Annotated in this window: 115 protein-coding genes and 1 riboswitch (2 of these 116 cut by a window edge); of the genes, 20 read left to right on the forward strand and 95 right to left on the reverse strand. The window is 43.9% G+C overall.

The annotated features are described in order from the left end of the window. From ACP8HG_RS14020 to ACP8HG_RS14030, 3 genes are all read right to left on the reverse strand, one after another. Positions 1-606 carry the 5' portion of a hypothetical protein gene (locus ACP8HG_RS14020; protein WP_438296878.1) on the reverse strand. The gene continues 90 nt to the left of window position 1, outside the view, so 606 of the gene's 696 nt are visible here — the first part of the coding sequence; its start codon is at positions 604-606; its stop codon lies off the left edge, out of view. A 1,142-nt stretch (positions 607-1,748) separates the two neighbouring features. Further along, a complete protein-coding gene (locus tag ACP8HG_RS14025; protein WP_067213053.1) occupies positions 1,749-2,204 on the reverse strand; it encodes a transcriptional regulator in 456 nt (151 codons plus the stop codon). A gap of 96 nt (positions 2,205-2,300) precedes the next feature. Further along, entirely contained in the window at positions 2,301-2,666 is a 366-nt protein-coding gene (locus ACP8HG_RS14030; RefSeq protein WP_067213056.1) for a hypothetical protein, read from the reverse strand. A gap of 149 nt (positions 2,667-2,815) precedes the next feature. On the opposite strand from ACP8HG_RS14030, the gene ACP8HG_RS14035 reads away from it, so the two are divergent. Next, the gene (locus ACP8HG_RS14035) at positions 2,816-4,396 is read left to right on the forward strand and encodes an SWIM zinc finger family protein (RefSeq protein ID WP_067213059.1); all 1,581 of its coding nucleotides are present in this window, start codon (positions 2,816-2,818) and stop codon (positions 4,394-4,396) included. Beyond that, on the forward strand, positions 4,393-7,134 hold the full coding sequence (locus tag ACP8HG_RS14040) for a DEAD/DEAH box helicase (RefSeq protein WP_067213061.1): 2,742 nt from the start codon (positions 4,393-4,395) through the stop codon (positions 7,132-7,134). The genes ACP8HG_RS14035 and ACP8HG_RS14040 overlap by 4 nt, the downstream gene beginning before the upstream one ends. A gap of 74 nt (positions 7,135-7,208) precedes the next feature. On the opposite strand, the gene ACP8HG_RS14045 is transcribed toward ACP8HG_RS14040, so the two are convergent. Together ACP8HG_RS14045 and ACP8HG_RS14050 are read right to left on the reverse strand one after the other, a co-directional pair. After that, positions 7,209-7,370, reverse strand: coding sequence for a hypothetical protein (locus ACP8HG_RS14045; protein WP_156476111.1), 162 nt, complete (start codon positions 7,368-7,370; stop codon positions 7,209-7,211). 533 nt (positions 7,371-7,903) lie between these two features. Beyond that, entirely contained in the window at positions 7,904-8,344 is a 441-nt protein-coding gene (locus ACP8HG_RS14050) for a single-stranded DNA-binding protein (protein ID WP_197485343.1), read from the reverse strand. A 272-nt stretch (positions 8,345-8,616) separates the two neighbouring features. On the opposite strand from ACP8HG_RS14050, the gene ACP8HG_RS14055 reads away from it, so the two are divergent. Then, positions 8,617-9,060: a YwpF family protein gene (locus tag ACP8HG_RS14055; RefSeq protein ID WP_067213070.1), complete on the forward strand. Its 444-nt coding sequence runs from the start codon at positions 8,617-8,619 to the stop codon at positions 9,058-9,060. A gap of 428 nt (positions 9,061-9,488) precedes the next feature. Here ACP8HG_RS14055 and ACP8HG_RS14060 read toward each other — a convergent pair whose 3' ends face one another. From ACP8HG_RS14060 to prfA, 34 genes are all read right to left on the reverse strand, one after another. Continuing rightward, the gene (locus tag ACP8HG_RS14060) at positions 9,489-9,866 is read right to left on the reverse strand and encodes a hypothetical protein (protein WP_067213073.1); all 378 of its coding nucleotides are present in this window, start codon (positions 9,864-9,866) and stop codon (positions 9,489-9,491) included. 97 nt (positions 9,867-9,963) lie between these two features. Beyond that, on the reverse strand, positions 9,964-10,350 hold the full coding sequence (locus ACP8HG_RS14065; protein WP_067213076.1) for a hypothetical protein: 387 nt from the start codon (positions 10,348-10,350) through the stop codon (positions 9,964-9,966). A gap of 85 nt (positions 10,351-10,435) precedes the next feature. After that, positions 10,436-10,882: a 3-hydroxyacyl-ACP dehydratase FabZ gene (gene fabZ / locus ACP8HG_RS14070; protein WP_067213080.1), complete on the reverse strand. Its 447-nt coding sequence runs from the start codon at positions 10,880-10,882 to the stop codon at positions 10,436-10,438. Between the two features lie 51 nt (positions 10,883-10,933). After that, complete coding sequence (locus tag ACP8HG_RS14075; RefSeq protein ID WP_082786736.1) at positions 10,934-11,260, reverse strand: DNA-directed RNA polymerase subunit beta; 327 nt, start codon at positions 11,258-11,260, stop codon at positions 10,934-10,936. Between the two features lie 113 nt (positions 11,261-11,373). Then, positions 11,374-12,210: a flagellar hook-basal body protein gene (locus ACP8HG_RS14080; RefSeq protein WP_067213083.1), complete on the reverse strand. Its 837-nt coding sequence runs from the start codon at positions 12,208-12,210 to the stop codon at positions 11,374-11,376. Positions 12,211-12,240: 30 nt separating this feature from the next. Then, on the reverse strand, positions 12,241-13,080 hold the full coding sequence (locus tag ACP8HG_RS14085) for a flagellar hook-basal body protein (protein WP_067213085.1): 840 nt from the start codon (positions 13,078-13,080) through the stop codon (positions 12,241-12,243). A 44-nt stretch (positions 13,081-13,124) separates the two neighbouring features. Further along, the gene (locus tag ACP8HG_RS14090) at positions 13,125-14,117 is read right to left on the reverse strand and encodes a rod shape-determining protein (RefSeq protein ID WP_067214073.1); all 993 of its coding nucleotides are present in this window, start codon (positions 14,115-14,117) and stop codon (positions 13,125-13,127) included. Between the two features lie 365 nt (positions 14,118-14,482). Continuing rightward, positions 14,483-14,752 carry a sporulation transcriptional regulator SpoIIID gene (locus ACP8HG_RS14095; protein WP_067213089.1) on the reverse strand — a complete coding sequence of 90 codons (270 nt, stop codon included), beginning with the start codon at positions 14,750-14,752 and terminating at the stop codon, positions 14,483-14,485. 1,011 nt (positions 14,753-15,763) lie between these two features. Beyond that, positions 15,764-16,423 carry a M23 family metallopeptidase gene (locus ACP8HG_RS14100; protein ID WP_067213098.1) on the reverse strand — a complete coding sequence of 220 codons (660 nt, stop codon included), beginning with the start codon at positions 16,421-16,423 and terminating at the stop codon, positions 15,764-15,766. A gap of 10 nt (positions 16,424-16,433) precedes the next feature. Then, entirely contained in the window at positions 16,434-17,402 is a 969-nt protein-coding gene (gene spoIID, locus ACP8HG_RS14105) for a stage II sporulation protein D (protein WP_067213100.1), read from the reverse strand. Positions 17,403-17,780: 378 nt separating this feature from the next. Further along, a complete protein-coding gene (gene murA / locus ACP8HG_RS14110) occupies positions 17,781-19,079 on the reverse strand; it encodes a UDP-N-acetylglucosamine 1-carboxyvinyltransferase (protein ID WP_067213102.1) in 1,299 nt (432 codons plus the stop codon). Positions 19,080-19,496: 417 nt separating this feature from the next. Beyond that, entirely contained in the window at positions 19,497-19,733 is a 237-nt protein-coding gene (locus ACP8HG_RS14115) for a DUF1146 family protein (protein ID WP_067213105.1), read from the reverse strand. A gap of 104 nt (positions 19,734-19,837) precedes the next feature. Further along, the gene (locus ACP8HG_RS14120; protein ID WP_067213107.1) at positions 19,838-20,245 is read right to left on the reverse strand and encodes a F0F1 ATP synthase subunit epsilon; all 408 of its coding nucleotides are present in this window, start codon (positions 20,243-20,245) and stop codon (positions 19,838-19,840) included. Positions 20,246-20,390: 145 nt separating this feature from the next. Then, on the reverse strand, positions 20,391-21,806 hold the full coding sequence (gene atpD, locus ACP8HG_RS14125) for a F0F1 ATP synthase subunit beta (protein ID WP_067213110.1): 1,416 nt from the start codon (positions 21,804-21,806) through the stop codon (positions 20,391-20,393). Positions 21,807-21,850: 44 nt separating this feature from the next. Further along, on the reverse strand, positions 21,851-22,708 hold the full coding sequence (gene atpG / locus ACP8HG_RS14130; RefSeq protein WP_067213113.1) for an ATP synthase F1 subunit gamma: 858 nt from the start codon (positions 22,706-22,708) through the stop codon (positions 21,851-21,853). A gap of 72 nt (positions 22,709-22,780) precedes the next feature. Then, a complete protein-coding gene (atpA, locus tag ACP8HG_RS14135; protein WP_067213115.1) occupies positions 22,781-24,289 on the reverse strand; it encodes a F0F1 ATP synthase subunit alpha in 1,509 nt (502 codons plus the stop codon). A 25-nt stretch (positions 24,290-24,314) separates the two neighbouring features. Beyond that, complete coding sequence (locus ACP8HG_RS14140) at positions 24,315-24,854, reverse strand: F0F1 ATP synthase subunit delta (RefSeq protein WP_438296886.1); 540 nt, start codon at positions 24,852-24,854, stop codon at positions 24,315-24,317. After that, positions 24,851-25,405 carry a F0F1 ATP synthase subunit B gene (gene atpF / locus ACP8HG_RS14145; protein ID WP_082786737.1) on the reverse strand — a complete coding sequence of 185 codons (555 nt, stop codon included), beginning with the start codon at positions 25,403-25,405 and terminating at the stop codon, positions 24,851-24,853. Before atpF ends, ACP8HG_RS14140 begins: the two co-directional genes overlap by 4 nt. Positions 25,406-25,555: 150 nt before the next feature. After that, positions 25,556-25,768, reverse strand: a complete 213-nt coding sequence (gene atpE, locus ACP8HG_RS14150; protein WP_067213121.1) for a F0F1 ATP synthase subunit C — start codon at positions 25,766-25,768, stop codon at positions 25,556-25,558. A 67-nt stretch (positions 25,769-25,835) separates the two neighbouring features. Next, positions 25,836-26,546 carry a F0F1 ATP synthase subunit A gene (gene atpB, locus ACP8HG_RS14155; protein ID WP_067213124.1) on the reverse strand — a complete coding sequence of 237 codons (711 nt, stop codon included), beginning with the start codon at positions 26,544-26,546 and terminating at the stop codon, positions 25,836-25,838. 121 nt (positions 26,547-26,667) lie between these two features. Next, positions 26,668-27,039, reverse strand: a complete 372-nt coding sequence (locus ACP8HG_RS14160; protein ID WP_067213126.1) for an ATP synthase subunit I — start codon at positions 27,037-27,039, stop codon at positions 26,668-26,670. A 584-nt stretch (positions 27,040-27,623) separates the two neighbouring features. Further along, a complete protein-coding gene (gene wecB / locus ACP8HG_RS14165; protein WP_067214075.1) occupies positions 27,624-28,745 on the reverse strand; it encodes a non-hydrolyzing UDP-N-acetylglucosamine 2-epimerase in 1,122 nt (373 codons plus the stop codon). A 19-nt stretch (positions 28,746-28,764) separates the two neighbouring features. Continuing rightward, positions 28,765-29,394: a uracil phosphoribosyltransferase gene (gene upp, locus ACP8HG_RS14170; RefSeq protein WP_067213129.1), complete on the reverse strand. Its 630-nt coding sequence runs from the start codon at positions 29,392-29,394 to the stop codon at positions 28,765-28,767. A 91-nt stretch (positions 29,395-29,485) separates the two neighbouring features. Continuing rightward, entirely contained in the window at positions 29,486-31,642 is a 2,157-nt protein-coding gene (locus ACP8HG_RS14175; protein WP_438296890.1) for an EAL domain-containing protein, read from the reverse strand. A 73-nt stretch (positions 31,643-31,715) separates the two neighbouring features. Then, positions 31,716-32,966: a serine hydroxymethyltransferase gene (gene glyA / locus ACP8HG_RS14180; RefSeq protein WP_304627092.1), complete on the reverse strand. Its 1,251-nt coding sequence runs from the start codon at positions 32,964-32,966 to the stop codon at positions 31,716-31,718. 192 nt (positions 32,967-33,158) lie between these two features. Next, entirely contained in the window at positions 33,159-33,707 is a 549-nt protein-coding gene (locus ACP8HG_RS14185) for a TIGR01440 family protein (protein ID WP_067213137.1), read from the reverse strand. Positions 33,708-34,163: 456 nt separating this feature from the next. Continuing rightward, positions 34,164-34,601: a ribose 5-phosphate isomerase B gene (gene rpiB, locus ACP8HG_RS14190; RefSeq protein WP_067213140.1), complete on the reverse strand. Its 438-nt coding sequence runs from the start codon at positions 34,599-34,601 to the stop codon at positions 34,164-34,166. Between the two features lie 317 nt (positions 34,602-34,918). Next, entirely contained in the window at positions 34,919-36,229 is a 1,311-nt protein-coding gene (locus ACP8HG_RS14195) for a methyl-accepting chemotaxis protein (RefSeq protein ID WP_438296893.1), read from the reverse strand. Next, positions 36,229-36,672, reverse strand: coding sequence for a low molecular weight protein arginine phosphatase (locus tag ACP8HG_RS14200; RefSeq protein ID WP_187045919.1), 444 nt, complete (start codon positions 36,670-36,672; stop codon positions 36,229-36,231). The genes ACP8HG_RS14195 and ACP8HG_RS14200 overlap by 1 nt, the downstream gene beginning before the upstream one ends. Positions 36,673-36,730: 58 nt before the next feature. Further along, positions 36,731-37,234 (reverse strand): manganese efflux pump MntP, encoded by a 504-nt coding sequence (locus ACP8HG_RS14205; RefSeq protein WP_338654949.1) that lies wholly within the window; start codon positions 37,232-37,234, stop codon positions 36,731-36,733. A 69-nt stretch (positions 37,235-37,303) separates the two neighbouring features. Beyond that, on the reverse strand, positions 37,304-38,332 hold the full coding sequence (locus tag ACP8HG_RS14210) for an L-threonylcarbamoyladenylate synthase (protein WP_438296896.1): 1,029 nt from the start codon (positions 38,330-38,332) through the stop codon (positions 37,304-37,306). 60 nt (positions 38,333-38,392) lie between these two features. Beyond that, positions 38,393-38,950, reverse strand: coding sequence for a stage II sporulation protein R (locus tag ACP8HG_RS14215; protein ID WP_067213153.1), 558 nt, complete (start codon positions 38,948-38,950; stop codon positions 38,393-38,395). A 44-nt stretch (positions 38,951-38,994) separates the two neighbouring features. Then, positions 38,995-39,849 carry a peptide chain release factor N(5)-glutamine methyltransferase gene (gene prmC, locus ACP8HG_RS14220; protein WP_438296898.1) on the reverse strand — a complete coding sequence of 285 codons (855 nt, stop codon included), beginning with the start codon at positions 39,847-39,849 and terminating at the stop codon, positions 38,995-38,997. Then, positions 39,842-40,918: a peptide chain release factor 1 gene (gene prfA / locus ACP8HG_RS14225; RefSeq protein ID WP_067213157.1), complete on the reverse strand. Its 1,077-nt coding sequence runs from the start codon at positions 40,916-40,918 to the stop codon at positions 39,842-39,844. Before prfA ends, prmC begins: the two co-directional genes overlap by 8 nt. 38 nt (positions 40,919-40,956) lie before the next feature. Between prfA and ACP8HG_RS14230 the strand changes: the two genes are divergently transcribed. Then, a complete protein-coding gene (locus ACP8HG_RS14230) occupies positions 40,957-41,208 on the forward strand; it encodes a hypothetical protein (RefSeq protein WP_438296900.1) in 252 nt (83 codons plus the stop codon). Positions 41,209-41,424: 216 nt separating this feature from the next. Here ACP8HG_RS14230 and ACP8HG_RS14235 read toward each other — a convergent pair whose 3' ends face one another. The 8 genes from ACP8HG_RS14235 to ACP8HG_RS14270 all read right to left on the reverse strand — a co-directional run bounded on the left by ACP8HG_RS14235 (position 41,425) and on the right by ACP8HG_RS14270 (position 48,672). Next, on the reverse strand, positions 41,425-42,030 hold the full coding sequence (locus ACP8HG_RS14235) for a thymidine kinase (RefSeq protein ID WP_067213160.1): 606 nt from the start codon (positions 42,028-42,030) through the stop codon (positions 41,425-41,427). A gap of 184 nt (positions 42,031-42,214) precedes the next feature. Beyond that, a complete protein-coding gene (rpmE, locus tag ACP8HG_RS14240; protein WP_187045926.1) occupies positions 42,215-42,445 on the reverse strand; it encodes a 50S ribosomal protein L31 in 231 nt (76 codons plus the stop codon). 330 nt (positions 42,446-42,775) lie between these two features. Further along, a complete protein-coding gene (rho, locus tag ACP8HG_RS14245; RefSeq protein WP_187045927.1) occupies positions 42,776-44,059 on the reverse strand; it encodes a transcription termination factor Rho in 1,284 nt (427 codons plus the stop codon). 172 nt (positions 44,060-44,231) lie between these two features. Further along, the gene (glpX, locus tag ACP8HG_RS14250) at positions 44,232-45,197 is read right to left on the reverse strand and encodes a class II fructose-bisphosphatase (protein ID WP_067213167.1); all 966 of its coding nucleotides are present in this window, start codon (positions 45,195-45,197) and stop codon (positions 44,232-44,234) included. A gap of 86 nt (positions 45,198-45,283) precedes the next feature. Then, on the reverse strand, positions 45,284-46,561 hold the full coding sequence (locus tag ACP8HG_RS14255) for a UDP-N-acetylglucosamine 1-carboxyvinyltransferase (protein ID WP_067213170.1): 1,278 nt from the start codon (positions 46,559-46,561) through the stop codon (positions 45,284-45,286). Positions 46,562-46,580: 19 nt separating this feature from the next. Beyond that, the gene (gene fsa, locus ACP8HG_RS14260; protein ID WP_067213173.1) at positions 46,581-47,228 is read right to left on the reverse strand and encodes a fructose-6-phosphate aldolase; all 648 of its coding nucleotides are present in this window, start codon (positions 47,226-47,228) and stop codon (positions 46,581-46,583) included. A gap of 129 nt (positions 47,229-47,357) precedes the next feature. After that, the gene (locus tag ACP8HG_RS14265; protein ID WP_067213174.1) at positions 47,358-48,215 is read right to left on the reverse strand and encodes a class II fructose-bisphosphate aldolase; all 858 of its coding nucleotides are present in this window, start codon (positions 48,213-48,215) and stop codon (positions 47,358-47,360) included. Between the two features lie 97 nt (positions 48,216-48,312). Further along, positions 48,313-48,672, reverse strand: coding sequence for a response regulator (locus ACP8HG_RS14270; protein WP_187045928.1), 360 nt, complete (start codon positions 48,670-48,672; stop codon positions 48,313-48,315). Positions 48,673-48,818: 146 nt separating this feature from the next. Here ACP8HG_RS14270 and ACP8HG_RS14275 point away from each other — a divergent pair, with 146 nt between their 5' ends. Then, positions 48,819-49,331, forward strand: coding sequence for a DUF2529 family protein (locus ACP8HG_RS14275; RefSeq protein ID WP_438298661.1), 513 nt, complete (start codon positions 48,819-48,821; stop codon positions 49,329-49,331). A gap of 476 nt (positions 49,332-49,807) precedes the next feature. Here the strand turns inward: ACP8HG_RS14275 and ACP8HG_RS14280 are convergent, their stop codons facing one another. The 24 genes from ACP8HG_RS14280 to ACP8HG_RS14395 all read right to left on the reverse strand — a co-directional run bounded on the left by ACP8HG_RS14280 (position 49,808) and on the right by ACP8HG_RS14395 (position 77,640). Continuing rightward, complete coding sequence (locus tag ACP8HG_RS14280) at positions 49,808-51,403, reverse strand: CTP synthase (protein WP_438296905.1); 1,596 nt, start codon at positions 51,401-51,403, stop codon at positions 49,808-49,810. A 360-nt stretch (positions 51,404-51,763) separates the two neighbouring features. Continuing rightward, entirely contained in the window at positions 51,764-52,339 is a 576-nt protein-coding gene (gene rpoE, locus ACP8HG_RS14285; protein ID WP_438296907.1) for a DNA-directed RNA polymerase subunit delta, read from the reverse strand. A 595-nt stretch (positions 52,340-52,934) separates the two neighbouring features. Then, entirely contained in the window at positions 52,935-56,192 is a 3,258-nt protein-coding gene (gene icmF / locus ACP8HG_RS14290) for a fused isobutyryl-CoA mutase/GTPase IcmF (protein ID WP_438296909.1), read from the reverse strand. Positions 56,193-56,225: 33 nt separating this feature from the next. After that, entirely contained in the window at positions 56,226-56,777 is a 552-nt protein-coding gene (locus tag ACP8HG_RS14295; protein WP_082786850.1) for a TetR/AcrR family transcriptional regulator, read from the reverse strand. Between the two features lie 84 nt (positions 56,778-56,861). Then, positions 56,862-58,001: an acyl-CoA dehydrogenase gene (locus ACP8HG_RS14300; protein WP_438296911.1), complete on the reverse strand. Its 1,140-nt coding sequence runs from the start codon at positions 57,999-58,001 to the stop codon at positions 56,862-56,864. Positions 58,002-58,216: 215 nt separating this feature from the next. Beyond that, complete coding sequence (locus ACP8HG_RS14305) at positions 58,217-59,353, reverse strand: acyl-CoA dehydrogenase (protein ID WP_187045931.1); 1,137 nt, start codon at positions 59,351-59,353, stop codon at positions 58,217-58,219. 30 nt (positions 59,354-59,383) lie between these two features. Next, a complete protein-coding gene (locus ACP8HG_RS14310; protein ID WP_438296913.1) occupies positions 59,384-60,235 on the reverse strand; it encodes a 3-hydroxybutyryl-CoA dehydrogenase in 852 nt (283 codons plus the stop codon). A 17-nt stretch (positions 60,236-60,252) separates the two neighbouring features. Beyond that, on the reverse strand, positions 60,253-61,449 hold the full coding sequence (locus tag ACP8HG_RS14315; RefSeq protein WP_438298662.1) for an acetyl-CoA C-acetyltransferase: 1,197 nt from the start codon (positions 61,447-61,449) through the stop codon (positions 60,253-60,255). A gap of 177 nt (positions 61,450-61,626) precedes the next feature. Continuing rightward, the gene (locus ACP8HG_RS14320; protein WP_438296915.1) at positions 61,627-63,777 is read right to left on the reverse strand and encodes a (Fe-S)-binding protein; all 2,151 of its coding nucleotides are present in this window, start codon (positions 63,775-63,777) and stop codon (positions 61,627-61,629) included. A 506-nt stretch (positions 63,778-64,283) separates the two neighbouring features. Further along, positions 64,284-64,967: an alpha-ribazole-5-phosphate synthase gene (locus ACP8HG_RS14325; protein WP_438296917.1), complete on the reverse strand. Its 684-nt coding sequence runs from the start codon at positions 64,965-64,967 to the stop codon at positions 64,284-64,286. Then, the gene (locus ACP8HG_RS14330) at positions 64,964-65,449 is read right to left on the reverse strand and encodes an ECF transporter S component (protein WP_438296919.1); all 486 of its coding nucleotides are present in this window, start codon (positions 65,447-65,449) and stop codon (positions 64,964-64,966) included. Before ACP8HG_RS14330 ends, ACP8HG_RS14325 begins: the two co-directional genes overlap by 4 nt. Before the next feature lie 3 nt (positions 65,450-65,452). Beyond that, positions 65,453-66,034, reverse strand: a complete 582-nt coding sequence (locus ACP8HG_RS14335) for a cob(I)yrinic acid a,c-diamide adenosyltransferase (RefSeq protein WP_067213203.1) — start codon at positions 66,032-66,034, stop codon at positions 65,453-65,455. Continuing rightward, positions 66,031-66,453 carry a bifunctional adenosylcobinamide kinase/adenosylcobinamide-phosphate guanylyltransferase gene (locus tag ACP8HG_RS14340; RefSeq protein ID WP_340740902.1) on the reverse strand — a complete coding sequence of 141 codons (423 nt, stop codon included), beginning with the start codon at positions 66,451-66,453 and terminating at the stop codon, positions 66,031-66,033. Before ACP8HG_RS14340 ends, ACP8HG_RS14335 begins: the two co-directional genes overlap by 4 nt. After that, entirely contained in the window at positions 66,405-66,998 is a 594-nt protein-coding gene (locus ACP8HG_RS14345) for a histidine phosphatase family protein (protein WP_187045939.1), read from the reverse strand. The genes ACP8HG_RS14340 and ACP8HG_RS14345 overlap by 49 nt, the downstream gene beginning before the upstream one ends. Further along, on the reverse strand, positions 66,971-67,735 hold the full coding sequence (cobS, locus tag ACP8HG_RS14350) for an adenosylcobinamide-GDP ribazoletransferase (RefSeq protein WP_338654933.1): 765 nt from the start codon (positions 67,733-67,735) through the stop codon (positions 66,971-66,973). Before cobS ends, ACP8HG_RS14345 begins: the two co-directional genes overlap by 28 nt. Next, positions 67,732-68,568 (reverse strand): cobyric acid synthase, encoded by an 837-nt coding sequence (locus ACP8HG_RS14355; RefSeq protein ID WP_338654931.1) that lies wholly within the window; start codon positions 68,566-68,568, stop codon positions 67,732-67,734. The genes cobS and ACP8HG_RS14355 overlap by 4 nt, the downstream gene beginning before the upstream one ends. After that, positions 68,565-69,158 carry a bifunctional adenosylcobinamide kinase/adenosylcobinamide-phosphate guanylyltransferase gene (locus ACP8HG_RS14360; protein WP_067213214.1) on the reverse strand — a complete coding sequence of 198 codons (594 nt, stop codon included), beginning with the start codon at positions 69,156-69,158 and terminating at the stop codon, positions 68,565-68,567. The genes ACP8HG_RS14355 and ACP8HG_RS14360 overlap by 4 nt, the downstream gene beginning before the upstream one ends. Then, a complete protein-coding gene (locus tag ACP8HG_RS14365) occupies positions 69,140-70,219 on the reverse strand; it encodes a pyridoxal phosphate-dependent aminotransferase (RefSeq protein ID WP_067213217.1) in 1,080 nt (359 codons plus the stop codon). The genes ACP8HG_RS14360 and ACP8HG_RS14365 overlap by 19 nt, the downstream gene beginning before the upstream one ends. Beyond that, positions 70,206-71,162, reverse strand: a complete 957-nt coding sequence (gene cbiB, locus ACP8HG_RS14370; RefSeq protein ID WP_067214078.1) for an adenosylcobinamide-phosphate synthase CbiB — start codon at positions 71,160-71,162, stop codon at positions 70,206-70,208. The genes ACP8HG_RS14365 and cbiB overlap by 14 nt, the downstream gene beginning before the upstream one ends. Further along, positions 71,162-72,634 (reverse strand): adenosylcobinamide amidohydrolase, encoded by a 1,473-nt coding sequence (locus ACP8HG_RS14375; protein WP_067213220.1) that lies wholly within the window; start codon positions 72,632-72,634, stop codon positions 71,162-71,164. The genes cbiB and ACP8HG_RS14375 overlap by 1 nt, the downstream gene beginning before the upstream one ends. A gap of 1 nt (position 72,635) precedes the next feature. Beyond that, positions 72,636-73,631 carry a FecCD family ABC transporter permease gene (locus ACP8HG_RS14380; RefSeq protein ID WP_338654927.1) on the reverse strand — a complete coding sequence of 332 codons (996 nt, stop codon included), beginning with the start codon at positions 73,629-73,631 and terminating at the stop codon, positions 72,636-72,638. Continuing rightward, the gene (locus ACP8HG_RS14385) at positions 73,624-74,589 is read right to left on the reverse strand and encodes an ABC transporter substrate-binding protein (protein WP_438296924.1); all 966 of its coding nucleotides are present in this window, start codon (positions 74,587-74,589) and stop codon (positions 73,624-73,626) included. The genes ACP8HG_RS14380 and ACP8HG_RS14385 overlap by 8 nt, the downstream gene beginning before the upstream one ends. Before the next feature lie 119 nt (positions 74,590-74,708). Continuing rightward, positions 74,709-74,893: riboswitch (cobalamin riboswitch) on the reverse strand. A gap of 639 nt (positions 74,894-75,532) precedes the next feature. Next, positions 75,533-77,200: an arginine--tRNA ligase gene (gene argS, locus ACP8HG_RS14390; protein WP_438296926.1), complete on the reverse strand. Its 1,668-nt coding sequence runs from the start codon at positions 77,198-77,200 to the stop codon at positions 75,533-75,535. Further along, positions 77,197-77,640, reverse strand: a complete 444-nt coding sequence (locus ACP8HG_RS14395) for a DUF1934 domain-containing protein (protein ID WP_438296928.1) — start codon at positions 77,638-77,640, stop codon at positions 77,197-77,199. Before ACP8HG_RS14395 ends, argS begins: the two co-directional genes overlap by 4 nt. Before the next feature lie 159 nt (positions 77,641-77,799). On the opposite strand from ACP8HG_RS14395, the gene ACP8HG_RS14400 reads away from it, so the two are divergent. Then, positions 77,800-79,857, forward strand: a complete 2,058-nt coding sequence (locus ACP8HG_RS14400) for a transglycosylase domain-containing protein (protein WP_438296930.1) — start codon at positions 77,800-77,802, stop codon at positions 79,855-79,857. 624 nt (positions 79,858-80,481) lie between these two features. On the opposite strand, the gene ACP8HG_RS14405 is transcribed toward ACP8HG_RS14400, so the two are convergent. Further along, the gene (locus ACP8HG_RS14405; RefSeq protein WP_067213234.1) at positions 80,482-81,012 is read right to left on the reverse strand and encodes a YwhD family protein; all 531 of its coding nucleotides are present in this window, start codon (positions 81,010-81,012) and stop codon (positions 80,482-80,484) included. 68 nt (positions 81,013-81,080) lie between these two features. Between ACP8HG_RS14405 and ACP8HG_RS14410 the strand changes: the two genes are divergently transcribed. Beyond that, entirely contained in the window at positions 81,081-81,266 is a 186-nt protein-coding gene (locus ACP8HG_RS14410; RefSeq protein ID WP_067213235.1) for a 2-hydroxymuconate tautomerase, read from the forward strand. Between the two features lie 270 nt (positions 81,267-81,536). Here ACP8HG_RS14410 and ACP8HG_RS14415 read toward each other — a convergent pair whose 3' ends face one another. Both ACP8HG_RS14415 and ACP8HG_RS14420 read right to left on the reverse strand, forming a co-directional pair. Further along, entirely contained in the window at positions 81,537-82,043 is a 507-nt protein-coding gene (locus ACP8HG_RS14415) for a YwgA family protein (protein ID WP_067213238.1), read from the reverse strand. A 12-nt stretch (positions 82,044-82,055) separates the two neighbouring features. Continuing rightward, complete coding sequence (locus ACP8HG_RS14420; RefSeq protein WP_067213241.1) at positions 82,056-83,354, reverse strand: HD domain-containing protein; 1,299 nt, start codon at positions 83,352-83,354, stop codon at positions 82,056-82,058. A gap of 182 nt (positions 83,355-83,536) precedes the next feature. On the opposite strand from ACP8HG_RS14420, the gene ACP8HG_RS14425 reads away from it, so the two are divergent. Further along, positions 83,537-84,175, forward strand: a complete 639-nt coding sequence (locus ACP8HG_RS14425; RefSeq protein WP_067213244.1) for an RsfA family transcriptional regulator — start codon at positions 83,537-83,539, stop codon at positions 84,173-84,175. Here the strand turns inward: ACP8HG_RS14425 and ACP8HG_RS14430 are convergent. From ACP8HG_RS14430 to pta, 3 genes are read right to left on the reverse strand one after another with little or no spacing between them, the layout of a single operon-like run. Continuing rightward, the gene (locus tag ACP8HG_RS14430) at positions 84,169-84,324 is read right to left on the reverse strand and encodes a hypothetical protein (RefSeq protein WP_438296934.1); all 156 of its coding nucleotides are present in this window, start codon (positions 84,322-84,324) and stop codon (positions 84,169-84,171) included. The genes ACP8HG_RS14425 and ACP8HG_RS14430 overlap by 7 nt on opposite strands. Before the next feature lie 15 nt (positions 84,325-84,339). Beyond that, positions 84,340-85,182 (reverse strand): lipoate--protein ligase family protein, encoded by an 843-nt coding sequence (locus tag ACP8HG_RS14435; RefSeq protein ID WP_438296936.1) that lies wholly within the window; start codon positions 85,180-85,182, stop codon positions 84,340-84,342. 15 nt (positions 85,183-85,197) lie between these two features. Then, positions 85,198-86,169, reverse strand: a complete 972-nt coding sequence (pta, locus tag ACP8HG_RS14440; protein WP_067213250.1) for a phosphate acetyltransferase — start codon at positions 86,167-86,169, stop codon at positions 85,198-85,200. 176 nt (positions 86,170-86,345) lie between these two features. Here pta and hemQ point away from each other — a divergent pair, with 176 nt between their 5' ends. From hemQ to gerQ, 3 genes are all read left to right on the forward strand, one after another. Then, entirely contained in the window at positions 86,346-87,095 is a 750-nt protein-coding gene (gene hemQ, locus ACP8HG_RS14445) for a hydrogen peroxide-dependent heme synthase (RefSeq protein ID WP_067213253.1), read from the forward strand. 106 nt (positions 87,096-87,201) lie between these two features. Further along, a complete protein-coding gene (locus ACP8HG_RS14450; protein ID WP_067213257.1) occupies positions 87,202-87,621 on the forward strand; it encodes a cell wall hydrolase in 420 nt (139 codons plus the stop codon). Between the two features lie 24 nt (positions 87,622-87,645). Further along, positions 87,646-87,996, forward strand: a complete 351-nt coding sequence (gerQ, locus tag ACP8HG_RS14455) for a spore coat protein GerQ (protein WP_067213261.1) — start codon at positions 87,646-87,648, stop codon at positions 87,994-87,996. A 50-nt stretch (positions 87,997-88,046) separates the two neighbouring features. On the opposite strand, the gene ACP8HG_RS14460 is transcribed toward gerQ, so the two are convergent. From ACP8HG_RS14460 to ACP8HG_RS14480, 5 genes are read right to left on the reverse strand one after another with little or no spacing between them, the layout of a single operon-like run. Further along, positions 88,047-88,427 carry a DUF423 domain-containing protein gene (locus ACP8HG_RS14460; RefSeq protein WP_067213264.1) on the reverse strand — a complete coding sequence of 127 codons (381 nt, stop codon included), beginning with the start codon at positions 88,425-88,427 and terminating at the stop codon, positions 88,047-88,049. 56 nt (positions 88,428-88,483) lie between these two features. Next, a complete protein-coding gene (locus tag ACP8HG_RS14465) occupies positions 88,484-88,747 on the reverse strand; it encodes a YwdI family protein (RefSeq protein ID WP_399629365.1) in 264 nt (87 codons plus the stop codon). After that, positions 88,744-88,920, reverse strand: coding sequence for a uracil-DNA glycosylase (locus ACP8HG_RS14470; protein WP_067213269.1), 177 nt, complete (start codon positions 88,918-88,920; stop codon positions 88,744-88,746). Before ACP8HG_RS14470 ends, ACP8HG_RS14465 begins: the two co-directional genes overlap by 4 nt. A 49-nt stretch (positions 88,921-88,969) precedes the next feature. Continuing rightward, the gene (locus ACP8HG_RS14475; protein WP_438296940.1) at positions 88,970-89,656 is read right to left on the reverse strand and encodes a uracil-DNA glycosylase; all 687 of its coding nucleotides are present in this window, start codon (positions 89,654-89,656) and stop codon (positions 88,970-88,972) included. Positions 89,657-89,662: 6 nt separating this feature from the next. Then, positions 89,663-90,439 (reverse strand): DUF4230 domain-containing protein, encoded by a 777-nt coding sequence (locus tag ACP8HG_RS14480; protein WP_438296942.1) that lies wholly within the window; start codon positions 90,437-90,439, stop codon positions 89,663-89,665. An 82-nt stretch (positions 90,440-90,521) separates the two neighbouring features. On the opposite strand from ACP8HG_RS14480, the gene ACP8HG_RS14485 reads away from it, so the two are divergent. The 5 genes from ACP8HG_RS14485 (at position 90,522) to ACP8HG_RS14505 (ending at position 95,042) form a co-directional block, all read left to right on the forward strand. Beyond that, positions 90,522-90,788 (forward strand): hypothetical protein, encoded by a 267-nt coding sequence (locus tag ACP8HG_RS14485; RefSeq protein ID WP_067213274.1) that lies wholly within the window; start codon positions 90,522-90,524, stop codon positions 90,786-90,788. Between the two features lie 60 nt (positions 90,789-90,848). Continuing rightward, the gene (gene thiD, locus ACP8HG_RS14490) at positions 90,849-91,682 is read left to right on the forward strand and encodes a bifunctional hydroxymethylpyrimidine kinase/phosphomethylpyrimidine kinase (RefSeq protein WP_421101733.1); all 834 of its coding nucleotides are present in this window, start codon (positions 90,849-90,851) and stop codon (positions 91,680-91,682) included. A gap of 672 nt (positions 91,683-92,354) precedes the next feature. Then, positions 92,355-92,705 (forward strand): YojF family protein, encoded by a 351-nt coding sequence (locus ACP8HG_RS14495; RefSeq protein ID WP_438296944.1) that lies wholly within the window; start codon positions 92,355-92,357, stop codon positions 92,703-92,705. A 19-nt stretch (positions 92,706-92,724) separates the two neighbouring features. Then, a complete protein-coding gene (bshB2, locus tag ACP8HG_RS14500) occupies positions 92,725-93,408 on the forward strand; it encodes a bacillithiol biosynthesis deacetylase BshB2 (RefSeq protein ID WP_067213280.1) in 684 nt (227 codons plus the stop codon). Between the two features lie 281 nt (positions 93,409-93,689). After that, positions 93,690-95,042 (forward strand): YjiH family protein, encoded by a 1,353-nt coding sequence (locus tag ACP8HG_RS14505; protein WP_067213282.1) that lies wholly within the window; start codon positions 93,690-93,692, stop codon positions 95,040-95,042. Between the two features lie 671 nt (positions 95,043-95,713). Here the strand turns inward: ACP8HG_RS14505 and ACP8HG_RS14510 are convergent. The 9 genes from ACP8HG_RS14510 to ACP8HG_RS14550 form a co-directional block, all read right to left on the reverse strand. Next, positions 95,714-96,658, reverse strand: a complete 945-nt coding sequence (locus tag ACP8HG_RS14510) for an L-threonine 3-dehydrogenase (RefSeq protein ID WP_067213284.1) — start codon at positions 96,656-96,658, stop codon at positions 95,714-95,716. A gap of 340 nt (positions 96,659-96,998) precedes the next feature. Beyond that, positions 96,999-97,703, reverse strand: coding sequence for a DNA alkylation repair protein (locus ACP8HG_RS14515; protein ID WP_438296947.1), 705 nt, complete (start codon positions 97,701-97,703; stop codon positions 96,999-97,001). A 164-nt stretch (positions 97,704-97,867) separates the two neighbouring features. Next, a complete protein-coding gene (locus ACP8HG_RS14520) occupies positions 97,868-99,058 on the reverse strand; it encodes a glycine C-acetyltransferase (RefSeq protein ID WP_067214080.1) in 1,191 nt (396 codons plus the stop codon). A gap of 78 nt (positions 99,059-99,136) precedes the next feature. Further along, positions 99,137-100,204, reverse strand: coding sequence for a hypothetical protein (locus ACP8HG_RS14525; RefSeq protein ID WP_067213289.1), 1,068 nt, complete (start codon positions 100,202-100,204; stop codon positions 99,137-99,139). Positions 100,205-100,303: 99 nt separating this feature from the next. Then, positions 100,304-100,936, reverse strand: a complete 633-nt coding sequence (locus tag ACP8HG_RS14530; RefSeq protein WP_067213292.1) for a YczE/YyaS/YitT family protein — start codon at positions 100,934-100,936, stop codon at positions 100,304-100,306. A gap of 126 nt (positions 100,937-101,062) precedes the next feature. Further along, positions 101,063-101,554, reverse strand: a complete 492-nt coding sequence (ybaK, locus tag ACP8HG_RS14535; protein WP_438296950.1) for a Cys-tRNA(Pro) deacylase — start codon at positions 101,552-101,554, stop codon at positions 101,063-101,065. 63 nt (positions 101,555-101,617) lie between these two features. Then, positions 101,618-102,220 carry a hypothetical protein gene (locus tag ACP8HG_RS14540; protein ID WP_438296952.1) on the reverse strand — a complete coding sequence of 201 codons (603 nt, stop codon included), beginning with the start codon at positions 102,218-102,220 and terminating at the stop codon, positions 101,618-101,620. A gap of 100 nt (positions 102,221-102,320) precedes the next feature. Continuing rightward, positions 102,321-104,495 (reverse strand): DNA topoisomerase III, encoded by a 2,175-nt coding sequence (locus ACP8HG_RS14545; protein WP_338654904.1) that lies wholly within the window; start codon positions 104,493-104,495, stop codon positions 102,321-102,323. Positions 104,496-104,713: 218 nt separating this feature from the next. After that, positions 104,714-106,612: a sodium:proton antiporter gene (locus ACP8HG_RS14550; protein WP_082786851.1), complete on the reverse strand. Its 1,899-nt coding sequence runs from the start codon at positions 106,610-106,612 to the stop codon at positions 104,714-104,716. A 163-nt stretch (positions 106,613-106,775) separates the two neighbouring features. Here ACP8HG_RS14550 and ACP8HG_RS14555 point away from each other — a divergent pair, with 163 nt between their 5' ends. Further along, complete coding sequence (locus ACP8HG_RS14555; protein ID WP_067213300.1) at positions 106,776-107,840, forward strand: PseG/SpsG family protein; 1,065 nt, start codon at positions 106,776-106,778, stop codon at positions 107,838-107,840. Positions 107,841-108,080: 240 nt separating this feature from the next. After that, positions 108,081-108,266, forward strand: coding sequence for an SE1832 family protein (locus tag ACP8HG_RS14560; protein WP_438296955.1), 186 nt, complete (start codon positions 108,081-108,083; stop codon positions 108,264-108,266). Positions 108,267-109,100: 834 nt separating this feature from the next. On the opposite strand, the gene ACP8HG_RS14565 is transcribed toward ACP8HG_RS14560, so the two are convergent. The 3 genes from ACP8HG_RS14565 to ACP8HG_RS14575 all read right to left on the reverse strand — a co-directional run bounded on the left by ACP8HG_RS14565 (position 109,101) and on the right by ACP8HG_RS14575 (position 112,783). Next, complete coding sequence (locus ACP8HG_RS14565; protein WP_438296957.1) at positions 109,101-110,558, reverse strand: phospholipase D family protein; 1,458 nt, start codon at positions 110,556-110,558, stop codon at positions 109,101-109,103. 98 nt (positions 110,559-110,656) lie between these two features. After that, a complete protein-coding gene (locus ACP8HG_RS14570; RefSeq protein WP_067213306.1) occupies positions 110,657-111,202 on the reverse strand; it encodes an RNA polymerase sigma factor in 546 nt (181 codons plus the stop codon). Positions 111,203-111,547: 345 nt separating this feature from the next. Continuing rightward, on the reverse strand, positions 111,548-112,783 hold the full coding sequence (locus ACP8HG_RS14575; RefSeq protein ID WP_354311974.1) for a hemolysin family protein: 1,236 nt from the start codon (positions 112,781-112,783) through the stop codon (positions 111,548-111,550). A gap of 166 nt (positions 112,784-112,949) precedes the next feature. Between ACP8HG_RS14575 and ACP8HG_RS14580 the strand changes: the two genes are divergently transcribed. Continuing rightward, a complete protein-coding gene (locus tag ACP8HG_RS14580; protein ID WP_438296959.1) occupies positions 112,950-114,347 on the forward strand; it encodes a dipeptidase in 1,398 nt (465 codons plus the stop codon). A 207-nt stretch (positions 114,348-114,554) separates the two neighbouring features. Here the strand turns inward: ACP8HG_RS14580 and ACP8HG_RS14585 are convergent, their stop codons facing one another. Further along, positions 114,555-115,142 carry a nitroreductase family protein gene (locus ACP8HG_RS14585; protein WP_067213314.1) on the reverse strand — a complete coding sequence of 196 codons (588 nt, stop codon included), beginning with the start codon at positions 115,140-115,142 and terminating at the stop codon, positions 114,555-114,557. 167 nt (positions 115,143-115,309) lie between these two features. On the opposite strand from ACP8HG_RS14585, the gene ACP8HG_RS14590 reads away from it, so the two are divergent. Beyond that, positions 115,310-115,343, forward strand: partial view of a DegV family protein gene (locus tag ACP8HG_RS14590; RefSeq protein ID WP_187046033.1) — the start only. Its footprint extends 812 nt past the window's final position; the window shows 34 of its 846 coding nt (coding positions 1-34); the start codon lies at positions 115,310-115,312; its stop codon lies beyond the right edge, outside the window.

A 115,343-nucleotide genomic window follows, 5' to 3' on the forward strand; every position in this document is an offset into this window, starting at 1 on the left:
TACGTGGATTCCTATAAGTATCCAGATAAAGCCTTTGCGTTCGGTATGACCCGTGTACGCACCGATAAACCGTGATTGAAGTGCAATGATAAGTGCAGTTGTCACTGTCAATTGATTGAGGAATAGGATGATATACCAGGAATCGAGAAATGTTATCGCAAGTGGACCAAATGATAGGAATGAAACACTTGTTGTTGCTCCCTTCATCGTAAAGACAAGAAGCAAAACTGCTTTCTCGAGTAATAGAATACCCGTCACAAGTAGTTGTAAAGGTAATAACTTTTTAAACGGAATTGCCGTCAATCGACTTAATATGTATGCAAAACCAAAGAAATGAAACGCCATATACATAAGGGCCCACATGAGTGCACCAAGTACTGATACATATCGTGCAATTGTATAGTCTGTTGTGGTCATTGTGGAAAGGAGTGCTGTGATTGACTCTGTATTCATTCCCCATATATCACGAACGGCGAATAAAAGAACACCGAAAAAAACTATGAATAACACACGTTTTTTGAAGCCGCGCATTGAAGAATTTTCAAGTTGGTTTGCCAACTGATGTGGATTCGTCAAGAAATGCCAAAACTTAAAGTCAAAAAACATTACGGTAATCCCTTTCTGCTCACTATTGCTGAATTTGATGAAGTCACCTTAACAAAGAAGAATAAACTACAATTCCTCCCCGTCGACCTAAGCCCACGGCGGATAGTACAAATTTTGAAACGAGATAATCTCTCAAAAGCTTAGGGTCGACAGGCATAAGATGAAGATGCATCGTGACGGATTTTGCCACAGAGTAGCTTTGACTTATGACCCGAACTCCTAAGCACGGATACTGGACGTGCGCAAGCGCAGTTCAAAATCCAAGCGAATTTACGCCGAGACGTAATTGATCTACTATGATTACTTTAGCAAAAATTGAGAGATTTGCAATGTTTGGATGCTAGTAAGCAATGATTTTTTTACTATTATCCTTCTTTAATGGGTTGCAGAAACATATAAAACATGTTTAAGAAGCGCACTTTTTGTCCATTCTTCTAAGAAAAGCGGAAGCGCCTGGTAGACGTGACGGGCATAAGTCGATCCAGCGACGTAGCGCTCTTTGCTACATAGCTGGATTGCTTATGACCCGAGCGGCTGGCGCCTGGAGTCTAGACAATAAGAAAAGTGGAAGGCGCCTGGTAGACGCGACAAGCGCTGGAGCTAGAGCTAGAGCTAGAGCTAGAGCTAGACACTATTCTAAGTCAAAAAATTATACTTTCTACTAAAACTGAATGATTTATTGGGGAATAAATACCGGCTTATTTCCCGGGAAATCGACAAAGGGGCGGATAGCTATGAATAAAGAGGGAATTTCTGCATTCACATGGCAAGACATTCTTTTTAGTTTGACAGGTTCCACCATTTTCATTGTGGCTCTTTACTTCATTACAGGTTGAACTATATAAGGTGTAAAATAGGTTAATCCACTACGGTGGGAGGCTACCCCTCATCAGGCGCCTTCGCTCAGTTTATATTGGCATTCTTTCGTTCAACATATTTAAGTAAACAATATAGTAATGTCTGCATCACCGTGGTGGGAATTTGAGCTTTCATTTGGATTATCTAGAACAAAATCACCAGAGTCTGGAGGTGAAGTTTCTATGTGACAACTTGCCCATTTTACGGGATTCAATAGGTGCCAGGGCAATAAAAAAACACCTACCGTTAACCGCTAACGACAGGTGTTTGTTAAGTTTCACTTTTCAATTTTGCTGCAGTCCTTCCGTCAGTTCATTGAACATTTGTATGTTGTCTGTTTCGAGTGCATAATCAATCATGCGCAACCTGTTATCGGCTTCCAGTTGTTCAATGATACCCACCGCTTCTAATGTTACGACTTCTAGCGTCTCTACTTCCATTTCCAGCCCCATCGTTCCTTCAAGAATAGTGGTCAAATGGATATGAAGATCTGAAATAAGGAGCAATTGGTAGAGCGGTAATCGAATAAATCGGTTCCCCCGTTGGAAAACGAATACTTCGCCGAGGTTTTCGACTTGCAAACTCTTGGTATTAATGACAATTTCTTTTCCCTCTGACGGGATGAATTGAAATACGTCCCCCCCTTTAAGAATGGAAAAGTATTGATAAGCAAACACTAGTCTGAGTTGAAAATCTTCTTGACTCGTGTAAAATGGTGTCATTCGTTGAACTGATAGCATCTTTCTCCCCTCCAATATAGAATATTCTGATTGTTATTAGTTTATCACAACTGTGGCTAGTTTGTGAACAGTTTATTATTATAGTATGCTATTCATCTATATATGTTGCCGCAACACATAATTATCGTTTGGCCTTTCCATTACAAATGACATCTTTCTTGGCTCGAATTGAAATTTCAATGATGATAACCATTCATATACGCCACAGTTTACATCTCCGGGAGAATCCCTCTTTCTCACGAACACAATATTGTTACGCCTAAAGTCGAGCAGCACAAACTGAAATTCCATCGTTCCAAATGCCACCGAGCGAAAATATAATTTACGTTCCACAGATTCGTAGATGATATGATTAATGATGGGCGAAATCGTGCATGATAATGGAGTAATACTTTCTTGAAACTCTTTATTATGATGAAACTGAGACTCCAAATCAGGTACGTATAGAACAATCTTCTCCAATTCCTCACTCCTTCTTCGGCTTTTTAACGAATATGCTCTTTACTTTTATAGATAAACAAACAAAAGAACAAGATATGGAATAACTTCATTTCCGCTCACTGGAGAAAAGCGGTATAATAGAAGGAATGCTTTTCTTAGGGAGTGGTCCGATGAATATGACTGTCGAACGTGTATCCTACTTGCACGAAAATGAAATAAATGAATTTATGAATACAATTAAACATGCCCTACGGCCAGATATAGAACGCAATGCACTCGAAATCAGACGTGCTGTGGCTCTTGTCAGAAATGGTGCCACCAATTCCTATAGGTATGCGCCATCTGAAGGCGCAGTAATAGCTACTCTCCTTGGCGTAGACTCAGAAAACGTGCGCCTTTCTTTCAACAAAGTAGATGCGAATTGTACATGCGGATACGCTGGCTGGTGTTCGCACCGAATTGCAGTCGTATTTCATCTTTATTCACAACACAATTCTTTGAGCGAATGGCTACACGAATGGCGCAGAACTGAATCACAACAGATGGCACTGTCCATTTCAGAACGTACCCCAGATGCATGGATCGACGTCCTGACACGCTTAACTCAGCCGCTTCGTGCAATTGAAGTTGCGGAAAATCCGGGTGTATTCATCCACGAATCTTCTATAATTGATCAAAAAGCTACTCCGCTTATTCCGTTTGAATATGAATGGAAACCTCTTTTTGAACTTTATTATCGATTACATGTACTGGATGCTGGATGGACGTATGTAAAAGGCCATCTCGGCGGTGAACCAACTTCCTTTTTCTACGGGAAGTGGTATGTGCAAAACTGGTTGACGGAACAGCTCGGAAAGCTGAATGATAGCGTCAATGCAATCGGTGCAAAACCGAAACTGTTTGAAGCAGATGCTTTTCATGAACGGATGAAAAGTCTCGTTCGAACATTCGCCCTAGGAAATTCCGGGCTCTTCCATGAGCGATTCCAAGTCTATCGTCTTTTTTGGCAGCAACTATTTCCTTTTCGAGCTGCCCGAGACACTGAACTAACGATTCTCACGAATGAAGAATCAGAGGAAGCTCGAATTTTCATCGCCTTTTTCCACTTGATTCAAGGAGAACATGATGAGTTAGCGAAACTCGTTACACATGTAACAGCTACTAATGTTGCTACATGGCTACCGCTTGCAAAACTAGCGGAAAATAATGATGAAACCAAGGCCCTATCTATAATTATGCACGCTTTGTTGCCCTTCATCGGCGATTACGTAAGTGATTCTGTTTCACTTTCATCTCGTCCTGCTTTCGTGCGGGACATCGATGGTTTATTCGAAGCGGCAGATTTCTCGGAAGAATTACGTGAAAGCATGTTTGCTCAATATGGTGAACCCGGCATCGATGTTTACGCTGACTTTTTGGTTGAACGTGAACGATTCGGCGAATGGGCGGCTCTCATGCATAGATACGGCGTTTCATATGACGGCGCAGAAGCGGGTGGCTTAAAGGTCGCACTGGCTTCGGATCCATCAGCCGTCTTGCCCCTACTCCATACATTTGCTATGGGTTTCATCAAAGAAAAAAACCGTCACAGTTATCGACGCGCCGTCAAATTGTTTAAACAAATGAAAACTGGTTCGAAGAAAAGCGGAAAAGCTGACTTTTGGAATCAATATATCGATACAGTGCGTGAAAAAAACCGCAGACTACGCGCATTGATGGAAGAAATGGAGAAAGGGAATTTGAACTTATGACAGGAACATTCACATTGAACCGCCTTTTTCGTCTGAGCATCCGTTTGATGGAAGACGAACTATATTCCATTGCCGCTGAAGATGGCAGAGGGTTGCCAGTCGCCCCAGATGATCTTGTTTCCTTCCTATTCTTCAACAATGAGCGTGCACTTTACGGGCTTCTTGCAAATATGGATGATGAAGTTGCTTATTTACAAGCAGACCAACTGCTTCAAGTTTTTTCTGTTATGCACCCCTATGTTACATTCGTTGGACTGACGGATGCAGACGATACTCAGCTTTCTTCAATTCGTGAGGCAACTAGCGCCTGGACCGACCCTAATCTATGGAATTATGCAGAAGTAGACGGTAACACTATTCGTTTTGACGGTAGCAAAGCGGGCATATCAGAAGGGGCTGCGGCCGTTATCAGCCAAGCAGTCAGCAGCAAACTTGCTGCATCTGCTATCAATCCCGATCTACTAGCTTCCCTGCTACCCCATTTACGGATGTACGGCTGGCCGGGCGAATCCGTTTCCACAATTCCAATCAGTGTTGCCTTCCGCTTAACTGAACCAGAAGCCGAGACAGATACGGAATGGCTTCTTGAAACAGTTATTATCGGCGAACGCGGTGCGCACTGGACACCTGCCGCCCGGAAAGTGAATGCACCTGCGGCTGATGCGCTTCCTGCTAAATGGAAACCATTCGCAGATGAAGTTGTGAAAAAGCAATCCGAAATGACATCATTCCTTGGCTCTGTAGAGCTTGCTTCAAGCGGAAGCTTTTTGTCCACACCGATGTCTGATCCGGAAGTACGGACATTCATTAAAGAAGACCTTCCGCTACTTCAATCGTTCGGCTATCCTGTCATCCTGCCTGCATGGTTGAAATCGGTGACAGAATCAAAATTGCGTATTCGAACGAACGCGGGCATACAATCGTATAAATCGGCTACAGGCTTGGACGAAGTGCTATCTTTCGATTGGAATTTCTCTCTTGCTGGTAATCCAATTGATCAGGATTCATTCCGTAAGCTTGTCGATGAAAACCGTGAATACATCCGCTCTGGTGATGAATGGTTCCATATCGATCCCCTTTGGCTCAGAAAAATTCGTGATTTAATGGATCGTGCGGATGCTGGGGAGTGGACTGTTAAAGACCTGCTGTTCCAAGACGTACCGGAAGAGATTGTTCCTCTTGAAGAGGACGAAGATATCGATGACCCACTTTTTGCTTTCACTATGCACCAATCGCTTCGAGGCTATATGGAAATGCTAGCCGATAAAAAGGGGCTTCCAGCAGCCGGTATTTCAAAGGATTTACTTGCTGAACTTCGACCATACCAAGAAGACGGCTATAACTGGCTTACCTTTATGCGTGATAATAGTTTTGGTGCATGTCTTGCCGACGATATGGGACTGGGTAAGACAGTTCAGCTTATCACCTATTTACTGAATATCCATGCAAGACCTGATACAGATTCACCGTCACTCATCGTTTGTCCGACGAGTGTTCTCGGCAACTGGCAGAAAGAGATTGAACGGTTTGCACCAACGCTTTCTGTCCATACACACTATGGCCCATTACGTGCAAAAGACGAAAGCTTTAAAGAACTAATGGCTCAACTGAAGCCCGACGTCGTTCTTACAACATACGGTACTGCTTCACAGGATGGCGAGATGCTAGCAGAAACGGAATTTGCCAGCATTACACTGGATGAAGCACAAAACATAAAGAACATGCAGACAAAACAGTCCCGTGTCATCCGAAAACTTCGCGGCAAGCATCATATCGCACTAACCGGTACACCGATTGAGAACCGTTTATCAGAGCTATGGGCGATTTTCGACTTTATTCACAAAGGATACTTCGGCAGTTTCCGCAAGTTCACGGATAACTTCATCATCCCGATTGAACGTGATGATTCTGAAGCGGATAAGCGGAAGCTACGAGCAAAAATCCGTCCGTTCCTTCTACGCAGAACGAAGAGTGATCCCGATTTACAGCTGAATCTTCCACAAAAACTTGAGCAAAATGAATATTGTCCTTTAACGACTGAACAGGCTGCCTTATATGAAAGTTTCCTTGAAGAAACGAAATTCAAGTTGCAGACACTTACCGGTTTTGAAAAGAAAGGCCTTATTTTAAAAATGCTTAGCCGATTAAAACAGCTCTGTAACCATCCGGCCTTATTCTTGAAAGAACCGCACGCTCCAGCAACACAATTACTTTCTAGATCCAATAAGCTAGACTTAATTGTGTCAATGGCAGCTGAAATCGCTGCTAATAAGGAACAATGCCTTATCTTCACGCAATACATTGGCATGGGGCAACTTATTCGTCAATGCTTGTCTGAACTTCATGGAATCGATGTACCATTCTTGACAGGCAGTATGCCGAAAGGTCAGCGTGACCGTCTTGTCGAGGCTTTCCAAGAAGGCGAATTCCCTATTTTCATCTTATCGTTAAAAGCTGGTGGAACTGGACTGAACTTGACTGGTGCAAACCACGTATTGCATGCAGATAGATGGTGGAATCCAGCCGTCGAAAATCAAGCTACCGACCGTGCTTATCGCATAGGCCAGACAAAATTTGTCCATGTCCATAAGTTTGTGACGATTGGAACTATTGAAGAAAAAATCGACAAGATGCTTGTCGAGAAAGCTGCATTGTCCGCGGATCTCATCCAATCAAGTCAATGGCTGTCTGATTTGTCCGAAACGGAACTGGACGATCTATTATCGTTTGACAACTAAAATTATGCTATGTAAGAAGACTCCTGAGCCACCAGTGGCACTGGGGTCTTTTTACTTACCGTTGTCGAATCCTCTTACACACGTTCCGCAAGTGGAATAATATGTACAGTTCCGAATTTTTTCTTCCTTTCTAGGTCTTCAATTCGATTCAGGCGATTGTTCTGATTGGCTACAATGCTGATTAATTGTTCAATTTGCATTTCCATCCGTTTCATGTCCTTTTTAATTGTAGTCATGTTCCACACTCCTTTCTCTTCATAATCCGCTTGTGTGGATCCCATTGACGGAAACAGCCTCCGTCCTCGGGATCCCCATTAGCGTTTTTCGACGTAAGATATCCGACCCCATCGGATATTAGCGTTACATTCCCCTTATTTACCGCGAACAGACGCCACTGAGCATCTGTTCGCGATACTTTACTCTCACTCTGACCGAACATGGGCAGAACCCCTTCTGTTGACATGTACGGTTATTTCTTTTCCTCACATATAGCCTATTAGCGCCTACAGAATACAGGTCATTCAGCCTAGAGGGATTGAGCCCCATCCCCCTTAGTTGTCAAGGCCAGCAGGATGCTGATCATGCAGTCGTTGTCGCAATACGCGGCGACTTTAGACTACCTTCCTCTTGGGCTGCGTTCCACTAACAAGAGCTTTGCTTACTACCTATCCATTTTCAGTTGTCGGTACCGCCCCGGTTTGTCGTCCGGCTAGTCTATCCCCTCCTTTTCACGACCATTCCCCGGCTTTTTATGTATCATTGTGCCTGGTCAAAAAATCGGTAATCCTTCTGTTTCACGGCTGGGGAGATTGAAATGCTCAGCATCACTTTTCTCCTCCGTCGGAAGTGTCATTCTACCTACCTGTTCACTATACAAGTTGTCATTGGTGCGTTTTTTCGTTAAAATGAACCGGATATCCTCAGCAATCACCTCTGTTACATAGACTCTACTCTTGTCTTCGCGTTCGTAGGACCTAGACTGAATGCGCCCGCCTACCCCGATTAGAGATCCTTTACCGCAATGTTTAGCAGTATTCTCCGCCGCCTTTCCCCACAGCGTACAAAGTACGAAATCTGTCTCCACTTCTCCTTTTTGGTTTTTAAAATTGCGGTTCACAGCAAGTACAAAACTTGATTGTACCCTTCCTTCTGATACTCTTCTCAGAATTGGATCTTTTGTAATACGTCCAACCAGTGCAACTTGATTCAATCGATTTCCTCCTCTCTCGTTTATTAATTTCATCTTACTTGGTTTAGTCTAATTTGTGCAATACACGATACCCCAATTTTCAGTCTATTATTCGCTATAAAAACCCTATTTGCTTAACTACGAAGTTACATTTATCTACATAAACGGCATAACCTTATGCCAGACTTGAATTTATCCGATTCGTCAATAATTTAAGTTTGCCATGTTTTAAGTTTGTCGATGAAATTTGTGCCTATGGTATAATAAAAGGAAAAAGATTGAGGTGGATACCGATGAAAACATTCAAAATGTTGTCTGTCGGAATATTACACGAAGAGCGTATGCTGGATTTCCCTCTCATAGACGGAATTATAATCAATCAGGAGAACAGTCACCGTATGTGGATATTGGAGATGTTCATTGATAAGGAACATCAACCCATTTTTGAAAAGTGGATGGCTGATGAGGAATTACTTGAAGTGAAAGTCGTTATTTCTTATCCTGAAAATGAACCAGCTGCTTTTCGCGTTGCTGTCAAAGGGGTTAAGTTGATTGGGGATAATGTCTCTGTGTTAATGAAAGGCCGCTTGAAACGAGCACGTGCACAGTATGCAGAACAGTTGCTGGAAGAATTGATTGGTGAGGGAATGGGCGGCGCCGAATTGCTACAGCGATTCGAATCCGATATGCGCTCTCGACCACGTTTAAAAAAGGATCAAGAAAAAGAGAATGAATGACTTCGTGCTGCCTGGAATACGGGCAGTTTTTTTGTTGAGAAAAACTGTAAGACACACTGCGCTTTTGTATACGGCTAGACTTCAGCGCCTAGCCCCTCGGGACACTTCGGACTTGAAGATAAAGGCAAAGAACGCCTTTTTCTTCAAGTCTTTCAGTGCCTGTCGGGGCTGAACAGACGCTTCCACTTTTGTATACGGCTAGACTCCGGGCGCCAAACGCTCGGGTCATAAGGCAGCCCGACTGTGCGGCAAAAGACGCCGCTTGGGCCTGTGGGATGCAGGTCATGCAGTCGTTGCGACACGACGTCGCGAACTTAGACTGCCTTCCTTTTACCTGCCTTATGCCTGTCGCGTCTGGGCGGCGCCCTGCGCTTTTGCATAAAAAAACCGCCTCTAGTGTTACGAGGCGGTTCCCGCACGGCTTGCGGTTAACGATTGTTTCCATTCGTTTTGTTCCGATCTAGATTTTTGTCGCTAGTTGTACCAGTTGGTGTATTCGTGTTCGTTTCTCCATCATTAATAACGCCTTCATTCGGAGTCGCGTTGTTATCATTTTCGATGACATCGTTTCGTACTCCATTGTTGTTATTAATGACTCCGTTATCCACACCGGTGCCGTTCTCGTTCTCGAGACCATCCATATTCGGTCCTGTTTGCTCATCGTTCACTTCGGGTGTTATGTCCTTCGTTCGATCCTCCACTTTTTCCATTGGAGTTTCATTGTTATTCGGAACTGCATCGTTGTTTGCACAAGCTGTAAGGACTAGTCCCGACATAAGAACAAGTGGTATCGCTTTTTTGAACATGAAAAGATTCCCTCCTCTCCACAAGCCGTCTATCACACAAACCTGTATGATACTTCGTAGCTTTGCCCGAAATGAGGGAACTATCCATGTTTCTTTTTTAAGCTTCTAAATATTTTTTTAGCAATGTGTCAATGTATACCGCTTCGGCTTTACAGTGATACTCGTAATGAGTATCAAGCTCTTCCTGCATGCTTTGGATCTCCACAATCTGTTCTTCAGATGGCGGCTCACTGAGGATGCGGGCGATGATTTCATTGATACGCTGCGCGAGGTCTTCATGGAATTCCGGATCAATTTTCATTTCTTCTGGAATTTTTGAATACCAGAGTGCTTTTACGGTAATATATTCACGCCAGCTGGCGATATAATCATCGATACTGAATTTTTCACCGGACCACTCGATATCGCTCATGTATTGTTCGAATGTCTGTGTGATGGACCTAGTAATGCTACTTTTTAAATTTGGAGAAAGATCTTTAAACATACTGATTTGTTACCTCCCACTTTAGAAGTGCATTGTAACCGCACCGTAATGACCATTGTAACCAAATTTCAAGGTGTTCGCAAATTTAGTTCCCATTTTTTGAAACTATAGGACCTAATGCAAACGTAATTTCTGTTTCGCATGCGATTTCTCCGTTAACCGTTGCGATTGCTTTACCTTTACCAATCGTACCGCGAAGTCGTGTGATTTCCACTTCGAGTTTTAACGTATCACCTGGCGTTACTTGCCGTTTGAAGCGACAATTGTCAATCCCGGCAAAAAAGGCAAGACGTCCTTTATTTTCTTCTTTTTGCAATAAAGCGACGGCACCAACTTGTGCGAGCGCTTCCACAATAAGAACGCCTGGCATAACCGGATAACCTGGGAAATGTCCATTGAAGAAATCTTCATTGATTGTCACATTTTTTATGCCTACTGCTCGTTTTCCTTCTTCGACCTCAAGAATCCGGTCTACCATAAGAAACGGGTAACGATGCGGCAAAATCGCTTGTATCTGTTCTGCTGTTAGCATAGTCATCCTCCTGACATTTCAGTACTTTTCTATTCAAAACGAAAGAGTCTTTTACGACTCTTTCCCATTAATGATATCCATAATGTGAATCCAAGTTTCTTTCTTAAAGACATCACTCGAATCCCCATCACCGATACTGCTGTATCCTACCAAGGCACCAAGATAGGCTGCACCGGCTAGAAGCAAGAGAACAAGTATCACACGAAGCCAAATTGGAAGGATGCGAATTTGGACCCAAAATTGCTTTTTCGGTGGAGTTTCCTCCACCGGCTTATTTTGTCTTCCGCGTTCTTTACGAGTAGACCGAATTAAAGGCGGTGCACTCTCCTTTTTCCTTGAATCATTCGAATTCAAGTTGTTTCTTTTTTCATCTGTCATATTCAGTACTCCCTAATTGTCCGGTCATCAGATAGCTACCGGATGCAGGTAGACTACCCTTTTCGTCTGTCTCATACACTTCAGAGCCGAACGATACTATTTTTATCAAGAACTTATCGGATGCCGTTAATCAGACCGAGCATTTGATCTGCAAGCGTCACTGCCCGCGCATTAAATTGATAATTACGTTGCACACTAATGAGATCCGTCATCTCTTTCTGAGAGTTAACGTTCGATGCTTCGAGTGCCTGACCTTCCAATCCAATTACGTTTCGCGCTGCACCTTGTAATTCAGTTAGAACTTGCTGTTGTGTGACACCAAGATCCGCCAAATTTTCAGGCAACGCGAAATTCGTTCCTGATAAACGCTGCATTAAATTTGGACGTTCCATCACTGTCACGGCCAGCTCGATTGTTTGCGTCGTCCCGTCTGCATTTGTCAGTTGCAAATTTCCACCTGGGTTAACTGTATAATTTGTAACATTATCGGAAAACGTAATTGGCAATCCCGCACTGTTTGCAACCGGATATCCGTCACCATTTACAAGCATCACTTGTCCATTAGCAACTGGAGAAACGTAAAAATTCCCTTGACGTGTATAGACAGTTTGTTCCCCGCCTCCGTCAGGCATTAGGACATTGAAATACTGTTTTGGTGTAGTCAGTGCAAAGTCGAGTTCGCGGCCCGTCATTTGCAATGAACCCGCTTTCCAGTTCATCTGTGATTGACCAAGTACAGCACCTGATCCGTAGCGGATGCCGGTAGGTGATTGACGCGGCGCAGTATCTGCTTTGTCATTGTTGAATTGTTGGTATAACATCTCTTGGAATTTAGCATCGCTTGCTTTATAACCATTCGTTGAAATGTTCGCAAGGTTATTTCCGATTATATCCATTTGACTTTGCAATTGACTCAACGTATTTGTTGCTGTCGTCATTGTGCGTATCATGCATCCCGCTCCCTTTCAAATCGCGTGTCATTAGTTGACACGTCCCACTTCCGTTACTGCCTTTTCCATGCTGCGGTCATAGGCTTGAAGAATTTTTTGATTGGCCTCGAATGCACGGTATGCAGTAAGCATGTCCGTCATCGTTCGTGCTGCATCAACATTGGAACCTTCGAGATAACCTTGCTGCATCGAATAGGTGACGCCTGCCGTGCCGTTTGCGGCTGCAAGGTTTTCGCCGCCTTCTGTTACGAACATGCCATTTCCTTGTTTCAGAAGCATGTCTGGGCGCTGTGCAAATGAAATACCAAGTGTTGCGACAGCCGTGTCGCCGTCCATAATTATGCCTTCATCCGTTACACGAAAATCATCGTTTTGCAAGGCAATCCGTTGCCCGTTATTATCAAGAACATAGGCGCCACCTGCACTTGTCAAAAACCCGCTTGGATCAAGTGTGAAACTACCGTTCTTTGTATATTGCTCACTTCCACCTTCATTTTCAAGTCTGAAGAAGATGGCACCCTGAGTTCCTGTTTCTGCATCAATCGGTAAGCGACCGTCAATCAGAGCGATATCGGTCGTCAGCTCAGTTTCGCGCAATTGTCCCTGCGTGAATAATGGCAACGTCTCCTGCATGTAAACACCCGTTGAAACTGAACCTACCGGAGATAAGCCCTTCATTTGAAAGCCATTTTCTGTTGGGATTTTTGCCGTGTTAATACTCGACATATACATTTCAGGAAACGAGCGAATCACCGATTGCTCCGCCTTGAAGCCTGGCGTGTTGGCATTCGCCATATTATTCGCCAGCATTTCTGTTCTGCGTTGCTGTGCAATCATCCCTGATCCAACTGTGTAAAATCCACGGAACATATGTCCACCTCCTCTTACTTCAAAATTAGAGTTGTTAACAATTTCTAACGGTTAGAGATTTTATCCATATTCTCCAATAAAATGCCTGTCCCAATTGCAACGCAATCGAGCGGATTATCTGAAATGAATACAGGTACTTTCAATTCATCAGCGAGTAATTGGTCGATGCCGTGCAATAACGCACCGCCCCCAGTAAGAAATACGCCACGATCGATAATGTCAGCAGACAATTCAGGTGGTGTTTTTTCCAAGACATTTTTCGCTGCATGGACAATCATATAGATTGATTCTTTTAGTGCTACAGCGATTTCATCTGAATGGATTGTCACAGTGCGGGGAAGTCCCGAAACCATGTCGCGTCCTCTTATGTCTATCTGTTCTTTTCGACTGCCTGGGAAAACCGTACCAACATTGAATTTGATATTTTCTGCAGTTCGTTCTCCGATAAGCAACTTATAATGTTGTTTAATATATTGTGTAATATCGTTGTCAAAAGTATCTCCAGCTACAGTGATCGAGCGTGATGTAACGATATCTCCCATTGATAAAACAGCGACATCCGTTGTACCTCCACCAATATCGACAACCATGTTGCCGCTCGGTTGGAAAATATCCATTCCAGCTCCAATTGCTGCAACTTTTGGTTCTTCTTCAAGATAAATTTTCTTACCGCCCGATTTTTCAGCGGCTTGCCGAATGGCTTTCTGTTCAACACTCGTAATGTTTGTAGGACAACAGATAAGAATTCTAGGTTTTGATAAAAATCCTTTAACGTCCAATTTATTAATGAAGTGGCTAAGCATAGCTTCTGTTACATCAAAATCAGCGATAACCCCGTCTTTCATAGGTCTAATCGCAATAATATTGGCAGGCGTCCTACCAACCATTTGTCTTGCTTCTTCTCCGACTGCCAGTACTTTATTCGTGTTTTTATCAATTGCCACGACTGAGGGTTCGTTTAGAACAATCCCTTTTCCTTTAACGTGTATTAAGACGTTGGCCGTACCGAGGTCAATTCCAATATCTTTTGCAAACATTGTTTCTGTTTCCCCTTCCACCTGCATCATCGGATATTCCCGTGTATGTATACGCTTCTAACTAACAATTTTACCATAGTTAACTGGCAATGAATATACTTTAGTACTATTTGATTGAAAGATTAAAGGAAAAGTGGAAGAGCCTGATCAGCTCCGACAGGCACTGAAAGGCTTTAAGAAAAAAGCGGTCTTTGCCTTTATCTTAAAGTCTGAAGTGACCCGAGGAGCTAGGCGCTGAAGTCTAGACAATCGAAAAGTGGAAGGCGCCGTTCAGACGCGAAAGACATATCACGAGAGAGTTTAGCGGCAGGAGCCTAGACAATAGGAAAGGCGGATCGCAATGAGTCTGCGATCCGCCTTTCATCCTAACTGCTTCCTACTTTTTTCGTTTCGTTCATCCATTTAACTCTCGTCGCCTCGCCGCCCCGTAAATGTCTGACAGACTTATGATAGGCAAGTATTTTTGCGACTTCTTCAGACAGTGCCACATCGACGTTAGGCAAACGTTCCGTCAAATCTTTGTGGACCGTGCTTTTCGAATAGCCTGTCGCTTTTGCTAACGCCCGTACGGTAAGTCCAGTTTCCAGCAACATTTTTCCGAGGCGCACGCATCGCCTCCGTATTTGCTCGTGCACGCCCTCTTCCTTTCGTGTCAGGTCCGATTCTTCCTTTATCTTATGCAATTAATGGGCTTGATATGCGGGCGGTCGTTGAGGGACAGTAGATTAGTTGGCGTGCGGATATGATCGGGTGGCGTGGGATATGATCGGGTAGCGTGAGATATGATCGATTCGGTGGTGGTTATGATCGGGTAGCGTGGGATATGATCGATTCGGTGGTGGTTATGATCGTGTGGCGCGGGATATGATCGATTCGGCGGTGGTTATGATCGGGTAGCGTGGGATATGATCGCTTCGGCGGTGGTTATGATCGGGTAGCGCGGGATATGATCGATTCCACGGCGGTTATGATCGGGTAGCGTGGGATATGATCGATTCGGCGACGGTTATGATCGGCAAGCGCGGGATATGATCGCTTCCACGGCGGTTATGATCGGGTAGCGTGGGATATGATCGATTCGACGGCGGTTATGATCGGGTCGCGTGAGATATGATTGATTCGCCGGTGGTTACGATCGGGCAGCGCGGGATATGATCGATTCGGCGGTGGTTATGATCGGGTCGCGTGGGATATGATCGATTCGGCGACGGTTATGATCGGATGGCGTGGGATATGATCGATTCGGCGGTGGTTACGATCGGACAGCGTGAGATATGATCGATTCGGCGACGGTTATGATCGGCATGCGTGGGATATGATCGATTCGCCGACGGTTATGATCGGCAAGCGCGGGATATGATCGATTCGCCGACGGTTATGATCGGCAAGCGTGAGATATGATCGATTCGGCGGTGGTTATGATCGGACAGCGTGAGATATGATCGATTCGCCGACGGTTATGATCGGGTGGCGCGGGATATAATCGATGCGGCGGTGGTTATGATCGGACAGCGTGGGATATGATCGGACAGCGTGGGATATGATCGATGCGGCGGCGGATATGACCGCTTCAGCGCTAGTTATGTCTGATTTCATCAAAAAAAGCCACTCCGGATTGATTCGGGAATGGCTGGGAACGTGCTGTTTTAAAATGCAAGATATGAGCGCGGATTGACGACTACTCCATCTTTTTGGACTTCGAAATTAATGTGGATACCGACTGTACTATTCCAATCGTTTTCTGCAGCGGTGCCGAGCGCTTGGCCCTGATCCACCTCTTCACCTTTTTTAACGAGAATACCTGAGACGGATCGATAGATTGTTTTCAACCCATCTGCATGAGAAAGTATGATTTCATCACCTTTAAATGGGTCTAGCACGACATCCTCCACGGTGCCGCTTAGTGAAGCGACGACTTCGAATGGCTTACCTTGTACTGAAATGGTTACGCCAGTGTTCATCACATATTGCTGATCGAATACGAGCATAGCACTTTCACGCATGGCTTCCTCTGCATCTACATCATAATAATCTTGCAGAATGGCCACATCATCAATGAGCGCTTCAGGAAATGGATATTTAGGCATTTCCTTTACAGCGTTCGTCTCGACCGTCAATCCGTCTTTAGGGTCCTTCCCTGCAACGTCCGCAAATCCTGGGGCATCATCTTTCATGAATGCATTATAACCCCAGATCATGCCGACGAAGACGATTGCGATACCCGAATAGACTACAGGCCAAAACCAGCTTTTTGTCTTTGCACTTTTGTTCTTCTGAGAAGGGGCTTTCGGTTTTTCTTCTCGCATTGTCATCACCTCACTCGCTATTATTTGCAAGTGAAGGAGTTTTTAAACATTGGGAATCAAGTAATGTGAATTTTTTTATTTGCGTGCCTGTGTAATAGTGTAAAAGAATTTTCTCGGCTGCCCATCCTTTCTGAGCATATGCTTCTGCTCCATATTGACTCATCCCAACGCCGTGGCCATATCCTGTCGTTGTTACATGCACTATTTTATTTGTCACATCAAATGCGATATCAAAGTCCGTTGATGCTAGTCCCAATAATTCACGCACTTCCCTACCACTCGCTTGGAATTCAGAAGTTACGACTTTTTGGACACGGCCCGTTGGATTGCGTACAAGTTGTAACGACCTGAAACTATCGGCATTCCACTTGCCCCCGATTGTTTTATTCCATTTAGCAAGCGGTATTTCGGCTGTTCGTTCTACCTTTGCCTCAACGTCCCCCTCCCCGGGACTTTCCACACTTTGTAGATAGGGAATATCATTGCCGCTAAAGTTTTGTGCTGTCTCAGTCTTCCCATTAGATGTGGAAAAAAACATTGCCGATATCATTTTGTCTTGATAAACAATGGTATCTCCCGCAGTCGCTTCCACCGCTGCACGCACTTTCTTTTCATTGCGCTTAAATTCTTTTCCCCATCGCTCTTTCCGTTTCTCCTCTGACGAATAAACTTGTGCGGAAACGTCAGGAGCAATTGCCTTTTTGCCGTTATCTGTTGTCTGGAGTGCATATGTACGGGCCGCAATCGCTTGAGCTTTTAGCGCCTCTTCCTGGAACGTTGCAGGCATTTCAGCTGCGACGACCCCCACTACATATTCCTCAAGCGAGATTGGCTTGTCCGCACCGGCAATCATGATGTCTACAGGGCAAAGTTCCACTTTCTGTTCTCCGGGCTCAGTGACTTTTTCGGGCGTCTGCCTCAATAATAGAGGGATGAAAAATAGAAGTATAATGAATAACGCTGTTAGTAGTTTGTCCATGATTAATTATATGAATCATATTGGGTTTTATTCCTGCTTTTTTGGGCATACTAGCGAAAGTGCAGGACTCCGTCTAGATGTGACAAGCATAAGATGGGTAAAGTAAGGCAGTCTAAGTTCGCGACGTCGTGTCGCAATGCCTGCATCCTGCAGACCCAAGCGACGTTCTTTGTCCGGGAAGGATGCAGTTCAATCCTTTCTAGCTGGGTTGACTTATGCCTCGAGCGTAGTCTAGAGGTGAGCGAAAGTGCAGAGTACCATTACAAACGTAGGCAGTCTACGTGCAGAACATCCTGCCCGTATAATTACATAAAATGAAATGCGAAAAAGGCCGCAGTCAATGCTCTACAGCCTTTTCCAAATACGTATTGAATTTGATTAAACGAGTTGTGCTGATTTTTCCGTTTGCATTTCCGGTGAAACACGGACGATATCCGCTCCAAGTGCAGCAAGTTTACCATGGAAATTCACATATCCGCGGTCAAGATGCTCCAGTTCAGTAACACGAGTAACGCCTTCTGCTACAAGTCCTCCAAGAATAAGGGCTGCAGCTGCACGAAGATCCGTAGCCGCCACTTCAGCGCCTTGAAGTTCAGATGGTCCTGTAATAATAACCGATCTGCCTTCGATTTTAATAGAAGCATTCATGCGGCGGAATTCTTCAACGTGCATGAAACGATTTTCAAAAACTGTTTCAGTTATGATACCAGTACCCGTCGACGTTAGCATAAGCGCCATCATTTGGGACTGCATATCTGTTGGGAAACCTGGATGTGGCATTGTTTTCAAATCTACGGATTTCAAAGGCAGTTGTGCAGTAACGCGAACTCCTTCATCTAATTCCGTAATTACGACGCCCATTTCGCCCATTTTCGAAATAAGTGCAGCATTATGCTCAGGTACGGCATTTTCAATGATGACATCGCCACCTGTAATTGCAGCTGCTACCATGAATGTACCTGTTTCGATACGATCAGGTATAATATGATGAATTGTGCCATGTAATTTATTGACGCCTTCGATTCGGATATTATCCGTACCAGCTCCAACAACTTTACCGCCCATTTCATTAATAAAGTTGGCAAGGTCTACAATTTCAGGTTCCTTCGCCGCGTTTTCAATGATTGTCGTTCCTTTAGCCAATGCCGCTGCAGTCATGATATTTTCAGTTGCACCGACACTTGGGAAATCGAGATAAATTTTAGCGCCTTTCAAACCGTTTTCCGCTTTCGCTTCAACGTGCCCGTGGCCAAATGTAATTTCTGCTCCCATCGCTTCAAAGCCTTTTAAATGTTGGTCAATTGGTCGAGATCCAATTGCACAACCACCAGGCATTGCAACGCGTGCAAAGCCATTACGCGCAAGTAGTGGGCCCATGACAAGAATAGATGCACGCATTTTCCGTACATATTCGAACTGTGCTTCACTTGAAAGCGTACCCGAAGAATCGATAATGACTTCATTTAATTCAGGTGTATAATCCACATTCGCATTTAAACTTTTCAGTACTTGATTTATTGTCCCAACGTCTGATAGATTTGGGACGTCACGTATTACGTTTACACCCTCTGATGCAAGAAGTGCAGCCGCAAGTATCGGTAATACTGCGTTTTTAGCGCCCTCGACTCGAACGTTTCCTTTAAGTACACGTCCACCGTTGATAATTATTTTATCCAAAACAAGTCCCTCCGACTCCTAAGTTGTAGCCAAACATGTTGTAGTTATATATTATTTTCGCAAAAAATTCATCATCAAAACATATACTATTCTACAGTGCCCTTGCTTATTAAACAAGTAACGTCTGGTCTATTTTTCGGTCTAAGCGCCAAGTAGTTTATACTATGTGCACTTTTGCCGTTTTGTGTCATAATAGCTCTCCGCTTGTCACTTAAGTTCCCCGTATTAAGTAATAACAAACCTTACATTAACACAAAGTGATGAATTTCATGTCATCGCCCCGAATACGAATTTCTTTATCAAGTCATAGTAGTATTCTTACGGAGACATCTACGGCTTTTTCGTATACGCGGCGACTACATGTATCTTATCAACTCATCGTATAAAAAGTACATATATTGAATCGAAATTGAAACTTTAGCCAAACATAAATGGAAGTCTTCCTGACCAATAGGATAGCTCTAAAAAGAAATTCGATACTGCCCAACCCATTAAAATACTGAGTAAAATGAACAATAATTGTGCTTGGAAGACACGGTTCTTTTTAATAATTTTTTCTGGCATGATTGCCTGTAGTGCATAAAATGAGATGGCTATAAAAAAAGTATGCGATACGATGGCCAAAAGTGGTTGAAATGCAATTATGTCGCCCATTTGAAGCCCTCCCTTGTTCATTAAGCTAGAATTGAAGATTTGGTATGACTACATTGAAAAGGCGAACAGAAGAATTTTTTCCCCTGTCCGCCCACATCAACAACTCATTTTTTTCTTGTTTCGTAGACATTGATACGATTGAGGGCACGTTCTAAATCCAGTGCCGCTAATTCGTGTTCTCTGCCTTCTTTTTTTGCCTGAAGTGTCTCTTCTGCTAGTTTCGCCGCTTTTTTAGCACGGTCGATATCAATAGAAGAAGCCAGTTCTGCACTTTGTGCTAAAACAGTGACAACATCCGGACGGACTTCGATGAAACCGCCATGAACGGCAATTTGTTCCGTCGAATCATCCTTCTGCAGGCGAAGCCCACCGATTTGAAGCGGTGCGACCATCGCGATGTGGCCGGGAAGGATCCCGATTTCACCTGTTTCGGTAACTGCGATGATCATGTTCGCTTCAGTTTCAACAACAGGGCCGTCGGGAGTGACGATATTGACTTTAATTGTCTTCATTTTTTTCCCTCCTGGTCCCTTCTAATCAAGTACGCCTCGGTGTATTTACACCCAGTTTTTTATCGAGTAAGCCCAATAAAAATCTGTGACATCCGCCTGAGGCTATAATTCAATTCAGAAGGGGTTAGAATCCTGCTGAATTGAATTAAACTTCAACACCCATACCTTTAGCTTTAGCAATTACGTCTTCAATCGTTCCAACAAGTCGGAATGCGTCTTCTGGAAGGTGATCGTACTTACCTGCAAGAATTTCGCTGAAGCCTTTAATTGTTTCGGAAACCTGTACGTAAGATCCTTTTTGTCCTGTGAACTGCTCAGCAACGTGGAAGTTTTGTGACAGGAAGTTTTGAACACGACGTGCGCGTCCAACTAACTGCTTATCTTCTTCTCCAAGTTCATCCATACCTAGTATTGCGATGATATCTTGAAGTTCACGGTAACGCTGAAGCGTTTGTTGAACTTGACGTGCAATGTTGTAATGCTCTTCGCCAACGATTTCCGGGCTTAATGCACGTGAAGTCGAAGCAAGTGGGTCAACCGCAGGGTAAATACCCATTTCAGAAAGTTTACGCTCAAGGTTCGTCGTTGCGTCAAGGTGAGCAAACGTCGTAGCAGGAGCCGGGTCAGTATAGTCATCCGCTGGTACATAAATTGCTTGGATAGACGTAACAGAACCTAAGTTTGTCGATGTAATACGTTCTTGAAGCATACCCATTTCCGTTGCCAGTGTCGGTTGGTAACCAACTGCTGATGGCATACGGCCAAGTAGTGCTGAAACTTCAGAACCCGCTTGTGTGAAGCGGAAAATATTATCGATGAACAGAAGCACGTTCGCGCCTTGTACGTCACGGAAATGTTCTGCCATTGTAAGACCAGTTAATGCAACACGCATACGTGCACCAGGTGGCTCATTCATTTGACCGAATACCATTGCCGTTTTCTTAATAACGCCGGAATCTGTCATTTCGTAGAACAAGTCATTACCTTCACGAGTACGTTCTCCAACGCCTGCGAATACGGAAATACCACCGTGTTCTTGAGCGATGTTATTGATCAATTCTTGTATTAGAACTGTTTTACCTACACCAGCACCACCGAAGAGGCCGATTTTACCACCTTTAATGTATGGAGCAAGCATATCAACAACTTTAATACCTGTTTCAAGAATTTCAACTTCAGTTGAAAGTTCTTCGAATACTGGAGCTAAACGGTGAATCGGGTCGCGGCGTTCTGAAGCCGGGATTTCCTCACCAAGGTCAATAATCTCTCCAAGTACGTTAAATACGCGTCCTAGTGTAATGTCACCAACTGGGACAGTAATCGAAGAACCCATATCATCAACTACAGTACCACGTTGTAGACCATCTGTTGAAGACATCGCAATAGTACGTACAGAATCATCCCCGAGGTGTAGCGCGACTTCAAGTGTCAACGTTTCAGGCTCAGCGTTTGGACGTTCAATTTGGACCTTCAATGCGTTATAAATAGATGGAAGTTGTCCGTCTTCAAACTTAACGTCAACAACCGGACCCATTACTTGAAGAACATGTCCTTTATTCATACTTTTTCCCTCCTGTCTTACTCTTTGCCGTACAGTGCCCACTCTTATTCAAGAGCTGCGACGCCGCCAACGATCTCCGTAATTTGTTGCGTGATCGCAGCTTGTCGTGCACGGTTGAATGAAAGTGTTAAAGAATCTATCAAATCAGCTGCATTATCAGTAGCAGTTTTCATCGCTGTCATACTGGAAGCATGTTCACTCGCTTTTCCGTCAATTACAGCTCCATAAATAAGGCTTTCCGCGTATTGCGGCAGAAGCACTTCAAGAATTGCTTCGCCAGAAGGCTCAAACTCATATGAAGTAGTAGCGGCAGTCGATGTGATGTCAGTGAGCGGAAGCAATTTCTTTTCCGTCACTTCACTTGCGATGGCGGAAACGAAGTGGTTGTAATACAAGTACACTTCGTCATACTCGCCTTCTGTGAACATGCCAACAGCACGCTTCGCGATATCTTTTATTTCGTCGAAAGAAGGATGGTCAGATAGACCGATCTTACTTTCAGCTATGTTGAAACCTAGTCTTTCGAAATAGTCGTGGCCTTTTTGTCCGATTGAAATGATGCTCACTTCTTCTTTCGAAGTGTGGCGTGTTTCAATCGCACGTTTTGCGATACGTAGGATGTTAGCATTGTAACCCCCTACAAGTCCACGGTCAGATGTAATCACGATATAACCTGTCTTTTTAACAGGTCTAGATATCATCATCGGGTGACTCAAGTCACTTGTTCCAGCTGCGATTGAACCTACAACTTCTTGAATTTTTTCCATGTATGGGATGAACGCTTTCGCATTCAGCTCGGCACGGCTTAATTTAGAAGCAGAGACCATTTGCATTGCTTTCGTAATCTGACTTGTCTTTTTCGTCGATTTAATACGGTTTTCTATGTCGCGTAAAGATGCCATTGGCAATTCTCACCACCTTTTGTTTTTTTTGGTCACTTTGACGAAGAACGTCAAATTTGATTCCAACTAGAATTATTCAGAACGTGCGAAAATCTTCTTGAATGCGTTGAGTGCTGTTGCCATCAATTCATCAGCTGGAAGGTCTTTCGTCGTACGAATATGATCTAAAACGTCAGTGTGGTTAGTTTCAAGCCAGCTTAAAAGTTCGCTTTCGAAACGAAGAATATCTTTGACAGCGATATCGTCAAGGAATCCACGTGTCAATGCGTAAAGAACCATAACTTGTTGCTCAACTTTAAACGGTTTATTCAAGTCTTGCTTCAAGATTTCAACTGTACGCGCTCCGCGATCCAGTTTCGCTTGAGTTGCAGAATCAAGGTTTGAGCCGAATTGTGAGAACGCTTCAAGCTCACGGTATGCCGCAAGGTCAAGACGTAGTGTACCCGCAACTTTTTTCATTGCTTTGATTTGCGCTGATCCACCAACACGGGAAACTGAAAGACCGGCGTTAATCGCTGGACGTACACCCGAGAAGAATAGGTCAGATTGAAGGAAAATTTGTCCATCAGTGATAGAAATTACGTTCGTTGGAATATAAGCAGAGATATCTCCAGCTTGTGTTTCAACGAATGGTAATGCCGTGATAGAACCTGCACCAAGTGTGTCATTCAACTTCGCTGCGCGTTCAAGTAAACGAGAGTGAAGATAGAAAACATCACCAGGATAAGCTTCACGGCCTGGAGGACGACGAAGTAGTAAAGAAAGTTCACGGTATGCCGCTGCTTGTTTAGATAGATCATCATAAACGATTAGAACGTGCTTACCATCGAACATGAATTCTTCAGCCATTGTTATTCCTGTGTATGGTGCAAGGTATAGTAATGGTGATGGTTGTGAAGCAGACGCCGTAACAACGATTGTGTAATCAAGTGCGCCGTTTTTACGAAGTGTTTCAACAACACCACGAACTGTTGATTCCTTTTGTCCAATTGCTACATAAATACAAATCATATCTTGGTCAGCTTGGTTCAGAATTGTATCGATTGCAACTGTCGTTTTACCTGTTTGACGGTCACCGATGATCAATTCACGCTGTCCGCGGCCGATTGGTACAAGTGCATCAATCGCTTTAATACCCGTTTGTAGTGGTTCATGAACGGATTTACGCGCCATAACCCCTTGTGCTGGGCTTTCGATTGGACGTGTTTTTGTCGTATTGATCGGACCTAATCCATCAACTGGTTGCCCAAGTGGATTTACAACGCGTCCGATTAATTCTTTTCCAACTGGAACTTCCATAATACGGCCTGTTCGACGTACTTCATCGCCTTCTTTGATGTCTGTGTAAGGCCCTAGGATAACGATACCAACGTTGTTCGCTTCCAAGTTTTGAGCCAGACCCATGACGCCAGTTGAGAACTCTAAAAGTTCCCCAGCCATGACGTTGTCGAGGCCATGAGCACGTGCGATACCGTCACCAATTGCGATAACTGTACCGACTTCGCTCACTTTCATCTCAGATTGATAATTTTCAATCTGCTGTTTTATGAGAACACTGATTTCCTCAGCTTTGATGCTCATGCATGTCACCCCTCAAATTTCAGATTTATGAACCGATAAGATCCCGTTCCAGTCGCTCAAGCTTCGCGCTTACGCTGCTGTCGTAGATAATGTTACCAATTTGAAGACGGATGCCTCCAAGTAAGCTCGGATCGATGATGTTTTCAATTCGCAATGCTGTTTTACCAATCTTTTTGGCGAATGCAGTAGAGATAGCTTGGCTTTCATCAACTGTAAGCAGACGTGTAGAATACACTTTCGCGTCAGCGATGCCTGCTGCATCATTCGCATAAGAGATAAACTCGTTAACAAGGTTTACAACCTCGTCTATGCGTTTTTTATCGAGCATTAGGAACAAAGTATTCAAAATGAGCTGATTCGCGCCTTTGAATGAATCTGCCATAAGCTCTTTCTTTTTTGCTGATTTTAATCTCGGTGATTGAAGTAATTGACCGAGCTCTGAATTTGTTTGGAAAACTTTTTTCAATTCAAGAAGATCTTCTTGAATTGCGCCAGTTTGTCCGTTTGTTTGTGCTAGTTCAAACAATGCTTGTGCATAGCGTTTTGCTACAACCGATTGGCTCATCGCCCTTCGCCTGCCTTCGCAATCGTTTCTTCAATCAATGCACGATTATCTTCCTCGGAAATTTCTTTACCGAGCACTTTAGATGCTGCAAGGATAGAAAGAGATACGAATTCTCCGCGAACTGCCGCGATCGCTTTGTCTTTTTCAGATGCAATTTCAAGAGTTGCTTCTTCTTTCATACGACCCACTTCTGAACGAGCAGCTGTGATGATTTCTGTACGTTGAGTTTCGCCTTGCTTACGGGCATTTTCAACAATCGCCTGAGCGTTATTACGCGCTTCATTCAAAAGGTTACGCTGTTCTTCAAGAATCTTTTGTGATTCTGCACGGCTCTTTTCAGCCGATTCGATTTCATTTGCAATCAACTCAGCACGTTGATCCATGACACCCATAAGTGGGCCCCAAGCAAACTTCTTCAGAAGAAGCATGAGAATCGTGAAAAACGAAAGTGTGACAATTATATCACCAAGGTTTATTCTGTCGTTCAGTTTTGCTAAGAATCCTGGATCGGCTACATCTGCTGCCAATAGGACGAAGGTATCCAAAAACACGATTGTTTCACTCCCTTCAAGAGCTTATAATTCATCGAATATAGTTAGTTGTTCATTATTTCGTAAGTTGTGTTACACATTTTTCTCCATAAAGGAATGGCGAAGGACTTTGTAGTGCGCTCTTCGCCATTTTGTTACTGTTGGTAATTATTATTTGTTCATAACGATGAACGCTACTACTACTGCGATAATAGGAATCGCCTCAACTAGTGCAACACCGATGAACATTGTTGATTGAAGAACGCCACGTGCTTCTGGTTGACGAGCGATCCCTTCAACTGTTTTTGAAACGATAAGACCGTTACCGATACCTGCACCAAGTGCACCAAGACCGATTGCGATTGCAGCTGCTAATAAACCCATAGTATAATTTCCTCCTAATATTTTCGAGTTTTTTTGTTTGTTCACCCGTTAAACGGGCAGTATATGTTTAATGGTCTGTTTTGACTTTATGCGCCATATAGACCATCGATAACATAACAAAGATGAATGCCTGGATTGCTCCGATAAAGATCGAGAACCCTTGCCAAGCGAGTGCTGGAACCAGGGCGCCGACAAAGCCGTAGACACTTCCTGCTCCAAGTGTTGCAAGAAGACCAAGTAGGACCTCACCTGCATAGATGTTACCGTAAAGACGCAGACCAAGTGTCAGCGTGTTTGCAAACTCCTCAATTACTTTCAATGGGGCCATAAATGGCATTGGTTTTAAATAACCTTTCCCATATTCTTTGAGGCCCAATAATTTGATACCGTAGTAATGCGATAAAACAACGACCATTGCAGCAAGTGTCAATGTGACTGTTGGATCTGCCGTTGGTGATTTCCACCACAGCACGTGATTCACTTGAATAGAGAATGGAAGTCCGATTACGTTGGCTACGAAAACAAACATTAATAGCGTTATTCCAAGTACATGGAAGCGCCCGCCTGTTTTCCAGTCCATATTGTTCTTAATAATACCTTTTACGAAATCCATGATCCATTCCATAAAGTTCTGCATACCCGTAGGTTTCAGTTGCATTTTACGTGTTGCAATGAATGCGATAAGGAATACAATCAGGCACGTGATGAAAAGCATAAGGACGTTTGACAAGTTAAATGTCAATCCGAGCCACACTCTCGTCGGATTTTCGTGGGTCACGTTTCGTTCACCTCCCTTTCACAATCGGTTTAAGCATTTTCTGAGAAACAGAAAAGTTCGATGTTAGCTCATTTCTTCGAAAAAGCAAAAATCGATGTAAGCTCTTTTCTTCGAAAAAGCTTTAATGGTTTTTTGTACGGAATATAATCCCATCAGCCAATAGCAGGATGTAAGGAATCATAAGCCCGATAACCGAACTAACCAGGTTAAAATGTTCCGGCAGCGAAATCGCGACTGCCGCCGCAGCCACACCGGATGCGAAACGCATCAGCGTTCCAAGTGATGCTCTTTTCTTACCCTCCGTAAAAATCTTGTCGAATCTCTCCATTCTACGGACAAGAATCCAAAAATTATACAATCCGAACAGAGATCCGAGAATTAATCCTGCGAAAATCGGCTTCAAATCAGTTAATGCCCACCCTAGAACGAACAATGCGAGCAAAAAAAAGAGAGCCTTCTTTTGCTTTCTATGAATTTCTTGCAATGTTTGCATGTAGGTGATTCTCCTGATTCGTATTTCCAAATTGTATGGAGCCTTGCAACTTCGATTGAGATAAGGCTTAGTAGCAAGCAAATCACAAGAAAAAGCGGGGTGGTCCCGTTTCGCTGTCCAGCCAGTTATTTGTCCAGTCTAAGCAGGCCGCTTACACTATTCTTGGCAAGACTCTGAAAAGGATGGAACCTGTAAGTTGTGCGAGTATTGTCGAATGGAAGGCAATTCGGCAGATGCTGCGTTTAATCAAATGCATGATGCTATTTAAGCCTCTGCACATCCGTCAAAAAACGATAGGATGCTAACACAGCCTTAACATTCACATTATGTCGCCGTTTCATATATGAAAACCCTATCATTCTTACCCTTTGTAAGCATACAATAGGCATATTTTGATGTCAATTGATTACAGTGAAATTTTTCACAAAGACTTCACATTGTCAAACATTCGACAAAATTGGAAGGTTGTTCGATGAATATTAATGGTTTTGGGTTTTCCATTAGGACTTTCCCTATTTTTTTGAAATTCCATGACCCTATTCCAAAAAAATACGACCGGATTTATCCGGTCGTCGTGCTACTTGTTATTCTATAGAAGATAAGTACTCTTTCAACGCTTCAACGATTCGTTCAGAAGCGTGTCCGTCACCATATGGATTGGACGCTTTTGCCATTCTGCTGTATTCTGCTTCATTGGTTAAAAGTTCATCCGTCAATGTGAAGATTGTTTCTTCATCCGTGCCGGCCAGTTTTAGTGTCCCCGCTTTAATACCTTCCGGGCGTTCGGTTGTATCGCGCAAGACGATAACCGGTTTGCCAAGTGAAGGCGCTTCTTCTTGGATACCACCTGAGTCCGTCAAGATAATGTGTGATCGTGCTGCAAAATTGTGGAAGTCAACAACTTCAAGCGGTTCGATCAGATGAATACGGTTGTTGCCTCCAAGAAGTTCATCAGCTACTTCGCGCACTGCCGGATTCATGTGAACAGGATAGATGACTTGGATATCATCATGTTTCACAAGTAACCGGTTTATAGCACGGAACATGTTGCGCATTGGTTCGCCAAGGTTTTCACGACGATGTGCAGTTAGTAATATAAGCCTGTCCGTTCCGATTTTATCGAGAACAGGGTGTGAGTACTCTTCACGCACTGTCGTTTGAAGCGCATCAATCGCAGTATTTCCCGTGATATAGATGCGATCTTTCGATTTTCCTTCGGCTATCAAATTGTTAGCCGATTGTTCTGTCGGTGAAAAATGAAGATCAGCAATGACGCCTGTTAGCTGTCGATTCATTTCTTCCGGGTACGGTGAATATTTATCCCACGTACGAAGCCCTGCTTCAACATGTCCAACCGAAACTCGGTTGTAAAACGCTGCAAGTCCACCGATGAAAGTTGTCGACGTATCTCCGTGGACCAGTACGATATCGGGTTGCGCTTCTTTCATGATACGGTCAAGCCCTTCGAGTCCGCGTGTTGCAACATCAACAAGTGTTTGCCGATCTTTCATGATATTAAGATCAAAATCTGGTGTGATACCGAATGTGTGAAGCACTTGGTCCAGCATTTCACGATGTTGCGCTGTAACCGTCACAATCGATTCGATGTCGTCCGAATGCTTTTGCAATTCCAACACAAGCGGAGCCATTTTAATAGCTTCCGGCCTTGTACCGAAAATCGTCATCACTTTCCATTTCTTTGTCAATATCTTCACGCCTTCCAAATCATTTTGTTCCGAATAGACGGTCGCCAGCATCACCAAGTCCTGGTACGATGTAGCCTTTTTCATCCAATTTTTCATCCATCGCAGCGATATAAATATCCACATCAGGATGTGCATCTGTCAATGCTTTCACACCTTCTGGAGCAGCAATTAGACACATGAACTTAATGTTTTTCGCACCGCGGCTCTTCAACGATTCGACCGCTGCAATTGCAGATCCGCCCGTTGCAAGCATCGGATCGACGAGAATGAAGTCACGTTCCGATACATCGGAAGGTAGTTTTACGTAATATTCGATGGGTTGCAACGTTTCAGGGTCACGGTACAGGCCGATATGTCCTACTTTTGCTGCTGGAATTAATTTTAGAATTCCATCTACCATACCAATACCTGCACGTAAGATTGGAACGATTCCAAGTTTCTTGCCTGCAAGTACGCTCGATTTAGCTTTACAGACCGGCGTTTGAACTTCCACTTCCTTAAGTGGAAGTTCGCGCGTGATTTCGTAAGCCATAAGTGTCGCTACTTCATCGACAAGCTCACGGAATTCTTTCGTTCCTGTCTCGATATCACGTATGTACGTAAGTTTATGTTGGATAAGTGGATGGTCAAAAACATGTATTTTCGGCATTAATATTCGCCCCTTTATTAGAATGTCCTGTTCATTATAACAGATATATTCCAGTTCAGGTACGCTAGACATCTGACTACTTAATGTCTAACTATTCGGCAAGCAATCGCTGAATTTCTTGCAAAGGCATTGGCTTATAATAGTAGAAACCCTGCCCCACTTTACAGCCTAGATTACGTAAAATTTCAATATGTCTTTCCTCTTCGATTCCTTCTGCAACTGTTGTCAAATTAAGGTTTTCAGCCAGTTGAATGATTGTTCTGACGACTGCGAGCGTGCCCGGTTCATCAAGCTCACTAATGAAACTTCGATCAATCTTCAATTCGCAAAGAGGTAATTGAGGCAAATAGCTGAGCGAAGAATAGCCGACACCAAAATCATCGACGGATATTTCAAAGCCTGCCGCATTTAGTGCACGAAAAATCGATTTCGCCTTTTGTATGTCAACGAGTCCGATACTCTCCGTCATTTCCAACATAATATACTCGGGTGAAAGGTCATGGTTATCAGCTAGCCTTATTAACTTCTCGACGAAAGTCCGGTCAAAGAAATGGTGGACAGAAATATTGACGGCCACCTGATACATCTTTTCACCTGTCTGTTGACGTTTCCGCAGCCATTCCATTACTTTTGATAATATAATTATTTCCAGTTCAATGATTTTACCCATATTTTCAGCGGCTGGGATGAAAAGATTCGGCGGAACTGGGCCTAGCACCGGTGAAAACCAGCGAGCAAGCGCTTCGAAGCCAATGATTGCTCCATCTTTCAAATCGACTTTGGGCTGAAGGTAGACATCGATTTCCTGTGCATTGAGTGCTTTCGATAGTTCATTGACAATCTTCATTTCTTTGATTGTTTCTTCGTTTTGAAGATCCCTGTAAAATGACATCGCATTGCCAGGCTTCTTTTTCGCGTCTGACATAGCTATATCCGCCCGGCGCAGCAGTTCCTCTTCACTTTTTTTGTCACCTTCGGAAAATGAAATTCCGATTTTCAGTGTGATAAACAGTTCCTGTCCCGCAACAATGAACGGTTCCGTAACAATCGTACCTAATTCGAAAAGATAGTTCCCTTCACCGCTTTCACCCGTTATAACGAGTGATGCACTTGAAAAACGCCCGATAAAGTTCGAGTTTCTTTTCCCTGCTTTTTCGATTCGTTTGCCCAGCTGGATAAACAATTCATCGGCTGCATTTCTTCCATATAGGTCAACTATTTTTGCGTATTCACCTGGTTCTATGACCGCAACAAAATGGCCTTGACCATCTAAGAGATTATGTTTAAGTTGGTTCAAAAACGCATGACGGTTCGGCAATCCTGTTTGCGGGTCAGTAAAAGCAAGCCTGCGATACTCTGCCTGCTGTGTATAATGCTTTCTCGTCATTTGGACAATCGGGACCATCTTTTTGAGAAACTGAATTTGAGTTTCTGTTGGATTTCCGTTTTTCTTCACGAACACCGTTACGAGTCCGTCCATTTCATCTTCACTGTCAAATGTCGGAACCGACCAGTTCGAATGGAAATCAATTACCGGTTTTTCTCCTTGTAGAACTTTCTCTTGATTATTTTCCATGACTATCACATCTTCTGATATATAACTGGTTTCAAGTGCCTCATTATCCAATATTTCTCCAAGCAATTGATCAGGTACTGAATCCGCTGCTCCGATGTACCACCCATCATTTTGCTCTTTGAAAAGAATCGAACATACAGACCCTTTTGGAAAGAAAGATTCGACAACGGTTCCTATCTTTTGTAATAAATCAGAGAGTTCTGCTCCCGTATTTATCCCTAAAAAAATCTCCTCTTGTAATCGAAGTAGGGATTCGTCTTTTTTCCGTTCCGTCACATCTAAAATGAAAGAAGAGGTAAATAAAACTTCCCCTTTTTCGTCGACGAGCGGCTGGATGACAAGCTCATTCCAAAATGGAGTACCGTCTTTTTTATAATGAAGGATCTCGGCATTCGCAGGCATTCCCTTGCGAAGTTTCTTATTAATTTCCTCAATAAGCTCCATGTCGGTTTCTTCGCCTTGCATGAATCGCAAATTTTGCCCAATTACTTCTTCGGACGGGTAGCCCGTAATTTCTGTAAATGCTTCATTGATAAAAACAACTGGATCGTCTGAAACAGATGGATCCGTCAAAATGAAACCTGTTCGAAAACGACTTCCAAAACGTTGAAGCCAATTAAACAATATTGCTTTTTCAGCTTTTTCAGTCTGTGTTTTTCTAGGATTACCCATCATTCACCCCCCCTTCAAATGAAAGAAAAAATAAGCCGCCATCCATATTGATAGCGGCTTATTTCTTTAGATATTATGCATATAGCGGAAATTTGTCCGTCAATGCGGTAACACGTTGCTGAGCTTCTTTTTTCACAGCTTCGTCTTCATGATTTTTCAGAACCTTCGCCATGATCGATGCGATTTCTCGCATTTCTTCTTCCTTGAAACCACGTGTTGTAACAGCTGGTGTTCCAAGTCGTACTCCCGAAGTAACAAACGGGCTTTCAGTGTCATATGGAATCGTGTTTTTGTTCGTAGTGATGCCGACTTCATCTAGTGCGTGCTCTGCAATTTTACCCGTGATTTCAAGTGAACGCAGGTTAAGCAAAACCAAATGGTTATCTGTTCCGCCTGATACGATGTCTACACCTTCAGCTATTAGCGCTTCAGCTAATGCTTTCGCATTGCTCTTCACTTGTTGGATATACGTTTTGAATTCCGGTTTCTGTGCTTCGCCAAATGCCACCGCTTTTGCAGCTATAACGTGCATCAATGGTCCTCCTTGAACTCCTGGGAAGATTGACTTGTCAAGTTTACGACCAAATTCCTCTGTAGAAAGAATAAGTCCACCACGAGGTCCGCGTAATGTTTTATGCGTTGTCGAAGTGACGAAGTGTGCATGCGGAACTGGGTTTTGATGTTCGCCGACTGCTACAAGCCCTGCGATATGCGCCATGTCGACGAATAGGTACGCGCCCACTTCATCCGCAATTTCACGGAACTTAGCAAAATCAATTTCACGTGGATAGGCACTCGCACCCGCTACGATCATTTTCGGCTTATGCTCAAGCGCTTTTTGACGGACATCTTCGTAGTCAATTAGCTCATCTTCCTTGCTCACTCCGTAATCAACAAAGTTATACAATTTACCTGAGAAGTTAACTGGGCTTCCGTGTGTCAAGTGACCGCCGTGCGAAAGATTCATACCAAGAACTGTATCTCCAGGCTCAAGTACTGCAAAATAAACAGCCATATTTGCTTGTGCACCAGAGTGCGGCTGAACGTTTGCATATTCCGCGCCGAAGATTTCTTTCACTCGGTCACGTGCAATATTTTCAACGACGTCGACATGTTCGCAACCGCCGTAATAGCGTTTGCCAGGGTAGCCCTCAGCGTATTTGTTCGTTAAATAAGAACCTTGTGCTTCCATAACTGCTTCTGTTACGAAGTTTTCAGATGCAATTAGTTCAATATTTGACTGTTGACGCTTTTTCTCCGCCATAATCGCTTCGTATACTGCCTCATCTTCACGTTGTACGTTGCCCAATTTGTTCAATTCCATATTATCATTCCCCTTCATCATCTATTTTTTTGTCCAGTCTACAGCGGCCAGACGCTCGGAGGCCCACACGAAGTGGGTCATGCGGCGGAGAGGGATTGAACTGCATCCCTCTTTGTTGCCACAGGAAGTGGCGATATTAGGCTGCGTTCCTTTTCCGTCTTGCGCCTGTCGCGTCTATGCGGGCCGCTTCCGCTATTCTAAATATGTTGCTCTAATTCCACCTATTAACTTCGGTCTGGTTGTTGCGACCGTGACAACTGCATTGCCGATTTGCCCAATTGATGTGCGTAAAGGGACAGCAACCCGTTTCAAATGCATGCCGATTAATGTTTGTCCAATATCGATGCCTGCACTTGCGCGAATTTCCTCTACAACTACAGGGTCATTCATATGCTGATAGGCGTAGGCCGACATTGAACCACCCGCATCTATCATTGGAATGACTGAAACTGGCTCTAGCATGAACTTTTCAGCCGCGTGACGTTCAATTGTCAGCGCCCTGTTAATATGTTCACATCCTTGGAATGCAAGAAATAGTTTATGTTTTTTGGCAAAGTCTTTTAAGGGGTCGTATAGCGCTTTTCCAATTTCAAGCGCCCCTCCAGTGCCGATTCGTTTACCGGCAATTTCAGAGGTCGAGCAGCCGATGACGAAAATTGTGCCCGGTATAAGGTCTGTCTGTTCAGCCATTTCCGCTAAAAGTTGCTCGAGTTGAAGCTTCCATAAATTCAAAGCGTCCACTTTATACCACCTGCCTTCTTATGGTGTCTAGCTCCAGCGCCTAGCCCCTCGAGTCGCTTCAGTCTTGCCGAAAAGGCAAAGGACGCCTTTGTCGTCAAGACTTCCAGCGCTTTTCGGGACTAAACAGACGCTTGGGCCCACACGAAGTGGGTCATGCAGTCGTTGCGACACGATGTCGCGAACTTAGACTGCCTTCCTTTAAATTTAGTTAGTGTCTAGCTGCAGACGCCAGACGCTAGGGTCATAAGCCAGCCCGGCTACGTGGCAAAAAGCGCCACTTCGTCGGTCCGTCTTATGCCTGTCACGTCTAAACGGCGCCTTCCGCTTTTCTTAGTGTCTAGCTTCAGCGGCCAAATGCTCGGGTCATAAGTCGTTCCCGCTGTGCGGCAAAGTACGCCGCTTCGCAGGCACGTCTTATGCCTGTCGCATTAAAACAGGCCGCTTCCGCTTTTCATATTAGTTTTCCAGTTCCATGAGCTTGCCGATGCGGCGTTCATGGCGTCCGCCTTCGAATTGCGTGTTTAACCAAGCTGCAACTACTTCCCTTGCATGACCTGGTCCGATGACACGTTCTCCCATCGCAAGGATGTTTGAGTCGTTATGCTGCCTTGTGGCTTTCGCACTGAAGACGTCATGAACAAGCGCACAGCGGATACCTTTTACTTTATTTGCTGCAATAGACATGCCAATCCCTGTTCCGCAAATAAGAATACCTCGGTCGAAATCTCCCGATGCTACTCCATTTGCGACGGGTGTCGCATAGTCCGGAAAGTCAACTGCCTCATTCGAATCCGGACCAAGATCTACAAATTCCAATCCTAACTCTGCTAATAACTTGATAATTTCCTGACGAAGATTGTTTCCGCCATGGTCTGAAGAAATCGCGATTTTCACAGGATCCCTCTTTTCATAATATACTCACAACTCATTCTATCATTTTTCGGCAAAAAAAACACAGCCCTAATGAAAATTGGGCTGTAAATCGAATTTTCTTATTGTCTGGCTACATCACCTAACTCCTCGAGTCGCTTCAGAACTGCCGAAAAAGGCAAAGTACGCCTTTATCTTCAAGCCTTCCAGCGCTTTTCGGGGCTGAACAGGCACTTACACTTTTCTTATTGTCTAGCTATATCACCTAGCCCTTGGACCTGCAGGATTCAGTGGGGAAGGATTGAATTTCAGCCCTCCTTGTTACGACAGGACATCACATCTTAACGGCTGCTTCCGCTTTTCGTTATGTCGAACTGGCTAATGACATTATATAAATCTTCGGATTGCCTCTTCAGCTCACTCGCCATCGCATCTGCCTGTTCAATGGATTGAACTTGTTCCTCTGTTGCCGCTCCGACTTCAAGCGCACCAGCGGATGTTTGTTCCGCAATAGCTGCGACTTCCTGTGATTGGCGTGCGGTTGTCTCTATATTTGTCAGCTGAAGTTCGACAAATTTCGTGATTTCTACGACGGAATCTGCCATGCCGTTCACTTTAGACGCCATTGCTTCGACATTTTCACTCGTTTCATTGGCACGGTCTGCTTCGGTCGCCGCCGTCTTCACTTGTTCTTCCATTTCCTTCACAACTTTTGTAACATCGGTTTGAATAGTTACTACAAGATTAGAAATCCCCTGTACTGCTTTGGCGCTTTCATCGGCGAGTACACGCACTTCTTCTGCAACTACCGCAAATCCTTTACCATGTTCACCTGCACGCGCCGCCTCGATGGATGCGTTCAGCGCCAATAAATTTGTCTGTGCCGCAATGTTACCGACAAGCTGGACGATTTCACCGATTTTTTGTGCATTATGATCCAGTTGCCTAATTGTGCCAAGTGATAGTTCACTTTGTGAAGACATATTTCGGATGCCATCGACAAGCATACGGAATACCTCTGTCGTTCGTACAAGTTCCTCAAGCATCTCTTTTGAGCGTTCAGATGAATCTTCAGCCCTGTTGCTCACTTCAACAGCCAATAACCGAACATCTTCAATCGCTTCCGCTGTTTCTTGGATGGCGATCGCCGATTCCTCTGCACCCGAGGCTATTTCCTTGATCGTAGATGCTACTGCATCCGCCTGTCTCGCAGCGGCTCCGGTTTCAGCAGATAAGCTATCAACTGTAGTGGCCGTCTTTTCATAATTCGTCTCAATTTGCCCTACTATCGTACGCAAATTAAGGACCATATGCTGAAACGCTTCCGCCACTGAGCGGATTTCATCAGACGAGTTCGGCAGTACAATATCCGTTCCGATTTCACCATCTGCGACTTTGTTAGCCGCTTTCTCAAGATTTTGTAATGGTTTCGTTAAAATCGTACTGAAGAGTGCCGCTAACACGCCCGACCAAAATATTCCCATTCCATATGTCATCACTGCAAACCAGAACGGTTCAAATTTCGGAAAAAATTGTGGTTGTACGACATTAATAAATAAGGCACTCGTTGTGTAAGTGACAATCGCAAGTATTGTTATAAATAGAATAAGCTTTCTCTTTAATCCAAACTTTTTTCCCCTTTTTTCTCTCATCACGATTCCTCCATCAATTTCTGTTCAAGCACATCGATAATTCCCGACAACTCATTGAACACATGCCGATATGTATCGATATCGCCTCCGTACGGGTCATACACATCTCCAGTTGAATCCGGTTTCACAAATCCTTTTAGTGTAAATGTTTTGTATTTTACTTCTGGGTGAGAGTAAATGAGATTTGCTTTGTGCCCTTCTGTCATTGTTAAAACAACATCAGCCCACTTCAAATCCTCACTTGAAACAGCTCTTGAAACGGGCGTGTAAAGCATGTCCGCTTCTTCGATAAGCGTTTTCGCGTTCAGAGAAATCGGCCAGCCATCTTGTGCGTGAACACCCGCTGAACGAACTGACACATTCTCAATCCCTCTGGAACGAAGAATTGCCTCTGCCATCGGGCTTCTACACGTGTTTCCGGTGCAAATCAAATATATATTCATTATTTTCACCCTCTCTCTTTAGAATAGCCGAGTTTTGCGAATAAAGAAACATCAAATTTCAACGAAAACATGACAATACTCCTATTATTATTAAAGCGAATCCTGCAATTAGTCTTAGTGCTTTCCCATTTTTAAGGCCAAGACGTCCTTTTAATAAGAGCGCTGCACAGGAAAAAATAAAAGTAAACGCTCCCGATGCCACGATAAATAGAACTTTATCCATTTGGAGCATACCAAATGAAACACTAACTGAAAAAGCGTCGATACTTACGGCGAATGCAATGATAAAAGGAGAAACTTGTTTCGATGAAGAGCTCGGTGTATCACTTTGTAACAACATATGTATACCTATCAACCCAAGCATTACGCCTGATAATATACTGCTCCACACTGTAAATATATGTGCGGATAACTCCCCAGTAACGAATCCAAGAAACGGGAAAGCCATATTAAGAAATGACGTCCAAAGCGCTAACGTAAGTTTCCCTTTATTTACTTGCAGGAATGAATAAATGACTAAAACATCTAAGGTCGTAATGCCAGCCGCAAATAATTCCGCCAAAATAAAACCTCCCCGAATACCGCATCGGTTCATCTTATGCGGCATTTGAGGAGGTCATTCGTATTAGCTTCAGTTCATAAAGTGTTTTCCTTCGGCCGCTTTCATTAATCTGTTCATGACAGCGGCGCCAACTCCAGCCAAGTCCGTTTCAACAGCTAGAATAAGATCCGCTTCCGTCAAATCACACTTACGGAGCGCTCCGTATAAATTTGTCGCCATTGCTTCATTGTTACCTGCCACACCAATTGCAAAGTACCAATCAGCGCCTGAAACGCCCAATTCATCTGGCCCAATCAGCGCGACCTTCTTGCCTTCAGCATGAAGCTTATCAATAGCTGCATAAATTTTATCCACGTCGTAATTAATGACATAAAGAGGAGCTTCCGGTGCATAGTGCAAATACTTCATACCGGGGGAACGTGGTGCTTGTTCACCAGGCGACTTTGTTTCAGAATTTACAGGACCAACGATGCTCTCAATCATTTCTTGCGTTGTCCCCCCTGGCCGTAAAATAGTGGGCGGAATGGTCGTCATATCCAATACGGTTGACTCCACACCAACACCAGTTTGTCCCCCGTCAAGAATGAGTGGAATGAGCCCATCAAGATCTTTATGCACATGAGCCGCTTCAGTTGGGCTCGGTTTACCGCTTCGATTTGCACTCGGTGCTGCAAGCGGTTCACCGAGTGCGCGTAGAAGTCCTAATGCAACAGGGTGATCCGGCATTCGTACGCCCACGGTCTCAACGCCGGGTGTTACGTTCGGGGCGATGACGCCTGGTATTTTGTGAAAGACAAGCGTCAATGGACCAGGCCAAAACGTATCCATCAGCTTTTCTGCATCTGCGGAAATATCCGTCGCATAGTTGAAGACTTGTTCTTTATTACCAATATGTACGATGAGTGGGTTGTCGGAAGGTCTGCCTTTTGCTTCGAATATTTTTTGTACCGCTAACTCATCAGTTGCAAGTGCGCCTAAACCGTATACTGTCTCCGTAGGAAATGCGACGACACCGCCACTTTTTAAAATATCCACAGCCTGTTTATAGTTTCTTTCGTTATTCATAAAGTTATCCACTGAAAAAACTTTTGTTTCCATGAGCTAATCCCCCACTTATACACATTTTAATCACTTTATCCACAAACTTTGTTGGTAACTTTATGCGAATAGCCCTTTTATCCACTCCCAGACGAAAAAAGTGACTTTTTCCTCTTCTTCCTCTTTCTTATCCGGGAAACAGATTTTCGGGAACATTGCACACCACCAGTTATCCCCACGTCCACTACCAATTGTCAAAATATAGGCATCATATGTTGCTTGTGGGCTAATAAATAGACCCGACCGCTTCGGTGGAAATAATGCTTCTTTTCGTTCAAGTGAAATAGTAGCACCGTTTGACATGGCGTTAGCAATTTGAAGGATTTCACTTTCTAGTGCGACCAAGTTATCCCCAAGTTCTTGTTTCGAATGTGACTTATTAACCGCGTTTTCGATTAGCGGCTGTATTTCACGTTGAATCCCTATTTTAATCTGCTGATCTGCGGGCGTATCTGAATGGGCAAGCAATCTGAAACGGATAGCATCATCCTCTTCCGTCGCCGTTAAGAATACCGCTATGAAGGCCTGAATAATGATAAGCAGGATAATAAATTCAATATAAGGCACCAATTTTTGAACTATAGTTTTCTTTCTTATAATCTCGTAGTCTGTTAACATCTTTATCCCCTCCTACTCTGCATTGTCGCCAGAGTAAGGGGGATTTATTCACGAGTCTCGCAAAATATCATTCGATCTTTGCCGTTAATATCTTTTACTGTTTCAACTAAAGCCTCCGGAAATGCCTCTGTGAATAACTTATGCACATCTGGCCCCTGAAGGTAACCGATTTCGACTGCTACGAGGGAGGGCTTGTTCATAAGTGGCGGCAATGTTTCAGCAAGTTTTCGATAAAAGTAAAGTCCATCTTCATCCGCAAATAATGCATTATGCGGTTCGTGATCGAGGACTGTACCTGACATTAAAGTCGCTTCATCATGTGCGATATAGGGCGGGTTGGATAACACGACATCCCATTTGTCCTTCGCAATCGGTGCAGTAAGATCGCCTTGTAGGAAAGTCACGTCGGCGTCATTTGCTTTTGCGTTATACTTCGCGATTGCAAGCGCACCTTCACTGATGTCCGTTGCAGTAACGAGAGCTTCGGACCATTCTTTTTTGAATGAAACTGCGATTGCACCGCTACCTGTTCCGATATCTGCAACGGTAATTTTTTTAGTGGCGAAGAGTTTCTGGCTTCGCTCAAGCGCGCCGTAAACGAGCTCTTCTGTTTCTGGACGCGGGATAAGAACATTTTCATCCACTTTGAAGGTGTAGCCGTAGAAACCTTCTTCACCAATTACATATTGTACGGGTCTTCCTTCGAGCAGTTCGTCGGTTTTATCCCAAAAGTCCTTGTGTTGTTCGCCTGTAAGTTGTTCCTGTACATCTGCAAATAAAGAAGCCCTAGACTTTTGTGTGACAAATTCCATAAGGAGCTGTGCAGCATGTGGTTCAATGCCTTGTTGTTCCAATAAAGAAGAAGCCCGCTGAAGAGCTTCATAGATTTTTTCAGTCATTACGATCCAAACTTTCTAGACGATATGCCTGTTCTTCCATAATAAGTGCGTCGATAACTTCATCGAGTTTACCTTCAATAATCTGATCAAGTTTCTGGATCGTCAGGCCGATACGGTGATCAGTTACCCGATTTTGTGGGAAGTTGTATGTGCGAATCCGCTCAGAACGGTCGCCTGTACCAACTGCTGATTTCCTTTTTTCATCGTACTCATCTTGGATTTCACGTGTGAATTTATCAGAAACGCGTGCCCGTAATACTTTCATCGCTTTTTCTTTATTTTTGATTTGCGATTTCTCATCTTGAATCGACACAGTGATGCCTGTTGGAAGATGCGTCAACCGAACGGCGGACATTGTTGTGTTGACCGACTGACCTCCAGGACCGGATGATGCAAATGTATCCGTCCGAATGTCTTTTTCATGAATAACAATTTCAACTTCTTCTGCTTCAGGAAGGCATGCGACAGTTGCTGTCGATGTATGTGTACGCCCACCGGATTCAGTTTCCGGGACCCGCTGTACACGGTGCGCTCCGTTTTCATATTTCAATTTTGAATAAGCACCCGTTCCATTAATCAAGAAAATAATTTCTTTAAAGCCACCGAGTTCTGTCGGAGACGAATCCAACACTTCGACTTTCCAATGGTTCATTTCCGCGAAACGGCTGTACATGCGGAATAAGCTACCGGCAAATAATGCTGCTTCATCGCCACCTGCTGCGCCCCGGATTTCCATAATAACGTTCTTGTTATCATTCGGATCTTTTGGCACGAGCAATAACTTTAACTTTCCTTCGAATGATTCGATTTGGTCTTCCAGTTCGGAAACTTCCATTTTGACAAGTTCTTTCATTTCATCGTCGAGAGATTCGTTCAACATTTCTTTAGCGCTTTTAAGTTCAGCTTTTGCATGTTTATAGTCACGATAGACTTCAACTTTTTCCTGTAAGCCGGATTGTTCTATCGAGTACTCCCGGAGTTTCGTCATGTCACTTACTACCGCGGGATCACTGAGCATTTCATTCAAATGATCATATCGGTCTTCTACTGCTTGTAACCTTTCAAACATTGTGGACACCTCATTTTCAGGACTGTTTTGTACGTTTATTGTACGGGAAATCTCTTGGTAAATACAATTATTTCACTGATGCTGACGTTGTGCGTGAAGTTCGCAACGTTTTGGTGAATGTAGACAACGTCGTAGCGGAAGTAAGAAACGTTTCGCACGAAGTTGGCAACGTTCTTACGGAACTTAACAACGTTTCGATAGGTTCGCAACGTTTCGGTGAAAGTAGACAACATTTCGGCGAATGTAAGCAACGCTTCGCACGAAGTTCGCAACGTTCTTGCGGAAGTTAACAACGTTTTGGTGAATGTAGACAACGTCGACGCTGAAGTAAGCTACGCTTCGTTCGATGTTCGCAACATTCTTGCGGAAGTTAACAACGTTTCGTTCGAAGTTCGTAACGTTACAGAAAAACTAGACAACATTCTAAAGAAACATGGCAACACCAACACCCGCACCCTTTCACACTAAAAAACCCGCCCTCTTCTGCCGGACGGGCTTGATTGCTGTTATCCTTTTACAGTTGCTGCAGCTGTTACGCCTTTTGGTACTTCGTGGTGCTTGCGACATCTTGGTTCGTACGCTTCTGAAGCGCCAACTAGAATAATGGGATCATCATAGCCCGCAGGCGTGCCGTTAATGAGACGCTGCGTTCGGCTAGAGGGCGAGCCACACACTGTGCAGACAGCCTGTAATTTGGTAACGTGTTCAGCCACAGCCATTAGACGTGGCATCGGCCCGAATGGTTCGCCGCGGAAATCTTGGTCAAGTCCAGCAACGATTACTCGGAATCCACGATTGGCCAATTCCATCACGACGTCAACGATACCCTCGTCGAAGAATTGAGCTTCATCAATTGCGATTACGTCATAATCTTCGGTGACAAACTGCTCAATATGGTTTGAGCTGGCAATCGGATTCGCGATAACAGTTGTCCCATTATGGCTGACGACGGCTTCTTCACTAAAACGATCATCGATTTCCGGTTTGAATACCGCAATTTTTTGTTTAGCGAACTGCGACCGTCTTATTCGGCGAATCAATTCCTCGGATTTCCCTGAAAACATACTACCGCAAATGACCTCAATCCAACCGCCTTGCATTGTTACGTACATGGTGAATCTCCTTCCAGTTGCCTCTATATAATTATTTATTTTCATATCATTAGATTATCTATCATACCCTAAAACCAGTCGCATTTAACGTCTTTTATTTCAGACCTAAATGTGTTAGTCACATTTTTCTCCAAAAAGAAATACCCGCCCGGCGCATGTGCACCTGACGGGTATTGTGAAAACCTTACTCTTGGCCTTCTTCTTCGCGGCCTTCTTCTTTGAGACCATATTTTTTGTTGAAGCGGTCGACACGTCCGTCCGCTTGAGCAAATTTCTGGCGTCCAGTGTAGAATGGGTGGCATTCCGAACAAACTTCAATTCGGATGTCCTCTCTTACAGAACCTGTTTCAAATGTGTTACCACATGAACAAGTAACAGTTGCTACTTTATAAGCTGGGTGAATTGCTGCTTTCATCAATCTCTCTCCTTTCGCCCTGAACCATCTGGAACAGAGTTGTATTATAAGACTGATGCCTTACACGGTCCGTATTCGTCAACCGTATATGCACGCAGATATTATTTAAGTTACCTAAAATATTATAACAAGTTTTTTTTGTAGATGCAACTATTTTATTTGCTACGACATATGCTGTACTAAAGAATTCCACTAAATTCGCTACGGCGCTCGGGGATGCCTCCCGCCCTAAGTCAAGCAGCTTCGCCGCCAGTCTTAGGGCTTCGGCTCTCCCTTGTAAGGCGCCTTCCCTTAGTTTACTTAGGCAAAGCAGTCACCATGGGCTTTTGATTATAGCAACCCTTTACCATTACGGTGGGCTTTCATTTCGTCATTTAATTTATCGAAGAACTCTTCGTTTGTTTTTGTCAGACGCAATTTCTTCATGAAACGTTCTGTAAAGTCATGTGAATCGGAAAATGTTTTACGAATTGCCCATAGCTTTTCAAGCTGGTCAGCTGGAATAAGCAATTCTTCTTTCCGTGTACCTGAGCGGCGTATGTCGAGCGCTGGGAAGATCCGTCGTTCCGCAAGATTGCGGTCAAGATGCAATTCCATATTGCCTGTCCCTTTGAATTCTTCATAGATGACTTCATCCATGCGTGAACCTGTGTCGATCAAAGCCGTCGCAAGAATGGTCAAGCTACCGCCTTCTTCAAGATTACGTGCTGCCCCGAAAAATCGTTTTGGACGATGGAATGCAGCTGGATCGATACCACCTGACAGTGTGCGTCCACTTGATGGAATAACAAGGTTATACGCGCGCGCAAGCCGTGTGATGGAATCCATAAGAATGATAACATCCCGCTTATGCTCTACAAGTCGCATCGCCCGTTCTAATACAAGTTCCGCCACTTTGACGTGATTTTCTGGTAACTCATCGAATGTTGAGCTGACGACATCGGCCTTAACGGAGCGTTCGATATCAGTCACTTCTTCTGGTCTTTCATCAATCAGAAGAACAATCAGTTCCGCGTCAGGATGATTCAGTGTAATTGAATTCGCAATTTCCTTCAATAACAATGTTTTCCCTGCTTTTGGCGGAGCTGCAATGAGTCCACGCTGACCGAAACCAACCGGTGAGATAAGATCCATAATACGTGTCGATAGCTTTAATGGATCCGTTTCAAGTTTGATATGACGGTCTGGATAAAGAGGTGTTAGTGCCGGGAAATGCACGCGTTCACGTGCTACTTCTGGATCTTCTCCATTGACAGCTTCCACTTGTAGAAGACCGTAATAGCGTTCCGATTCTTTTGGTGGCCGAACTTTCCCACTTACTTTATCACCGTTTCGAAGATCGAAACGTCGGATTTGTGAAGCGGATATATAAATATCTTCCGAACTTGGTGAGTAGTTGATTGGACGAAGGAAGCCGTAGCCCTCGGATTGAATAATTTCAAGAACACCTTCCATGAAGAAGAAGCCTTCCTGTTCCGCCCTCGATTTCAATATAGCAAAAATAAGTTCCCTTTTCGTCAACTTGCTGTAATAAGCAATTTTATATTCTTTTGCATGGGCATATAACTCTTTTAAAATCATATTCTCCAACGCTGATATTGTTAGCACTGTCATCTTTTGGCACCACTCTTTAGGTTAATGGGTTGAATTTTCGAGGTTAATCTAGGAAGGTATATCATAATGAATATATCCTGAAGGTCCACTTCAGACGAGGACCTCCTGGGTATATACAGGTACTTCCTATACAAGCGAAGATGCCCGGTTTATGACCGGGCGATGAGCTATATCAGTCTTGCATGACAAGCAGAGGTTTTTTCTCCATGCTGTGACGGCCTTCAACAAAACGAATTGTGCCGGATTTCGAACGCATGACTAATGAATGTGTTTCACAGTAACCGCCTTTAAATTGCACGCCACGAAGAAGTTCTCCATCTGTTACGCCAGTTGCAGCGAATATGGCGTCGTCCCCTTTGACAAGGTCGTCCATGTAAAGCACTTTGTCGACGTCGATTCCCATCTTGATACAACGTTCACGTTCTGCATCATTTGACGGAACCAGTCTACCCTGAATTTCGCCGCCAAGGCATTTCAATCCAACTGCAGCAATAACACCTTCTGGTGCTCCGCCAAGTCCGAATAAAATGTCTACTCCGGTTTCATCAAAAGCAGTATTGATGGCTGCTGCAACGTCACCATCATTGATAAGCTTAATGCGTGCGCCTGAAGCCCGAATTTCTTCGATGATAGCAGCGTGACGTTCCCTGTTAAGAACAGTTGCAACAATGTCACCAATGTTTTTATTTTTAGCCTTAGCAACAGCCATAAGGTTTTCAGTTACGGATGCATCGATATCGATTTTACCAACCGCTTCAGGGCCAACAGCGATTTTGTTCATATACATATCTGGTGCATTCAAAAGATTGCCTTTATCCGCAATAGCTAGAACTGCAAGTGCGTTCCAGCCGCCTGCTGCGACAATATTTGTTCCTTCAAGCGGGTCAACAGCGACGTCCACTTCAGGACCAATTCCAGTCCCTAGCTTTTCACCAATATAAAGCATCGGTGCTTCGTCCATTTCCCCTTCACCAATTACGACAATCCCTTGCATCGGAATAGTATCGAATACTGTACGCATTGCTGTTGTTGCAGCGTCATCCGCCTCATTTTTCAAGCCGCGTCCCATCCAGCGTGAAGCTGATACTGCTGCTGCTTCTGTAACACGAACTAATTCCATCGATAAACTGCGTTCCATTTGTGTGCCTCCTGGTATACGGTTAAATCCCGTAAGTTTTGCCACTCTGACTAATTATAGCATAATTTTTTCTGGTGCTGGGTCGTTCATTCGCCCACGATTGCTTCTTTCGAAATCGATACTTTGCGGATATCCGCTCCAATTCCCTGAAGTTTTTCGATAAGGGAGCTATACCCGCGCTCGATGTGCTGAATTTCTTGTACTTCCGTCACTCCGTCGGCAATGAGTCCCGCAATAACGAGCGCGGCCCCTGCGCGAAGGTCGGATGCGCGTACTGTTGCCGCCTGAAGCGGCGTCGGTCCAGCTAGAATCGCCGACCGTCCTTCAACTCGCGCATCAGCATTCATTCTTGTGAGCTCGTCGATATGCTTAAATCTAGCCGAGTAAACTGTATCCGTAATGACGGAAGGTCCAGCTGCTTGCGATAGTAACACAGAAAATGGCTGTTGGAGATCCGTTGGAAAACCTGGATATACAAGTGTTTTCACATCGACGGCTTGCAGATTTCTCGACTTTGGAATGAAGATTTGTTCTTCTCCTTCAACAATATCCACACCCATTTCACGAAGCTTCGCCGTGAGCGCCTCAACATGGAACGGTATGACATTGTCAATTGTAACGCCATCGCCCGCTGCTGCGGCCATAATCATAAAAGTACCTGCCTCAATTCGATCAGGTATAATTGTATGTTTTGTGCCGTGAAGTTTTTCCACGCCATCTATACGAATGACATTCGTTCCTGCGCCCTTAATTTTCGCACCCATATTGGACAACAGTGTAGCGACGTCAATGATTTCAGGTTCCTTCGCTGCATTCTCAATTGTCGTACGACCCTTTGCGAGAACTGCTGCGAGCATGATATTAATTGTTGCACCAACACTGATGACGTCCAAATAGATTTTTGCACCGCGTAATTCTTCCGCACGCAAATAGATGGCACCGTGTTCGTTGGTTACTTTCGCGCCAAGCGCTTCGAAACCTTTGATATGCTGATCTATTGGTCGTGGCCCCAGATGACAACCACCTGGCAAGCCGATGACCGCGTGTTTGAATCTTCCAAGCATCGCGCCCATCATATAGTAGGATGCACGAAGCTTCTTCACGTTACCGTTCGGAAGTGGCATCGACATCATTTCTGTTGGATCAATCGTCATCGTTCCTTTATTAAATTCAACTTTCCCACCGATATCTTCCAGTAGCGCCTGAAGGGTAACGACATCCGAAATTTCTGGCAGTCCTTCGATTGTAACTAGGGAATCAGCCAGAATAGAAGCAGGGATAAGTGCAACTGCACTGTTTTTAGCGCCACTCACTTTAATTGAACCTCGTAATGGTTTGCCGCCTGTTATTTTATAAACGTCCATATGACTCTCCTTTGATGCCTTACTTGTTCTTTCTAGTTTCCCAGTCCGCAAGAAATGCTTCGATTCCTTTATCCGTAAGTGGGTGCTTGAATAGCTGCGTCAACACGTTGAAAGGTGTCGTTGCAATATCTGCACCACTTAGCGCTGCGTCTGTAATATGCTGTGGGCTGCGGATGGATGCAGCAATAATTTCTGTTTTGATATTGTGGATTGAGAAGATATCTGCAATTGTAGAGACCAATGCCATGCCATCTTGTCCAATGTCATCGAGTCTGCCGAGGAATGGGGAAACATATGTCGCTCCTGCACGTGCTGCAAGAAGTGCCTGATTCGCACTGAAGATAAGTGTTACGTTTGTTTTGATGCCTTCCTGTGAAAAGACCGCACAAGCTTTCAATCCTTCAGGTGTCATTGGCAATTTCACCGTAATATTTGGAGCAATTTCCGCCAATACTCGTCCTTCTTTGATCATGCCTTCAGCATCAAGTGCGATGACTTCTGCACTGACTGAACCAGGGACAAGTGCTGCAATTTCTCGCAACCTATCATGAAAAGGTACATCTTCTTTCGCAACAAGTGAAGGATTTGTTGTAACTCCTGATAGTATGCCCCAAGTATGCGCTTCTTTGATTTCTTCAAAATTAGCTGTATCAATGAAAAACTTCATGAATAAAATCCCCCTTATAATGAATGAATACTCTATAGTAAAAACTTTATGAAGAGCTCCGAAAAACTCTTAAAAGAAGGAGAATACATCACCATTGATGTTTCTCCTCTTTCTGTTAACTAAATATAATTAAGCTTTTTGTGAACTACCGAATTCGCGCATTTTACCGATAACCGTTACTTTGATGGCATCGCGCATTGGCGTCAAGAATTTACGTGGATCATAGGCTTCAGCGTCTGCCGCAAGTGTTTCACGTACAGCTTTTGTTCCTTGTATTTGGTTTTCTGTATTGACGTTAATTTTAGCCGTTCCGAATGAAATAGATTTTTGGATATCTTTTATCGGAATACCTGTTCCGCCATGCAGGACAAGTGGTAGGTCAGATTGACTTGAGATTTCTTCCATTTCCTTGAAACCAAGGTTTGGCTCGCCTTTATATGGTCCGTGGACTGATCCTAATGCAGGTGCAAGACAGTCGATTCCTGTTTTGTCCACAAGCTCTTTACATTCTGCAGGGTTCGCATAAATGACGCCTTCAGCAATAATATCGTCTTCCTGGCCTCCAACGACCCCAAGTTCTGCTTCTACAGAAACTCCCCGTTCATGCGCATAATCAACTACACTTTTCGTAATTTCAATATTTTCTGCAAGTGGTTTTGATGAAGCGTCGATCATAACGGAAGTGAAACCTGCTTCAATCGCTTCTTTACATTTTTCGAAGCTTGAACCGTGATCCAAATGAATTGCAACAGGAACTGTAATTTTATAATCGTGCATAAGACCTTTCACCATGTGGACTACCGTTGTGAAACCGCCCATATAACGTGCTGCACCTTCGGATACCCCAAGGATAACAGGAGATTGTTCTTCTTGTGCCGCTAGTAAAATCGCTTGCGTATATTCAAGGTTGTTTATATTAAACTGACCTATTGCGTACCCTTCTTTTTTCCCTTTGATCATCATTTCTTTCATGGAGACAAGTGCCATGCGAATTCCTCCTTAGGATCTTGAAAAGAATAGTGTGATTATTGTATACCACCAATATCATAACAAAAACAGCCAGTGTTTACCACTGCCTGCTTTGTCAGTTTTCAAACATTGCGTTCACCGCATCACGGACTTCATAAATATCAAACGGCTTAGTAAAATATTTCATAGCCCCAGTTTTCAATGCATCTTCTGTTAATTCAATTTCACCGTACGCAGTCATCATGATGACTGGTATCTCTGGCCAGCCAATTTTTAATCTTTTTAAAACCTCTAATCCATCTATGCCTGGCATTTTCATATCAAGCAGGACACAGCCTGGTACTTCTTGTTCCACCGCTTGGAGCGCTTCTAATCCATTTGCTGCGAGGGTTGTTTTAAACCCTTCCCGGCGGAATACTTCATCTAGCAAAAGTCGAATCCCCTTTTGATCATCCACAATTAAAAGACTTTTCAATCTCCATTCCCTCTTTCTGCAATCCCATGTTGTTATACCTACTTATTTGACAAATGTCACAGATACCCTTCTTTTTTTGACAAAACTTTGTCCTTTGCTTTCCATGCTCCTTTTCCTATAATTAGGTGGAGGTGGTAATTTTGAAAATGTTGACGACACAAATCAGCGGACTTCTTCAGCGTATCGCCGTAAATGGTGAAGAGTCTATTGAAGAAACAGCCCGTCTTCTCGCACAGGCAACAATTGGGGAAGGTCGTGTTATTATTGCGGGATTCGGTGAAATGGAGGCAGTTACTGCAACCGCCTTTCACAGTATCGAACCACTTAGCGGTGCCGTTCGTTATGAGTTCGGGATGGACATTACAGCAGCCGACCGGATTTGGCTATTAACTCGGGCTGCGACGGATAGGCCTGCATTGGAACTTGCACAGCAACTTGCTGGACGATTCATTCCTTTTGCCGCGCTCGCCGCTGAAAAACCGGGCAGCAGCAATGAACTTGCAGAATTATCATATACATATATATCGACTGGGCTTACACGTGGTTTATTACCAGGTGACGACGGTGAACGGATTGTTCAGCCGCATGCGCTCAGTGCGTTGTTTGTTTATGAAGCTGTGAAGATTGCCTATGATGAAATGATTTTAGACAAGGATTAAAAACAAGTAAAAGCTGCACATAAGCGGGAATTCCCCGTTTATGTACAGCTTTTTTAGTTGGTGATTGGTGGATATGCTTGGTTGAGCGACGGATATGCTCGGGTCCTGATATATATGATCGGGCAGATGCCCGATATGCTCGGTTGACCGATACATATGATCGGATAGACGGCGGTTATGCTCGGGTACTGATATATATGATCGGGTCCTGACATATATGATCGGTTAGATGCCCGATATGCTCGGGTACCTGATATATGATCGGTTAGATGCCCGATATGCTCGGGTTCATGATATATATGATCGGGTAGACGGCGGATATGATCGGTTGACCGATACATATGATCGGATAGAAGATGGATATGCTCGGTTCATGATATATACGATCAGTTAGATGCCCGATATGCTTGGTTGAGCGGCATATATAATCGGTCGCGCGCTATATACGGCTAGTCCAACAGGTTGCAACCGAAACGTTATTCTTTTCCAGCGATTATCGCTCCTAAGAACTCGCGGAATAGCGGTTGTGGGCGTGTTGGGCGTGATGCGAATTCTGGGTGGAACGAGACACCGACAAAGAATGGGTGACCTTCTAATTCTATGATTTCCACGAGTTGTTCATTCGGGCTTATACCAGAAATCCTCATACCTGCAACTTCGAATTGCTCGCGGTATTCATTATTAAATTCATAGCGATTACGGTGACGTTCGTAAATCAACTCTTCGCCGTAAGCAGCACGCGCTTTCGTTCCTTCTTTTAATTTACATGGGTAAGCGCCAAGTCTGAAGTAACTTTCTGGATTACCATTACTTTCAGGAGGACTCTCAATAATTTGATTTTCCGTATCTTTATCAAATTCAACTGAATGAGCGTTTTCAATTCCCATAACATTGCGTGCGTATTCGACTGCAGCTAATTGCATGCCTAAGCCGATTCCGAAAAACGGGATGCCATTTATACGGGCATAAGTAATTGCTTCAATTTTACCATCGATACCACGTTTTCCAAAACCAGCTGGAACGAGGATTCCGTCGACATCCGATAATAATTCAGCTGCACTCTGTGCTGTTACATCTTCCGAATTGATCCATTTTATTTCAATTTCTGTGTCGAAACCGTAACCTGCGTGGCGAAGTGCTTCAACCGCAGAAATATATGCATCCTGCATTTCAACATACTTCCCGACAAGTCCGATGCGAACTTTTTTCGAAAGGGATTTCACAAGTGTTACCAGTTCTTTTATTTCTGTCATATCAGGTTGTTTCGTCTCCAGCTCAAGGAAATCTACGACGATTTGATCCATATTCTGTTCATGCAATCTAAGCGGTACTTCGTATAGCGTTTCCGCGTCAAGTGCTTCGATGACTTCTTCTGGTTTGATATTACAGAACAACGCAATCTTATCTTTCATTTCTTGCGGTACTGGATATTCGCTTCGTACAACAATCATATTTGGCTGAATTCCGAGACTCCGAAGTTCCTTAACACTATGCTGTGTAGGTTTTGTCTTCATTTCACCGGCTGCATGCAAGTAAGGAATAAGGGTGTTATGAATATACATAACGTCACTTTTCCCAAGATCCGTTTTCATCTGACGAAGTGCTTCTAGATAAGGAAGGGATTCGATATCGCCGACACTGCCACCAATTTCTGTAATGACGACGTCTGCGTTCGTTTCTTTTCCAGCACGTTTGATCAGGCTTTTGATTTCATTTGTAATATGAGGGATGACTTGGACAGTTGCTCCATTGTATTCACCGCGACGTTCTTTTTGTAGGACAGATGAATATACTTTCCCCATCGTAACGTTCGAATACTTGTTCAATTTGATGTCAATAAAACGTTCATAATGACCTAGGTCTAGATCCGTTTCTGCTCCATCTTCTGTAACGAAGACCTCACCATGCTGTAAAGGACTCATCATTCTTGGGTCAAGGTTAATGTATGGATCGAATTTTTGGATTGTCACCTGAAGTCCTCGAGATTTTAATAGTCGTCCAAGTGATGCTGCGTTGATACCTTTACCTAGTGATGAGACAACGCCACCGGTTACGAAAATATACTTTGTCATGTTTTACTCCTCCATTCGTCTGGTTCGTTCTAGTTAAATCAAATTCGCCTTGACGTAATTGCGTACAGATCAAGTAAGGAAGTTAGCGTAAATGCGTCGTTTCCTTGCGACAACAGCTAACCAACCTGCATCACGCAGGCCGTGGGTCTACTCAATTCATTCCCATCAAAATCTGTGACATCCGCCGGAGGCTTTAACATTATTCAGCAGGGGTTTGGAGTTCTGCGGAATAATGTTAAAACAATAAAAAGCGCCCCGTCTGTAGACAGTATCTACAGGAGGAGCGCATATACACTGATTCATGTCCATTTAAGGAGCCCAGTCAAAATGTTATAGTGTCGGACGTGTGAAGTCAAGTAATTATTCCTTGATTTCATCCTCGTCTTCATCTTCCTCTTCTTCGTCTTCTTCATCAAGCTCAAGCTCTGCATCATCAGGGATGATTTCAAGCTCGTCGTCTGGATCAATAAGATCTACTTCGATCTCGACAACGTCTTCTTCTTCCTCGTCGTCGTCGTCGTCGTCGTCGTCTTCATCGTCATCGATTAGTTCATCGAATTCTTCATCGAACAACTCATCCTCGTCATCCTCGTCTTCAATGATGTCGTCGTCTTCAAGCAACGCTTTTTTCTTTTTCTTCTTGCGTACCTTTACGACTGGAGCTGTTTCTACTTCGATTTGATCAACCGGATACCATTCGCGCAATCCCCAACGGTTGTCGTTGATAGCAAGGAATCTCCCGTCAATGTTCATGTCTGTATAGAATTGTTGTAATTTTGTTCTCATAACTCGTTCAGTTATGCCATTCAGTTTACGGATTGCGTCCATCAGCTGAAGCAATGTTAGCGGTTCTTTTCTTTCCGCCAAAACCGCATATGCGATATCAATCATCGATTCTTCTATCAGTTGTTCTTTCGTCATTTCACGGATGTTCAATTAACGCACGTCCTTTCTATAAACACAAACATACTTATCATTATAAACAATACAGTCCAAAATATGCTACATTCTTTTATTCTTTTTGGAGTGTCGAAGTTCTGTCACACAAATAAACCCCAAATAAGCCCCAGAAAGTAAAAAAGGGATAGCACCTAATCCTTTATCATATAGCAGAAAAAAGAGGGTGGCAAGGGTGGCTATGATCATTATATGTATATATAGTTTCACGCCCGCACCCCTTCCAGTCATTCTCTCTATTATACGTGAAAATTACAAGCAATATCCATATAAAAGAAAAGTACATACCAAACACTTTCCAGGGGAATAATGGACATAGTGATTTCATTCAATACCGCTATGGCGCTTAGGGATGCCTCTCGCCCGACTTACATAGATGGGGCAATCCCCCGGCAGCATGGAGTAAAACGCATTATGACAGCGGACGGTACTACACACTAAAAAAGGAAAATCCGTGCTAAACCGAAGTTTGCACGGATTCGATGCCTACAGGAAGTCGGTTATGCAGTTGCGCTTTTAGACTGCCATCCCTAATTGTCCAGCTCCAGCGCCCAGACGCCTTCCGCATTTCGTATTACATATTCCGTCTATACTGCCCGCCTACTTCATATAACGCGTTGGTAATTTGCCCTAAGCTTGCTACTCTTACCGTTTCCATTAGTTCTTGGAAGATGTTGCCGCCTGAAACAGCTACTTCTTTCAACTTCTTCAAGGCTTCTTCGGTTTGATCGGCATGCAAGCTTTTGAATGCACGTAAGTTGAGGATTTGTGTTTCTTTCTCGTCTTGTGTGGCACGGGCGATTTCCATGTTATCGACGTCATCAGACGACGGTGGATTCGGGTTCAAGTATGTGTTAACGCCAATAATTGGCAACTCACCTGAATGCTTTTTCATTTCATAATGCATCGATTCTTCTTGGATTTTACCGCGTTGGTATTGTGTTTCCATCGAACCGAGCACGCCGCCGCGGTCATTTAAGCTTTCAAATTCGCGCAAGACCATTTCTTCAACGAGATCCGTTAATTCATCGACAATAAATGCGCCTTGAAGTGGATTTTCATTTTTCGATAGGCCGTGCTCATTTGTAATAATCATTTGGATAGCCATCGCACGACGAACTGATTCTTCCGTTGGCGTTGTAATGGCTTCGTCATACGCGTTCGTATGGAGCGAGTTACAGTTATCCTGCAATGCCATAAGCGCCTGCAGCGTTGTGCGGATATCATTAAAATCAATTTCCTGCGCGTGCAAGCTGCGGCCTGATGTTTGGACATGGTACTTCAATTTTTGGCTACGTTCGTTGGCGCCGTATTTCTGACGCATCGCGACTGCCCAAATGCGGCGAGCAACGCGTCCGATAACCGTATATTCCGGATCAAGGCCATTCGAGAAGAAGAACGATAAATTCGGAGCGAAATCATCGATATTCATACCGCGGCTCAAATAATATTCTACATATGTGAAGCCATTTGACAGTGTGAATGCCAATTGTGAAATCGGGTTTGCGCCCGCTTCTGCAATATGGTAGCCAGAAATCGACACTGAGTAGTAATTACGTACTTTTTCATCGATGAAGTACTGCTGGATATCCCCCATCATGCGAAGCGCGAATTCCGTTGAGAAGATACATGTATTCTGTCCTTGGTCTTCTTTCAGAATATCTGCTTGCACTGTTCCACGAACTGCTTGAAGCGTTCCTTCTTTGACTTCAATGAATTCTTCAACAGTAAGTGCCCGCCCAAGTTTTTCCTCGTTGATGCGCACTTGTTGATCGATTGCTGTATTCATAAACATGGCAAGAATAATCGGTGCTGGACCGTTAATAGTCATGGAAACAGACGTTGCCGGTGCACACAGATCGAAACCTTCGTACAGTTTCTTCATATCTTCTAACGTACAGATACTGACGCCAGACTCCCCAACTTTTCCGTAAATATCTGGACGTTCATCCGGGTCTTCTCCGTATAATGTCACAGAGTCGAACGCCGTTGACAGTCGTTTCGCATCGTCATCTTTCGATAAATAGTGGAAACGACGATTCGTCCGTTCCGGCGTTCCTTCTCCGGCAAATTGACGTTTTGGATCTTCGCCTTCACGTTTGAATGGGAATACACCTGCTGTATATGGATAGGACCCCGGGACGTTTTCTTTATAAACCCAGCGAAGAATTTCTCCGTAATCTTTGAATTTCGGCAACGCGACTTTGGGAATTTTCAGCCCAGAAAGGCTTGTAGTCGTCAAAGCAGTACGCAGTTCTTTACCGCGAACTTTTGTGATGAATTCATCGCCCGCGTAGGCTTCTTTCAATTTATCCCAGTTTGCGAGGATACGTTTTGACTCTGACGTCAATTCTTCTTTAATGCCTTCCGCAAGTGATTGCAGTGAAGTCACGAGCGCATCGTCTGGCGCTTGTTCGTTGACCGTTTGAATGGCTCCTTCGAGCTGGAATAATTTGCGTGCAAGCGTTTCCTGCACTTCAGATTTTTTATGGTACCCACGGACCGTATCAGAGATTTCACGTAAATATTGCTGACGGTCGTTCGGGATGATGACGTTTTGTTTTTGTGTTTTGACGAATTGTCCGTAAGACGTTTCCCAGTCGAGGCCGCATTTGTCGTTCAATACGGAAACAAGTGCTGCAAAGAGTGAATTCGTCCCTTTGTCGTTGAATTGGCTTGCGATTGTGCCGTACACCGGCATTGTATCGAGATCTTTATCCCACAGAAGATGACTGCGTTGATACTGTTTTTGCACTTGGCGCAATGCATCTTCAGAGCCTTTACGTTCGAATTTATTGATGACAATCAGGTCTGCGAAATCAATCATATCAATCTTCTCAAGTTGTGTCGGCGCACCGAATTCGCTTGTCATGACATACATCGAAGCATCGGAAACTTCCGTAATTTCAGCATCCCCTTGCCCGATTCCACTTGTTTCAACAACGATTAGGTCGAAACCAACTGTTTTTACAATGTCTAACACATCCCGAATCGCTCCAGAAAGCTCTGTACGCGAACCACGTGTTGCGAGACTTCGCATGAATACGCGCTTATTGAAGATGGCATTCATACGAATACGGTCACCAAGTAAAGCCCCACCTGTTTTCTGTTTCGTTGGGTCAATTGATAGGATTGCGACTCTTTTTTCCGGTAGTTCGTGGAGGAATCTACGAATTAATTCATCAGTAAGCGAACTTTTCCCCGCCCCACCTGTTCCAGTAATCCCAAGAACCGGTGTATTTTTAGAAAGTGTACGTGCTTTTTCAACAACTGCAGCTGCTTGCGCATCATTCTGACCGTACATTTCTTCCACGTACGTAATGACATTCGCGAGGATTTCGGGTTGGTCGACAGTTATTTTTTCTAGGTTTTCCATTTCATTGTCAGTCGCTGTGAGGTAATCACATTGCTCCAACATCCGATTAATCATCCCTTGAAGACCCATTTTGCGCCCATCTTCAGGAGAGAAAATCCATGTAATACCGTAGTCATGCAGTTCTTTGATTTCCTTCGGGATGATAACTCCGCCGCCACCTGCGTAAATGCGAATATGCGGTGCCCCTTTTTCCTGAAGAAGGTCATACATATATTTAAAGTATTCAACATGCCCGCCTTGGTACGAGGACATCGCAATTGCTTGAACGTCTTCCTGAATGGCCGCGTTGACAACTTCCTCGACTGAACGATTATGCCCCAAGTGAATTACTTCTGCGCCGCTCGCTTGCATAATACGACGCATGATATTGATGGATGCGTCATGCCCGTCGAAAAGACTCGACGCTGTAACGAACCGGATATGGTGTTTCGGTTTATAAATCTCAACTGTTGCCATATGTGGAACACCCCTTTTGCATTAATGAACGTTTTACCCAATTAACCCTTTAAAAAGTTGGTCAGTTTGAACACGTATATAGGTTTCTATCGTATAACTTCTATGCAATGCCCATCTGCGAAATGCCCACATCTGTCCTTGTACGACGATATGATGTGCCGCGATGCCGACTTCTTCTTCTGAAATGCGTAGTTCCCCCGACTTTGCACACATTTCTAAAAGATTCTCGAACAAAGCGACCATTTCCATTTCTTTTTTCAGAACATATTGCAGTGCATCTTTCGGGAGTGATTTTGATTCTTGGTACATGACCAGAAATTCGTCCGACATATCGTCAATCAAATGATAATACTGATTAATGGCCACTCGCAGTCCATCCACTGTCCCTTCTTGGGTAGGCAGGGCAGAAAGGCGGTCATGCACTTCGTTATAAATACTGTCACAAACGAGATAGAGTACATCTTCCTTGGTGCGTATATATTCATAAAGCGTTCCGATGCTAAATCCCGCTTCTTTCGCGATTTCGCGGGTTGTTGCGCGATGGAATCCCTTTTCTTTAAAAAGTTTCACCGCACCACGAATCATCTGTTCACGCCGTTTTTCAATCAGACTTTCATCTTTGACAGACGATTTCACTTCTCGTTTATTCACTTTCCTACACCTCCCCGCTTATTTCGTCAGCATTCGGGAGATAACGAGACGCTGAATTTCTTGCGTTCCTTCGTAGATCTGCGTAATTTTTGCATCACGCATATAACGCTCAACAGGATAATCTTTTGTATACCCGTAACCGCCGAAAACCTGAACAGCGTCTGTTGTAACTTTCATAGCTGTATCTCCAGCCATTAGTTTTGCCATTGCAGATGCTTGACCATATGGTAAATTATTCGACTCGAGCCAAGCTGCTTGGTATGTTAACAATCTTGAAGCTTCCGTTGCTGTCGCCATATCTGCCAATTTAAAGCCGATGCCTTGGTTTGCAGCGATAGGTTTACCGAATTGAACGCGCTCTTTCGCATAGTCAACAGCTGCGTCAAGTGCCCCTTGTGCAATCCCGACTGCTTGTGCAGCAATTCCGTTACGGCCGCCGTCAAGTGTTTTCATAGCGATGATGAAGCCTTGCCCTTCTTCACCAAGAAGATTTTCTTTTGGTACACGACAGTTGTCGAACATGATTTCAGTTGTAGGCGATGAACGAATGCCGAGTTTACGCTCTTTTTTCCCAACTGAGAAACCAGGGAAATCTTTTTCTACGATGAATGCACTTGTTCCTTTATGTTTTGACTCTGGATCAGTGACCGCGAAGACGATGTAAATATCAGCAATGCCGCCGTTTGTAATGAAAATCTTAGAACCATTTATTACGTAGTCGTCGCCGTCACGTTTCGCTGTTGTGCGCATGCCGCCTGCATCAGAACCAGAACTAGGCTCCGTTAGACCGTATGCCCCCATTTTCGTACCTTCTGCCATTGGACGAAGGTATTGTTGTTTTTGTTCTTCCGTTCCGTAATTAAATACCGGCCATCCCGCTAGAGATGTGTGCGCAGAAAGTGTGACGCCTGTTGAAGCACAAACGCGTGACAGTTCTTCTACAGCGATACAATATGCGAGAAAGTCACTGCCGATGCCGCCATACTCTTCAGGCCAAGGAATACCTGTTAGGCCAAGGTCCGCCATTTTCTTGAAGATATCCATGTCGAAACGTTCTTCTTCATCACGTTCTGCTGCTGTTGGTGCGACTTCATTTTCCGCAAAGTCGCGGACCATTTTACGGATCATTTCGTGTTCTTCGGATAATTTAAAGTTCATTGGGTTTCCCACCTTATTTGGTATTTGGTTGGTATTCATCATTGGTATTTATTGTATAATTCCTGTAAAGGCACAGGAATTATACAAACCGAACTCTTCGTTGTTCGGTTTGCAATTACGATTGGAAAGTTGCAGTTAGAATCCCATAGTTGCAATTACACGTAGATAGTTACAATTAAAACTTCATAGTTGCAATTACACTAAAAACTCGTACATCACTTCATCAGATGTTTCGAAATAACAATACGTTGAATTTCACTTGTACCTTCGTAGATTTCAGTTACTTTTGCGTCACGGAAATAGCGCTCGACTGGGTAATCTTCTGTATAGCCATAACCGCCGAATACTTGAACTGCTTCAATTGATCCTTCGACTGCCGCTTTTGAAGCAAATAACTTAGCCATCGAGGCTTCTTTTCCACACGGGAGTCCTTCTGCACGCAGTTGTGCAGCGCGGTAGACGAGTAGTTTTGCTGCTTCGACTGCAGTTGCCATATCCGCAAGTTTAAATCCTACGCCTTGCTGAGCAGCAATCGGCTTGCCGAACTGAACACGATCTTTCGCATAACCTGTTGCCGCTTCAAGTGCTGCTTCTGCGATACCGAGTGCTTGCGCCGCGATGCCGATACGACCGACATCAAGATTTGCCATCGCAATTTTGAAGCCGCCCCCTTCTTCACCGAGTAAGTTTTCTAGTGGAACTTTCATTTGATCAAACGACAGCTCTACTGTTCTCGAACCGTGAAGTCCCATTTTCCGTTCATCTTTTCCAATGACGAGGCCAGGTGTATCTTTATCGACGATGAATGCTGAGATACCGTAAGTCCCTTTAGATGGATCTGTCGATGCAAAGACGATGTAGACATCTGCTTCCCCACCGTTGGTAATAAACATTTTAGAACCGTTAAGCACATAATGATCGTCTTTTTTGACCGCACGTGTTTTAAGAGATCCTGCGTCAGAACCAGATGATGCTTCTGTCAGGCAGAAAGCACCAAGGTATTCGCCGCTTGCCAATTTTGGGAGGTAACGGTTTTTCTGTTCGTCGTTACCGAAATACATAATCGGGTTAGTTCCAACCGATGTATGAACGGAAAGAATGACACCGACAACGGCGCTTACTTTCGACAGTTCATGGATGGCGCTAATATATGAGATGAAATCCATACCTGCCCCACCATATTCTTCTGGGACAGTAATGCCCATCAAGCCGAGTCCGCCCATTTTCTTTAAAATTTCACGTGGGAATTCCCCAGCTTCCATACGTGGAATGAACGGTTCGATTTCAGTCTTCGCAAAACTTTGTACCATGTCGCGCATCATCTGCTGTTCTTCGGTGAATGTTAAATCCATTATGATTTCCCCTTTAAATGTAAGCATTAGTTATTCGTAAACGTAAAATCCTCGGCCTGACTTCTTCCCTAACCATCCTGCTTTTACATATTTTCTTAGAAGGGGACATGGGCGATATTTCGAATCGCCAAATCCTTCGTGTAGCGTTTCCATGATATATAGACATGTATCGAGTCCAATAAAGTCTGCGAGCTGAAGCGGACCCATTGGGTGATTCATGCCGAGTTTCATGACTTCGTCAATCGCTTGTTCTGTTGCAACGCCTTCATAGAGCGTGTAAATTGCTTCGTTAATCATCGGCATAAGAATTCGGTTTGCGACGAATCCTGGAAAGTCATTTACTTCTACCGGTGTTTTAGACAATTTCACTGTCATGTCTTCCACCGCTTTGTACACGTCGTCAGCAGTTGCTAGACCACGGATGATTTCAACGAGTTTCATAACAGGAACCGGATTCATGAAGTGCATGCCGATCACTTGTTCAGGACGTTTTGTTGCCGCCGCGATTTCCGTGATTAGAAGTGAAGATGTATTGGATGCAAGAATTGCATGTTGCGGAGCGATTTCGTCCAACTTCGCGAATATGGACTTTTTGATATCCATATTTTCAACTGCTGCTTCGATGACAATGTCAACGTCCGATGCATCTTGCAGATCGAGTGATTTCGTTATGCGACCAAGGACTGCGGATTTTTCATCTTCTGTCATGCGACCTTTTTCGACATTGCGAGACAGATTCTTTGTAATAACTGCAAGCCCTTTAGCATATGATTCTTCTTTTATATCATTCAGTTTTACGTCGAAGCCGGCTTGTGCACAGACTTGAGCAATTCCTCCGCCCATTTGTCCTGCACCGATCACCATTATTTTTTTAATATCCATTGATTAACGCCTCCACATTATTCCGATTTTGCTACTTCGATCATAATTGCGTCGCCTTGGCCTCCGCCTGAACAAATTGCTGCAATACCGATACCGCCACCTTGGCGTTTCAGTTCATGCGCAAGTGTCAAGATAATACGCGCTCCGCTTGCGCCAATCGGGTGACCGAGTGCAACTGCACCGCCATTGACGTTCACTTTTTCAGGATCCAGTTCAGCAATTTGTGAACTTGCGAGAGCAACAGCTGCAAATGCTTCGTTTATTTCAAAGAGTTTTATATCTTCTAGTTTCTTACCCGTCTTTTTAAGTAATGCATTAATGACAAGCCCAGGTGTTTGCGGGAAGTTTGCAGGTTCTATAGCCACTTCTGCATGACCAATAATGACTGCTAATGGTGTTTTTCCTTCTTTTAGCGCACGCTCTTCATTCATCAACACAAGTGCACATGCTCCGTCATTTACGCCTGGTGCGTTTCCTGCCGTAATTGTGCCGTCCTTGCCGAATGCCGGTCGCAATTTCGCCAGTGATTCGAGCGATGTGTTGCGGCGTGGTGCTTCATCCGTATCGACTAAAATCGGATCACCTTTACGCTGCGGGATTTCGACTGGAACGATTTCTTGTGCGAACAATCCTGCGTCGATCGCTTGCAATGCACGTTCATGACTACGGAGTGACCATGCGTCCTGCGCAACGCGCGTCAGTGCAAATTCTTCAGCTGTCGAGTTACCGTATGTGCCCATATGGACGCGGTCGGTTGAGAATGAACAAGAAAGTCCATCGTAGATCATACCGTCGATCAGTTCCGCATCACCCATCTTTAACCCAAATCGTGCTTTTGGCACGTAGTAAGGTGCATTGGACATAGACTCCATACCGCCCGCAACAATGACTTCTTCATCGCCAAGACGGATCAACTGGTCCCCAAGAGTTACGCTGCGCATGCCTGATGCACATACTTTGTTGATGGTCTCCGTTTTCACCGACCAAGGAAGTCCACCTTTTGTCGCTGCTTGCCTAGAAGGAATTTGACCTTGGCCTGCTTGCAATACCGTTCCGATGATGACTTCACCGACTTCATCTGCTTTCACGCCTGCACGATTTAATGCATCTTTGATAGCAATCCCCCCAAGATCGCTTGCCGTCAGTGACTTTAACGCTCCGCCTAATTTTGCGAATGGTGTTCTTGCCCCATTTACTATGACCGTTCTTCCCATATCTATCGCCCCTTTGATGATTGTTGGTAACGCTTTCATTCTCATTTGAATTGAACGACTGAACGCTCGCTCGATAAGAGTTTAAGAAAAAAGGAGTGTTTCCACTCCTTTTGATTTCACAAATCATAGTTCACTATTCTATTAATTGTACGACAATACTGATTGTTCCGCAATGGCTTATTGCAAAATCGATTCTACTACAACCTCTTCAGCTTGCTGCCAATCCTCACCGAAAATCGAACGTTCTAGTAGTTCGGCGATATCATATGTGCCGACAGACTCTTCTACTTCTTTCGCTTTCGTGCCGTCTGACAACATCGTCAAGCAGTATGGACAGCCGGATGATATGATCCCCGGGCTGACTTCAAGTGCTTGTTCTGTACGAGCGACGTTGATACGGTGGCCAGTGTCTTCTTCCATCCACATAAGTCCTCCGCCCGCTCCACAGCACATGCCGTCTTCACGATTACGTTTCATTTCGACGAGATTTACGCCAGGAATTGCTTTAAGAATTTCACGTGGCGGATCATAAACGTCGTTGTATCTACCTAGATAACATGAATCATGGAACGTAATTGTTTCGTCGATTGCATGCTCCGGTTTCAACTTCCCTTGGACAACAAGTTCGTAAAGCATTTCCGTATGATGAACTACTTCTGCTTTAAATCCGAAGTCAGGGTATTCATTTTTGAAGATATTGTAGGCATGCGGGTCAATGGTAACAAGTTTTGTGACGCCCGCTTTTTCGAATTCTTCAATATTGGCGGTAGCCAACTCTTGGAATAAAAACTCATTCCCCAAACGACGCGGCGTATCTCCAGAGTTCTTCTCTTTATTGCCAAGAATGGCGAACTTGATGCCCGCTTCATTCATCAGATGGACAAATGATAAGGCGATTTTTTGTGAACGGTTGTCGAATGACCCCATTGACCCCACCCAGAACAGATAGTCAAATTCTTCGCCCGCTTTTTTCAATTCTTTGACCGTTGGAATATGAAGATCTGGACGTGCATCTCTCCAGTTTTCTTTCTCTTTACGGTTAAGCCCCCATGGATTCCCTTGACGTTCGATGTTTGTCATCGCGCGTTGTGCATCCGGATCCATTTTCCCTTCTGTCATAACAAGATAACGGCGAAGGTCGATGATTTTGTCAACGTGTTCATTCATAACCGGACATTGGTCTTCACAGTTACGACATGTTGTACAAGCCCAGATTTCCTCTTCCGTGATGATATCGCCGATGAGGGACGGGTTGTAAATGTCATCCATTGTAGCGCCTTCAAGTCCAGCTGCAAATGCAATCTGGTTGCCTTTTGTTTTATTGAACGCGAGTGTTGGTACCCACGGTTTCTGCTTTGTCACAAGTGCACCTGTATTTGTCAGGTTATCACGTAGTTTCGTTATGAGATCCATCGGAGACAGCATTTTACCTGTTCCAGATGCTGGACACATATTCGTACAACGTCCACATTCAACACAAGCGTATAAGTCGATCATTTGCAGCTGCGTGAAGTCAGTTATTTTACCTACTCCAAGCGGCGGCATCTCTTCTCCTTCTTCTACATCTTCCAATGCTTCGAAGTCGATTGGCTTTAAACGGCCTGCATGATCAAGACGGTGGAAATAAACGTTAGCAGGTCCTGCGATCAAGTGCGCATGTTTCGATTGCGGCACATAGACAAGGAACGTCAGTAAGATTAGCAGATGGATCCACCAAGCAATGAAGAATATGACGGCCGCCCCAGTTTCCGGCATGAAACTGAATACTGTAGCAATCGTCGATGCGATTGGTTCCATCCATGTCGTTTCATGTCCTTGCCAAATCATGTTCATACCGTTTGCAAGTAATGTTGAAAGCATGAGTCCCCCGATGAAAATAAGGACAAGTCCGGATTTCCACCCACGTTTTAAACGCACAAGCTTCTCAACATAACGGCGGTGGAATGCCCACACTACCGCGACAAGTATTGTCACAGCAACGATTTCCTGGAAGATTGTAAAGACAGGATATACTGAACCAAATGGTAAGTGTGATCCCGGTTTTAACCCTTTCCAGACAAGATCGATAGCTCCAAACTGTACGAGTAAAAACCCGTAGAAAAACATAACGTGGATAGCTCCACTCTTTTTATCTTTTAATAATTTCTTTTGTCCGAAGACGTAAATCCATATTTTGCGGAGACGTTCCGAAATGTTATTATCAAACTCTTCTTTTCTCCCCAGTTTGATAAATTGAATGCGTGTTTTGATTAGATATGTGAACAACGCAAGCGCGTAGGCCACGACCGCGAGAAACAAAATCCAGTTGGCAATGATCAATGGATGCATTTATTATCTCCCCTTCCCTAGTTGTTTGAATAGTACAGATAGTGTAGTCGAAAATAAGTATCGTGTCGATGTCTATTTTCTAGTTTAATTATGAATGAGCGTTCAGTCAACTAAAAGTTTTGATAGTTTTGAGATATTGGTGAAATTAGTGGGAGGGTTGGTGGAAGATATGATCGGGTGGCTGGTGGATATGATCGGCGCGGCGGTTATATGATCGGTGGCCAGCAGATTTGATCGGCAAGACGGTTATATGATCGAGTGCCAGCAGATTTGATCGGCAAGACGGTTATATGATCGGGTTGCCAGCGGATATGATCGGCAGGACAATTATATGATCGGTCAGCCTGCAGATTTGATCGGCGCGACGGTTATATGATCGGTGGCCAGCAGATTTGATCGGCAAGACGGTTATATGATCGGATGCCAGCAGATTTGATCGGCAGGAGGTTTATATGATCGGTCTCACTTTTTAAAGTTAGAAAAAACCTGCAAAAACAATGCAGGTTTTAAGTAATCATCATTAGTATATTCAAATGGACACCGAAAAGTGCTTTAGCTTCCTCGATTTTCATTTCAGGAATGGCTAGGAGAACCACTGTCGACGGACCCGCTGATTTCATCGAATCCAGCGCGGTTTCGACGCGCGCTTCCTTAATTCCAGTCAGCAAACGGACCTCTTGTAAAATCCCGCTTGAGCCAACTGGCCAGATTTGATGGACGATTCCACTTTTCATTGCCTCGTGAATTAGCCGGACGGACGCAATTTCATCTACGCGAGTTCGCACTTCATCTCCAACGAGGGGTGTGCCGTAAGTAAACCATACACTATTTTTCGGAGCTGGTGCCTCCATCTTTTTGCCGATGATTGTTACTGCCATCGCTGACTGAACAAGTTCCATATTGGTTTCTGAACTGCCATTGATAGGAGGAACTTCAAGCCCTGCCTCGTGGAATAAATCCGTCACGCCTATCACATAATTTTCCCAACTCGTGCTGCCGCTAAAATTATGGACGAGGATTGAAACAGGTTCTGCATGCGTCGCCCATTGTTCAAGCAATGCAACGCGGGCCGCAAAATACGCTGTGACGCGGTCCGGTACGTTAACAATATCCTGCAACTTTTCACCGATACCGCCTGAATTATCCGTTGTCACGATGAAACCGTTGCCGATATCAATGGCATTCCTCATCGAAGTGCCCCCATGCGACCATCCACCACATGCTGAAGTGACGGCAGAATGACCGCTGCAACAACTGCGTTAACGATTGTCGCAAGTAAGAGAAATGGAACTGCTCCGAGGAAAAATGCCGGTGAAATTAGGAAATAAAACGGCAGCGGTGCAATTAAACCGTTTGCCACTACGAAAAAAATCCACTTCGTTAGATTGCGTCCCGCTTTGTGTAGGCGGGCAAAGACGATAACGATGACGAACATTTCAAGTGCAACGAGCACATGAAATGGACCTAACAGAAACCCCGAATTCATAGCGGAGGCCATGTGCCCAAGCATCCCGACTATCCCCGAAAATACAGGTGGGAGAAAGGCTGCGGAAATGAGTGCTGGTACAGTATCAAGTGCCAATGAACCAATGCCGGATGGGATTTTGATTAATCCACCGATAACACAAAGGGCTACAAAAAAAGCCGCCAATGTGAGCCGTTTCAATTGCATTGATTAATCCTCCTTCTTCTTATCCGTTCTGAACACTTTCGCACTTCTCACATATTCATTATCAGGTACGTTAACCCGAGAATTGGCAATGCGCGCTGCAACAAAAAGATAATCGGAAAGCCTGTTCAAATAACGTTGTACTACTGCCGGTACATCTTCTTCTGCTTTTAAAAGTGTAACCGTCTGGCGTTCTGCGCGTCTCGCAACAGTTCGTGCAATATGAAGTGTTGCAGCAGCAGGCGATCCACCTGGTAAGATGAATTTCTCTAATGGCGGCGCTTCTTCCATTAGCACATCAATGCGTTGCTCAAGCACATCAACAGGTTCCTCAGACAATTTGTAATGACGTTCTTTCATAACGTTTGCAAGGTCGCCCCCACCATCAAATAATTCGTTTTGAATGGCTTCCAAATCTGTCAGCATATCCGCAAAAATTGCAGGATCGAGTTCCGTCATTGCTTTACCGACAAATGAATTCAATTCATCCATCGTGCCATATGCCTCAACGCGAAGGCTGTCTTTGTCGACGCGCCCCCCTATTAAACTTGTTTTCCCTTTATCCCCTGTGCGTGTGTAAATTTTCATTGTTGTTCTCCCCTTTTCTTCACTGTTTTTGCCAAGCCATACCAAATTCTTGTCACTTCATCCGCTTCCGCCAATAATTGCTGATAAAGCCGGCCGCAAGCATCGCGTAATTTTCGCTGGTCTGCATCGATAGGAACGATTCCCCGTCCAATATCGGTTAATATAAAAACTGTCTGACGGTCCTTGGCGATGCAACTCATTACATATTCAATGGCCGCTTGTTCCGATAAATTCGTTTCCGCAAGCCACTTCTCGACTCCAGCTATGACAGTCGTCTGAATGGTTTCCCTATCCACTATGAAACTATCTCCCAGACAATTTCCTTCTACCCAGTGTACGTTTTCTTGCCCTTGCTCGGTCAGCCATTTTCTTACGTATTCTCGTTTGCCGTTATGGGCACCGCCGATATAGACGTGCATGACTCCCCCTCCTCGAATGCTTTGTCGCTTTCCCATTCAAATCGGTAACCCGTTCCGTGCGGGATGTCCCACGACCAAAAACCTTTATCTTCAGATGAAAACTTCGTCAAGACTACGCGAATAGGTCCCCCATGTGTCACGACAACCGCCTTGTTCGGCAATTGTTTCACTGCAGCCACTACACGCCTTTCTAGATCTGTTAAACTTTCACCATTTAATGGTGCGAATTCATATGGATCATCAATCCATTTGCGATAGTCCTTATTCTTTTCAAGTTCCGCATATGTTTTCCCTTCAAACTCACCAAAATTACATTCGCGCCAACTGGCAGCTGTTTCAATAGACGCATCTGGGAAATAGCGAACGGCACTTTGTTTTGCACGACGAAGATCACTGCTGTAAACGTGTATCGGGGCTTCGGGTAGACGCCAATTCAAATTAGCCGAATCTAAAATCGGTTCATCTGTCCAGCCAATATATTTCCGTTCTTTATTGCCCAAAGTAGGAAGATGTCGGATTAGATAAAGCACAAAACGGCTAGCCATAACAATACCTCCATTCCTTCAATGAATGCACCACATAGGTCGCCGGTGACGCCTCCAAAATGCTTCAATGACCAGTTACGAAACGTGAAGAATGCGATTCCAATTACAACCGCTATCACAATTGGAATTAGTACACTTGTCAACATAAACCCTAGCGCGAATAAAGTCATTGCACTACTTACTAGCGTCCAGCTAATTAGTATATTTATTGAAATCATTTCTTTGAAAAAGTGTGCGATTCCTTTATCTTTTGCAAGACGTACCGTGGAGAAATATAGGTTCATAGTGGCTCTTGCTAGGAAAGGAATCGCTATAAACACCGCAATATTCCCTGAACCACGCATCAGTATTTCATTGAACACAGCGATTTTCACGATGATCAATAAAACAAGCGCCATCGTTCCAAATGCACCAAGTCGCGGATCCTCTAGAATTTCGAGTCGTTTTTCGCGATCTTTGTATGAAAAGAATGCATCGCCCGTATCCGCCCAGCCATCCAGGTGCAAACCGCCGGTCAGTATGATAGCCGTCAATACGATAAAAACCGATGCAAGAAATGTTCCAACATGTAAATAATTCACTAGAAGTTCCGACACTCCGTACATCGCGAGCCCAATTGCCGCTCCAACGAAAGGTAGAGCCACATACATTGCTGTCACTTCTCTTCGTCCGAGTGGCAATTCTTTTCGAACGGGGATTGCCGTGAAAAATTGCATGGCTAGCAGTAATCCGTTCATTCCATCTCTCCGGGTTGTGACAAAATTTCTTTGATAAGCGGCCAGTTGAGATGCGCTTTAACATGTTTTGCCCATGCATCATAGACGTCGATTCCCGCCGGTGCTTTCATTACCGGTCGATCCATATCTTCCTCTTCGATGCCATGATCGATTTTATACGGGATAACACCTGCCACTGGAACTCCAGTGTAGGATTCTATAAATTCAATCCCTTCTTGGAATAAAGAAACGTCACCGTGGAATTTATTGATAATAATAGCTTTGACACGTTTTCGATGCTCAGTTGGTAATAGTTGTAGCGTCCCGACGATTGATGCGATAGCACCTCCGCGATCAATATCTGCCACCAAAATAGCAGGTACATCCGCAATTTCTGCCACCCGCATATTCACAATTTCCCTGTCGTTGAGATTCACTTCTGCAGGACTACCCGCACCTTCAATAATGACCGTTTCGTACGTTGCTGCCAGTTTGGCAAGTGAGTTTTTAATCGCCTCAATTCCACGCGTGAAGAACTGTTCGCGATACGCCATTCCAGCAATTGGACCAAATTTCTCTCCGAAAAAAAATACTTCCGATTTCATGTCCGCAACTGGTTTCAGCAAAATCGGATTCATATAAATCGATGGCTTCGTTCTAGCAGCCTGTGCTTGAATGAATTGTGCACGGCTCATTTCTTCGCCATTTTCCGTTATCGCTGAAAAACGAGACATGTTTTGCGATTTGAAGGGTGTTACCCGCACGCCTTCGTCCGATAAAATGCGGCACAACGCTGTACAAATCATCGTTTTTCCAGAGTCTGATGCTGTTCCTAAAACAATTAGTCCATTCACTGCGTCATCTCCTGTCGTTCATTCTTCCATATGAGTGGGATTCCGTAATCCATTTCAATTGCTGTATCTGCTTTTGAGACAAGCGCTTGGTGAATACGGCCAATCCATTTACTGTAGAATTCCGTTTCAGCATATTCTGATGGCAGTTCGTCTAGGACTTCATTCGAAACAATAACGAGATGGGCGGCTTGCGACACTAGTGTGTCAATCGTTGTGTACAACTGTGTTTCCTTGCGCTCCATACAACCCGCTTGTCCAATACAAGGTTTTCCTGACTCCCAACCTGTGTATAACTCATTTGCTAACCATGTCGTCAGGCAATCCCATAACACGTAATCCCCCGGTTGAATGGAGGGCGATACCTTTTCCAGCTCGACTGGTTGTTCAAGGGTTGTCCAACTATGAGTGGAACGATCCGATTTGTGATGTTCAATACGCGCCTGCATTTCTGAGTCCGTTGCGACGCCGGAGGCAATGTAAACTAGCCGGGCCGCATTTTTCTGCGCTTCATGAACAAGCAGCTTTTCTGCATAGGAGCTTTTCCCGCTTCTAACGCCGCCACTTATGAACGTCAGTTTTCCGCGAACCATTGCAACAGCTCCTCCTTCAGGATGTTCATGGACGCATCGTTTTTCATGCCAATCCGCAACCATCTGCCATCCATGCCGCGGAAATTTTGTGAATGGCGGAGGACGATTCCACGTGTGAGCATATCTTTATACAACTTATTCGAATCACGGCCAGAACTAAGTGTGAATGAAATAAAATTCGTCACTGAATTCGTAACGTTGCACGCATTGTCTGTTAAAAACCGTATCATTTTTTCCCGTTCACGATTACTATACTGAATTGCCTGTTCGCGGTATTGCTCTTCCTGTAAGCACACCGCCCCGATTTGAGCAGCTAAACCATTCACATTCCAATGCGGCGCGAGTGCTTTTATCCCCCTAATTATCGACGGATTTGCCGCGATATACCCGAGTCGTATTCCCGGAATGGCGTACATTTTCGTCATAGAGCGAACGACGATGACGTGCGGATTATTTTTTAATTCTGCAATGAAAGACAGTGATTCATCAACAAAATCGATAAAAGCCTCGTCTAATACGACTTCACAACCTACTTCAGCACCATGCCTAATAATTACGTTCAAATCCGTGCGTTCAGGCATGATTCCAGTTGGATTATTTGGTGTGCAAAGGTACAGAACTGATGCTGAAGTCATGGCCTCAAGGATAGCTTCCAACGGCAATTTAAAGCCGTCACTTTCCGATGCAATAACGCGAACAATCTCCACATCCTTCGCCAAGAGAGTCGCTTCGTATTCGGAAAATGTCGGGTGCACGACAATCGCTCGCTTTGCGCGATAACGCTCTGCCAAAAGTGCAAGCAGTTCTGCCGCCCCGTTCCCCGCGAATAAATAATCGGTCGAAATGCCATGGTAATCAGCCGCCGCTGACAGAAACGGCTCCCCTTCTGGATTTGGATAAGCCGTAAGCAAATCTCGTAAACTTGGCCACATCTTGGTAATTGAATCAGGAGGCCCCGCAGGATTGACATTTTCACTGAAATCCAATAACCGTATTGGCTGTTCAATGCCCAGTGTTGCGTAAAGGTTTTGCGGATTTGCGCCATGTTCAGGCAACTGCATATAAAGCCACTCCAATCACCGTCATTACTAGCCAGAAAATAAACACTATGATATGCATCTGTGTAATGGTTTGTTTAATATGTATTGCGGTTAGCGGGGTGTTGCCTGGTCCAAGCTCAGGTCGCTTCGATACGATTCCGCGGTATGTACTTGTTCCGCCAAGCGTAACGCCAAGTTGCCAAGCCGTCGCTGCCTCCAAAAATCCGCTGTTTGGACTTGGATGTTTCCTTGCGTCTTTACTCCAGCCAGCAAAGCGTTTCCAAAAGGACAACTGACTTTTATTCGGCGCATATAAAATGATTAGAAAACCCGTCACACGTGCTGGTATGAAATTCAAAATGTCGTCCGCGCGTGCAGAAAATTTACCGAACTTCTCATATCGTTCGTCTTTATAACCAATCATCGAATCTAGTGTATTCACTGCTTTGTACATCCAAAGACCGGGTGCTCCCAGAAGGAATGCCCAAAATAATGGCGATGTAATGCCGTCCGCAATATTTTCTGACACAGTTTCAACTGTTCCACGTACGATGCCACTTTCTTTTAGTTTATCGGTATCGCGACCGACAATCCATGACAACTTCGTTCGTGCTGCAGGTAAATCCTGTGCAGCAAGCGGACGGTAAACGTCAAGTGCAGCGTCACGCAAACTTTTTTGTGCCAGCCCGACGGCGATCAGAATTGATTCCACACCAATACCTACATAGATATTGAATTGATAGGCAAAACCTACTAAAGCAAAAACGATACCTAACACAATCCCGACTGTGATGAAGAGTGTGGACGCCCCTTTTAATGTGCGGAACCGACCTTTATTCATAACACTAGTCAATTTGGCAATGAACGTCCCAATTAAGCGGACTGGATGCGGCCATTTCGGTGGATCCCCAATAATTCTGTCGAGCAGAAAACCAATTGCGATGGCGATAAAATGTGCAGGAATCAAGTTGTCCACCCTTTCGCCTTTTTGTAGGCACGGATTGCCCGTACAGTGCAGTCATAAACTCCGTGGCCAATCAGTTTTCCAAGCGGCGTAATCGGACCTGCATACGGCAGGAATTCTCCTTGTTGTGTTGCCGCGACTAGCAGGCTGTCCGTCGATGTACCTGTCGCAATTGTGCCTGTGAGCGGATCTGTTATGGATTCCATTTGAAGCGCTTTCGTTTTCGCTTCTGTTGCCGTTATCATTGCTTGGATAAATGCTTCATCAGGTAGCTGGCCATTGACGATAACCCATGTATTGATTGTACCGACACGAGGTTTCTGATCACGCGTGAGTGCTTGCGAGACATCGACAGCATTACCAACGCCAGCTGTTACCGCAATCAGAATCGTTCCGAAATCCCCTGTGTATTCCTCGACTTCGGCATGCTCCGTCATGACCGCGGTCATCATACCGACCGTATCCGTCAGATGAAAACCTTGCTGTTCAAGATAGGAAGTATTTTCAGCTTTGACGTCGTCTACATTGTAATCAGCATCAACATGACGATTGACAAACGACCGATACCAGCCTGTTCCAGCATTATGAACGGCGGAGGAAATGGTTTTCAACGGATATTTTGTTCGTAATGCAACAAAGTCCGATGCTATCGAAAAGTCCTCTTTTACAACGGCGAAAGGCTTAATTTCCTCTTTGGTATCCGGCAGCAGTGTAATTTGAGGTTTTGGCAATTCAGGATGGGGCTGTGTTTTTATTCGCGCACCGTAAACAGATTCGATTGCCTCTTCCATCACTACGTCTTGTGGCACACCTATTCTGGCAATCCGCCCTTTATCCATCAAGAGAAGTCGATCGCAGTATAAAGAAGCCAAATTGATATCGTGAAACACCGAAATAACTGTGAGTCCTTTGTCAATTGCCTGTTGACGAATCGTATCGAGTAATTGTTGTTGGTGAGCGATGTCCAAGTGATTCGTTGGCTCATCGAGTAATAAAATCGGCGCCTCCTGTGCGAGTGCCTGTGCGACGAAAACGCGTTGCTGTTCGCCACCTGATAGCAGTTCGATCGAGTTTTCAGCATAGCGTGTGATGGACATACTGGTTATGGCATCGGTCACGGCGCGCTCGTCTTCATCTGACCATGAGGAAAATAGTCCTGATTGGTGCGGATAGCGACCGAGTTCAACCGTTTCTCGAACAGTGTGGGAAAATGCATGTGCATGGAGTTGTGGCAAGACGGCTACTTTTTTGGCAAATTCTTTTTGTGAATAAGTAGAAGCGTCTTGCCCGTCAATTGTGACGGAACCCGTTTCCTTCGGGAGAATGCCTGAAATAATTTTCAAAAGTGTGGATTTACCACTGCCATTGGGTCCAATTATGCCGAGTACTTCGCCTTTATTGACATTGAATGTCACTGCTTTCACGATGGATTCTTTGCCATAACCACCGGAAATATTTTCGACTTTTAACATTTCACATGCCTCCTTTCCTCCGTTGTTTATAGAAGATAAATGCAAATACGGGTGCACCGATAAACGCTGTGATGACACCGACCGGAAGTTCTGTCGGCGAAATGATTGTCCGGGCAATTAAGTCGCAAATGATGAGCAACGTTGCACCGTTCATGAACGATAATGTCAGGAGATGGCGATGATCAGATCCCCAAAGAAGCCGCGTCATATGCGGAACGACTAGACCAACAAAGCCAATTGTGCCGGACACCGCGACTGCCGAACCTGTCAGGATGGATCCACCAATCAGAATGGCAAACTTACGGCGTTTGACGTTGACACCTAAATGATGCGCTCGTTCTTCTCCAAATAACATCGCATTTAATTCGCGGCGATTCAGCCACAGCATGAATGAACCTACGACGACGAATGGCAAAATCATCGTAATATAATTCCATCCCCGCATTGATACACTGCCGAGTAGCCAACCAATAATTTGACGCAACTCTTCCCCTGTGAGCGCTATCATAAGTGATAGTACAGAACCGAGGAACGAACCGAAAATGATTCCAGTCAAAATAATTGTTTCCATTTTCATCGCTCGGTCAACGAGGCGTGCAAATCCAAGAACGAGGAACATTGTTAATGCAGCACCAACCATACTGAATATAGGAAGCGTATAAGTGCCTAAAAACGGGATAGAAATACCAAAAAAGAGCGTCATAACAGCACCGACCGAGGCGCCGGATGACACTCCGAGGGTGTATGGATCAGCGAGCGGATTTTTCAGCAACCCTTGGAAAGCAGCTCCCGAAATCGCGAGCGATGCGCCGACAAGTCCGGCAAGCACGACACGCGGCATACGAATCTTCCACAAAATATTGGTAGCTGTTGCATCCGCCTCCGCATTCCATAACGTACTAATCGGTATTTTCACAGACCCGATTGACACACCGAGCCACACCGCCACAACGAGTGCGGCGGCGGAAACGATGTAGGCAACGCTGGATTTACTCACCGAAAGCCTCAGGGTAGATGGCTTTTGCTATTTCTTCAAGCCCTTCAGCAAGACGTGGGCCTGTACGGCTCGTGATATTCTCTTTAACTTGAACAACAGCTTTTTCTTTAATTGCCGTAATCGTATCGAAACCTGGGCGTGCATAAACGTCTGCAACTGCCGTTTCGATATAATCATACAACACGATAATTACATCCGGATTACGGTTAATAATTTCTTCCGGAGCTATCATAAACCAGTCTTCCTGATCAGCAGCAATATTTTCAGCACCAATCATTTCTAGCATTTGATCCATAAATGTATTTTTTCCTGGTGTGTAAATGTTTGGCTCAGGTGATGTTTCAACAAAAACTGTTTTTTTATTGTCGACTGTTACTAATTTCGCCAATACTTCTTCTACTTTTACTTTCATGTCCGTAATGATTTTTTTTGCTTCTACTGTTTTACCAGTCGCTTGACCGATTGTTTCAATCGTTGTGTACGTTTCTTCGAAACTCACTGCATTTTTTACAACAAAGACTGGGATTCCTGCATCGCGGATTTGTTGCAGTCCTTCTTTGCCTGTTCCAAGTCCTGATTCATGTGCAAAAACAATTTCAGGGTTCATGGAAACGATTTTTTCGACGTTGAAATCCTGGCCGCCGATTTTCTCTTTTTTAAGTGCTTCTGCTGGATAATCATCGTAGTCATTGACGCCGACAATCGCATCCCCAAGACCTAGTTCAAACAATATTTCCGTGTTGCTTGGCACCATAGAAACGATTGTTGCCGGTGCAGTTTCCAGGGTAATTTCATTGCCAACCGAGTCCGTTAACGTAAGCGGGAATTCAGCTTTAACCACTTCCGCTTCCGGTGTTCCATCTACTTTCGGCTTATCTGGTGTAGTAGCTGTTCCACATGCTGCGAGCAAGAATACTGCCAAAAATGCCGTTAATCCTAATTGCCAAATCTTTTTCATGTTGTTTTCCTCCTGTTTGTTCCAAATAAAAATCCCCCGTAATTGCTACGGAGGAATAAGCTGAGTAAAAATCTGGACGCACAGTGACGTCGATTTTCACTAATCCTATCCTCGTAGGGTACGTGTGATCCATAAAGGCAGGTCTCCTGGCTCGTGTTCAAGGCTTGCCGCGTCTTCCCGGAACTTTTTCCAGTGACACATTGCGACTAACTCACACTTACAGTGGCGGGACCGCGCCGGCATTGAACCGACTTCCCTTTTAACCCCGTTTTTAATGCGGGGCACCTTTATGTTTGGTATGTATTTTGTACAACTTTCAGTATACTACAAATTTTTATTGTGTCGATAGTGAGGGAGATTTGTAGATTTAGATATGTTGAATTAAAGAATCCCGTTGAATCTGTTGTGTCGCTCGATGATGAGAGAGTATTAATTCGGAATGTGGATTGTAGATCGCTTGGCGCTAGAGTGTACATTAATCGGAAGAGTTGTAGTTCGGCGTGTGGATTACAGATCGCTTGGCGCTTTGGGGATGCCTCTCGCCATGAGTTTGGACTGAGATTATAATGTGAGTACTATTTTATACTAATTTCATTGAAGAAAGACATACTACGAGCTACAGGTCTTTTCCCCGACAATGCAATGTGCATTCTATTATATAGACAATCCAGCGAAGGCACGCCTTCGTGGTAGCCGGAGCGATAAGACTGAAAGCGGTCTTCTTTCTGGCTTATCGCGGGAGGCATCCACAAAGCGTCGAAGCGATATTAGCAGGATTTCTAATTCATTCCAGGTAGTTGGACTTATTCAGCGGCCTTCCAAAAGCCCTTGTAAAAGAGCATGCATCGTATTCATTTGTTCAACATATATAGAGAGAATATCTGCATGTGAAAAACGCCACACTTGAGAGATAACAATCTCTCAAGTGTGGCGTTCAATTTTATTACATCTTTTCTGGTGCAGAAACACCAATCAGTTTCAATGCGTTGGCAATTGTTGTGCGTGTGATTGTAATTAGTGCTAGACGTGCTCCTGATAATTCGCGGTTGTCTGGATCTAACACTTTTTCTGCGTTATAGAAGCTATGGAATGTAGCCGCTAGTTCTTGGATATACGTTGCAACGCGGTGCGGTGAACGAATTCTCGCTGAATCACTGATTACTTGCGGGAAGTCTCCGATTTTTTTCAGTAATTCTAGCTCTTTTTCAGCTTGCAATAAAGAAACATTATCCACAGTTGCAGCCATGCCATTTTCATCAGCTTGACGCAAGATTGATGAAATCCGTGCATGCGCATATTGTGCATAGTACACAGGGTTTTCATTCGACTGAGAAATCGCTAGATCTAGGTCGAAGTCCATCTGCGAGTCACCTGAACGCATTGCGAAGAAGTAACGGACTGCGTCCAGACCAACTTCCTCAACTAGCTCACGCAAGGTTACAGCTTTCCCCGTACGTTTACTCATCTTGAACTTTTCACCGTCTTTATATAACTGAACCATTTGTACGACACTGACTTCGAGCGTGTCATTGCCGTAACCAAGCGCTTCGATTGCCGCTTTCATCCGTGGAATATAACCATGGTGATCTGCGCCCCAAATATTGATAAGTTTATCGAATCCGCGGAACAATTTATCCTCATGGTACGCGATATCCGGCGTTAAATACGTGTAAGTACCGTCGTTTTTAATTAACACACGATCTTTGTCATCACCGAAAGTTGTTGAACGGAACCATGTTGCGCCATCTTCTTCAAAGACATGGCCATTGGCACGTAATTTATCAAGAGCAACATCGATTTTGCCGTTTTCATACAATGAAGTTTCAGAGAACCAGACATCAAACGACACACGGAAATTCGCAAGGTCTGTTTTTAGCTTCTCTAATTCATGCTCCAGGCCATATTGGCGGAAGAATGCATAACGCTCTTCATCTGGCGTGTTGACGTATTTGTCGCCATATTCAGCTGCCAACATTTTACCGATATTAATAATGTCCGGTCCTTGGTAGCCGTCTTCAGGCATTTCTTTATCCAAGCCGAGTGCTTGGAAATAACGTGCTTCAACAGAATTGGCAAGGTTGTGCACTTGATTTCCTGCATCGTTAATGTAGTATTCACGTGCCACATCGTAGCCAGCGAAATCGAGAACGTTGGATAGAGAATCACCAAGAGAAGCTCCGCGTGCATGTCCAAGGTGAAGGTCACCTGTCGGATTAGCAGAAACAAATTCAACTTGGACTTTTTGTTTATTGCCAAAGTTTGAACGGCCGTAGTTCTCGCCTTGTTCAAGAACGGTCTTGACGATGCCGCCTAAGTAATCCGTTTTTAATTTTATATTGATGAAACCAGGACCTGCAATTTCAATCGATTCGATCGAAGTGCCATCCGTATTTAGTTTTTCAAGTATCGCTTCCGCAATTGCACGCGGCGGCTTTTTCGCTAACTTTGTCAGTTGCATAGCAATGTTCGTTGCATAATCGCCGTTGTCTTTGTTATTAGGCGTTTCAAGCATAATGTCCGGTATTGCCGTTTCTTCTGCCAAACCCGCATCAATTACAGCTTGACGAAGTGCCACTTTTACCTCTTGTTGAATCTGTTCTACCGCGTTCATATTGTTCCCTCCGTGTATGTAATAGTCAGTTCGTATGTTCCAAGAAGCGATCCTTCTGCATGCAAATCGTAATGCACATTGAAGCGTCCTCCGGAATTGTCTTCTTGCTCCTTGAAATCGAGCTTGTCCGTTTTGACAACTAAGTCAAACATCGCCGGTCCACTGCCGTACGTTCCTGGACGTTCACCAGCTGCAACAAATGGCAATCGCATCGTAACTGCACCGCGACGCATAATAAGTGCGTCTGTAGAATCCAATTTAACAATTGTTTGAATCGACTTTCCACTTTGTTGTTCTTCATATTTCAAATAAGATTTACCTGCTTTTTCAATCAGCAAACCTTTTGCATTCAATTCATGCTTCTCCTCGTCTTGGCCTGGATGGCGAATTGACGAATGGAGCTTAATCGTTACATATCGCCCTTTTTCCCACGATTCCATATACTCACTGTCCTTTTCATGAAAACATCTTCTTATTATATCCTTTTTACGGTCTACATTTCAATCTATCCGAGCAATGCATGTTTTTACGCATGTTCCGTTTAATCTGTTTCCATGCGTCCCATACTAGATGCAAAGATATGGACGGGACGGGATCGTATGCAACGGACAGTATATGTGAAACAGAAAAAAAGACGCTCGGCATTACGAAGGCTGTTGCTGCTATCCGTCACGATGATAATGGCGGTGCTGACCATCTTCCTATCGCTCAGGCTCTATGCTCAAATTACAGGCGCACCTTCTTTAAGCGTGCCAAAAGCTTCTGTCTTTCTTGATAAAGATGGCAAGCAAATTGGCGACCGGTTTTCTGCAGAACGACGGTACTGGGTAGACCTCGATGACATGTCACCGTTTCTAATCGATGCAGTCGTTGCGACAGAAGACAAGAATTTTTATAGCCACAACGGTTTTGATTATAGACGGATTGCAGGCGCTCTTTTGAAAGATGCGAAATCCGGGCGCAAAGTCGAAGGAGCCAGCACAATTACCATGCAATATGCGAAAAACTTGTATTTGACGTTTGAAAAGACATGGAAACGGAAAATCACTGAAGCACTTTATGCTTACCGAATGGAAATATTTTACGAAAAAGATGTCATCTTAGAAGGTTATTTGAATACTGTTTACTTCGGACATGGCATGTATGGTGTCGAGGCGGCAAGTAAGTTTTATTTCGGAAAGTCAGCAAAAGATCTGACGTTAGAGGAATCCGCCGTTATTACTGCCATCGCGAAAGGTCCTTCGGTTTATTCGCCTATTGAAAATCCCGAGAAATCGAGGGAACGAACATTGCTGGTATTGTCACTTATGGAGGCGCAAGGGTACATTACTGCGCGCCAAGAAGAACGGGCGACGAACGAACAAATTACGTTAAAAAACCGCGAATGGGCTGACTCTAAGCGCGTTGCCCCTTATTTTCTGGATGAAGTTTGGCGCGAGGCTGAAAAAGTACTTGTGGCGAAAGGACGCTATCCGGCTGAAGGTGGTTGGACAATCCGGACAACGCTGGATCCACTTCACCAACAAGCCGCCGAAGAAACGATCGCTAAATGGATGCCGGATAGCGGTTTACAAGTTGGGTTCATGTCGATAGAAACAGGAACGGGTGCAATCACATCGCTCATAGGTGGGATAAATTATACCGAAAGTCCGTTCAACCGGGCGACCCAAGCAAAGCGTCAGCCCGGCTCGGCGATGAAACCTATTTTGTATGCAGCTGCACTCGAAGATGGGTTCAGTCCACTGACATTTTTATCGACGGAAAAAACCATTTTCACTTATGATGAAGGCCGTTCAACGTATGAACCAAACAATGTGAACGGTAAATTTGCTGGCCACCCTATCTCGCTTGCGCAGGCACTGGCTATTTCTGATAATATTTACGCAGTGAAAACGCTTGAAGATATCGGTTATAAGAAATTCAGCAAAATGGCTGAACGTCTTGGCATTGACGGTGAATTCGAAGAATCTCCTGCAACCGCACTTGGCACTTCACTTGTCACACTTTCTGACATGACAAATGCCTATAACCGAGTTGCGTCAGGCGGTATCGAAACAGTCCCAACGACGATTCTATCCATATCAGATGCAGACGGAAAAACGGTCTATGAACATCCGAAGAAGAGCAAGAAACATGTCATCAGCGAACAGGATGCATTTGTTCTCACTCATCTGATGACTGGTATGTTCGATCCAGTGTTCAACGATTATTCTACTGCCACTGGTTTATCTATGCGCTCAAAACAGACGCGGCCCTATGCAGCAAAATCTGGAACGACGATTTCGGATCAATACTTAATTGGCTACACCCCTTCACTAACGGCGGGGATTTGGACCGGATATGATGTCGGAAAGCAACTGACCGACACGACGGATAAAGCGGCATCGAAAAAAATATGGATCGACTTCATGGAGACCGTAAATCGCGGTCTTCCACCCGAACCGTTCATCCCTCCGAATGGAGTCAATGGCGTCATCATTGACGTTGACACAGGTGGTATCGCTGTAAATGAATGCGAGAAACAACGGCTTGTTTATGTAAAAGAAAAGGATATGCCACAAAAGCTATGTACGGATAAAGTGCTACGAGAACAGCGCACAGTAGGCGAAACTGACGGGAAGAAGTTTGAACTATTTCCGTTTTCGTTTTTTGAGTGATTTTGGTGTTGAGGATATGATTGGTTGGTGTGGGATATGATCGGGTGGCGCTGGGTTATGATCGGTTTGCGCGGGATATGATCGGGCAGCACTGGGTTATGATCGGTTTGCGCGGGATATGATCGGGTGGCGCTGGTTATGATCGGTTCGCGCGGAATATGATCGGGCGGCACTGGTTATGATCGGTTCGCGTGGGATATGATTGGGTGGCACTGGTTATGATCGGTTTGCGCGGGATATGATCGGGCGGCACTGGTTATGATCGGGTCGAGTGGGATATGATCGGGCGGCGCTGGGTTATGATTGGTTTGCGCGGGATATGATCGGGCGGCACTGGTTATGATCGGGTCGCGCGGAATATGATCGGTCAGCACTCCCTAATTCATCAAAATCAAAAAAGCTTTCCTCTCCCGAATTAAATCGGGGAAGGAAAGCTTTTTTACCGTTCAAGGCGTCCTGCTAAATGGTGTATCGCGCTTGGGTTTGTTTGATACGTTATTCATCAGGGAGTGCACGATTCCGGTTGTCCTAGCTTACAATTGCAAGCTGTGATTTCAGTGTACTGCCTTTCAAGCTGACATTCAACCTCGGATTGAGAAGTATGCGGAATTTGTCACTTTTTGTTCACAACTCCGGCGAATCCACACTCAAATCAACATGCAGTTTTGGTTCGCTTCTGTCCCACATTTCCTTGTTATGAGCAGCAAGGAATTCAGCTAAAATCTGCTTTGATTTATCATCCATATGATCAACAATGATATTCCGTTTCATCGATTTATCCATCCGATTAACGTGATCGGCAAGCACTTTATACCCTCGGCGTTTTTCACGATTAACGACCATTTCACACGCTGTAACACCCGCATAATAAGGCCCTTGTTCGCGGAAATCGATTGTTACCCAGACAAGCCAATATGGTTTGCCACCTTCTGAATCTTCGCGGTTCAGCGTAAATTTGACACCGCGTTCTGTGTCACTTCTAGCATGCATCGCACCTATTTCAATACGCGCAACGCCTTCATTGACATCGATAATGACAGGTGACACGTTTTCAAGTGACAACGAACCAATCCCGTATCCGCCATGACCGTCAGTCGGATCGTCCTTTATAATTGTGAAACCCAATTTCTGTTTCGGTTTATTTTCATTTGTCATTTATTCGTCCCCTCCAAATCTGATACTATGTATACTATACCCAATATATACTGAGAGGGGGAAATGTAATGCCAATCGTAACTGTGAAAATGTTGGAAGGTCGTACAGATGAACAAAAACGTGCGCTGTGCGAAAGAGTGACAGAAGCTGTCGCTGAAACAACAGGTGCACCTGCTCAAAATGTTTCTGTCATCATTGAAGAAATGTCGAAAAACCATTATTCCATCGCTGGAAAACGTCCAAGCGATCAATAATTAATTTCCAAAAAGGCTGCCTCATGACGGAAAGTTTCCGACATGGGGCAGCCTTTTATTACTGTCCAGACTCCAAGCGTCAGCCCCTCGAGTCGCTTCTGTCCTAAAGATAAAGACAAAGAGCGTCTTTATTTTAGGCCATTCAGTAGGGAGGGATTGAACTGCATCCCTCCTACTTGTCGGGGCTTAACGACGCTTTCCGCTTGGGCCTTCAGGATGCAGGTCATGCAGCCTTTGCCGCAGGACGCGGCGAACTTAGGCTGCGTTCATTTACTGAACCGCGTACGTTTGAATTTCACTTATGAAGTCAAATGCAGCCGTCATCTCCTCCGCAGAGAAGTTCAGTTTATTTTTCACGATAAGGACTTTAGCGATTTGCTCGTCCTTGTCAAGATGATCAAAGTACAGCAACGTCGAAACGAGTTCAAGGAAACGGGAGCTCTTGACGTTCATGCTGTCGATGCAGGTCCCTAGCATTGCGTGGGCAGCGTCTGCCATTTCGAGGAAACCCGCCCCCTCGCCTGTCACTTGATAGCTATATTGGACGTACGATCCTTTGTCCGTACACTGCTCCGCCAGAAATCCCATTTCGCATAGTTCCTCAATACGCAACGTTAATTCTTCCGAGTAGGGTCCGTACATGTGAAGCTCATATTTTTCAGCGAATGGGAAATTCATCTTTTTCGCAATATAAATCATTTTTTGTAACTTTTTTCGTCCAGTGACTTCATTCGCCATTGAGATGAATTGCACAATTTTAGCGTGTTCTGATAACACCTTCCCTCACACCTACCCTTTCAGCATATCTAAAATTCGGCCATACAGCGGATTTTGTTCTTTTCCTGCTTCCAAAACATCTTCCGGGAAATAGATTTTATGGTCTGTTCGTCTTTTACCTGAAATCGCATCTACGACATCCGATGAACGCGATAATTCGCTTAAGTCCCCATTTCGCATTTGTAAGTATATCGGTAAGCGTTCGTTTTCTTCACCTGGACCGTAAAAGTCGTAAGGTAAATCTGACGACGAATCTGTAACCAGGTAATAAGCCGGATCAATTCCTGCTTCCTTGAATAACTGCTCGAGTTCACCGATTTTCCGGTATTCTGTTGCCGGATCAAATTCTGCGTACTGGAACAATCTTCTATTGATAAACCGATAGCAAAGGTCCGACAAGATTGCGTCGTCTTCCTTCATCCACATTTGGAAATAGGTTAATAAAATACTTTCATCAAGCGCAATATAGTCTTCAAGCAGAAATGTCTTATCAAAAAAAGAGCGGAAGTGGACAGGTTCTTGTTTAAAGATATACCCGCTTTCATGTAATTGCTTTGCACGATGTAAAATTTTGATCAAAATAACTTCAGCGCTACGTGACACTGGATGGAAATAGACTTGCCAGTACATCTGGTAACGGCTCATTATATAATCTTCCACTGCGTGCATACCGCTATATTTGATAACCGCCTGTTCTTCTGTAGGCCGCATGACACGCAGAATACGTTCCATATCGAAATGACCGTACGACACCCCTGTAAAATAAGCGTCACGCTGTAGATAATCCATCCGATCGGCATCAATTTGACTTGAAATCAGACTGACGACAAGCTTATCCGGATAGGTTTTCCCAATTATATCAGCCACTTTTTGTGGGAAATCAGGTGCCACACGACGAAGCACTGCATTTACTTCTGTGTCCCCTAACAAAATCGCTTGCGTAAATTGTTCATGATCGAGATCGAACACTTTTTCAAAGGCGTGCGAAAACGGACCGTGTCCTAGATCATGCAACAGCGCCGCACACATCGTTACTAGACGTTCCTCATTGTTCCATTCAGGCCTACCGCTGAAACCGTCGTCAATGATGCGTCTGACGATTTCATAGACACCGAGCGAATGGTGAAACCTACTATGCTCCGCCCCGTGAAATACGAGATACGTTGTGCCTAGTTGTTTGATCCGGCGAAGGCGCTGAAATTCACTTGTGCCAATAACGTCCCAAATCACTTTATCGCGCACGTGAATATAGCGATGCACAGGATCTTTGAAAACTTTTTCTTCGACCAGTTTTTCATCTTTGTATTCCATAGTGCACCTCCGTCAACTCATTCCCTTTAGTATAATCGTAAAAATGGTTCGTAGGAAGATGGAAAAAGGTTCATTTGAGTGAAAAAAAGATAGAATGCTTTTTTCATTATGAATAAAGTAACGAAATCCTGTCCACACTGACCGTAGAAAGAGACTATGAACATATGACTGGAGGCACGGAGATGGTGAAAGTTAGACAGGATGCTTGGATTGAAGAAAACGATACTTTATTAGCCGACACAGTACTACGACATGTTCGCGAAGGTAGTACACAACTTAGCGCTTTCGAAGAAGTTGGGGACGCGCTCAACAGGACGGCAGCAGCTTGCGGGTTCAGATGGAACGCAGTTGTAAGACGTGATTATGAAAAAGAGCTTTCGGACGCGAAGAAAGAACGCAAACAAGCAATACGTGTACTTGGAAAAGACTTTAAACGACGGGGACAACAATTATATAGCCCTTCGCAAGGACTAGAGGAAGAACAAAAGATTTCCGTTCCGTTATCAGCACTCTCACTTGATACGGTTATCGCATTTCTTGTACGCATGCATCACACAGGCGTGGGAGATAACGAGTCACTTCGCTGGAGGCAAACTGCTAAAATCGCGAATGAAAAGTCGGAGCAACTCCAAAAAGAAATCGAAAAACTGCAACAGGAAAATAAAACCCTGCGTGCCGATTACGAACAATTTGTCCAAATCATGAACCGCGCACGCCGTCTCGTCACGCTAGATGATGATGCTGATCGCACAGCACCGGTTTTCAAAATGGAGCAAAATGGAAACCTAGTTTCAAAAGAACCGCCTATCAATCATCATTGATAGGCGGTTTTTCTTTGGTTTTTCTTTGGTTTTTCTTTGGTTTTGCTGGGGTGTTGTTTAGTTTTAGGAAGATGTTGTTTACTTTCGACGGAACGTTGTTTAGTTTGGCGAAAACGTTGTCTCCCCGCCAAATTAACTCTTTCTCCCACTACTAAACCGATTGTTCATCCGCGCGCCAGCATTTTTTGATTGCGTTCGAAGACTCGGTTCAAATAAAAGGTGTATAACTCCATTTCCTCCGGTTTCAAGCCGCCTATCTCCACATGATCCGCAAGCTCGCGCAACATAAGCTGGATACGAATAACAACATCGTTCACCGTGAGCGGCATGTCCAGAAGTTCTGACAGGGATGCCATCACTTCCGGTTTAATGACCGGATAAGTGAACTTCGTTTCTTCTCCCTGCAAGCCCGTTTCGTAAAAATCACGGATTAGCTCAGCACGTTCCGCCCCACTTCCTTCAACGCAAAGGTAGACTTGGACTGCGATACCTTGACGCAATCTACGCTGTGAAATACCGGCAAATTTGCGGCCATCAATACTCAAATCATACGAGCCCGGACAATATGATCCTACAATTTCATAGGCTTCAATACGGTCTCCTGCTTCCGGAAAAAGCATACGAACAAATGCGAGCATTACTTCATAACCTGCTGGAATATCGATTGAAGAGTCGAGTTCAGATAGAACAATTGATATGTTTAATACACCTTCGTCAAGCACTACTGCAAGTCCACCTGAATTGCGGACAATCGCGTTATAACCAGCATTTCCAAGTGTCGAAACTGCTTCTGTAACATGCGGTAGCCGATGATCCTGGATACCGAGCACGACCGTTTGATTGTGCACCCATGTACGGACTGTCGGGACGCTTATCTGCTGGCCGACGAGATGACAAAGCGTATCGTCGGCGGCGAATGATTCTAGTGCGGAACGGGTACGTGTTGTCATGGATTCATCCACAAAACGCCATGTGGGAATAGTTAAAAAAGACTCATATGATATCATTCCAATTTCTCCTGCTCATAGACTTTGTGCCGCGGTTAACAAGGCAAGCTTGTAGACATCGGCAGCGGAACAACCGCGTGACAAATCATTTACGGGTGCGTTCAATCCTTGAAGAATCGGGCCAATTGCTTCGTAGCCACCAAGACGCTCCGCTATTTTATAACCGATATTACCCGCTTCAAGTGATGGGAAAACGAAGACGTTCGCGTTACCTTTAATGACTGATTCAGGTGCCTTTTTCGCAGCAATTTCCGGAACATAGGCCGCATCAAATTGGAACTCACCGTCGAGTAGCAAATCAGGTGCAAGCGATTGAGCGATTTTCACCGCGTTCGCAACTTTTTCTGTTTCTTCCGTTACGGCAGATCCTTTTGTAGAGAAACTCAGCATCGCAACACGTGGATCCACACCGAATGCCTGCGCTGTTTTGGCGCTTTCAATCGCGATTTCAGCCAGTTCTTGCGCTGTTGGTGCAACCGTAATCGCACAATCTGCAAAGACGAGCCGTTCATCGCCTTTCATCATAATAAAGGCCCCGCTAGTCCTTGAGATACCTGGTTTTGTTTTAATAATTTGAAGCGCCGGTCGTACGGTGTCTGCAGTTGAATGCGCTGCCCCACTCACCAATCCGTCCGCACGCCCTGTATAAACGAGCATCGTTCCAAAATAATTTACATCCGTCAATTGTTTACGTGCTTGCTCCAATGTCGCTTTGCCACCCCGACGCTCCACGAACTTTCCGGCTAGTTCTTCAAAGTAAGAAACACTCTCGGGATCAATGATATCTACTTCCGAAATATCAATTCCTGCTTCAGTTGCGACTTCTTGCACTTCGGTTTCATTGCCAAGAAGAACTGGCTTCACAAGCCCTTCCCCTTGCAAGCGTGAAGCCGCTTCTAGTACGCGGATATCCGTTCCTTCCGGTAGGATAATCGTCTTTCTTTTGCCACTCAAACTTTCTTTAATTCCTTTAAATAAATCAGCCATTAGACAGCCACCTTTCACATACTCTCATGCTCTAAGCATACACCAATGATGCGGGTGGTAAAAGCGTTTCACTTCATGTCAAATTCGTGACAACAGCGCTAGCAAAGGACGTTTTACAGCCTTCTATGCTACACTCATTTAAGAAGTTAATTCATAATGAAGGAGTTTGATTTCATATGATCGAAGCAGCAAAAACACTTGATGGTTGGTACGTTTTACATGATTTACGCTCGATGGACTGGGCATCTTGGAAATTAGTTTCAAAAGAAGAACGCCAAGCAGCAGTAGAGGAATTTCTTGTTTACCTTGAAAAACTTCAAAAAACAGATGACGATAAAACAGGAGCACATGCTTTCTATACAGTAATTGGCCAAAAAGCTGATTTCATGCTTATGACTTTGCGTCCGACAATGGACGAACTGCAAGAGCTTGAAACGGAATTCAATAAACTCGCAATCGCTGATTTCACGATTCCAGCGTATTCGTACCTGTCAGTCGTTGAACTATCGAACTACCTTGCAGGCGAGTCCACTGATGATCCTTATCAAAACCCATATGTACGCGGACGTCTGTACCCTGAACTTCAACGCAGCCAATACATCTGCTTCTACCCGATGGACAAGAAGCGCGATGGCGATGTCAACTGGTACATGCTCGATATGGATAAACGCAAAGAATTGATGCGCGCACACGGTTTGATTGGCCGCAGCTACGCTGGAAAAGTGAAACAAATCATTTCCGGTTCTGTCGGTTTCGACGACTACGAATGGGGCGTTACACTGTTCGCGGACGACGTACTTCAGTTCAAAAAGTTGATTTATGAAATGCGTTTTGACGAAGTAAGCGCACGCTACGCTGAATTCGGTTCATTCTTTGTGGGTACGATTTTAGAAGGCGACAAAAAAGCAGCATTTTTCAACATCTAAATCGTAAGTTATATCGCCTGACTGTGACTTTGCAGTTAGGCTTTTTTGTATTTGGTAGGCATGTTTCATTCCAGCTGCGCATATGATTCCCCAAGGGGGTTGTGCCGTGGCAGTAATAAAGTACACGGATGCTGAACTGGATCTACTTGCACGGTTAATGCGCGCTGAAGCAGAAGGCGATGGCCAATTAGGCATGCTTTTAGTCGGTAATGTCGGAGTGAATCGCGTACGTTCCGGATGTCTCGATTTCAATGATATACGAAGTTTGCAAGATATGGTTTTCCAAAGTCCAGGAGGCTTCGAGGCTACGACGAAACCGTATTTTTATCAGCGTGCTCGCGAACTGGATCGAAATCTAGCAAGGCGCGTTGTCAACGGTGAACGTTTCACTCCGGGAGAACGATCATTATGGTTTTTCATGCCAACAGGAGATTGCCCGGCACAGTGGTATAACCAATGGAACACAGGTAGATTCAAGTCACACTGTTTCTTTTCCCCAACGGTTCAAGACTGCCCTAACCTGTAACTCAAAAGAAGAAAGGATGAAGAAATGGTCCAATACTATTGGAATCCGCCCTATCAAAATCAGCATGTCACACCGCCGCAAGTAACGCTTCCAGCTGGAGGTAGGCCACCCGGACCACCCGGACGTGAACAGTCATACATCGAAAATATTTTACGATTAAACAGAGGCGAACCTGGAACTTTCCATTTTTCATTCGAACATGCACTGGACTCTGGTAAAAATACGAAAACCGTACGTGGTACCGTAGAGGCTGCTGGACGTGACCATGTTATCTTAAGTGATTCGACAACAGGACATCGTTTTCTATTTCCAATGATTTATTTTGATTATGCTGAATTTGATAATGAAGTGAAGTATTTTCCACAACAGCCCTGAATTTAAAAAATCTTCCGCGAGCCTCGTATAGGGCCTCGCGGAAGATTTTTTTAGTTTGAAAATTTAATAGCTGCAACAATCAGCATGATCCAGCCTGCGATGAATGCAACGCCACCGATTGGTGTGATAGCACCGAGTATGCCGATTCCCGTGAGGCTCAGTACATACAGACTACCAGAGAAAATGATGATACCCGCGAGGATTAAATAACCTGCCCAGCTTAGCTGTGTGACTGGTCCAAAAAGCGATGGACTCATAAGAATTCCGATTGCAAGCAAAGCGAGTGCGTGAAACATTTGATACTGTACAGCGGTTTCCCAAATTGCTAAATAATGTTCGGATAGTTTCTCTTTTAAAGCGTGAGCGCCGAATGCACCAAAGGCGACGGCGATGGCTGCGTTAACAGCCCCTGCAATAATGAAAAATGGCATATAAGCTCCTACTTTCTTATTATGATTTCAATATATCAGCATTTGCGAATCGTCTATCAAAAATCAAATAGCGAGCCGCCGTTTGCATCCTCTTCTTCAAGCAGTTTACCTTCCAACGATGTGATTGACTGCACAGCGTTAGTGGTTGTAAGCATTTTAGGAACAATTTTCTCTTCACGCTTACTTTGCCCACCGAGTGCAACTTCGCAAAGTGATCTGACGGCGGAAAACGCTTCCCGCATCGTACTTTCATCATTGGCGCGCCTCGCAACACTTAGTTGCCGCTCCATTTCAGAGATAATCCGGTCGTATGGTATCACTGTTTAGTGTCCCCTTTCTTCTGTTCAAATTGCAAACAGTCCATGCCAGACGATCTCCTCACGACGACCGATGGCATTTCTCGCGTTTTAAAACCATATGCTTTGCAGCCACGTGGATTTCGCTGATCCCATGTTATGAAGAAATGTTGGCATTGAAAACAATTCACTGCCACAATGCTCCACCTCTTTTCTCTCTCAACTTTAGCACTATCACCGTTCTACTTACAGCACGCCGCCTATTCGGCACCAGTCAATCGGCGTCTCATTCCACGATTCAAGCAACTGATTGGTCTTCGAATACGGACGGCTACCGATGAAACCGCGACTCGCGCTTAACGGGCTTGGATGAACCGATTCGATGATTGCGTGTCGCGATACATCAATGAGTTTCTTCTTTTCTTGCGCAGGACGGCCCCATAAGACGAAGACGATTGGATTTTCTCGCTCCGACAAACGCCGGATTACTTCATCCGTAAACGTCTCCCACCCTTGTTTGCGATGCGAATGCGCTTGTCCATCCCTTACAGTAAGTACCGTATTTAACATGAGTACGCCTTGTTGCGCCCACCCCGTCAATGTCCCGCTCTCTGGAATTAGACAATTGATATCAGTTGCGAGTTCCTTGAACATATTGCGAAGACTAGGCGGTATTTTGACGCCAGGTTTCACGGAAAAGCTTAATCCATGTGCTTGTCCAGGTCCATGATATGGATCTTGTCCTAATATAACGACCTTTACCTCATTAAAAGGAGTCAACTTAAATGTAGTCCACAAATCATCCATCTGTGGATGAATCATTTCTTCCTCATATTCCTTCTTCAGGAATTCACGCAGCTTACTATAGTAGGGTTTCTCGAATTCATCATCCAAGACTTCATCCCAATCGTTACCGAAAAGTTCCTTATGCACAACCCATCACTGCTCCTTGAATTCAATCGTCACATCGTAGCCCGCAAATGAAAACATTTCTTTTAGTGTTTTCTCGGCATTCTGCTGCGCCGTTAGCAAGACACCTTGTCCCGTGGCTTCTTCCAATATAAGCACTTTTGCTTCAGCGGCAAGTTCATAGGCCTCTTCAATATTTGCTTTTTCTCGGAAGACTCCTTCGTAGGAATACACTTCAACCTTATCAAAATAAATTTCTGCTCCTCCTAAAAAGGTAGCAGGCGGCAAAGTAAGTTTTGCTATTTTTTTCTTTTCATCGACAACGACATCTTTTTCCGTAAGGCCGGACATGTCGACACCAGCTTTCACTGATCCCGGAATAACAACCAACAACTGCCGTTTCGTTCCTGGTAAATTGAGTCCGATGCTTTGTCCAAACAATGTATTATCTTGTCGTTCAATGATAACCTTGGTATAAGCTTCAGCAGTTGCGAGTTCGTTCAAGTCTTGGATTTGTTCAAGGAATGCGCCTTTTTGTTCTGTAAATGTGCTCCCTTGTTTTAAAATGAAGAATGTTGCAAACGGCAAAGCGACAATCAACAGTAAAATTAGAAGGGCAATTGCGATGAACGACTTTTTCCATACCGAAAAAAACACTTTCCCGACACGCCAAAATCCGTGCGGACGGTCTTCTACTTCTTCTACCGTCACTGCAGTTTGTTCTTTGGAAGCTTTTAATTCTTTCATTAGTTGTTCGATTTTCTTGTCATCCGCCACTTCATCCCTCTTTTCCTCTTTTTTCGACACTATCATATACGTTAACATTATAGGAAAGTTCCCTTTCAAACAACTAGAAAGACATGGTACGATTGTATGGGAGGGATGCGACATGGCTGATATGCAATTACGCGACAAAATGAAAAAAGTTTCTGAAGCCGCGAAACATGGTAACCGCGTGCCAGAACGTTCTAAAAACGCTGGACTCGTCGTTTTCCTTATTTTTATAGGGTGTGGAATTATCGTCATGTTTGCTCTTGCAATCGGGCTTATGATAAGCAAACACTTTATCGGTGCTGCTGTGATTTGTAGTATTGCGGCACTGCTCACATACTCCGTTTTCAAAATGATGAAAGCTGATAACATCGGACAATTGTAATTTCCGATTTTTTTGATAAGATTAAGTTAGAATTTATCCAAAAAAGGAGACAGACCAATTATGACGCTTAAAAAGACTTTAACAATCGCAGGATCCGATACATCAGGCGGTGCAGGGATTGCTGCGGACTTAAAAACATTCCAAGAGCACGGTACATATGGAATGACGGCAATTACGGTCATCGTGACAATGGATCCAGACAATAATTGGTCACACGGCGTTTACTCATTGCCAGTCAACGTTTTGAAATCGCAAATCAAAACTGCACTTTCAACAGGAATCGATGCCATTAAAACTGGCATGCTTAGCACAGAAGAAATCATCCAAATTGCAGGAAACGCGATTTCAGAATCAGGCCTCAGTCATGTAGTCATCGACCCAGTTATGGTTTGTAAGGGTGAAGACGAAGTGTTGAATCCTGGAACAGTAGACGCAATGGTTGAGTTCCTTCTTCCAAAAGCAGAAATTGTAACACCGAACTTGTTCGAAGCAGGACAACTTGCTGGCACAAAAACACCGAAAACGATTGAAGATATGAAAGCAGTTGCAGAAAAAATCCATTCACTAGGCGCTCGCAATGTTGTCATCAAAGGCGGCAAACAGCTTGACCACGATAAAGCCGTGGATCTGTTCTTTGACGGCCAAACGTTCACTCTTCTTGAAGCGGAAAAAACAGCGACAACTTACAATCACGGCGCAGGCTGTACGTTTGCCGCAGCAATCACAGCAAACCTAGCAAATGGTCTAGATGTAAAGGAATCTGTATTTGAGGCAAAAAAATTCGTCACAGCAGCCATTGCAAACGGCTGGAAACTGAACGAATACGTCGGACCTGTTATGCACGGAGCGAAAAACCGTTTCGGCGCACCTGAAATCACAACAACTGAAATTTAATAACATTATTTCAATTAAAAGGCCAAGAGCTGTTGTCTCTTGGCCTTTTTTTGTTCTGTTCGTTGGACGCTTCACCAATTTCGTTGGAAGCTTTACGGTTTGTTGGACTCTTTACGAGAATGGTTGGACACTTCTATAAATCTGTTGGACACCTCGAGGAGTTTGTTAGACACTTCACGAACTTCGTTGGAAGCTTTACGATTTGTTGGACACTTTACGAGAATGGTTGGACACTTCTATAAATCTGTTGGACACCTAGAGGAGTTTGTTAGACACTTCACGAATTTCGTTGGAAACTTCACGGTTTGTTGGACACTTTCCGAGAATGGTTAGACACTTCTTCAAATCTGTTGGACATCTTGAGGAGTTTGTTGGACACTCCACCAATTTCGTCGGAAGCTTTACGATTTGTTGGACACTTCCCGTGAATGGTTGGACACTTCTACAAATCTGTTGGACATCTTGAGGAGTTTGTTAGACACTTCACGAACTTCGTTGGAAGCTTTACGGTTTGTTGGACTCTTTACGAGAATGGTTGGACACTTCTTCAATTTCGTCGGAAACTCCTCGATTCGTCGAACACTCTCTACGTCAAGACCCATGAATCGCATTCAACAGCCCCTTTCTATATACTAAAGAGAAGAACGTTTACAGTTTTAAGGAGGGCTATTCATGGAATTAGTAAAACCAGATCATTTACAGGAACTCATAACTTCTTTTGTTAATAAAGATGTGTACATCCATCTTGAAACAACGAACGGCTCATATGCTACCCACTTCAATGAAAGTGTATTCAACGCTGGAGCATTCATTCGCAATATCGTTATCAAATACGAACTCGGTAAAGTGGCTGGCGATTCGCCTCACCGCATCGGATTAAAACTGCCATCTGGCTGGATTTATGCGCAAGGCATCACTCATTATAAACTCGACGAACACGGGCGTTTGCTTATGGCGGGACTCGATGCAGAAGGAAAACTTGCAGTCGCACTTGAAATCAGCGAAACACCATTCACATATTAATTAAGGAGGCAATTTTTTAATGATTAAAAAAGAACGTCATGTACTTGTCGTATTCCCCCACCCAGACGATGAAGCATTCGGTGTATCCGGTACCATTTCTTCTTACAGAGATATCGGCGTGCCTGTTACGTACGCTTGCTTAACATTAGGTGAAATGGGACGTAACCTTGGCAATCCACCATTTGCAAATCGCGAAACATTGCCTCAAATTCGCAAAGAAGAATTGAAAAAAGCGTGTGAAGCAATGGGACTCGATGATTTACGTATGATGGGATTCCGTGATAAAACAATCGAATTCGAAGATGATGAAAAAATGGTTAAACTAATTGCAGATTTAATTGAAGAAACGAATCCTTCACTCGTCATCACATTCTATCCCGGACTTGCCGTTCATCCCGATCACGACGCTACTGCGCGTGCAGTTGTGCGTGCAGTCCGAAGAATGCCAGAAACAGAACGTCCTACACTTCATACACTCGCCTTTGCGAATAATACCGTTGAAGTCCTCGGCGAGCCCGATGTCATTCACGATATTTCAGCAAATGCAGATAAAAAAATCGCAACACTCAAAGCTCATGCATCCCAAACCGTTTGGATGATGAAAGACATGGAGATAAAATGGAAAGCGCAGGACCCAGATGCACTTAAATGGCTTAACTTTGAGCGTTTTTATACCTATCAGTGGGATAAAGACTTCGAATAAGAGGATTATAAATGCTTCTCTTCAGGAATATTCATATAGAAAGAGACTACGAAATCACCTTGATTTTATAGTCTCTTTTTTCATGTATTTTTATTAACTAATCAAACTATTTATACCGTAGAACAAAATTCGTTACTATATGATAGCTACAAGGTTTTCCGAAATCAATAGACTGAAAAGTTATAATAGTATATACTTTATTCATTAAGATATAAAACAATATAATGTGTATAATTATTCACCATATACATGTTATACTGTTACAAAAAGGGGAATATAAAATGAAAAAATTTGCTTTATCCACATGGTTCTATTTTCTAGTTCCATCAATTCTCGGTATTCTTTTGTTCATGATCCCGATGAAGTATGCCGGGGACTGGAAAATACCAATTGCCATATTTGCCGATTTACTATCAGGGGCGATTGCTCCGGTTATGCCATGGGTTGCTACAATTACTTTAATTATTGCTGCACTTGGTTCTGTGATATTTTTAGTTATTCCAAAGGACAAAGTTCAGCCTTCGTTTATAACAAATTTATTCAATGTATCGCTCTTTTGGACAATCGTCCGAATTATAGGTGCTATTTTAGCGGTACTTACCTTGCTTCAATTAGGTCCAGAAGCTATTTGGAGTGAAAATACGGGCGCACTACTGCTAAGTGAAACCGGTCTCGTTACATTCCTGTTTACAATCTTTTTATTCGCAGGAATTCTCTTACCACTTCTTCTAAACTTCGGTTTACTTGAGTTTTTTGGAACGATGATGGTAAAAGTCATGCGCCCTCTATTTAAAATACCAGGCCGTTCTTCCATCGATGCACTGACATCATGGGTTGGGGATGGAACAATTGGTGTTTTGTTAACAAGTAAGCAGTACGAAGAAGGTTTTTATACAAAGAAAGAAGCAGCCATTATTGGAACAACTTTCTCTGTTGTATCGATTACATTTTCTATCGTAATTATTGAAAAGGTTGGTCTTGGGGCTTATTTTTTACCATTCTATGGTACGGTCGTTTTAACTGGTTTAATCCTTGCATTTATTATGCCGCGGATTTATCCTCTTTCCAGAAAGAAAGATGAATACATAGACGGTAGACCATTTACGGGTGAAGAAGAAAAATCACCAGAAGGATACAGTGCATTTTCACACGGACTTGAAAATGCATTAACAAAAGCGAATAACAGTCGTTCATTGGTTAAAACTTTTTCAGAAGGCGTGAAAAATATTCTTGATATGTGGATTGGTGTTATTCCAGTCGTTATGGCTTTCGGAACAATTGCATTGATTCTTGCAGAGTATACAAGTGTCTTCACGATTTTAGGGAAACCGTTCGAACCGATTCTGTCCATCCTTGGTATCCCCGAGGCGGCAGATGCAGCGCAACTTATGGTCGTCGGATTCACGGACATGTTCCTACCTGTAATCCTTGCGGATGGCCTGATTACATCTGAGTTGACATTGTTTGTTGTTGCCACTGTTTCAGTAACACAACTCATTTTCATGGCGGAAGTTGGGGGACTTCTGCTAGGCTCAAAAATTCCGGTAAACTTTTTCGAACTTGTTGCCATTTTCCTTTTGCGCACAATCATTTCATTACCGATTATCGCAGGAGTAGCACATCTTTTATTTTAAGGAAACATGAAGACCTTGCAGATTAGTGCAAGGTCTTTTTTGTGGGTGGTTATGATTGGTTCTACGTGGGATATGATCGGGTGGTGTGGGATGTGATCGGTTGGCGTAGGTTATGATCGGTTCGCGTGGGATGTGATCAGTTCGGCGTTAGTTATGATCGGTTAGCGTAGCTTATGATCGGTCGACGTGAGTTATGATCGGTTCGCGTGGGATATGATCAGTTCGAAGTAGGTTATGATCGGGTCGCGTAGCTTATGATCGGGCGACGTGAGATATGATCGGGTCGCGTAGCTTATGATCGGGCGACGTGGGATATGATCGGGTCGCGTAGCTTATGATCGGGCGACGTGAGATATGATCGGGTGGCGTAGCTTATGATCGGGCGACGTGGGATATGATCGGGTCGCGTAGCTTATGATCGGTCGACGTGGGATATGATCGGTTCGCGTAGCTTATGATCGGTTCACGTGGGATATGATCAGTTCGAAGTAGGTTATGATCGGTTCGCGTAGCTTATGATTGGTTCGACGTAGCTTATGATCGGTCGACGTAGGATATGATCGGTTAACATGGGATATGGCCGATTGGCATAGGATATGATCGGTTCGATAAGGAAGTGCCATCTTTCATTCCAAAATAAAAGCCGCGGAAAATTTTCCGCGGCTTTTATTTTACACATTCAATTTAATTTTCAGTTTCGACAACATGTCCACTGTCATTTTATCCAAATCATAGTTCGCTTTGAAGCCCCATTCATTTATAGCAGCTGTTGGATCAATCGAATCTGGCCAGCTATCAGCAATCGCCTGGCGTACTGGATCTACATCGTATGCCATTTCAAAAGTAGGAATCTGTTTTTTTATAGAAGCTGCGATTTCAGACGGTTCAAAACTCATAGCCGTTACATTAAATGCATTGCGGTGAATCAGTTTCGTCGGATCGGCTTCCATTAAATCGACAATCGCCTGTAACGCATCAGGCATATACATCATATCCATGCGTGTTCCTTCTGCAATATAAGAAGTGTATTTCCCTTCTTCAAGTGCTTTGTAGTAAATATCGACCGCGTAATCCGTCGTTCCGCCGCCAGGTTGAGCTACATATGAGATGAGCCCTGGGAAACGAACGCCGCGCGTATCCATTCCGAATTTGTGGAAATAGTAATCGCATAGTAATTCACCTGCAACTTTATTGACACCGTACATTGTCGTCGGTCGTTGCAATGTGTCTTGCGGTGTATCTTTTTTCGGTGTTGAAGGACCGAATGCACCAATTGAACTTGGTGTGAAAAACTGCATATCCAGCTCGCGCGATACTTCAAGTGCGTTCATAAGACCGCCCATATTGAGATTCCATGCAAATAATGGCTCATCTTCCGCTTTAGCAGATAATAATGCAGCCATGTGCATCATCGTATCTGCACCGAAATCCTTTGCAAGCGCATGCATATTGTTCGCATCTGTCACATCAAGTATTTCAAATGGGCCTTCTGTTGCCGAATCCATGCGACGTATATCTGTCGCCAAGACGTTCTCTGTGCCATATTCTGAACGTAACTTTGTAATTAATTCTGAACCGATTTGACCTAAAGCACCCGTAACCATGATTTTTTTCATTATTAATTATTCCCCGCTTTCAAACATTTGTATTTATGGAGAGTACACGAAAATTATATTTTTATAACTTCACTGATTCTATAGCTTTAATTCATTATAAAACGTTCTCCTAGAAAAGACAACATTGTTTTAAACCTCTACAAATTACTACCAAACTTCTCCATTATAATTAAAGTAAAATATAAGATTCACGGTGGTGAGATAAATAAATTCAACATGCAACGATATATGTTACTTCATAAAAGGTGAATTTTAAATTTAGCGAATGAAAAAAGCCCCAAGTTAAGGGCTTTTTGTTTGTATAAGTATGTGCTTGTTCGTTGATATTACTCTATTTTCATTAACAGCGAACCGTTTTCTTTTTCTTCGGTTCACCGCGTGTTAGTACTTTCTCAATATAATCTGTTGCAAGCGGAACTTTACACGCAGTATTTCCGACATCGACATGCACTTTCCCAACTGCTTCTGCAACTTTTTTTGCTTCATTACGGATTTCAGGCACATAGGCTCCTACACAAATGATGAACTGATTCATATTATAGCGCACTCGGTTAGGCGCTTCATGAATGGTGTTACAGATTTCTTGTAAAAATGAACTTATTTCTTTCAAGTCCAGCTCATCCGCTCCTGCGTACGTAATATAATTCGAATAAGTGCTCCAACCGGCAACCGCCGTCATTTCACGGTCAGACCTAATCCATTCCCTTGCTAGTTTAAGCGCATTTGGACTCTCCGCTGCAACCCATCCCACTGCATATTCTGCATTCATATACCAATTCGCCGCGTCTACCCACCGCTGAAGATCATCCTCTGTCATCAGTTTTGGGTCCACTGCAAGCGCTGCGAGATACATCGCATCCGAATTTCCAGTGTCATAAAGTCGAAGCGCTAGCTCATGATCTTTCTTAATATACTTTAAGATTTTCTTCAAATCGCCTACACGAACACCGAAAAACGGTTCGGATGCTCCATGATTCAAGAATGTTGTCTTCGTTTGTTCATTGCCGAATTCTTCAAGCTGCTTCATCACTTCTTCAAACGTCATCAGGGTTCCCCCTTTTTCTTTTCATTTTCTCCTATTTGTCTTGAAGGATGCAAGTTTAGGTCCAGTCGATTGATTAAGTGATTGCTTGCCATGACTCCACAGCGATCCATCTAACCCCTAAAAAATCCCGGACAGCATACAAGCCATCCGGGATTCCTCATTTATTATGAAATTACATTCAGTTCTTTACCAACTTTTTCGTAAATGACGAGTGCTTCGTCAATCATTTCTTTGGTATGCGCTGCAGTTGGCATGTTGCGGACGCGACCTTTTCCTTTAGCGACTGTTGGGAAGACGATTGATTTAGCATATACGCCTTCTTCCGCAAGACGTTTAGAAAATTGTTGTGTCAGCTTCTCTTCGCCGATGATGCATGGTGTGATTGGTGTTTCAGAAGCACCGATATTGAAACCTAATTTCTTAAGTCCCGCTTTTAAGTAATTACCGTTTTCCCAAAGTTTATCATGCAGCTCTGTGGATTCCGATATCTTGTCCAATGCGCCCATAATCGCAGCGACATCCCCTGCAGGAAGTGCCGTCGAGAATAAGAATGGACGTGAACGAACTTTCAGCCAGTCAATCAATTCCTGCGTTCCTGCAACATAGCCGCCGACAACACCGATTGCTTTCGATAGGGTACCCATTTGGAGGTCAATCTCTTTTTCAAGACCGAAATGTTTGACGGTCCCTTTTCCTTTACCAGTAACGCCTGAACCGTGCGCGTCATCGACATAAGTGATCAAGTCGAATTCCTTCGCGATTTTCACAACTTCAGGAAGGTTGGCGATATTGCCGTCCATCGAGAACACGCCATCCGTAATGTACATCACTTTTTCATACAAGCCGGATTCCGTTGCTTCTTTTGCTTTTGCACGGAGGTCGTCCATATCTTGGTGATTAACACGAATGACTTTCGCACCGGAAAGGCGGCAGCCGTCGATAATAGATGCGTGATTTAATTCATCCGAAAGAATCGCGTCTTTTTTAGTCATGACAGCGGAAATTGCCGCCATATTACAGTTGAAGCCCGATTGATAAGAAATTGCAGCTTCCGTTCCTTTGAACTCAGCAAGCTTCTTTTCCAACTGAACGTGGATATCGAGCGTACCATTGATTGTACGGACTGCACCTGCACCGACACCGTATTTTTCAGTTGCGGCAATCGCCAATTTTTTCAAATCTTCGTCTGTTGCAAGTCCCAGATAGTTATTTGAAGACAAGTTAATAAGATCTTTTCCTTTAATTTTAATGATTGGGCCGTTTGGTCCTTCAATAGGGTCAATTTCGTTGTAAAGTCCTTGATCACGAAGTTCTTTTAGATTCTCCTGTAAAAATGCAGTGAGTTTTTTTGACAATGTAATCTTCCTTTCAAACAAATGATACCCCCATTTTAGCATACGACCGGCCCAATCGTAGTATAAAGCGCATACTTGTTAAGTTAGTTCCGAAAGAATTTTCGATTTTTTTTCAAAAACGGATGGCATAATCGCAGTATCCATCGTAGCTTTCATGCTATTTTCCGCTTGTGCATAGGCCTGCATATAGCCAGCCGCGTCAAGCATTTTCTCCGTGTAGGCTTCGTGAATTACACTGATTTCCTTTTCCGCCTCTGCATCTTCCTCACACATATGCACGAGGTCCAGCAATTCATCCCCCGGATATTCCACATCGTAAACATGTGGATTCGTTGCGTCAAGAAGACATACCGACAGTTCAGGGAAAATAACTAAATCGACTCCCGCTGGATCCAGCCCACACCAGCCATATTGAACGTCAAATCCACGCTTTTCCGCTTCGGAGCCAAGCGCTTTCATAAGTGTCGATTTCCCGGTTCCCGGAAGGCCTTTAATAAGAATTCTCCGTTCCAAACGCTTCGTAATGGATGGGATGAAATCTTGCGCTCCTCCAGATGTCAATGAACCGATTAGCCTGTGCGAGACAGCCGCTTCCTTATTCAGCTTGATTGTTCCAAATAATTCTTCTTTTAATGATGCTATTTTGTTTTCATGAACCTCCCACATCATCCTTCTGATATTCACTTTCTCCCAATCGTCATGAATATCTTTTGCTTCCGCTAGCGATTGCAATGCTTTGCCTAGTGCAATTCCAGACTCAGCTAATTTCTCCACAATTATTCCATTTTGCCCAACCAACTTGACTTCATCATAGACATCGTAAAAACTGATCACTTTGTGCTTTCCACCGATATCCGCTGGTTCGAGTGCAACTGGATGTGACGCTTGTAGAATAAGCAAGTTCGGTCCTTTAACATAAATTGCATCTGTTTTGTCGGGTTGCACAGGATCCATGAATCGATCGACGTCATAGCCACGCTTTAAGTAATGCGTAGTAGCTTCATTCAACACGTTTGAGATGGCGTTTGTCGGTGGACATTTTAGAAAAAACGTTTGTGAAGCCGATGCAATTAGTTTGTCATATTTATGGGAGATACCAGCACCTGTATAGGCTGTCCCCATATATTGGGTTATCGTTCCATACATACCGATCATCCTTTCTGTACATACGATTAACGTATGCTCAGACAATAAAAAAAAGCACGGCTCGAAGCACATGCTTAAAAATAATTAATGAGTTTCGATTTAAAATAAAGCGTCTTCTTCCTCTTCGCCGATAACTTTCAACAAGAACTTGCGGCATTGTGGCAATGTATAATGAGCAATTTGCCCCAAGAATAAAGCAATTAACACTGTCCCAATTCCAATTGGACCGCCGAATAACCAGCCTATAAGTGCGACAATGACTTCAAGTGTAGTACGAACTTTTTTTACGCTGGCTCCCGTTTTTTTAACAAAGACGAGCATAAGACTATCCCGCGGACCCGCTCCGATATTTGGTGAAATATAGATTCCAACGCCATACCCCATAACAATTACACCCACTGAGAACATCAGTATTTGCGCACCCATCGAAGTGATATCTGGTAGCAGCCAGTTGAATAAATCGATAAAGAGTCCAATTAAAATCATATTCAGCCATGTGCCAATCTGCGGCCATTCTTTCAAAACAGCAGCAGTTGAAATGATAATAATGAATCCTGAAATAATCCCCCATGTTCCAATCGTCAAGCCGAAGTTTTTGTACAATCCGACATGCAATACATCCCACGGGGCGATTCCAAGTTTTTGACCTTTAATCGTCATTGAAATGCCTAGCGACAGAACCATCATACCCACCAAAAAGAATGTCCATCTCCATATTAATATCTTTCTCATATAAGTCCTTCTCCCTAATGATAGTGTAAGTAGCTAGCAATAATAAAAGACACCCACGTAGCTAACGTGAATGTCTTACTTGTAATCTATTCATTGTAACATGGCTTCTATCCTATATACAGACCGTCAACTTTTCACTATGTCGATAAAAAGTGCTTCAGTCACCCTAGCCAACTCTCCGGGAATCAGTTTCATTTGTAATCCTGGTTTACCCGCACTAACAATCATCGAGTCGAGACTTTCGGCTGATTTGTCAATGAATGTCGGGTATTTCTTTTTCATCCCGACAGCTGAACAGCCTCCGCGCACATAGCCCGTTTCTTTCGTCAGCTCTTTCAACGGTAGCATATCAAGCTTTTTCACTTCAGCAGCTCTTGCCGCTTTTTTCAAATCAAGTTCGTCCGCTACTGGCACTAAAAAAATGAATAGTTCACGCGGTCCTGCAATCGTGACGAGCGTCTTATAAACGACATCCACTGCTTGTCCTGTTTTTTCAGCGACGGAAATCCCATCCATCAAACCATCGTTTACGTCATATTCCATTAGTTCGTAGATTACATTTTCCCCATCCAAAATCCGCACTGCATTGGTTTTTACTTGCTTACCTTGCTTTGCCATTCGTTCATCTCACCTTTCCAACAACAAAAGGTCGCCATTTACTAGGCGACCTTCCGTATCCATTCATGCAATTTTATAAAAGCTCGGCCGATCGATTTCAAATCCCTTCTGTTTCATTAAAACTTGAAAAGAATAAGATGAAATCGCCTTTTCGTACCGTCTTTGCGTAATGAGTATTTCGCGCTCGAGATCGGAGGGAAGTTCTTTGGATGCCATTTTTGCAGTATCGGCTTCTTCACGTGCTGAGGTAATGTCAATTTCGGATTGAGCCCTGTTGTGCAATATGATCTGCGCTTCTGTCCGCATAATTTTTGCTGATGCAGTTGCTGCAAGATTATAATCCGCCGTTGTCGGTTCCGGTTCTGATATTGCTTCAGCCCGCACATCTTTCCAACTAGCAATCGTCTCTTCAAGCGTCGTTCCAATCAGCAGCGCAATCTGCTTCATTTGTCCTGCGCCAAGCTGCCGAGGTTCAGGCCTCTTCGATTGATCGATTTCAGGTTCTTTCTTACCTATCAACAAAGCCTCTAGATTTTCAACCGTTTTCTGATTCTGCCCATTGTATTGCACATTACGATTATAAGCACTTTCAGCATTCCTGCGCCTGCTTGCATCATATCGTTGTATAGGATCGCTTGCTATAGCCTGGGTCATAACGGCATTCATCTTACTTCACCTCCACACTGTCGTATTTGCATAAATCTATTAACTCAAGTATACCCAATTCATTTTGAAGAATAAACCCTACGAAAGCGCTATAAAGGAATCACTTATCAAATAGTTTCTTTAGCGCATCTGCCATCGCCGTATTCTCCAACTCTTCCGGTGCTCCTTGTTTTTTCATGTACTTCTGAACATCGCGTTTATCAGCTTTCTTACCACCCGAGTTTTCTTTCCGCTTCTCAAACGCCGATAACTTCTCACGGTGACCACATTTACAAACGAAAATTCGTCCGTCGCCTTCTCCGCGCATCTCCAATTTCTTTTTACAAACTGGGCATCTAGCATTCGTCAGCATTGAGACGTTTTTACGATGACCGCACTCACGGTCCTGACAAACTAGCATTTTTCCACGTTTGCCGTTCACTTCTAACAGTAGTTTACCGCAATCTGGACACGCTTTCCCCGTGACATTATCATGTTTATATTTTTTATCATCTGTTTTAATTTCAGTAACGGTTTGCTTCGAAAAGCCAATCATATTTTTCATGAATTCTTCTTTTTTCATCTGGCCATTCGCGATTTTTGTTAGACCTTGTTCCCATTCCGCTGTTAGTGCTGGTGATTTCAAATCTTCTGGAACGAGCTCAAGCAACTGGCGTCCTTTAGATGTCGTGTAAATATCATTGCCTTTTTTCTCCATAACAAACGAGTTGAATAGCCGCTCAATGACATCTGCACGTGTTGCAACTGTTCCCAGTCCGCCTGTTTCACCAATCGTTTTGATAAGCTCTTTTGATTCACCCTGCATGAACTGCGAAGGATTTTCCATCGCCGCAAGCAAAGTTCCTTCATTGAATCGAGCAGGCGGTTTTGTTTGACCGTTCGTCATAACGATGGCTTGAATTTTCACTTCTTCACCTTTTGTAAATGGTGGAAGTGTATCCGTGTCTAGCTCTTCTTCCTCTGTCGAATAAACTTTTTTCCAGCCTTCATCCGTAACAGTACGGCCTTTTGCTTTGAATGTCTCCCCGCCAACTGCGAGTTCAGCGGTTACTTGGTCATAACGGAACGGACCGAAGAAGACAGCTAAAAAACGTTTGACGATTAAATCATATAAACGCTGTTCCTTATCAGATAAGTTTTGAAGAATTGGCGTTTCCTCGGTAGGAATGATGGCATGATGATCTGATACACGTTTGTCATCAATGACGCCTTTCTGCGGTTTAACAGTGCCAGCACGCAGAAGTGAGTTGGTCGCTTTACGGTATGGACCAATATCCACAGCTTTAATGCGCTCTTTCAACGTGCTTTCCATATCTGATGTCAGATGTTTCGAATCGGTACGCGGGTACGTCACCGCTTTATGGCGCTCATATAAATTTTGCAATGTCGACAGCGTCTCTTTCGCTGACCACGACCAACGACGGTGCGCTTCTTTCTGGAGCTCTGTTAAATCAAATAAATGCGGTGCTGGCTGTGACTTCGGTGTCGTTTTCACTTCTATCACTTTTCCAGCATGAACCCCGTCAATTTTCTCGAGTAACTTTTCAACCTGTTCTTTTTCGAACGACTGCGTTTGACCCGCTTTATCGTGCCATGTAAACTTCGCGGTTTCCGTCAATGCTTGCATACCGTAGAATGATCTCGGCTTAAAATCACGGATTTGATGCTCACGTTCTGCAATCATAGCAAGTGTCGGAGTTTGAACACGTCCCGTTGAAAGTTGGGCATTGTATTTAACTGTCAGCGCCCGCGTTGCATTAATGCCGACAACCCAGTCTGCTTCCGCACGGGCTACTGCTGCCTGATATAAGTTTTCATAAGCGCGGCCGTCTTTTAAGTTGTTGAAACCGTCTTTAATCGCTTTATCGGTGACCGATGAAATCCACAACCGTTTAACAGGCTTGCGAACTTTCGCTTGTTCTAGAATCCAGCGTGCAACAAGTTCCCCTTCGCGCCCCGCATCCGTCGCAATGATAATATCTTTCACATCGTTGCGCAGAAGCTGTGCTTTAACCGCATTAAACTGTTTCATCGTCTGACGGATGGGTACCAGTTTGAACGGCGCTGGAATAATCGGTAAATGTTCAAGTTTCCATTCCTTGAATTCATTGCCATAGCCTTCTGGATCCGCATGTGTCACTAGATGGCCCAGCGCCCACGTCACGATATAATTGGTGCCTTCAAGAAATCCATTTCCTTTTTTATTGCAGCCGAGTACCCGTGCGATATCGCGAGCTACGGATGGCTTTTCAGCTAATACAAGTGATTTAGACATAGGTAAATCCCCCTTCTTCATACATCGATTATACGGGAGAACGCGATTGGATGCATGTCGGGCGAATGAATAAAGCCCTTGGCGTAAAAAATCCCCCTAACCGGAAAATCCGATTAAGGGAATTGCATCAATTTCATATTTTACGATTGGTGTTCAATGTATCAAAAGCAATGGCTATCTGCCTGTTACAGATCTTAGTCAGCCACTTTGTACTCCATTCATTTCGCAGAAAGTGGTGCATCTCCCGGAATAACCGGCTTTACCTGCTTTTCTTCCCTCGTAAATAAATCTTCTACTTTTTCATAGGATATAGACGTTTCACCATTCACTCCATCTAGACGCTCTTTCACCCGTTCAATTGTTTTCACAGGTGATGTGAGTGCGATAATTGCATCTCCCGCGAAGGCCTGTGGTTCAATTCTTGGTGTGAAGAATTCAATTGTGCCGTCAGCACGTAAAATGTAAAGCAAAATCAATTTGTCATCCCGCTCACGTAAATATTGTGTGTAACTATATTGTTTTGTAATTACCGTTTTACGAATACCATGCCCAGCGTTCATCCGCTCTTCCAAATCATAGATTGAAATGGCAGGTGAGAACAACGACTGTCCTCCCGTTATCGTGAATTCATTAGCTTCGTTCCCGACGTGGAATACCGTCTGATACAAGTTATTACTTCCGAGATGTGGTGCAAAGTCTGAACAAATATGTGCATTGTACGTATCGGTCTTCGTCATTGCGAGGATATACCGATATGGCGTCAAGTCGAGATGATAGTCGATTTGCTCCGATAGGATATCCCCAACGTAACTATTGAGTCCAAGCTTTCGAGCATGTGATAGTCCCGCCCAAGACTGATCGATGAGCAGCACATCATTGCCGGTTTCTTTCACCGATTGGGCAAGCTCTGCGGCGAATCGGGTGCCCCCAACGAGAAGTACACCTGATTCGTCCGTTGTTGTTAGATTCAGCTTCTTAGCCAAGAAGCCAATCGAAAATCCATGTAAGACCACTGTAGAGAATACCAGTGCGAATGTCAGCGCCGTCAATAGTTCTGCGTCCTTGTAGCCATTGTCGAGTAGAATCGTCGCAAAATAGCCTGAAACAGTTAGAGCCACAATTCCCCTTGGTGCAATCCATCCTATTAGAATCTTTTCACGGATGTTTAACTCCGTATTGATTGTTGCAAGCCAAATCGATAACGGCCTGACGATAACTAGCATCGCCAAGACATACAAGATAATATTCAAATTAAAAATTTCGATGAGAATTTGCGGATTAAGTGACGCCGTCAACATGACAAATATACCCGAAATAAGAAGGACGGAAATATTCTCTTTGAATTGCCGTATGTCATGCATCGACGTCATGCGCATATTCGCCATCGTCATCCCCATTGCAGTTACCGCAAGCAACCCTGTCTCATGCATGATTTCATCCGCGAAAACAAATGTGAATAAGACGACCGCAAAGAGTACCGGCGCTTTCAGAAATTCTGGAATACCGCCGCGCTCGAAAGCACTTCCAATGACCCGGGCAGCCCCCCAGCCTAGGAGTACCGCAAAAATAGATGCTGCAAAGAACAACAGCAACGCATTCAATGTCACTTGGCTATTCAAAAATTTGATGAACTCAAAAGCGAATACCGCAAGCAATGCACCAAACGGATCAACAACAATCGATTCCCATTTCAAGATTGCGGCTGGGCGCGGTTTCAGCTTCGCCTGCCTCAATAGCGGCAAGATAACGGTAGGTCCCGTAACAATGAACAGACCACCGATTACAAAGGCAACTGCCCAAGAAAGTCCCGCCAAATAGTGTGCTGCAAGCGCCCCAGCAATCCATGCAATGAATGCCCCAACGGTTACAATACGAGCTATCGGCTTACTAAAGCCTTTAATTTCTTTAAAATCAAGATTCAAACTGCCTTCAAACAAAATAATTGCCACGGCAAACGTAATAATTGGACCGAATAGATCTCCCATACTCTCCTTAGGGTTAATAAGACCGAAAATGGGGCCGACGAGAAGTCCTGCAACAGACATGACAACAATTGCCGGCATCCGAAATTTCCAAGCTGTCCATTGCGATAAAATCCCGATTAAGACAACAAGCATTAACTCGAATAATAGTGAATCGAACAATGGAATCACTCCGTTCCCCAAATGGAAATAATGTTAGTTTACCATACTGGCAGTTTCAGTCCACTAGAAATAGACATATCCCAATCGGTCAATACATAAGGTTATAGGGATGAATTGAACAATCTAGCAAGAAAGGGTGATTCCAATAGACGGACAACAAAAGAAAACAGTCGCCATCCATATTTCCAGGTCGGACGGAAAAGGGACATACCCCGCACGCAGAGCAGCCATGATTACAAACGCCTTGGCTGACGAAATAGATATCGTATACTTATGCGGAGTGGATTCTCCGCCAGTGCCCGAGGGATTTAAAGCAATTTCAACCCCAAGCAATGCGCTATTTTTACAGGCACTCGCGTCGATTAAACCTGATCTACTTCTCCGCGATAGCGGCTCTACTATTCAAGAGGAGATTGAAAAAATAACTGAACTCGTCCCCTCCATCATCCATTTCGATGATTTCGGCGACGGTGGTAAATGTGCTGACCTCGTATTCCAGACATTGTATGTCGAATCGAATGATAGTGCGCCAGATCATTACGTACTTGGACGAGAGAGTTTCATTGCTGACGAACAAATGGCTTCAGTTAAGCACATTGGACTTCGCAAAGCCCAACTGGGACCTCTTCCCCATTTAGTAATTTCATTTGGCGAAGAGGATGAAGGTAACTTGACCTACCGGGCGTTGCGTCATATTATGCAACTTCAAATCCCACTCAAAGTGACCGTTCTCATCGGTGAACAGTATGCCCATGATACAAGTACAATCCGTATGATGGCACTCGAAAGGCGGAATACAACCGTATTGGTGCCTCCGTATAACTACGCCGAAATTTACGCCGCAGCAGATATTATTTTATGCGCTTCTGGCTACATGCCTTATGAAGTCGCTGTAATGGGTATCCCTTGCGTCGTGCTCGCACAGAACGATTTCGAAGTGGGGCTTGCTTTTCCGAAAGAACAGCACGGTTTCATTCATCTTGGTCTCGGTCGAAAAGTAAAACAATCGAGTTTGTTGAACGCCATCATGGAACCCCTCTTGCACGAACCGCTACGCAAAAAAGCGATTGCACGACAAACCGCACTCGGGCTCGGGGACGGAAAAGATGCTGTATGCGAAGCGATACGCTATTACCTCGAGTATCCGAAGCGCAATACTAGTGGCGGCGCAGGAAAAAAAACGTCCGATATGCTACACTAAGGAAAAGCGCAAGCGCCTTGGTAGACCCGAAAAGCGCTGGAGGGCCTTAAGATAAAGGCGCTCTTTGCCTTTAACTTAAGGACTGAAGCGACAGAGGAAGTCAGCTTAGAATCGCGACATCCTGTCGCAACAGCTGCATGACCCACGTCCTGTGGGCCCAGGGGCTAGGCGCTGGAGTCTAGACACTAGGTTAAAAAACTTATACTTTCTAACTTTTAAAAAAGCAGAGGTGTTTTTCTGATGAACAAACGTCAAGTAGAAACAGCAATCATGGAACTCAAAATGGACTATATCAGTTTGCAAGGTGATATCGAGAAGCTAGAATCGACCGGTAATGACAGCTTCGTCAAGAAAGCGGAACTGCGTCTTGCAACGTTGGAAGACAGTCTCGCGGAACTGAACAAGCAACTTGCTGAATTTGAATGAACAAAAAGGCTATCCGGGACAAAGGATAGCCTTTTTGTTATGCATTTTTCCACGTCTGTTGATTAACCATCTATTTGCATAAAATACTGGTGAGTAGGGCTTGGAAGAATCCATTTTCACTGGATCATTTCCGGTTCGCTTTCGGCGAACTAATCACGACATATTTACCGTGAGTCATGTGTGGCTAGAAGTGACTCCGTCATTTCTAGCCACACTTTTTTCGGTAACCCTGTTGCGAATAGTTCCCTGTCGTGTACCTACAATGTTCAAGTGAAAAATGCAGTTATGTTTGAAAGAAGCGAATAGATAACTTTCTATAGGGATTGTAAATGCCCGAAGATACAATTTCGGGCACTCTTGCACGTTAAAAATGCGTTCCTTGCTTACTATTAGCAAAGAGTATGCATGTAATCATGTGTTATTTTATAGAAAGTAACACTTCTTTACTAGTAAAAAAGAGCAAACCCTAAAGAATATTTCAGCCGCCAAAATTGCATCTTTGGCGGCTTTTATCCAGGTAAATGCCCCTCTATTCTTTCGTCCAAAAAAGCTTTAGCACTTCGTGTACTGATCCATTTGGCGCGCAACGGATGAAGGAACACCCTACATATCCAGACATCTCGGTAATCGTATAGAAGTCATCCAATCCAAAGCAATCCAAAATCGACTATACACGTAGCGACCAGTTAGCGTTCATGTTATTCACTGGTTACTTTTTTGTATTCAACAAGTGTGGCATATTTCCATTCGACTATAACTGCTGGCAAACCGACTATATATCCTATCTAACCAACTATATCAACTCAAAAACCAGCCATAAAATTATTGCCCACCTCAATAAGTCGTCATTTTCAACAATTTCTGTAAACCATAAATACCTCGTTGGAAGAAAGTGAAACCATCTTGAAATTCTTCTACGTCAAGCGTGTACAGCGCATCCTCATTGTTCCATAGTCTACTAAAGTAAGTATCTATCTCTTTAGTTAACTCACTGTCATTCGGAGCAATGACCCGCAGATTGGCTTCTAGATTATAATTATCGAGCGTGCGTTCAGTTAAATTAGCAGAGCCGTTCGCAATGTAGGTTTCCTTAGCTGTCTGAATAACCACGAGTTTTGTATGGTATTGACCAATAACCGTATTGTACCAGCGAACATCAATTTTCCCATCCGTTTCTTCCAGCATCTCCTGTACAACCGGCCTGTTCGGCAATCCAGACTTTTCTTTACCGAAGGAGTTTTCATTCGGGTCTAAAATCATTTTCACATCGACGCCGCGGTTCGCAGCATCGATAAATGCATTGACAAGATCACGTTTTGCAATGAAGAACATCCCAATTCGAATTGTATCCCCTTCTTGCGCTTTCGCAATATCTCCAAGAAGCCCATCCAAGATTTTCTTCTCCGTCAAATATTGGACGGCATAGTTTCCCCCGTTTTGTTCCGGCACTTCTACGCGTGGTAATTTTCCACCATTCGAATAGTTGACGACCGCTTCTTCCGCCTCTAAAATATCGTTCAGTACACTGCCTTTCACCTTCAATGCCACATTACCGTGAAAACCGCTAGCGTTATGCGGATTTCCTGATGATACCAGTGCTTCTTTATCCGTTACAACAGTTTTACGGTGGTTCGCCTTGACATTCAGTAACGTAATGTAAGAAGCCAACGTCATTTTAGGTGCTTCGCTTGACATAGCGTTTGCAATCCAGCTCGTTTTCTCAATATCCAACCAGCGGAATATCGTCCTGTATAAACCAGAATAAACTGGAATTGAATCGCGAAGCGGATCCAAATCAGTGTAGATGACTTCGATTCCCGCATCTTCCATCTTTGTGAACCATTTTGTTTCATAAGAACCGTATCCTGTATTCAACGGATCTGTAATAAAAATAATCGGCATATCAGGATGTTGCTGTTTTTTCTCCACCAGTTTCTTTGTCATTGTTTGTGCGATTTTCGGGAATTCTATGTCTTCATCGTAATAATGATCGAATAGGAAATAATCGAGCACGATAAATTGCTCAGCCCGGTCGATCATCGCGTAGACTTCATCGAAAATCGCTAACTCATGCACCATACTGTCCCCGTCTTTGTTTTGTGCATAGGTCAAGTCCGTAAACATATCAACTTCGTCCGTCCAGTGCAAATCACCTTCGTATGAAATGCCTTCGGGGAGTTTTTTAAATGTATTCAGTAAAACAACACCTATATAAAAAAGAGCATACACTGACAGCACTATCACTATAATTCGCTTGCGTTTGCTCCAGCCTTTCTTTTTGTTCTTTTTCAACACACAACCATCCCCATTCAAACATATCAATCTATTTTTCTAATTTCCCTCTATCACTTTTTTACAAACAAAAAACACAGCCTCCTTTGGCTGCGCTCTTATGCAGTGACGTATTCGTGCACTGCTGTATCTGCAATCATCAGTTCTTTCAAATACTTTTTCGCGCGGAATAGCCGTGATTTCACCGTACCAATTGATACCTTCATTACTTCGGCAATCTCAATCAAAGAATATTGATGTACATAGAAATACTCAATTGTTTTTCTGTAAATAACATCAAGTTCACCAATTTTTTGCTGAACAATTGATTGAATGTCATTTTGCTCTAGCAATTCCGCAGGTGTCAAACTATCACTCGGAACAAGATCAAGAATCGGCACATCGAGCGTTTCCGGCTGGTTCATCACATGCTTGCTTCTTCTGACATCTTTGCGGTAACGATCTCGGAATGTGTTCATACAGATTGTTGTAAGCCATGCTTTCATATGGTCGACACTATCCATCCGATCGTTGTAGCGAACGACTTTCACCCATACATCTTGCATAAGATCTTCTGCTTCCTCTTTATTACGTGTTAATTTAAGACATAAATGATATATGTAACGGCCATATTCTTCATACAACCCATTTAGATTTTTGTTCATAACATAACGCCCCCGTCTTCTACCTGTTGTTCTTATTATCGGCAATCGGGACCTTTCAAACCATCGTATTCTCTTTCAGTATACTTACAAACGTGTAAGCTTGAAAAGCGAAAGGCGCCTTCTAGACGCGACAGGCATAAGTCGACCCAGCGACGTGGCGCTCTTTGCCACACAGCTGGGTTGCTTATGACTCAAGCGGCTGGCGCCTGGAGCTAGACATTGAAAAGCGAAAGGCCACTTTTCGAGGGAATACATCCTGTGAGCCTCTGTGTATCGAACGCCTGGACGCTAGACAAAAAATATCCCCGTAACCGTTTTACTCGATTACAGGGATATGCATGTTAATCAGTTTTTACCTTCACTGATTGTAATTGTCATACGGATAATCCGGTTACGTTCCATCTCCTCGATTTCAAAACGCAGATGATCGTATGTAAAGCGTTCGCCTTCTTCTGGAACGTGACCAAGCTCTTGCAGAACAAATCCTCCAAGCGTCTCATGATCCATTGGCAATTCAATATCGAGTAACTCCATCGCATCCACGATTTCAAGCCTGCCATGACAGATTAACCTAGTATCCGTCTTTTCATAGACAAGTTCTTCTTCGTCATCATCTGTCTCATCCTCAATGTCCTGGCCAATCATTTCTTCGATAATATCTTCATGCGTTATCATACCTAGCGTTCCACCGTATTCATCCAGAACGATTGCCATATGTTTCTTTTTCGACAGCATCATTTTGAATACTTTTTCAACGCTAGCAGACTGCACTACGTAAAACGTATTGCGGTCAATTAAATCACCAAGAGTCTGTTCAGGATCAATCGACCATTTGATTAACATTTTCGAATAAAATACACCTAAAATCGTATCCATACTTTCTTCGTAGACAGGATAACGCGTGTAAGAATGCTCCAAAATTGTGTCGCGAACTTCTTCATAAGTCGCTTCAATCGGTAATCCGATGATATCCATACGATGAGTTTCAAGGACGTCGGACACATCTTTTTCCGCAAAGTCGAGTACTTCCTTCAACCGATTCGATTCGTCCATCTCAAACGTTCCTTCTATAGAAGCAATGTCAACCATCGAACGGAGATCATCTTTTGTGAGCGTAGCTTTCGTTACCGCTCCTTTCGAGATGATCCTGATGAAAAGATTTGTGAATAGGCCTAGTAAAGCCGTCAATGGTGTTAATAATTTCACAAGCAGTGTAATCGACGGTGTGACCATATAAGCCACTCGCTCAGAAAATGTCGCTGCAATCGTTTTTGGCAATACTTCGCCGAAAACAATGATAATAACTGTCAAAATTCCTGTCCAAATACCAACGCTTAGCCCCTTATCAATTGCTATCATTGTAACTAAAGTCGGCATCATAATATTCGCGACATTGTTTCCAATAAGAATTGCTGTAATCATACGGTCCGGTTTCGAAATCAGTTTCTGCAGCTTAATTGAATGCACGTCTCCCTGATCTGCACGAAACTGGACCTTTCTCCTATTTACTGCTGTAAGTGCTGTTTCACTTCCTGACAAGTAAAAAGACAGGAATAAAAATAATCCAAGTGCTATAAACAAAAGCGATTCCTCCCGGAAATAATTTCATATTTATATATTCAGCCAATTAATAACTTTCAAACAGCATACCATATTATTCATATTTGCGTTCGTCTTTCTTACTCACTATCAACATCATCTGCTATACTATTTCTATTCACGAAATTATTTGAAATGAGGGATTGTGTTGAATCATTTAGAGACGCTTGACGACTATTTTAAAGAACAACGGGACGAACATCTTGGACAATTAAAAGACTTCCTACGTATTCCAAGTATTAGTGCTTTATCCGAACATAAAAACGATATGCAACAGGCTGCTGAGTGGTTGCTGAATTCATTCAAAGAAGCAGGACTTGAAAACCTTTCAATCGACGAAACAGACGGACAGCCTGTTGTTTACGGCGATTGGCTCCACGCGGAAGGTAAACCGACAATTCTAGTCTATGGTCATTACGATGTACAGCCGGTTGACCCGCTGAATTTATGGGAAACAGGACCATTCGAACCCGAAGTTCGTGATAACAAATTATATGCGCGCGGCGCCAGTGATGATAAAGGACAAGTATTCATGCATGTGAAAGCCGTTGAAGCACTTATGCAAAAGACAGGCGGTTTACCAGTCAATGTGAAGTTCATCATTGAAGGTGAAGAAGAGATTGGCAGTCCAAATCTCGAAAAATACATTGAGGCCAACAAAGACAAGCTCGCGGCTGACGTCATCGTCATTTCTGATACAGGCATGCAAGGACCTGGACAACCTGCAGTTTGCTACGGACTTCGAGGTCTGTGCGGCGTACAAATCGACGTGCAAGGTGCGAAAAGCGATCTTCACTCCGGCTTATATGGTGGAGGCGTCCAAAACCCGATTCATGCGCTTGCAGAAGTTCTCGCCTCGTTCCGTGACAAAGAAGGAACGATTGCAATTGAAGGATTCTACGACAATGTCCGTCCTCTATTGGATGAAGAGCGCGAAGCCTACCAAGCACTTGGCTTCAACGAAGATGAATTGAAAGAAGAAATTGGCGTGACTGAACTGTTCGGAGAAAAAGGATATTCGCACCTCGAGCGTACATGGACTCGTCCTACTCTTGAAGTGAACGGAGTATTTGGCGGATTTTCAGGCGAAGGCATTAAAACAGTATTGCCGGCTGAAGCAGGCGCAAAAATTACATGCCGTTTAGTTCCTGACCAGGATCCAGATGAAATCATTGAGAAATTGAAAGCGCATATCGAAAAATATAAACCAGTAGGGGTAACTGTTACAGTAACCGAATTCGATAAAGGGAAACCGTTCATCACACCGTTCGATCACCCTGCAATTCAGGCTGCAGGACGTTCATACGAAAAGGTTTACAATGTACCAACTGCCTATACACGTGGTGGCGGATCAATTCCAATCGTTGCAGCATTTGATGAAATACTAGAATTACCCGTCGTCTTGATGGGCTTCGGACTTGCGTCAGAAAACTTCCACGCACCGAACGAACACTTTCATTTGGAAAACTTCGACCAAGGACTACGTGTCATCGGCGATTATTATTATGAAATTGCAGGCTTTGAGAAAGATGAATTGAAAAAGTGATACATGTGCCGGATCCTCCTTGTGAGGGTCCGGTTTTTTAGAACTTAACAACACTTTCAATTAAGTTAACAACGCCTAAATGCAACTTAACAACGCTTCTGTCTAACTTAACAACGCACGGGTCGCTCAACACCACCGATATAGAACTGCAAAAAAGCCCGAATCGCATTATCAAATGCAATCCGAGCAAAAATTACTTCAATACCATTATGCTTCTTCGATTTCCTCACCGTAATACGTGACAAATTCTTCAAGCGGTTTACGTGGTCGAGCCTTTGGTCTTTCGTCATAATAACCAAATTGAAGCATACTGATAATACGTTCACCTGGTTTAACGCCAAGTTCTTCTCTGAATTTCGGGTTATCCAGGAAGCCTGGTGTTTTCCAGCATGTCCCGATTCCTTTATCCCATGCGAGAAGCATGGTGTTCTGAACAAACATGCTTGCCGCTGCATAATCTTCTAGACGTTCTTTCTGACGCGGGTCCTCAGGGACAATAACAAATGCAACTGCACCCGGTCCTGTGAATTTCTTCATTTGTTTCTCAAGCTCTTCTTCCGAAAGTTCTTTCCATTTCGGTACACCATATTCACGTAAAATATCGAGGAATTTCACATATCCCTTATCAGCAGCTACAACAAAGCGCCACGGATTTCGATTGCCATGATTTGGTGCCCATGCCGCATCTTCAAGTATTTCGGCAATATTTTCCGGATCAACCGGCTGACCGTTAAAGTTCTTTATTGAACGACGCGTAATAATCGCATCTCTGACAGATAAAGCTTGCTCATTCATAACTCATTTCCCCTTTACACATACTTCTTCTATTATACCTTAACCATTGATTTTTAGCGAAGCTGCCTAAATTTCGACATATTTAGTGTTTTCTAAATATGTTCTTATTACTTTTCATGGTATAGTAATAGTAGCGTATATTATAGTGATAAAGGATGATTTTAATCATGATAAAAAAGCCAATTGCGTGGATTGTAGACA

Origin of the sequence: Sporosarcina sp. FA15 (genome assembly GCF_051550195.1) — a bacterium.
GTDB classification, from domain to species: Bacteria; Bacillota; Bacilli; order Bacillales_A; family Planococcaceae; genus Sporosarcina; species Sporosarcina psychrophila.

What these genes read in the sequence shown, in the direction of transcription:
- ACP8HG_RS14025 (WP_067213053.1), bottom strand. Translation starts at nt 2,204, where the DNA reads ATGCTATCAGTTCAACGAATGACACCATTTTACACGAGTCAAGAAGAT.
- ACP8HG_RS14035 (WP_067213059.1), top strand. Translation starts at nt 2,816, where the DNA reads ATGAATATGACTGTCGAACGTGTATCCTACTTGCACGAAAATGAAATA.
- ACP8HG_RS14040 (WP_067213061.1), top strand. Translation starts at nt 4,393, where the DNA reads ATGACAGGAACATTCACATTGAACCGCCTTTTTCGTCTGAGCATCCGT.
- ACP8HG_RS14045 (WP_156476111.1), bottom strand. Translation starts at nt 7,370, where the DNA reads ATGACTACAATTAAAAAGGACATGAAACGGATGGAAATGCAAATTGAA.
- ACP8HG_RS14055 (WP_067213070.1), top strand. Translation starts at nt 8,617, where the DNA reads ATGAAAACATTCAAAATGTTGTCTGTCGGAATATTACACGAAGAGCGT.
- ACP8HG_RS14060 (WP_067213073.1), bottom strand. Translation starts at nt 9,866, where the DNA reads ATGTTCAAAAAAGCGATACCACTTGTTCTTATGTCGGGACTAGTCCTT.
- ACP8HG_RS14065 (WP_067213076.1), bottom strand. Translation starts at nt 10,350, where the DNA reads ATGTTTAAAGATCTTTCTCCAAATTTAAAAAGTAGCATTACTAGGTCC.
- fabZ (WP_067213080.1), bottom strand. Translation starts at nt 10,882, where the DNA reads ATGCTAACAGCAGAACAGATACAAGCGATTTTGCCGCATCGTTACCCG.
- ACP8HG_RS14075 (WP_082786736.1), bottom strand. Translation starts at nt 11,260, where the DNA reads ATGACAGATGAAAAAAGAAACAACTTGAATTCGAATGATTCAAGGAAA.
- ACP8HG_RS14080 (WP_067213083.1), bottom strand. Translation starts at nt 12,210, where the DNA reads ATGATACGCACAATGACGACAGCAACAAATACGTTGAGTCAATTGCAA.
- ACP8HG_RS14085 (WP_067213085.1), bottom strand. Translation starts at nt 13,080, where the DNA reads ATGTTCCGTGGATTTTACACAGTTGGATCAGGGATGATTGCACAGCAA.
- ACP8HG_RS14090 (WP_067214073.1), bottom strand. Translation starts at nt 14,117, where the DNA reads ATGTTTGCAAAAGATATTGGAATTGACCTCGGTACGGCCAACGTCTTA.
- ACP8HG_RS14100 (WP_067213098.1), bottom strand. Translation starts at nt 16,423, where the DNA reads ATGCGAGAAGAAAAACCGAAAGCCCCTTCTCAGAAGAACAAAAGTGCA.
- spoIID (WP_067213100.1), bottom strand. Translation starts at nt 17,402, where the DNA reads ATGGACAAACTACTAACAGCGTTATTCATTATACTTCTATTTTTCATC.
- ACP8HG_RS14115 (WP_067213105.1), bottom strand. Translation starts at nt 19,733, where the DNA reads ATGGGCGACATAATTGCATTTCAACCACTTTTGGCCATCGTATCGCAT.
- ACP8HG_RS14120 (WP_067213107.1), bottom strand. Translation starts at nt 20,245, where the DNA reads ATGAAGACAATTAAAGTCAATATCGTCACTCCCGACGGCCCTGTTGTT.
- atpD (WP_067213110.1), bottom strand. Translation starts at nt 21,806, where the DNA reads ATGAATAAAGGACATGTTCTTCAAGTAATGGGTCCGGTTGTTGACGTT.
- atpG (WP_067213113.1), bottom strand. Translation starts at nt 22,708, where the DNA reads ATGGCATCTTTACGCGACATAGAAAACCGTATTAAATCGACGAAAAAG.
- atpA (WP_067213115.1), bottom strand. Translation starts at nt 24,289, where the DNA reads ATGAGCATCAAAGCTGAGGAAATCAGTGTTCTCATAAAACAGCAGATT.
- ACP8HG_RS14140 (WP_438296886.1), bottom strand. Translation starts at nt 24,854, where the DNA reads ATGAGCCAATCGGTTGTAGCAAAACGCTATGCACAAGCATTGTTTGAA.
- atpE (WP_067213121.1), bottom strand. Translation starts at nt 25,768, where the DNA reads ATGGGTTTATTAGCAGCTGCAATCGCAATCGGTCTTGGTGCACTTGGT.
- ACP8HG_RS14160 (WP_067213126.1), bottom strand. Translation starts at nt 27,039, where the DNA reads ATGCAAACATTGCAAGAAATTCATAGAAAGCAAAAGAAGGCTCTCTTT.
- upp (WP_067213129.1), bottom strand. Translation starts at nt 29,394, where the DNA reads ATGCCGAAAATACATGTTTTTGACCATCCACTTATCCAACATAAACTT.
- ACP8HG_RS14175 (WP_438296890.1), bottom strand. Translation starts at nt 31,642, where the DNA reads ATGGGTAATCCTAGAAAAACACAGACTGAAAAAGCTGAAAAAGCAATA.
- glyA (WP_304627092.1), bottom strand. Translation starts at nt 32,966, where the DNA reads ATGGAATTGAACAAATTGGGCAACGTACAACGTGAAGATGAGGCAGTA.
- ACP8HG_RS14195 (WP_438296893.1), bottom strand. Translation starts at nt 36,229, where the DNA reads ATGAGAGAAAAAAGGGGAAAAAAGTTTGGATTAAAGAGAAAGCTTATT.
- ACP8HG_RS14200 (WP_187045919.1), bottom strand. Translation starts at nt 36,672, where the DNA reads ATGAATATATATTTGATTTGCACCGGAAACACGTGTAGAAGCCCGATG.
- ACP8HG_RS14210 (WP_438296896.1), bottom strand. Translation starts at nt 38,332, where the DNA reads ATGGAAACAAAAGTTTTTTCAGTGGATAACTTTATGAATAACGAAAGA.
- ACP8HG_RS14215 (WP_067213153.1), bottom strand. Translation starts at nt 38,950, where the DNA reads ATGTTAACAGACTACGAGATTATAAGAAAGAAAACTATAGTTCAAAAA.
- prmC (WP_438296898.1), bottom strand. Translation starts at nt 39,849, where the DNA reads ATGACTGAAAAAATCTATGAAGCTCTTCAGCGGGCTTCTTCTTTATTG.
- prfA (WP_067213157.1), bottom strand. Translation starts at nt 40,918, where the DNA reads ATGTTTGAAAGGTTACAAGCAGTAGAAGACCGATATGATCATTTGAAT.
- ACP8HG_RS14235 (WP_067213160.1), bottom strand. Translation starts at nt 42,030, where the DNA reads ATGTACGTAACAATGCAAGGCGGTTGGATTGAGGTCATTTGCGGTAGT.
- rpmE (WP_187045926.1), bottom strand. Translation starts at nt 42,445, where the DNA reads ATGAAAGCAGCAATTCACCCAGCTTATAAAGTAGCAACTGTTACTTGT.
- rho (WP_187045927.1), bottom strand. Translation starts at nt 44,059, where the DNA reads ATGACAGTGCTAACAATATCAGCGTTGGAGAATATGATTTTAAAAGAG.
- glpX (WP_067213167.1), bottom strand. Translation starts at nt 45,197, where the DNA reads ATGGAACGCAGTTTATCGATGGAATTAGTTCGTGTTACAGAAGCAGCA.
- ACP8HG_RS14255 (WP_067213170.1), bottom strand. Translation starts at nt 46,561, where the DNA reads ATGGACGTTTATAAAATAACAGGCGGCAAACCATTACGAGGTTCAATT.
- fsa (WP_067213173.1), bottom strand. Translation starts at nt 47,228, where the DNA reads ATGAAGTTTTTCATTGATACAGCTAATTTTGAAGAAATCAAAGAAGCG.
- ACP8HG_RS14265 (WP_067213174.1), bottom strand. Translation starts at nt 48,215, where the DNA reads ATGGCACTTGTCTCCATGAAAGAAATGATGATCAAAGGGAAAAAAGAA.
- ACP8HG_RS14275 (WP_438298661.1), top strand. Translation starts at nt 48,819, where the DNA reads ATGTTGACGACACAAATCAGCGGACTTCTTCAGCGTATCGCCGTAAAT.
- ACP8HG_RS14280 (WP_438296905.1), bottom strand. Translation starts at nt 51,403, where the DNA reads ATGACAAAGTATATTTTCGTAACCGGTGGCGTTGTCTCATCACTAGGT.
- icmF (WP_438296909.1), bottom strand. Translation starts at nt 56,192, where the DNA reads ATGGCAACAGTTGAGATTTATAAACCGAAACACCATATCCGGTTCGTT.
- ACP8HG_RS14295 (WP_082786850.1), bottom strand. Translation starts at nt 56,777, where the DNA reads ATGATTCGTGGTGCGGTGAAACTTTTTAAAGAAAAGGGATTCCATCGC.
- ACP8HG_RS14300 (WP_438296911.1), bottom strand. Translation starts at nt 58,001, where the DNA reads ATGAACTTTAAATTATCCGAAGAACACGAAATGATCCGTAAAATGGTC.
- ACP8HG_RS14305 (WP_187045931.1), bottom strand. Translation starts at nt 59,353, where the DNA reads ATGGATTTAACATTCACCGAAGAACAGCAGATGATGCGCGACATGGTA.
- ACP8HG_RS14310 (WP_438296913.1), bottom strand. Translation starts at nt 60,235, where the DNA reads ATGGATATTAAAAAAATAATGGTGATCGGTGCAGGACAAATGGGCGGA.
- ACP8HG_RS14315 (WP_438298662.1), bottom strand. Translation starts at nt 61,449, where the DNA reads ATGGGAAGAACGGTCATAGTAAATGGGGCAAGAACACCATTCGCAAAA.
- ACP8HG_RS14320 (WP_438296915.1), bottom strand. Translation starts at nt 63,777, where the DNA reads ATGCATCCATTGATCATTGCCAACTGGATTTTGTTTCTCGCGGTCGTG.
- ACP8HG_RS14325 (WP_438296917.1), bottom strand. Translation starts at nt 64,967, where the DNA reads ATGAGGAATGCCATTGATATCGGCAACGGTTTCATCGTGACAACGGAT.
- ACP8HG_RS14330 (WP_438296919.1), bottom strand. Translation starts at nt 65,449, where the DNA reads ATGCAATTGAAACGGCTCACATTGGCGGCTTTTTTTGTAGCCCTTTGT.
- ACP8HG_RS14335 (WP_067213203.1), bottom strand. Translation starts at nt 66,034, where the DNA reads ATGAAAATTTACACACGCACAGGGGATAAAGGGAAAACAAGTTTAATA.
- ACP8HG_RS14340 (WP_340740902.1), bottom strand. Translation starts at nt 66,453, where the DNA reads ATGCACGTCTATATCGGCGGTGCCCATAACGGCAAACGAGAATACGTA.
- ACP8HG_RS14345 (WP_187045939.1), bottom strand. Translation starts at nt 66,998, where the DNA reads ATGGCTAGCCGTTTTGTGCTTTATCTAATCCGACATCTTCCTACTTTG.
- cobS (WP_338654933.1), bottom strand. Translation starts at nt 67,735, where the DNA reads ATGAACGGATTACTGCTAGCCATGCAATTTTTCACGGCAATCCCCGTT.
- ACP8HG_RS14360 (WP_067213214.1), bottom strand. Translation starts at nt 69,158, where the DNA reads ATGGTTCGCGGAAAACTGACGTTCATAAGTGGCGGCGTTAGAAGCGGG.
- ACP8HG_RS14365 (WP_067213217.1), bottom strand. Translation starts at nt 70,219, where the DNA reads ATGCAGTTGCCTGAACATGGCGCAAATCCGCAAAACCTTTACGCAACA.
- ACP8HG_RS14375 (WP_067213220.1), bottom strand. Translation starts at nt 72,634, where the DNA reads ATGTTAAAAGTCGAAAATATTTCCGGTGGTTATGGCAAAGAATCCATC.
- ACP8HG_RS14385 (WP_438296924.1), bottom strand. Translation starts at nt 74,589, where the DNA reads ATGAAAAAGATTTGGCAATTAGGATTAACGGCATTTTTGGCAGTATTC.
- argS (WP_438296926.1), bottom strand. Translation starts at nt 77,200, where the DNA reads ATGAACGCGGTAGAACAGATTCAACAAGAGGTAAAAGTGGCACTTCGT.
- ACP8HG_RS14395 (WP_438296928.1), bottom strand. Translation starts at nt 77,640, where the DNA reads ATGGAATCGTGGGAAAAAGGGCGATATGTAACGATTAAGCTCCATTCG.
- ACP8HG_RS14400 (WP_438296930.1), top strand. Translation starts at nt 77,800, where the DNA reads ATGCAACGGACAGTATATGTGAAACAGAAAAAAAGACGCTCGGCATTA.
- ACP8HG_RS14405 (WP_067213234.1), bottom strand. Translation starts at nt 81,012, where the DNA reads ATGACAAATGAAAATAAACCGAAACAGAAATTGGGTTTCACAATTATA.
- ACP8HG_RS14410 (WP_067213235.1), top strand. Translation starts at nt 81,081, where the DNA reads ATGCCAATCGTAACTGTGAAAATGTTGGAAGGTCGTACAGATGAACAA.
- ACP8HG_RS14420 (WP_067213241.1), bottom strand. Translation starts at nt 83,354, where the DNA reads ATGGAATACAAAGATGAAAAACTGGTCGAAGAAAAAGTTTTCAAAGAT.
- ACP8HG_RS14425 (WP_067213244.1), top strand. Translation starts at nt 83,537, where the DNA reads ATGGTGAAAGTTAGACAGGATGCTTGGATTGAAGAAAACGATACTTTA.
- ACP8HG_RS14435 (WP_438296936.1), bottom strand. Translation starts at nt 85,182, where the DNA reads ATGATATCATATGAGTCTTTTTTAACTATTCCCACATGGCGTTTTGTG.
- pta (WP_067213250.1), bottom strand. Translation starts at nt 86,169, where the DNA reads ATGGCTGATTTATTTAAAGGAATTAAAGAAAGTTTGAGTGGCAAAAGA.
- hemQ (WP_067213253.1), top strand. Translation starts at nt 86,346, where the DNA reads ATGATCGAAGCAGCAAAAACACTTGATGGTTGGTACGTTTTACATGAT.
- gerQ (WP_067213261.1), top strand. Translation starts at nt 87,646, where the DNA reads ATGGTCCAATACTATTGGAATCCGCCCTATCAAAATCAGCATGTCACA.
- ACP8HG_RS14460 (WP_067213264.1), bottom strand. Translation starts at nt 88,427, where the DNA reads ATGCCATTTTTCATTATTGCAGGGGCTGTTAACGCAGCCATCGCCGTC.
- ACP8HG_RS14485 (WP_067213274.1), top strand. Translation starts at nt 90,522, where the DNA reads ATGGCTGATATGCAATTACGCGACAAAATGAAAAAAGTTTCTGAAGCC.
- thiD (WP_421101733.1), top strand. Translation starts at nt 90,849, where the DNA reads ATGACGCTTAAAAAGACTTTAACAATCGCAGGATCCGATACATCAGGC.
- ACP8HG_RS14495 (WP_438296944.1), top strand. Translation starts at nt 92,355, where the DNA reads ATGGAATTAGTAAAACCAGATCATTTACAGGAACTCATAACTTCTTTT.
- bshB2 (WP_067213280.1), top strand. Translation starts at nt 92,725, where the DNA reads ATGATTAAAAAAGAACGTCATGTACTTGTCGTATTCCCCCACCCAGAC.
- ACP8HG_RS14505 (WP_067213282.1), top strand. Translation starts at nt 93,690, where the DNA reads ATGAAAAAATTTGCTTTATCCACATGGTTCTATTTTCTAGTTCCATCA.
- ACP8HG_RS14510 (WP_067213284.1), bottom strand. Translation starts at nt 96,658, where the DNA reads ATGAAAAAAATCATGGTTACGGGTGCTTTAGGTCAAATCGGTTCAGAA.
- ACP8HG_RS14515 (WP_438296947.1), bottom strand. Translation starts at nt 97,703, where the DNA reads ATGACGTTTGAAGAAGTGATGAAGCAGCTTGAAGAATTCGGCAATGAA.
- ACP8HG_RS14525 (WP_067213289.1), bottom strand. Translation starts at nt 100,204, where the DNA reads ATGTATGGAACGATAACCCAATATATGGGGACAGCCTATACAGGTGCT.
- ACP8HG_RS14530 (WP_067213292.1), bottom strand. Translation starts at nt 100,936, where the DNA reads ATGAGAAAGATATTAATATGGAGATGGACATTCTTTTTGGTGGGTATG.
- ybaK (WP_438296950.1), bottom strand. Translation starts at nt 101,554, where the DNA reads ATGGCAAAGCAAGGTAAGCAAGTAAAAACCAATGCAGTGCGGATTTTG.
- ACP8HG_RS14540 (WP_438296952.1), bottom strand. Translation starts at nt 102,220, where the DNA reads ATGAATGCCGTTATGACCCAGGCTATAGCAAGCGATCCTATACAACGA.
- ACP8HG_RS14545 (WP_338654904.1), bottom strand. Translation starts at nt 104,495, where the DNA reads ATGTCTAAATCACTTGTATTAGCTGAAAAGCCATCCGTAGCTCGCGAT.
- ACP8HG_RS14550 (WP_082786851.1), bottom strand. Translation starts at nt 106,612, where the DNA reads ATGCTTGTTGTCTTAATCGGGATTTTATCGCAATGGACAGCTTGGAAA.
- ACP8HG_RS14560 (WP_438296955.1), top strand. Translation starts at nt 108,081, where the DNA reads ATGAACAAACGTCAAGTAGAAACAGCAATCATGGAACTCAAAATGGAC.
- ACP8HG_RS14570 (WP_067213306.1), bottom strand. Translation starts at nt 111,202, where the DNA reads ATGAACAAAAATCTAAATGGGTTGTATGAAGAATATGGCCGTTACATA.
- ACP8HG_RS14585 (WP_067213314.1), bottom strand. Translation starts at nt 115,142, where the DNA reads ATGAATGAGCAAGCTTTATCTGTCAGAGATGCGATTATTACGCGTCGT.